93 protein-coding genes, 1 other RNA gene and 5 pseudogenes (1 of these 99 running past the window's edge) are annotated in these 115,343 nt (G+C 71.1%); 50 read left to right on the top strand and 49 right to left on the bottom strand.

What is annotated here, in order from left to right; all coding sequences use genetic code 11:
- Positions 1 to 40, top strand: the 3' end of a protein-coding gene (locus tag MKW14_RS31235) for a prenyltransferase/squalene oxidase repeat-containing protein (RefSeq protein WP_240868265.1). It extends 1,031 nt beyond the left edge of the window; the window shows 40 of its 1,071 coding nt (coding positions 1,032-1,071); its start codon lies beyond the left edge, outside the window; it ends in the stop codon at positions 38 to 40.
- A 69-nt stretch (positions 41 to 109) separates the two neighbouring features.
- Here MKW14_RS31235 and MKW14_RS31230 read toward each other — a convergent pair whose 3' ends face one another.
- The 8 genes from MKW14_RS31230 to MKW14_RS31195 form a co-directional block, all read right to left on the bottom strand.
- Positions 110 to 397: a hypothetical protein gene (locus MKW14_RS31230; RefSeq protein ID WP_240868263.1), complete on the bottom strand. Its 288-nt coding sequence runs from the start codon at positions 395 to 397 to the stop codon at positions 110 to 112.
- 60 nt (positions 398 to 457) lie between these two features.
- Positions 458 to 1,468: an LLM class F420-dependent oxidoreductase gene (locus MKW14_RS31225; protein ID WP_240868261.1), complete on the bottom strand. Its 1,011-nt coding sequence runs from the start codon at positions 1,466 to 1,468 to the stop codon at positions 458 to 460.
- 110 nt (positions 1,469 to 1,578) lie between these two features.
- A complete protein-coding gene (locus MKW14_RS31220) occupies positions 1,579 to 2,361 on the bottom strand; it encodes a DUF5336 domain-containing protein (RefSeq protein WP_240868259.1) in 783 nt (260 codons plus the stop codon).
- An 88-nt stretch (positions 2,362 to 2,449) separates the two neighbouring features.
- Complete coding sequence (locus tag MKW14_RS31215) at positions 2,450 to 3,421, bottom strand: N-acetylmuramoyl-L-alanine amidase (RefSeq protein WP_240868257.1); 972 nt, start codon at positions 3,419 to 3,421, stop codon at positions 2,450 to 2,452.
- 36 nt (positions 3,422 to 3,457) lie between these two features.
- Entirely contained in the window at positions 3,458 to 3,877 is a 420-nt protein-coding gene (locus tag MKW14_RS31210; RefSeq protein ID WP_240868255.1) for a type II toxin-antitoxin system VapC family toxin, read from the bottom strand.
- A complete protein-coding gene (locus MKW14_RS31205; protein ID WP_240868253.1) occupies positions 3,874 to 4,107 on the bottom strand; it encodes a FitA-like ribbon-helix-helix domain-containing protein in 234 nt (77 codons plus the stop codon). The genes MKW14_RS31210 and MKW14_RS31205 overlap by 4 nt, the downstream gene beginning before the upstream one ends.
- A 55-nt stretch (positions 4,108 to 4,162) precedes the next feature.
- Positions 4,163 to 4,822, bottom strand: a complete 660-nt coding sequence (locus MKW14_RS31200) for a class I SAM-dependent methyltransferase (RefSeq protein WP_240868250.1) — start codon at positions 4,820 to 4,822, stop codon at positions 4,163 to 4,165.
- Between the two features lie 193 nt (positions 4,823 to 5,015).
- Positions 5,016 to 6,749, bottom strand: a complete 1,734-nt coding sequence (locus MKW14_RS31195) for an MFS transporter (RefSeq protein WP_240868247.1) — start codon at positions 6,747 to 6,749, stop codon at positions 5,016 to 5,018.
- Between the two features lie 161 nt (positions 6,750 to 6,910).
- Between MKW14_RS31195 and MKW14_RS31190 the strand changes: the two genes are divergently transcribed.
- On the top strand, positions 6,911 to 8,116 hold the full coding sequence (locus MKW14_RS31190) for a lipid-transfer protein (protein WP_240868245.1): 1,206 nt from the start codon (positions 6,911 to 6,913) through the stop codon (positions 8,114 to 8,116).
- 72 nt (positions 8,117 to 8,188) lie between these two features.
- On the opposite strand, the gene MKW14_RS31185 is transcribed toward MKW14_RS31190, so the two are convergent.
- From MKW14_RS31185 to MKW14_RS31170, 4 genes are all read right to left on the bottom strand, one after another.
- On the bottom strand, positions 8,189 to 8,821 hold the full coding sequence (locus tag MKW14_RS31185) for a response regulator (RefSeq protein ID WP_240868321.1): 633 nt from the start codon (positions 8,819 to 8,821) through the stop codon (positions 8,189 to 8,191).
- 152 nt (positions 8,822 to 8,973) lie between these two features.
- Entirely contained in the window at positions 8,974 to 10,254 is a 1,281-nt protein-coding gene (locus MKW14_RS31180; RefSeq protein ID WP_374116617.1) for a sensor histidine kinase, read from the bottom strand.
- A 15-nt stretch (positions 10,255 to 10,269) separates the two neighbouring features.
- Positions 10,270 to 10,986: an ABC transporter permease gene (locus MKW14_RS31175; protein WP_240868244.1), complete on the bottom strand. Its 717-nt coding sequence runs from the start codon at positions 10,984 to 10,986 to the stop codon at positions 10,270 to 10,272.
- 65 nt (positions 10,987 to 11,051) lie between these two features.
- Positions 11,052 to 11,972, bottom strand: coding sequence for an ABC transporter ATP-binding protein (locus MKW14_RS31170; protein WP_240868242.1), 921 nt, complete (start codon positions 11,970 to 11,972; stop codon positions 11,052 to 11,054).
- A 242-nt stretch (positions 11,973 to 12,214) separates the two neighbouring features.
- On the opposite strand from MKW14_RS31170, the gene chsH3 reads away from it, so the two are divergent.
- The 3 genes from chsH3 (at position 12,215) to MKW14_RS31155 (ending at position 15,177) form a co-directional block, all read left to right on the top strand.
- On the top strand, positions 12,215 to 13,072 hold the full coding sequence (gene chsH3 / locus MKW14_RS31165; RefSeq protein ID WP_240868240.1) for an enoyl-CoA hydratase ChsH3: 858 nt from the start codon (positions 12,215 to 12,217) through the stop codon (positions 13,070 to 13,072).
- 29 nt (positions 13,073 to 13,101) lie between these two features.
- Positions 13,102 to 14,178 (top strand): Zn-dependent alcohol dehydrogenase, encoded by a 1,077-nt coding sequence (locus tag MKW14_RS31160; RefSeq protein ID WP_240868238.1) that lies wholly within the window; start codon positions 13,102 to 13,104, stop codon positions 14,176 to 14,178.
- Between the two features lie 66 nt (positions 14,179 to 14,244).
- On the top strand, positions 14,245 to 15,177 hold the full coding sequence (locus tag MKW14_RS31155; protein ID WP_240868234.1) for a 3-oxoacyl-ACP reductase: 933 nt from the start codon (positions 14,245 to 14,247) through the stop codon (positions 15,175 to 15,177).
- Positions 15,178 to 15,279: 102 nt separating this feature from the next.
- Here the strand turns inward: MKW14_RS31155 and MKW14_RS31150 are convergent, their stop codons facing one another.
- Entirely contained in the window at positions 15,280 to 15,435 is a 156-nt protein-coding gene (locus MKW14_RS31150) for a hypothetical protein (RefSeq protein ID WP_208783310.1), read from the bottom strand.
- 98 nt (positions 15,436 to 15,533) lie between these two features.
- Entirely contained in the window at positions 15,534 to 16,742 is a 1,209-nt protein-coding gene (locus tag MKW14_RS31145) for a hypothetical protein (protein ID WP_240868232.1), read from the bottom strand.
- 311 nt (positions 16,743 to 17,053) lie between these two features.
- Here MKW14_RS31145 and MKW14_RS31140 point away from each other — a divergent pair, with 311 nt between their 5' ends.
- The 3 genes from MKW14_RS31140 to MKW14_RS31130 are packed head-to-tail and all read left to right on the top strand — an operon-like array spanning position 17,054 to position 19,911.
- Entirely contained in the window at positions 17,054 to 17,893 is an 840-nt protein-coding gene (locus tag MKW14_RS31140) for a Nif3-like dinuclear metal center hexameric protein (protein ID WP_240868229.1), read from the top strand.
- Positions 17,890 to 18,633: a zinc ribbon domain-containing protein gene (locus MKW14_RS31135; protein WP_240868316.1), complete on the top strand. Its 744-nt coding sequence runs from the start codon at positions 17,890 to 17,892 to the stop codon at positions 18,631 to 18,633. The genes MKW14_RS31140 and MKW14_RS31135 overlap by 4 nt, the downstream gene beginning before the upstream one ends.
- Positions 18,634 to 18,660: 27 nt before the next feature.
- Positions 18,661 to 19,911, top strand: a complete 1,251-nt coding sequence (locus MKW14_RS31130) for a bifunctional RNase H/acid phosphatase (protein ID WP_240868228.1) — start codon at positions 18,661 to 18,663, stop codon at positions 19,909 to 19,911.
- Here the strand turns inward: MKW14_RS31130 and MKW14_RS31125 are convergent.
- On the bottom strand, positions 19,899 to 20,549 hold the full coding sequence (locus MKW14_RS31125) for a bifunctional 4-hydroxy-2-oxoglutarate aldolase/2-dehydro-3-deoxy-phosphogluconate aldolase (protein ID WP_240868226.1): 651 nt from the start codon (positions 20,547 to 20,549) through the stop codon (positions 19,899 to 19,901). The genes MKW14_RS31130 and MKW14_RS31125 overlap by 13 nt on opposite strands.
- A gap of 75 nt (positions 20,550 to 20,624) precedes the next feature.
- Positions 20,625 to 21,407 carry a peroxide stress protein YaaA gene (gene yaaA, locus MKW14_RS31120; protein WP_240868222.1) on the bottom strand — a complete coding sequence of 261 codons (783 nt, stop codon included), beginning with the start codon at positions 21,405 to 21,407 and terminating at the stop codon, positions 20,625 to 20,627.
- Between the two features lie 64 nt (positions 21,408 to 21,471).
- On the opposite strand from yaaA, the pseudogene MKW14_RS31115 reads away from it, so the two are divergent.
- The 6 genes and pseudogenes from MKW14_RS31115 to MKW14_RS31095 all read left to right on the top strand — a co-directional run.
- Positions 21,472 to 21,672 (top strand): annotated as a pseudogene (locus MKW14_RS31115) (RNB domain-containing ribonuclease); the annotation flags it as partial.
- Positions 21,673 to 21,828: 156 nt separating this feature from the next.
- Positions 21,829 to 22,407, top strand: coding sequence for a Uma2 family endonuclease (locus MKW14_RS31110; protein WP_240868220.1), 579 nt, complete (start codon positions 21,829 to 21,831; stop codon positions 22,405 to 22,407).
- A gap of 46 nt (positions 22,408 to 22,453) precedes the next feature.
- Entirely contained in the window at positions 22,454 to 23,272 is an 819-nt protein-coding gene (locus MKW14_RS31105; protein WP_240868217.1) for an AraC family transcriptional regulator, read from the top strand.
- Positions 23,273 to 23,294: 22 nt separating this feature from the next.
- A pseudogene (locus MKW14_RS41650) lies at positions 23,295 to 24,080 on the top strand (DMT family transporter); the annotation flags it as partial.
- A 151-nt stretch (positions 24,081 to 24,231) separates the two neighbouring features.
- An RNA gene (gene rnpB / locus MKW14_RS31100) (RNase P RNA component class A) lies at positions 24,232 to 24,635 on the top strand.
- Positions 24,636 to 24,981: 346 nt separating this feature from the next.
- Entirely contained in the window at positions 24,982 to 26,868 is a 1,887-nt protein-coding gene (locus MKW14_RS31095; RefSeq protein WP_240868215.1) for a DNA/RNA helicase domain-containing protein, read from the top strand.
- An 18-nt stretch (positions 26,869 to 26,886) separates the two neighbouring features.
- Here the strand turns inward: MKW14_RS31095 and MKW14_RS31090 are convergent, their stop codons facing one another.
- Positions 26,887 to 27,252 carry a hypothetical protein gene (locus MKW14_RS31090; protein WP_240868213.1) on the bottom strand — a complete coding sequence of 122 codons (366 nt, stop codon included), beginning with the start codon at positions 27,250 to 27,252 and terminating at the stop codon, positions 26,887 to 26,889.
- 304 nt (positions 27,253 to 27,556) lie between these two features.
- Between MKW14_RS31090 and pglW the strand changes: the two genes are divergently transcribed.
- Complete coding sequence (gene pglW, locus MKW14_RS31085) at positions 27,557 to 32,251, top strand: BREX system serine/threonine kinase PglW (protein ID WP_240868211.1); 4,695 nt, start codon at positions 27,557 to 27,559, stop codon at positions 32,249 to 32,251.
- Positions 32,248 to 35,859: a BREX-2 system adenine-specific DNA-methyltransferase PglX gene (gene pglX, locus MKW14_RS31080; RefSeq protein WP_240868209.1), complete on the top strand. Its 3,612-nt coding sequence runs from the start codon at positions 32,248 to 32,250 to the stop codon at positions 35,857 to 35,859. The genes pglW and pglX overlap by 4 nt, the downstream gene beginning before the upstream one ends.
- Here pglX and MKW14_RS31075 read toward each other — a convergent pair.
- Complete coding sequence (locus MKW14_RS31075) at positions 35,786 to 36,370, bottom strand: ATP-binding protein (RefSeq protein ID WP_374116619.1); 585 nt, start codon at positions 36,368 to 36,370, stop codon at positions 35,786 to 35,788. The genes pglX and MKW14_RS31075 overlap by 74 nt on opposite strands.
- 202 nt (positions 36,371 to 36,572) lie before the next feature.
- Between MKW14_RS31075 and MKW14_RS31070 the strand changes: the two genes are divergently transcribed.
- Together MKW14_RS31070 and MKW14_RS31065 are read left to right on the top strand one after the other, a co-directional pair.
- Positions 36,573 to 37,403 carry a helix-turn-helix domain-containing protein gene (locus MKW14_RS31070; RefSeq protein WP_240868203.1) on the top strand — a complete coding sequence of 277 codons (831 nt, stop codon included), beginning with the start codon at positions 36,573 to 36,575 and terminating at the stop codon, positions 37,401 to 37,403.
- Positions 37,400 to 37,603, top strand: a complete 204-nt coding sequence (locus tag MKW14_RS31065) for a DUF397 domain-containing protein (RefSeq protein WP_240868201.1) — start codon at positions 37,400 to 37,402, stop codon at positions 37,601 to 37,603. Before MKW14_RS31070 ends, MKW14_RS31065 begins: the two co-directional genes overlap by 4 nt.
- A gap of 323 nt (positions 37,604 to 37,926) precedes the next feature.
- Here MKW14_RS31065 and MKW14_RS31060 read toward each other — a convergent pair whose 3' ends face one another.
- Positions 37,927 to 38,631 carry a response regulator gene (locus tag MKW14_RS31060; RefSeq protein ID WP_240868199.1) on the bottom strand — a complete coding sequence of 235 codons (705 nt, stop codon included), beginning with the start codon at positions 38,629 to 38,631 and terminating at the stop codon, positions 37,927 to 37,929.
- Positions 38,628 to 39,896 (bottom strand): sensor histidine kinase, encoded by a 1,269-nt coding sequence (locus tag MKW14_RS31055; protein ID WP_240868197.1) that lies wholly within the window; start codon positions 39,894 to 39,896, stop codon positions 38,628 to 38,630. The genes MKW14_RS31060 and MKW14_RS31055 overlap by 4 nt, the downstream gene beginning before the upstream one ends.
- Before the next feature lie 131 nt (positions 39,897 to 40,027).
- Here MKW14_RS31055 and MKW14_RS31050 point away from each other — a divergent pair, with 131 nt between their 5' ends.
- From MKW14_RS31050 to pglZ, 6 genes are all read left to right on the top strand, one after another.
- Complete coding sequence (locus MKW14_RS31050) at positions 40,028 to 40,594, top strand: class I SAM-dependent methyltransferase (RefSeq protein ID WP_240868195.1); 567 nt, start codon at positions 40,028 to 40,030, stop codon at positions 40,592 to 40,594.
- 265 nt (positions 40,595 to 40,859) lie between these two features.
- Complete coding sequence (locus MKW14_RS31045) at positions 40,860 to 41,399, top strand: AMIN-like domain-containing (lipo)protein (RefSeq protein ID WP_240868192.1); 540 nt, start codon at positions 40,860 to 40,862, stop codon at positions 41,397 to 41,399.
- A gap of 281 nt (positions 41,400 to 41,680) precedes the next feature.
- Entirely contained in the window at positions 41,681 to 42,352 is a 672-nt protein-coding gene (locus MKW14_RS31040; RefSeq protein WP_240868190.1) for a hypothetical protein, read from the top strand.
- A gap of 146 nt (positions 42,353 to 42,498) precedes the next feature.
- Positions 42,499 to 42,675, top strand: coding sequence for a hypothetical protein (locus MKW14_RS31035; RefSeq protein WP_240868187.1), 177 nt, complete (start codon positions 42,499 to 42,501; stop codon positions 42,673 to 42,675).
- A gap of 87 nt (positions 42,676 to 42,762) precedes the next feature.
- Positions 42,763 to 46,647, top strand: a complete 3,885-nt coding sequence (pglY, locus tag MKW14_RS31030) for a BREX-2 system ATPase PglY (protein WP_240868184.1) — start codon at positions 42,763 to 42,765, stop codon at positions 46,645 to 46,647.
- Entirely contained in the window at positions 46,644 to 49,574 is a 2,931-nt protein-coding gene (pglZ, locus tag MKW14_RS31025; protein ID WP_240868181.1) for a BREX-2 system phosphatase PglZ, read from the top strand. Before pglY ends, pglZ begins: the two co-directional genes overlap by 4 nt.
- A gap of 73 nt (positions 49,575 to 49,647) precedes the next feature.
- On the opposite strand, the gene MKW14_RS31020 is transcribed toward pglZ, so the two are convergent.
- Positions 49,648 to 50,163 carry a hypothetical protein gene (locus MKW14_RS31020; RefSeq protein WP_240868177.1) on the bottom strand — a complete coding sequence of 172 codons (516 nt, stop codon included), beginning with the start codon at positions 50,161 to 50,163 and terminating at the stop codon, positions 49,648 to 49,650.
- Between the two features lie 167 nt (positions 50,164 to 50,330).
- Here MKW14_RS31020 and brxD point away from each other — a divergent pair, with 167 nt between their 5' ends.
- Together brxD and MKW14_RS31010 are read left to right on the top strand one after the other, a co-directional pair.
- Positions 50,331 to 51,680 (top strand): BREX system ATP-binding protein BrxD, encoded by a 1,350-nt coding sequence (gene brxD, locus MKW14_RS31015; RefSeq protein WP_240868174.1) that lies wholly within the window; start codon positions 50,331 to 50,333, stop codon positions 51,678 to 51,680.
- On the top strand, positions 51,680 to 53,881 hold the full coding sequence (locus tag MKW14_RS31010; RefSeq protein WP_240868171.1) for a DEAD/DEAH box helicase: 2,202 nt from the start codon (positions 51,680 to 51,682) through the stop codon (positions 53,879 to 53,881). The genes brxD and MKW14_RS31010 overlap by 1 nt, the downstream gene beginning before the upstream one ends.
- A 99-nt stretch (positions 53,882 to 53,980) precedes the next feature.
- Here the strand turns inward: MKW14_RS31010 and MKW14_RS31005 are convergent, their stop codons facing one another.
- A complete protein-coding gene (locus MKW14_RS31005) occupies positions 53,981 to 54,853 on the bottom strand; it encodes a hypothetical protein (protein WP_240868168.1) in 873 nt (290 codons plus the stop codon).
- A 59-nt stretch (positions 54,854 to 54,912) separates the two neighbouring features.
- On the opposite strand from MKW14_RS31005, the gene MKW14_RS31000 reads away from it, so the two are divergent.
- From MKW14_RS31000 to MKW14_RS30990, 3 genes are all read left to right on the top strand, one after another.
- Entirely contained in the window at positions 54,913 to 55,263 is a 351-nt protein-coding gene (locus tag MKW14_RS31000) for a YwqJ-related putative deaminase (RefSeq protein ID WP_308314655.1), read from the top strand.
- Positions 55,256 to 55,654, top strand: a complete 399-nt coding sequence (locus MKW14_RS30995; protein WP_240868163.1) for a toxin-antitoxin system YwqK family antitoxin — start codon at positions 55,256 to 55,258, stop codon at positions 55,652 to 55,654. The genes MKW14_RS31000 and MKW14_RS30995 overlap by 8 nt, the downstream gene beginning before the upstream one ends.
- Positions 55,655 to 56,305: 651 nt before the next feature.
- Positions 56,306 to 57,046, top strand: coding sequence for a hypothetical protein (locus MKW14_RS30990; protein WP_240868162.1), 741 nt, complete (start codon positions 56,306 to 56,308; stop codon positions 57,044 to 57,046).
- Positions 57,047 to 57,264: 218 nt separating this feature from the next.
- On the opposite strand, the gene MKW14_RS30985 is transcribed toward MKW14_RS30990, so the two are convergent.
- From MKW14_RS30985 to MKW14_RS30960, 6 genes are all read right to left on the bottom strand, one after another.
- Positions 57,265 to 57,954, bottom strand: a complete 690-nt coding sequence (locus MKW14_RS30985) for a DUF4142 domain-containing protein (RefSeq protein WP_240868313.1) — start codon at positions 57,952 to 57,954, stop codon at positions 57,265 to 57,267.
- A 458-nt stretch (positions 57,955 to 58,412) separates the two neighbouring features.
- A complete protein-coding gene (locus MKW14_RS30980; protein WP_308314654.1) occupies positions 58,413 to 59,708 on the bottom strand; it encodes a TIGR02679 family protein in 1,296 nt (431 codons plus the stop codon).
- Positions 59,705 to 63,913, bottom strand: coding sequence for a TIGR02680 family protein (locus MKW14_RS30975; RefSeq protein ID WP_240868160.1), 4,209 nt, complete (start codon positions 63,911 to 63,913; stop codon positions 59,705 to 59,707). Before MKW14_RS30975 ends, MKW14_RS30980 begins: the two co-directional genes overlap by 4 nt.
- Before the next feature lie 5 nt (positions 63,914 to 63,918).
- Positions 63,919 to 65,148 (bottom strand): TIGR02678 family protein, encoded by a 1,230-nt coding sequence (locus tag MKW14_RS30970; RefSeq protein ID WP_240868157.1) that lies wholly within the window; start codon positions 65,146 to 65,148, stop codon positions 63,919 to 63,921.
- Entirely contained in the window at positions 65,145 to 66,740 is a 1,596-nt protein-coding gene (locus MKW14_RS30965) for a TIGR02677 family protein (RefSeq protein WP_240868154.1), read from the bottom strand. The genes MKW14_RS30970 and MKW14_RS30965 overlap by 4 nt, the downstream gene beginning before the upstream one ends.
- A gap of 289 nt (positions 66,741 to 67,029) precedes the next feature.
- A complete protein-coding gene (locus MKW14_RS30960; RefSeq protein WP_240868152.1) occupies positions 67,030 to 67,743 on the bottom strand; it encodes an aggregation-promoting factor C-terminal-like domain-containing protein in 714 nt (237 codons plus the stop codon).
- Positions 67,744 to 68,079: 336 nt separating this feature from the next.
- On the opposite strand from MKW14_RS30960, the gene MKW14_RS30955 reads away from it, so the two are divergent.
- Positions 68,080 to 68,916, top strand: coding sequence for a prephenate dehydratase (locus tag MKW14_RS30955; protein WP_240868149.1), 837 nt, complete (start codon positions 68,080 to 68,082; stop codon positions 68,914 to 68,916).
- A 34-nt stretch (positions 68,917 to 68,950) separates the two neighbouring features.
- Positions 68,951 to 69,061 (top strand): annotated as a pseudogene (locus MKW14_RS30950) (VOC family protein); the annotation flags it as partial.
- Between the two features lie 52 nt (positions 69,062 to 69,113).
- Here the strand turns inward: MKW14_RS30950 and MKW14_RS30945 are convergent.
- Positions 69,114 to 69,677 carry a CGNR zinc finger domain-containing protein gene (locus MKW14_RS30945; RefSeq protein ID WP_240868147.1) on the bottom strand — a complete coding sequence of 188 codons (564 nt, stop codon included), beginning with the start codon at positions 69,675 to 69,677 and terminating at the stop codon, positions 69,114 to 69,116.
- A 262-nt stretch (positions 69,678 to 69,939) separates the two neighbouring features.
- On the opposite strand from MKW14_RS30945, the gene MKW14_RS30940 reads away from it, so the two are divergent.
- Positions 69,940 to 70,863 (top strand): hypothetical protein, encoded by a 924-nt coding sequence (locus MKW14_RS30940; RefSeq protein WP_240868145.1) that lies wholly within the window; start codon positions 69,940 to 69,942, stop codon positions 70,861 to 70,863.
- A 153-nt stretch (positions 70,864 to 71,016) separates the two neighbouring features.
- Here MKW14_RS30940 and MKW14_RS30935 read toward each other — a convergent pair whose 3' ends face one another.
- Together MKW14_RS30935 and MKW14_RS30930 are read right to left on the bottom strand one after the other, a co-directional pair.
- On the bottom strand, positions 71,017 to 71,715 hold the full coding sequence (locus MKW14_RS30935; protein ID WP_240868144.1) for a DUF4232 domain-containing protein: 699 nt from the start codon (positions 71,713 to 71,715) through the stop codon (positions 71,017 to 71,019).
- Between the two features lie 139 nt (positions 71,716 to 71,854).
- The gene (locus MKW14_RS30930) at positions 71,855 to 73,471 is read right to left on the bottom strand and encodes an MFS transporter (RefSeq protein ID WP_240868142.1); all 1,617 of its coding nucleotides are present in this window, start codon (positions 73,469 to 73,471) and stop codon (positions 71,855 to 71,857) included.
- Between the two features lie 296 nt (positions 73,472 to 73,767).
- Here MKW14_RS30930 and MKW14_RS30925 point away from each other — a divergent pair, with 296 nt between their 5' ends.
- Positions 73,768 to 74,094, top strand: coding sequence for a nuclear transport factor 2-like protein (locus tag MKW14_RS30925; protein ID WP_240868140.1), 327 nt, complete (start codon positions 73,768 to 73,770; stop codon positions 74,092 to 74,094).
- Between the two features lie 57 nt (positions 74,095 to 74,151).
- Positions 74,152 to 75,138, top strand: a complete 987-nt coding sequence (locus MKW14_RS30920; protein WP_240868138.1) for an aldo/keto reductase — start codon at positions 74,152 to 74,154, stop codon at positions 75,136 to 75,138.
- Between the two features lie 410 nt (positions 75,139 to 75,548).
- Here the strand turns inward: MKW14_RS30920 and MKW14_RS30915 are convergent, their stop codons facing one another.
- Positions 75,549 to 76,259: an ABC transporter ATP-binding protein gene (locus MKW14_RS30915; protein ID WP_240868136.1), complete on the bottom strand. Its 711-nt coding sequence runs from the start codon at positions 76,257 to 76,259 to the stop codon at positions 75,549 to 75,551.
- Between the two features lie 78 nt (positions 76,260 to 76,337).
- Positions 76,338 to 77,813, bottom strand: a complete 1,476-nt coding sequence (locus MKW14_RS30910) for an ABC transporter permease (protein ID WP_240868135.1) — start codon at positions 77,811 to 77,813, stop codon at positions 76,338 to 76,340.
- A 200-nt stretch (positions 77,814 to 78,013) separates the two neighbouring features.
- Here MKW14_RS30910 and MKW14_RS30905 point away from each other — a divergent pair, with 200 nt between their 5' ends.
- Entirely contained in the window at positions 78,014 to 79,150 is a 1,137-nt protein-coding gene (locus MKW14_RS30905) for a D-alanyl-D-alanine carboxypeptidase family protein (protein ID WP_240868132.1), read from the top strand.
- Positions 79,151 to 79,393: 243 nt separating this feature from the next.
- Here MKW14_RS30905 and MKW14_RS30900 read toward each other — a convergent pair whose 3' ends face one another.
- Positions 79,394 to 80,152 carry an SDR family oxidoreductase gene (locus tag MKW14_RS30900; protein ID WP_240868130.1) on the bottom strand — a complete coding sequence of 253 codons (759 nt, stop codon included), beginning with the start codon at positions 80,150 to 80,152 and terminating at the stop codon, positions 79,394 to 79,396.
- Positions 80,153 to 80,247: 95 nt separating this feature from the next.
- Entirely contained in the window at positions 80,248 to 81,303 is a 1,056-nt protein-coding gene (locus MKW14_RS30895) for a Gfo/Idh/MocA family protein (RefSeq protein WP_240868310.1), read from the bottom strand.
- A gap of 87 nt (positions 81,304 to 81,390) precedes the next feature.
- Here MKW14_RS30895 and MKW14_RS30890 point away from each other — a divergent pair, with 87 nt between their 5' ends.
- The 5 genes from MKW14_RS30890 to MKW14_RS30870 are packed head-to-tail and all read left to right on the top strand — an operon-like array spanning position 81,391 to position 86,298.
- On the top strand, positions 81,391 to 82,689 hold the full coding sequence (locus MKW14_RS30890) for a multidrug effflux MFS transporter (RefSeq protein ID WP_240868129.1): 1,299 nt from the start codon (positions 81,391 to 81,393) through the stop codon (positions 82,687 to 82,689).
- On the top strand, positions 82,641 to 83,834 hold the full coding sequence (locus MKW14_RS30885) for a serine hydrolase domain-containing protein (RefSeq protein WP_240868127.1): 1,194 nt from the start codon (positions 82,641 to 82,643) through the stop codon (positions 83,832 to 83,834). Before MKW14_RS30890 ends, MKW14_RS30885 begins: the two co-directional genes overlap by 49 nt.
- A 12-nt stretch (positions 83,835 to 83,846) precedes the next feature.
- Entirely contained in the window at positions 83,847 to 84,842 is a 996-nt protein-coding gene (locus MKW14_RS30880) for a small ribosomal subunit Rsm22 family protein (RefSeq protein WP_240868125.1), read from the top strand.
- A 25-nt stretch (positions 84,843 to 84,867) separates the two neighbouring features.
- Entirely contained in the window at positions 84,868 to 85,563 is a 696-nt protein-coding gene (locus MKW14_RS30875; RefSeq protein WP_240868123.1) for a TetR/AcrR family transcriptional regulator, read from the top strand.
- Positions 85,564 to 86,298 (top strand): bifunctional DNA primase/polymerase, encoded by a 735-nt coding sequence (locus MKW14_RS30870; protein WP_240868120.1) that lies wholly within the window; start codon positions 85,564 to 85,566, stop codon positions 86,296 to 86,298. It begins immediately after the preceding gene.
- 8 nt (positions 86,299 to 86,306) lie between these two features.
- On the opposite strand, the gene MKW14_RS30865 is transcribed toward MKW14_RS30870, so the two are convergent.
- Genes MKW14_RS30865 through efeO form a run of 4 tightly spaced genes read right to left on the bottom strand, consistent with a single transcriptional unit; the run spans position 86,307 to position 90,592 of the window.
- Positions 86,307 to 87,299, bottom strand: a complete 993-nt coding sequence (locus tag MKW14_RS30865) for an SCO2278 family lipoprotein (RefSeq protein ID WP_240868118.1) — start codon at positions 87,297 to 87,299, stop codon at positions 86,307 to 86,309.
- Positions 87,259 to 88,131: an iron uptake transporter permease EfeU gene (gene efeU, locus MKW14_RS30860; protein ID WP_240868116.1), complete on the bottom strand. Its 873-nt coding sequence runs from the start codon at positions 88,129 to 88,131 to the stop codon at positions 87,259 to 87,261. The genes MKW14_RS30865 and efeU overlap by 41 nt, the downstream gene beginning before the upstream one ends.
- A 3-nt stretch (positions 88,132 to 88,134) precedes the next feature.
- Positions 88,135 to 89,424 (bottom strand): iron uptake transporter deferrochelatase/peroxidase subunit, encoded by a 1,290-nt coding sequence (gene efeB / locus MKW14_RS30855; protein ID WP_240868114.1) that lies wholly within the window; start codon positions 89,422 to 89,424, stop codon positions 88,135 to 88,137.
- A gap of 13 nt (positions 89,425 to 89,437) precedes the next feature.
- The gene (gene efeO / locus MKW14_RS30850; RefSeq protein ID WP_240868112.1) at positions 89,438 to 90,592 is read right to left on the bottom strand and encodes an iron uptake system protein EfeO; all 1,155 of its coding nucleotides are present in this window, start codon (positions 90,590 to 90,592) and stop codon (positions 89,438 to 89,440) included.
- Positions 90,593 to 90,812: 220 nt separating this feature from the next.
- Here efeO and MKW14_RS30845 point away from each other — a divergent pair, with 220 nt between their 5' ends.
- Positions 90,813 to 91,469: a PhzF family phenazine biosynthesis protein gene (locus tag MKW14_RS30845; RefSeq protein WP_240868109.1), complete on the top strand. Its 657-nt coding sequence runs from the start codon at positions 90,813 to 90,815 to the stop codon at positions 91,467 to 91,469.
- 19 nt (positions 91,470 to 91,488) lie between these two features.
- Here MKW14_RS30845 and map read toward each other — a convergent pair whose 3' ends face one another.
- A complete protein-coding gene (map, locus tag MKW14_RS30840; RefSeq protein ID WP_240868106.1) occupies positions 91,489 to 92,346 on the bottom strand; it encodes a type I methionyl aminopeptidase in 858 nt (285 codons plus the stop codon).
- Between the two features lie 58 nt (positions 92,347 to 92,404).
- On the opposite strand from map, the gene MKW14_RS30835 reads away from it, so the two are divergent.
- Positions 92,405 to 92,635 carry a hypothetical protein gene (locus tag MKW14_RS30835; protein WP_133043019.1) on the top strand — a complete coding sequence of 77 codons (231 nt, stop codon included), beginning with the start codon at positions 92,405 to 92,407 and terminating at the stop codon, positions 92,633 to 92,635.
- Here MKW14_RS30835 and MKW14_RS30830 read toward each other — a convergent pair.
- Positions 92,636 to 93,233, bottom strand: a pseudogene (locus MKW14_RS30830) (MFS transporter).
- 61 nt (positions 93,234 to 93,294) lie between these two features.
- Positions 93,295 to 93,912: a hypothetical protein gene (locus MKW14_RS30825; RefSeq protein ID WP_240868103.1), complete on the bottom strand. Its 618-nt coding sequence runs from the start codon at positions 93,910 to 93,912 to the stop codon at positions 93,295 to 93,297.
- Positions 93,913 to 94,064: 152 nt separating this feature from the next.
- Here MKW14_RS30825 and npdG point away from each other — a divergent pair, with 152 nt between their 5' ends.
- Both npdG and MKW14_RS30815 read left to right on the top strand, forming a co-directional pair.
- Positions 94,065 to 94,775: an NADPH-dependent F420 reductase gene (gene npdG, locus MKW14_RS30820; RefSeq protein WP_240868101.1), complete on the top strand. Its 711-nt coding sequence runs from the start codon at positions 94,065 to 94,067 to the stop codon at positions 94,773 to 94,775.
- 74 nt (positions 94,776 to 94,849) lie between these two features.
- A complete protein-coding gene (locus MKW14_RS30815; protein WP_240868099.1) occupies positions 94,850 to 95,029 on the top strand; it encodes a hypothetical protein in 180 nt (59 codons plus the stop codon).
- On the opposite strand, the gene MKW14_RS30810 is transcribed toward MKW14_RS30815, so the two are convergent.
- Positions 95,019 to 95,819 (bottom strand): site-2 protease family protein, encoded by an 801-nt coding sequence (locus MKW14_RS30810; protein WP_240868097.1) that lies wholly within the window; start codon positions 95,817 to 95,819, stop codon positions 95,019 to 95,021. The two genes, MKW14_RS30815 and MKW14_RS30810, sit on opposite strands and share 11 nt — an antisense overlap.
- A 232-nt stretch (positions 95,820 to 96,051) precedes the next feature.
- Here MKW14_RS30810 and MKW14_RS30805 point away from each other — a divergent pair, with 232 nt between their 5' ends.
- Positions 96,052 to 99,960: an AfsR/SARP family transcriptional regulator gene (locus MKW14_RS30805; protein WP_240868095.1), complete on the top strand. Its 3,909-nt coding sequence runs from the start codon at positions 96,052 to 96,054 to the stop codon at positions 99,958 to 99,960.
- A gap of 19 nt (positions 99,961 to 99,979) precedes the next feature.
- On the opposite strand, the gene MKW14_RS30800 is transcribed toward MKW14_RS30805, so the two are convergent.
- The 3 genes from MKW14_RS30800 to panB form a co-directional block, all read right to left on the bottom strand.
- Positions 99,980 to 100,801, bottom strand: a complete 822-nt coding sequence (locus tag MKW14_RS30800) for an ABC transporter permease (RefSeq protein ID WP_240868093.1) — start codon at positions 100,799 to 100,801, stop codon at positions 99,980 to 99,982.
- Complete coding sequence (locus tag MKW14_RS30795) at positions 100,798 to 101,823, bottom strand: ATP-binding cassette domain-containing protein (protein WP_240868091.1); 1,026 nt, start codon at positions 101,821 to 101,823, stop codon at positions 100,798 to 100,800. Before MKW14_RS30795 ends, MKW14_RS30800 begins: the two co-directional genes overlap by 4 nt.
- A 163-nt stretch (positions 101,824 to 101,986) precedes the next feature.
- Positions 101,987 to 102,853 carry a 3-methyl-2-oxobutanoate hydroxymethyltransferase gene (gene panB / locus MKW14_RS30790; RefSeq protein WP_240868090.1) on the bottom strand — a complete coding sequence of 289 codons (867 nt, stop codon included), beginning with the start codon at positions 102,851 to 102,853 and terminating at the stop codon, positions 101,987 to 101,989.
- 255 nt (positions 102,854 to 103,108) lie between these two features.
- On the opposite strand from panB, the gene MKW14_RS30785 reads away from it, so the two are divergent.
- The 4 genes and pseudogenes from MKW14_RS30785 (at position 103,109) to MKW14_RS30770 (ending at position 107,956) form a co-directional block, all read left to right on the top strand.
- Positions 103,109 to 104,698, top strand: coding sequence for an MFS transporter (locus tag MKW14_RS30785; protein ID WP_240868087.1), 1,590 nt, complete (start codon positions 103,109 to 103,111; stop codon positions 104,696 to 104,698).
- A 64-nt stretch (positions 104,699 to 104,762) separates the two neighbouring features.
- Positions 104,763 to 105,395, top strand: coding sequence for a TetR/AcrR family transcriptional regulator (locus MKW14_RS30780; RefSeq protein WP_240868085.1), 633 nt, complete (start codon positions 104,763 to 104,765; stop codon positions 105,393 to 105,395).
- 296 nt (positions 105,396 to 105,691) lie between these two features.
- Positions 105,692 to 106,640 (top strand): annotated as a pseudogene (locus MKW14_RS30775) (endonuclease/exonuclease/phosphatase family protein).
- A gap of 98 nt (positions 106,641 to 106,738) precedes the next feature.
- Positions 106,739 to 107,956 carry an MFS transporter gene (locus MKW14_RS30770; protein ID WP_240868080.1) on the top strand — a complete coding sequence of 406 codons (1,218 nt, stop codon included), beginning with the start codon at positions 106,739 to 106,741 and terminating at the stop codon, positions 107,954 to 107,956.
- 1,337 nt (positions 107,957 to 109,293) lie between these two features.
- Here MKW14_RS30770 and MKW14_RS30765 read toward each other — a convergent pair.
- From MKW14_RS30765 to MKW14_RS30755, 3 genes are all read right to left on the bottom strand, one after another.
- Positions 109,294 to 113,751 (bottom strand): RICIN domain-containing protein, encoded by a 4,458-nt coding sequence (locus MKW14_RS30765; protein ID WP_276622310.1) that lies wholly within the window; start codon positions 113,749 to 113,751, stop codon positions 109,294 to 109,296.
- A gap of 389 nt (positions 113,752 to 114,140) precedes the next feature.
- Entirely contained in the window at positions 114,141 to 114,500 is a 360-nt protein-coding gene (locus MKW14_RS30760) for an ATP-binding protein (protein ID WP_240868074.1), read from the bottom strand.
- A complete protein-coding gene (locus MKW14_RS30755) occupies positions 114,497 to 114,721 on the bottom strand; it encodes a hypothetical protein (RefSeq protein WP_240868072.1) in 225 nt (74 codons plus the stop codon). The genes MKW14_RS30760 and MKW14_RS30755 overlap by 4 nt, the downstream gene beginning before the upstream one ends.
- Positions 114,722 to 114,883: 162 nt before the next feature.
- Between MKW14_RS30755 and MKW14_RS30750 the strand changes: the two genes are divergently transcribed.
- Positions 114,884 to 115,343 (top strand): Scr1 family TA system antitoxin-like transcriptional regulator (locus MKW14_RS30750; RefSeq protein WP_240868070.1); only part of this gene is annotated, 460 nt, incomplete at its 3' end.

Genomic DNA, 115,343 nt, shown 5'->3' with positions numbered 1-115,343 from the left:
CCACCTACCGAGGGGCCTGGAGACGGACTGCTGCGAATGAGGGCGTGACGGGGGCTCTCAGCGCCGCTGCATCCGGCGATCCTCAGCAGCGCTGCCCTCCGCCGAGCCGTCAGTGGCGCTGCATGCGGCCGGCGATGGCGTGGCCGATGAAGAGGTAGACGACTGCGGCGAGGCCGTAGCCTGCGATGACGCGGGCCCAGGCCTTGTCGAAGGTGAAGAGGTCACGGGACCAGCCGGCCAACCAGTTGGCCGCGTTGTGGACGAACTGCACCAGGTCGTTGGCGCGGTTGGCGTCCAGCAGGTACATCAGAATCCACAGGCCCAGGATGAGGGCCATGATGTCGGCGACGATCGCTATGACCGCCCCGGCTCGATTGCCGCTGCTGTATCGAGACATACCTTGCGGATTGCCGCCGGTTTCTGAATGAAACCCGGCTGATTTTCGTACGCGGCGACCTCAGGAGTTCAGCTCCGCCAGCACGCGCAGGGTGTGCGGGTCGGGGGCCAGGGCGAGCAGGTCCGTCACCGGGCCCTTGCGCCACAACTCCAGCCGCTCGGCGATGCGTTCCCGCGGACCGACGAGCGAGATCTCGTCGGCGAAGGCGTCCGGCACCGCGAGCACCGCCTCCTCGCGCCGCCCGGTCAGGAACAGCTCCTGAATCCTGCGCGCCTCCTCCTCGTACCCCATCCGCGCCATCAGATCGGCGTGGAAGTTCCGGGCCGCGTGCCCCATCCCGCCGATGTAGAAGCCGAGCATCGTCTTCACCGGCAGCAGCCCTTCGCGCACGTCGTCACAGACCCGTACCTGAGCCATCGGGGCGATGAGGAACCCTTCCGGAGCGTCCGCGAGCGAGGCCTCGTACACCTCGGGACGGGTCGGCGACCAGTACAGCGGCAGCCAGCCGTCGGCGATCCGCGTCGTCTGCGCGACGTTCTTCGGCCCCTCCGCCCCGAGCAGAACCGGCAGATCGGCCCGCAGCGGATGCGTGATCGGCTTCAGCGCCTTGCCCAGCCCGGTCCCGTCCTCCCCCCGGTACGGATGCGAGTGGAACCGCCCCTCCAGCGCCACCGGCCCCTCCCGCCGCAGCACCTGCCGTACGACGTCCACGTACTCCCGGGTCGCGGTCAGCGGCGACTTCGGGAACGGACGCCCGTACCACCCCTCCACCACCTGCGGCCCCGACAGCCCGAGCCCCAGCATGACCCGGCCCCCGGAGAGATGGTCGAGGGTGAGGGCGTGCATGGCCGTGGTGGTCGGCGAGCGGGCCGCCATCTGCGCAACGGCCGTCCCCAGTCTGATCCTCGACGTCTGGGCGGCGATCCAGGTCAGCGGCGTGAAGACGTCCGACCCCCAGGATTCGGCGGTCCACACCGAGTCGTACCCGAGCCGCTCGGCCTCCTGGGCCAGCGGCACATGACCGGCGGAGGGGCCACGGCCCCAGTAACCGAGAGCGAGCCCGAGTCGCATGACGCCTCCCATCTGACGGCCCGTCAGCTTCCGGACCGGGGGCTGCGACTGTACGACAACGGCCCCCCGCCCGGAAGGGCGAGAGGCCGTGAACGACGTCGGGGACGGACTCAGCCGCGCTGGATCCCGGAGGTGTCCTGCAGCACGCCCCGCCGCCCGTCCTGCGTCTGCGCGACCAGGCCCGGACCGCGCTGCTCGACCGCCAGGTACCAGGTACCCGGGGCGAGTTCGGCGATCGGCGTGGGCGAACCGTCCTCCGCGAACAGCGGCCGGGGCACCGGAACAGCGAACCAGAACGGTGAGAACTCCCCGGCCGGCGGCTGCGCCTGCGCCGGCTGCGGCTGAGCGGCGGCCCCGTACGGCTGCCCCGCCTGCGGCTGTCCCCCGTACTGCGCCTGCTGACCCCCCGGGTATCCGTAACCCCCGGGCGGCTGGGCCCCGTACGGCTGCTGCGTCACCTGCGGCTTGGGCGCGGGGACGAGAGCGGCCTGCAGGGCGGGGACGAGGGGGGTGGCGATGGCGGCGCCGGCGAGGACGAGGGCGGCGATGAAGCCGAGGATGAGGCCGGCGGCGGCGCTGCCCCCGGTGGGGACGTCCACCAGCGTCCAGAACAGGGCCCATGCGACGAGGACCGTGAACGCCGTGCCCACCGTGCCGAGGTCCAGACCGACGACCTTGCGCGGCTGCGGCAGCGCGCGGTTGACGACGATCAGAGCGGCACCGATCACTCCGCCCATGTAGAGGCCGAGGCCAGTACCGAGGTCGTCCCACGCGTTCGCGTCGTAGCTGCTGATGGCGTCGACGGAGTAGAACTTGAGGAACGACGCGATGAACAGCAACACCGCTGCCCCGATCACCACGCCGTCGCCTCGAGTGAGGGAGCGGATATTCACTTCAGGTCCTTCGGATCAGTCGTCTCGTCGTCGGTAGACACTATCGTCCCCCCGACCAGGGTGTCTGCCGGGACCAGGCCGCCCGCCGCTAACCGCGCAGGAAACTCACGATTCCCTCAGAGATTCCCTGTGCGGCCTTCTGCCGCCAGGCGGCGCTGGTGAGGAGTGCCGCGTCCTTGCTATCGCGCATGTTGCCGCACTCGATGAACACCTTGGGAACCGTTGACAGATTGAGACCGCCGAGGTCCTTCCGTGTGACGAGACCGGTGCCGTCGCCGATGTAGTTGGACGGCGGTTCGCCCGTGACGCGCACGAAGTTGCCCGCGATGCGCTCGCCGAGGTCGGCGGAGGGGGCGACGATGGAGCGGGTGTCGGCGGCGCCCGCGTGCACGATGCCCGGCAGGATGACGTGGAAGCCGCGGTCACCGGCCGCCGCGCCGTCCGCGTGGATGGAGATCGCCGCGTCGGCGTGGGCGTCGTTGCCGATACGGGCACGCTGGTCGACGCAAGGGCCCCAGGACGGGGAGCCGTTGTCGTGGGTCAGCTTCACGGTCGCGCCCTGCTTCTCCAGCAGCGCCTTCAGCCGGTGCGAGACGTCCAGCGTGAACTGGGCCTCCGTGTAACCCGCGTTGGTGGAGGTGCCCGTGGTGTCGCATTCCTTGTAGTTCGTCCCGATGTTCACCTTGCGGTTGATCTCGGCCGTGTGTTGGAAGTTGCCGGGGTTGTGGCCCGGGTCGATCACGATGACCTTGCCCTTGAGGGAACCGGAGGCGGCGGGCGCGGAGGCGGTGGGGGAGGCCAGGGTCGGCGTGGGACTGTCCGGCTGCTTGGCGTCGTCGCTGGGTGAGGAGGCGGCGGCACTGGGGGACGTACTCGCCGTGGACGACCGTACCGTCGCCTGGTCCGAACCCTTGCCGTCGTCGCCCGACCCGCCCACGGCCTCGTACACCAGCCACCCGAGCAACGCGCCCGGCACCAGCGCGGCGAGCGCGACGGTGAGGGGGCCGCGGCGGGGACGGCGGGGCTGGGGTGGATCGAAGTCCGGTCCTACGTACGACACGCCTGCCACCCTAGCGGGCGGCCAGGGCCTTGCCCCTCAGTCGCCGAAGTCGACGATGTCGCATTTGGCGATCCGTCCGACACCTCGCCTGATGCGGGAGTCGGTGGTCACCAGCGTGAGACCGAGAACCTCGGCCAGGGCGACGTATGTCGCGTCATACACCGACAGGTTGGCTGCCAGCACACGCACACGTGCCGTGAGGGGAAGCGCTGGATGGCGAGTCAGGGGCAGGTCGGCGAACTCCTTCAAGTAGCGGTCCACGTCGGGTTTGCCGAGCTTCGGCTTGCCCCCTCTGGTGCCTTTGCCCATGCCGATCACCGACGAGGCCACCTGCGTGTCGATCACATACGGAGCGTGGATCTCGTCCTCGCTCGCGATCCGCTCGCGCACGCGCCGGCCGAGTGTGCCGTTGGAGGTGAGGAACTCTGTGATCGCGGAGGTATCGACGACGATCAACGGCCCCGCCGTCCCTCGTCCAGAGCGGCAATGACGTCCGCGTGGTCGACCTGGTCACTCGCGTAGCGCTCGGCGCGTGCGGCCATCTCGGCCAGGCTGGGTTTCGACGCCTCACGGAGTATGAGGCCGAGAAGGTATCCCTGAAGTGATTGGCCGGCTTCAGCCGCGCGGATCTTGATGGCGCGGGCGATGTCGTCGGGGACGTCCCGTACGGTGAACGCAGTCGACATGACTGCATTTTATCGTCAACGCTATCATTTTGCAGTCATGCGGCTGGCGTACGCGTCACCGCACGTCAGACCCCCGCCCCGTCCGCCGAAGAACACGCAACGAGTCCGTCGCCGAGACCTCGGTGAAGGCGCCGGACTCCAGGGCCCGGAGGTAGACGCGGTACGGCGCCTGGCCGGTGAACTCGTCCTCGGGGTTCGGGAAGACGTCGTGGATGAGGAGCAGCCCGCCCTCGGCGACATGCGGGGCCCAGCCCTCGTAGTCGGCGGTGGCGTGCTCGTCGGTGTGGCCGCCGTCGATGAAGACGAGCCCCAGGGGAGTGCCCCAGAACTTCGCGATCTGCGGAGACCGCCCCACCAGCGCCACGACGTGCTCTTCCAGCCCGGCCCGGTACAGCGTCCGCCGGAACGTCGGCAGCGTGTCCATCAGCCCGATCTCCGGGTCGACGGTCTCCGGGTCGTGGTACTCCCACCCGGGCTGCTGCTCCTCGCTCCCCCGGTGATGGTCCACGGTGAGCGCCGTCACCCCGGCCTGCCGAGCCGCATCCGCGAGCAGAACGGCCGAACGCCCGCAGTACGTCCCCACCTCCAACAGGGGAAGCCCCAGAGAGCCCGCCTCGACGGCAGCCGCGTACAACGCCAGCCCCTCATCCACGGGCATGAACCCCTTGGCCCCCTCAAAGGCGGCAAGAATCTCCGGCTTGGGTGCCGTGGTCATGGGGTTCCCTCCAGTCGGACGAGCTTGCGGGGCCTCATGCTGCCGCACCCCCGGCCGACATTTCGACAGGGGTGCCGGCAACACGGTTCAGGGGCGCGGGGCTGTATCGATATGCGGCTCCGCCGCGTGGGCGCGACCGGCCACAGCGGCGCAGCAGCCGCCATCCAGCCTTTCCTGGCACCCCCGCGGAGCGCTACGCGCTGACAGACTCCCCAGGCAGCGACAGATCCAGATCCACCGCCCGCTCCTCCCCCGAATGCGACGCGGCAGACGCGAGCGGACCGTGCCCAAAGGCCCGCGCGGCCAGCACATACGTACCCTCAGCCGGCACCGCGAGCTCGTAACTCCCGTCCTCGTCGGAGACCGCGGCCCCCGCCTGCCGCCCCCGTCGGTCGATCAACGTCACCTTGGCCCGCGCCACCGGCGCCCCCTCGGCGTCCAGGACGCGTCCGCGGAACCCCCGCAGCGCCTCCTCGGCCCGCTCCAGAGAAGCCTCTTCCTCGCTGGAGGCCCGCAGCTGCGTCGCCCGGTTCGGCTTCGGCAGGAACAGGGCCAACAGCAGGCCGATCGCCACCGCGCCCGTCGCGATCAGGAAGGACACCCGGAAGCCGTGCATGGTGGGTATCTCGACCCCGCCGACGTTCTTCGCGGTGTTGGCCAGCACCATCCCGATGACGGCGCTCGACACGGACGTACCGATGGAGCGCATCAGGGTGTTGAGGCCGTTCGCCGCCCCCGTCTCGGAGGCCGGGACCGCGCCCACGATCAGCGCGGGGAGCGAGGAGTACGCGAGGCCGATGCCCGCGCCGAGGACGACGGAGATGACCAGGCTCTGCCAGGCCGCGCTCATCAGGCCCAGTCCCGCTCCGTAGCCGATGGCGATGATCAGCATGCCGAGGATCAGGGTGACCTTGGGGCCGTACTTGGCCGAGAGGCGGGCGTACACCGGTGCCGTGAACATCATCGTCAGGCCGAGCGGGGCGACCAGCAGACCCGCGACGACCATCGACTGGCCGAGGCCGTAGCCCGTCGCCTTCGGGAGCTGGAGCAGCTGGGGAAGGACGAGCGAGACGACGTAGAAGGAGACACCGACCATGATCGAGGCCAGGTTGGTGAAGAGGACCGCGGGGCGGGCGGTGGTGCGCAGGTCGACGAGGGGCGCGGCGGAGCGCAGCTCGAACAGGCCCCAGAGGACGAGGACGGCCGCGGACGCGGCGAACAGGCCGAGCGTGGTGCCGGAGGTCCAGCCCCAGTCGCTGCCCTTGGTGATCGGCAGCAGGAAGAGGACCAGGCCCACCGAGAGGCCGATCGCGCCCAGGACGTCGAAGGTGCCCTCGGCGCGCATCGGGGACTCCGGTACGACGAGGACGGTGAGGACGATCGAGAGGACGCCGAGGCCGGCGGCGCCGTAGAAGAGGGCGTGCCAGTCGGTGTGCTGGGCGACGAGGGCGGCGAGCGGCAGGGCGAGTCCGCCGCCGACGCCGATCGAGGAGCTCATCAGCGCCATCGCGGAGCCGAGCTTCTCGCGGGGCAGCATGTCGCGCATCAGGCCGATGCCGAGCGGGATGGCGCCCATCGCGAAGCCCTGGAGCGTACGGCCGACGATCATCGGCAGCAGGGAGCTGGTGAAGGCGCTGACCAGGGCGCCGACCACCATCAGGGCGATGCTGAGGATCAGCATGCGCCGCTTGCCGTACAGGTCGCCGAGGCGGCCCGTGATCGGGGTGGCCACGGCGCCGGAGAGCAGCGTCGAGGTCAGGACCCAGGTGGCGTTGCTCGGTGCGGTGTCCAGCAGCTGCGGCAGGTCCTTGATCACCGGGACGAGCAGGGTCTGCATCACCGCGACAACGATCCCCGCGATGGCGAGCACGGGGACCACGGCCCCGCTCGCTCTCCGGGCGGGCTGGTCGTTCGTCGTGTGGGTCATGGGGTGAGGCCTCCAGGGAAGATAAGTGCTGGGTAAACCTCGTATGCACGGGCAACTATTCCGTTGCTTCGAGCCTCTAATCAAACCTTGACCGGGCCATGGGAATCTGATCGGCCGTCAGCTCTGGTCATGGAGTGGAACGTGTTCTAGTCTCGCGCGCCATGAGGGCATATGTGGCCGGGGTCGGGATGACCAAGTTCGAGAAGCCCGAGACCCGTGACTGGCAGTACTGGGACATGGTGCGGGAGGCGGGCGGGGCCGCGCTCGCGGACGCGGGGATCTCGTACGAGGAGGTGGAACAGGTTCCCGTCGGCTACTGCTTCCAGCCCTCGACGGCCGGCCAGCGCGCCGCGTATGAGCTGGGTCTCACGGGCGTCCCGGTCTACAACGTCAACAACAACTGCGCGACCGGCTCCACCGCCCTGATGCTCGCCCGGCAACTGGTCGAGGGCGGGTCGGCCGACTGCGTACTGGCGCTGGGCTTCGAGAAGATGAAGAGGGGCGCGCTCGGGGGAGGGGCCGAGGGCGGGGACTTCTCCACCTCTCCCGTCGCCCGGCACTACGGGATCATGGCCGACCGGCACGGCTTCGAGATGACCCCGCCCACCGCCCAGATCTTCGGCGACGCGGCCCGCGAGCACATGGAGAAGTACGGCACGACGGAGGCGCAGCTCGCCGCCGTCGCCGCCAAGAACCACCGGCACTCGGCGCACAACCCCAACGCGCAGTTCCAGGACGTGTACGAGGTGGCCGACATCCTCGCCGCCCGGACCGTGCACCGTCCGCTCACCAAGCTGCAGTGCTCGCCGACGTCCGACGGGGCCGCCGCGGCCGTGGTGGTGTCGGAGCGGTTCGCGGACAGGCGGGGACTCACCGGCCTCGTCGAGATCGTCGCGCAGGCCATGACCACCGACACCGAGGAGTCCTTCGCCTCCGGCTCCTGCGTCGACGTCGTCGGGCAGCCCATGTCCCGGGAGGCGGCCCGGCAGGTGTACGAGCGGTCCGGGCTCGGCATCGAGGACGTGGACGTCGTCGAGCTGCACGACTGCTTCTCCGTCAACGAACTGCTGACGTACGAGGCGCTCGGGATGTGCGGGGAGGGGGAGTCCGGCAAGCTCGTCGAGTCCGGGGCGACCACGTACGGCGGTCGGTGGGTGGTGAACCCGTCCGGCGGCCTGATCTCCAAGGGACATCCCCTGGGCGCGACCGGCATCGCCCAAGTGGCCGAGCTGGTCTGGCAGTTGAGGGGAGAGGCGGGGGATCGGCAGGTTCCGGGGGCGAGGATCGGGCTCGCGCACAACATCGGGCTGGGCGGGGCGGCGGTGGTGACACTGGTGCGGGCGGTCGAGCCTGCGGCGGGGGCCTAGGTCCGGCGGCCGCGGCTGCTGCGGACGGCTCTTCTCCTCACGGGGCTGTCGGCACCGGGCGGCGGTGAAGGCTCACAGCCAGCCCTGCTGACGGGCCTCCCGCATCGCCTCCATCCGGTTGCGGGTGCCCGTCTTGCCGATCGCCGAGGACAGGTAGTTGCGGACCGTGGACTCGGACAGATGCAGCTTGGCGGCGATGTCGGCGACCGTCGCGCCGTCCACGGACGCCTTCAGTACGTCGCACTCGCGGGCGGTCAGCGGATTCGGCCCGGCGCTGAGCGCGGCCGCGGCGAGCGCGGGGTCGATCACGGTCTCGCCGGTCAGCACCCGGCGGATCGCGGCCGCCAGCTCCTCGACGGGACCGTCCTTGACGAGGAAGCCGGCGGCTCCGGCCTCCATGGCGCGGCGCAGATAGCCGGGGCGTCCGAAGGTGGTGAGTATCAGCACCCGGCAGTCCGGTACCTGCTCGCGCAGCTCGGCCGCCGCGTCCAGGCCGCTGCGGACGGGCAGTTCGATGTCCAGCAGGGCCACGTCCGGACGGTGGGTCAGGGCGGCGTCCACGATCGCGTCGCCGGAGGCCACCTGGGCGACGACGGTCATGTCCGGCTCCATGCCGAGCAGTAAGGCGAGCGCGCCCCGCATCATCCCCTGGTCCTCGGCGAGCAGGACCCGCACGTTCTTCGCCGGGCGACGGTCCCGGGGCATCTCGTCCACGGGGCAAGGGTAGGGCGCGCGCGGGCCGGGGGCGGGTCAAAGTACCGACGACCACAACGTCCACTTGGCGGGCGACAGAGGCTCCAACACCTGGGACAACCTCCCGCCTTGGACGGACGAGGTGAGTCGAGGGGACAGCGTGCTCACCGTGCCCTGGGTGCCGTGGCCGGCTCGGGGTCCAGCAAGCCGTCGGTCTCCACCGGGAGTTCCGCGGTGACCGTGAAGCCGCCTCGCGGTCCCGGAGAGGCGGTCAGTGAGCCGCCGGCCGCCGCCAGGCGTTCGGTCAGCCCCTTCAGACCGGTGCCGCCGACGCCGGTGGCGGGCGGCACGGGCGGTTCGCCGTCGCCGTTGTCGGAGACGGTGAGCCGGACGTGCTCGGCCGAGGCGGCCACGCCGATCTCGCAGCGCGTCGCACCGGAGTGCCGTACGACATTGGTGACCGCCTCGCGCACCACCCAGCCCAGCAGGGCCTCGCTCTGCGGGGCCAGGGGAGCGCCGGAACGGGTGACCACCGGCTCGACACCGGCCGCGGTCAGCACCGAGCGGGCCCGGTCCAGTTCGGTGCCGAGACTGCCCTCGCGGTAACCGGTCACGGCCTCGCGGATCTCGGTGAGCGCCTGCCGGCCCACGGCCTCGATGTCGGTGATCTGCCCGAGCGCCGCGTCCAGGTCGCGCGGGGCCAGCCGGCGGGCGGCCTCCGACTTCACCACGATCACGGACATGGTGTGGCCGAGCAGGTCGTGCAGGTCCCGGGAGAAGCGCAGACGTTCCTTCTCGACGGCCTGATGGGCCAGCTCCTCGCGGGCGGCGCGCAGTTCGCGCACCGCTTCGGAGAGGGAGAGGATCGCGGCCGTCACCATCGTGGACAGGAAGGTGCCGTAGGCGATGGTCACCCCGTCCGACCCCTCCCGCAGGGCGGAGACGACACCGGCGAAGACGGCCAGCGACAGTCCCGCCCGGCCCAGCCACTGCCCGCGCACGGTCGCCCCTGTGGCGAGCCCCAGCAGCGGGAAGAACATCAGCCAGTTGCCGCCGTAGCCGACGGCCAGTGCCGTGGTCAGCAGGAACATCAGCAGCAGGGCGACCCGGGTGGAGGTCTCACGGCGCTTGACCTTGTCGAAGGAGCGGAAGGCCACATAGATGTAGAGGGAGTTGAACGTGAACAGGCCCAGGCCGCCGATCCACGGGTTGGGGGTCTTGCCCTGGAAGAGGTTGGACAGGGCGCCCAGGCCCATCAGCAGCCACGGTATGAGGGCGAAGCCGTTGGCCGGCGGGCCGGGGTTCTCCGGCTCGCGGCCCTCCTTGCGCGCGGTCTTCAGCTCCTTCCTGAACTCCCGCTGGTCGGCCCGCCACTGTGCCCGCAGCGACCGCCAGGCCGCCATCTGACAGCGCACCCCGTGCCACCACGTCATGCCACCGCTCATGTCCCGTTCCCCCGGTCAGCTGGTGCCCGCACCGCGTCGGTACGACAGCACAGCGTATGAACCGAACGCCAGCAACCAGGCGGACAGCACCGCGACCGCGCCGAGCGTCGGCGCGTGGCCGGACGCGACGGAGGTGCCGAGTTCGGCGAAGCGGTAGGTGGGGGTGCAGGCCGACACGGTGCGCAGCCAGTTTGGGAAGAGGGCGACCGGGAACCACAGGCCGCCGAGGACGGCGAGGCCCAGGTTGCAGGCCATGTTGGTGACGCCGGTGGTCTGGCCGGTCAGCCGGTAGCCGTTGCCCAGGCCCAGCAGGGTGAAGGGCACCGAGCCCAGCCACAGCAGCACCGCGATCGCCGCCCACTGCCACACGGCCAGCCGTACGCCGTTGAGCAGCCCGCCCGCCGCGAGCACCGCCACGATCGCCGGTACGACGGTCACCGAGCCGGTCAGGGTCCTGCCGACGACGACCTGGCGCGGTGTCATCGGGGTCACCCTGAGCTGCCGCAGCCATCCGATCGCCCGGTCCTCGGCGACCCCGCCGCCGGTGTTGAGCGCACAGCCGACGGCCCCGTACCCGGCCATCCCGACCATCGCCCCGGTCTTCCACGTGCCGTCGTCCGCACCGAGGTTGGTGAACAGCAGGTACATCAGCACCGGCATCGCGATCCCGCCCACGACGAAACCGACGTCCCGCAGGGTGCGGCGCACTTCGAGCTTCAGGTAGTCGAACATCGCGGAGCCTCCGTGACGGGTGACCGAGGGGACGTGGTGCGGTCGTCGTGCGGACGGTCGGGCGTTCACGCCGCCTCCGTGACCGATGAGGTCAGGGCCAGGAACGCCTCGTCCAGGGAGGCGGGGGCGACCTCCAGGCCGCGTATCGCGCCCACCGCCGCGAGGGCGAGGACCGTCGCGTCCGGGTCGTCGGTGCGCAGCCGGGCCCGGTCCCCGCGGATCTCCAGGGACCGCACGCCCGGCAGCCGCTCCAGGCCGTCCGAGGGCCGGCCGGCGAGGTCGAAGGCGACCAGGCCGCCGCCGACCGAGCGTTTGAGCTGCTCGCCGGTGCCGTCGGCGACGATCCGCCCGCGGTCGACGACGAGGATGCGGTCCGCGTAGGCGTCGGCCTCCTGGAGGTGGTGCGTGGAGAACAGGACGGTGTGGCCGCGGCGAGCGTAGCCCCGCATCGACGTCCAGAACGCCTGCCGCGCCTCGACGTCCAGCGCGGACGTCGGCTCGTCCAGCACGAGCAGTGCCGGGCTCCCGGCGAGGGCGAGCGCGAACCGCACCCGCTGGACCTGCCCGCCGGACAGCCGGTCCAGCCGGCGGCCCGCCAGTTCCGCGATCCCGGCCAGCTCCAGGGCCCGCGCGACCGGCATCGGCGTCGGATAGCGCCCGGCGACGAAGGTGACCAGCTCCCGCACGGTGACCCGGGGCACCGCCCGCGCCTCCTGCAGCATCGCGCCCACCCGTCCGTCCCGCACCGCACGCTCCGGGTGCGCGCCGAACAGCCGCACGCTCCCCTCGTCCGGCTCGATCAGCCCGAGCAGCAGCGAGATCGCCGTCGACTTCCCGGCCCCGTTGCGGCCGAGCAGCGCGACTGTCTCACCGGGCGCGACGGCGAGGTCGACGCCGTCGACGGCCCGTACCGTGCCGTAGTTCTTGACCGCCCCCGTGAAGGACACGGCCGGTTCGGTGTCCGATGTCATCCCTACGACTGTCATGCCTGCGACGCTACGGACCCCGGCGCGCGCCCGGCAGATGCGCTTGTACGGACCCGGGCAGTACAAATGTCCCGGCCCCCGTCACCTGACACGGCGTCAGGAGCCTTCACAATGGCGGTGCGCTGGGCTATACAAGGGGCGCCGGACTGGAACGCGTTCTAGATCGGCCCGCAGCGACCTCGGTGCGGCCGACGGTGCGGACGGCCGCACCGGGGTCTTCAGTCGCCACCTTCAGGAGCCCCATGCCCATCGACGCAGCCAAGGCCCTCGCCGCCGAACCCCGGACCGGCGAGCTGACCTGGACCACCAAGGACGTCCAGCTCTACCACCTCGGCATCGGCGCCGGCGTCCCCGCCACCGACCCCGACGAGCTGCGCTACACCCTGGAGTCCCGGCTGCACGTGCTGCCCAGTTTCGCCACCGTCGCCGGCTCCGGCTCACCGGGCGTGATCAGCGGACTGTCGATGCCGGGCATCGACGTCGACCTCGCCAAGGTCCTGCACGGCGGCCAGTCGCTCACCCTGCACCGCCCCATCCCGGCCCGAGGCATCGCCACCGCCACGGGCCGTATCGCCGCCGTCTACGACAAGGGCAAGGCGGCCGTCCTGGTCATGCGCACCGAAGTCGCCGACGCCGACGGCCCGTTGTGGACCAACGACGCCCAGATCTTCGTACGGGGCGAGGGCGGCTGGGGCGGCGACCGCGGCCCCTCCACCCGCCTCGACGACCCCACCGGCGAACCCGACCGGACCGTCGAACGCACCGTCCGCGAGGACCAGGCCCTGCTCTACCGCCTCTCCGGGGACTTCAACTCACTGCACGCCGACCCCGAGTTCGCCAAGCTCGCCGGGTTCGAGAAGCCCATCCTGCACGGCCTGTGCACCTACGGCATGACGCTGAAGGCGGTCGTCGACACGCTGCTGGGCGGCGACGTCGGCCGGGTGCGCTCGTACACGACCCGCTTCGCCGGCGTCGTCTACCCCGGCGAGACCCTGCGCGTGCGCATGTGGCACACCGCGGAGTCCACCAGGGTCGCCGTCAGCGCCGTCGAGCGGGACGACGCGCCCGTCCTCGCCGACACCGTCGTCGAACACTCCTGAATCCCAGCTGACTTGAGGGGAGCCGCACCATGCGAGCAGCCGTACTGAACGAGATCGGCCAGGACAAGCTGGAGGTCCTCGACGACGTCGAACCGACGGGCTTCGGACCCGGCAGGGTGCGGATCCGGATACGGGCCACGGGGCTGTGCCACTCGGACCTGTCCGCGATGAACGGGGTGCTGCCGCAGCCGGCGCCGTTCGTGCCCGGGCACGAGGGCGCGGGCGAGGTCCTGGAGGTCGGGGAGGGCGTCACCCGCGTCAAGCCCGGCGACCGGGTCGTCGTCTGCTGGCTGCCGGCCTGCGGCGCCTGTCCGGCCTGCAAACGCGGCCAGACCGAACTGTGCCTGGCCGGGTTCATGAACGCCGGCACCCCCAACTTCAAGCGCCCCGGCGGTGACGTCTTCGGCTTCGCGGGCACTGGCACCTTCGCCGAGGAGGTCGTCGTCGACGCCGGCTGCGCGGTGCCGATCCCCGACGACGTGCCCTTCGACATCGCCGCGCTGATCGGCTGCGGGGTCACCACGGGCCTCGGGGCCGCCCTCAACACCGCCGACGTGGAGGCCGGTTCGTCGGTCGCCGTCATCGGCTGCGGAGGCGTCGGCATCTCCGCGATCCAGGGGGCGCGGCTGAAGGGCGCCGCCGAGATCGTCGCCGTCGACCCGGTCGCCGCGCGCCGTGAGTCAGCGCTCAAGTTCGGTGCCACCAAGGCTGTTTCGCCCGACGAGCTGGCCACCGCCAAGCAGGACGTCACCGGCGGCGAGGGCTTCGACTACGTCTTCGAGGTCGTCGGCAAGTCGGCCACCGCCCGCACGGCGTACGAGAACACCCGGCGCGGCGGCACCCTCGTGGTCGTCGGCGCGGGCGCCATGGACGACTTCCTGCAGCTCAACATGTTCGAGCTGTTCTTCGACGAGAAGCGCATCCTGCCGTCCATGTACGGCGGCGGCGACGTCCTGCGCTCCTACGAACGCACCATCGCCCTGTGGCGGGCCGGCCGCGTCGACCTGGAGGGCCTGATCACCCACCGGGTGCCGCTGAGCGAGATCAACGAGGCGCTGGACCAGATGCGTTCGGGGACCGCGCTCCGTACGTGCATCGAGATCTGAGGGCCGGGGGTGTCCGTGTCGCTGCCACACGAGTCGTTGCCGGGTGAGCCGCTACCACGTGAGTCGTTGCCTCTTGCGGGACTGGCTGCCGTCGTCACGGGCGCCGGTCGAGGCCTGGGCCGGGCCGAGGCGCTGGAGCTCGCCCGGCTCGGCGCGGCCGTCGTCGTCAACGACTTCGGCCAGCCGGGCCGGGACGGCACGGGGGAGGCCTCCACGGGCCCCGCCGAGGAGGTCGCCGCCGAGATCCGTGCGACGGGCGGGCGGGCCCTGGCGCACACCGGCGACGTGGCCGACTTCCAACAGGCCCGCGAACTGGTCGAGTTGGCGGTCGGGGAGTTCGGGAAGCTGGACGTCCTGGTCAACAACGCGGGCATCCTGCGCGACCGGATGGTGTTCTCCATGACCGAGGGGGAGTGGGACTCGGTGATCCGGGTCCACCTCAAGGGCCACTTCAACACGACCCACTTCGCCGCCGCCCACTGGCGCGAACGCTCCAAGGCGACGGGCGCCCCGGTCTACGGCCGTATCGTCAACACGTCCTCGGAGGCCTTCCTCGCGGGCTCCGCGGGCCAGCCCAACTACGCGGCGGCCAAGGGCGGAATCGTCGGCCTGACCACCTCGACGGCCCTCGCGCTCGCCAAGTACGGGGTCACCGCCAACGCCATCTGCCCCCGCGCCCGTACCCGGATGACCGAGGACGTCTTCGCCGGCTTCCAGGAACCCGACGACGGCATCGACCCGCTCTCGCCCGAGCATGTCGCCCCGCTGGTCGGCTACTTGGCCTCGCCCGCCGCGTCCCGCGTCAACGGACAGCTCCTCGTCGTGCACGGCGGCATGGTGGCGATCGTCGACCGGCCGCGGGTGCGGGCCAAGTTCGACAGCAAGCAGGACACGTTCACGTACGACGAGCTGGACGCCGTCCTCACCCCGCACTACGCGGAACGCCCGGAGGGGGAGACGTTCGGGGCGGTGGAGGTGCTGGGCCTGAAACGCACGTAGGACATGGCGTTCAGGACATGGCGTTCAGGACATGGCCTTCAGCAGACGGAAGGGCCCGCACATCGGCAGTGACGTGCGGGCCCTTCCGTCTGCTCTCTGCTCTCAGGCAGCCGTCCCCGTGTCCTCGGACTGCTTGCGGTGACGGCCCTGAGGGGCCGTGTCACCGTCCTGGACCGAGACCGGACCCCGGTGACGACCGTGACCGGCGTCCTCCTGGGCCTCGGCGGACAACGGCTGCATCGTGCTGGTGTCGCTCATCGGAAGGATTCACCCCGTAACAACATGATCTTTCTAACAGCCCGGCGAGTTTAACCAGCACACCTCGGGCCGAATCCAGGCGCCACGGCCCATCGGCACTACTTCGTTACAAGACGTCCCAGCGGAGCCTCCCGCAACGGCACCGGACGCGTCACGACGGGCTCCGGAGGCTCCGCGTCCACCGGCCGTTCCTCCGATGCCGTTGCGGAACTCCCGTCCTCCGGCGGGCCGTCCGGCCTCCCGGCGACCGGCTCCCGCGCGGCCGCCGCACTCGGCACCGGGTCGTCCGCCGGCATGGTCGCCCCCGCCACCCCGCACGGCACCTCGGCCGTGGCGTACGGCAGGTGCAGCACCCCGTCCGGCGTCCACAGCCCCGTCCCCGTCAACCACCCCTCGGGCGCCGGGAGATGGTGCACCTGCCGCCGGTCCGGCCGCCACAGCGCCACCCAGCTGCCCATCGGCCCGTCGACCCGGAGCGCCACCGCACAGCTCTCCGGGACCAGCATCCGCCCCGGCTGGATCGCGAACGGCGTCACCGCGCAGTCCGGCACCCGCAGACACTCGGGGAACCGCACCGGCAGCGTGCTGCCCAACACCCCCCACCCCAGCCGGTCCTCGCCGGGCGACGGCGCGTCCGAGCGGATCAGCAGCAGTCCGCTGTCCGGGTCGGCCAGCAGCAGCCGGTCGTCGCTGCCGTCGGCGATCTGCAGGAACGGGGACACCTCGCCGCCCCGCTCCAGGTCCACCACGACCGCTTTCGTCCGCCCCCCGGCCTCCCGGTCCAGGGCCAGCATCCGCCCGGCGTGGTCCAGCCACGCCCCGCCCGAGCAACGCCCCGGGACCTCCGTCACCCGCTCGGGACCGAACACCCCGCCCGCCACCAGCCACAGCGTGCTGGAACGCCGGCCCACCGCGAGGGCGTACGCCTTCTCGCCCCCGGGTGCCGGCGGCAGCAACCCCAGCCGGGTGTCCTCGTCCGGGCACTCGACCGCGCCGATCAGCACCTCGCCGGTGCCGGGGCCGGTCGGATACAGCAGCGAGAAGACGTGCCGCCCCTCCGTCACCCGCCGGATGAGCACCCGCCCGTCGCCCATCGGCTGCACCTCGGTGCCGGGCTCCTCGGGCTGGTTGCCGGGCAACGGCACGGCGTACGGCTCCGGGCCGTCCAGCGTCCAGCGCTCCGGGAACCAGCAGCCGCCGTCCAGCGCGAGGCGGGCGGCGTAGGCGCCGTCAGCGGTGATGGCGCAGGCCGCCCGGGGGGCCTCGTCCCCGGGGGCGGCCTCGGGCTCGATCGCACAGACCGTCATCGTCTGGTCACCTCCGGCCACGAAGCTAGTTTTCGTACGCACGGACGTGGGACCACCAGGCTCACGCTTCACACATAAGGATGGCAGCGGAACGATTCGCCTGAGGGGGAGGGGGCGATTGTGCTGAAGGGGACCATTGACCGGCGCACGGCGGTCTCGGTTCAGCTGCTCCCCGGGCTTCAGTTCAGCTGCTCCCCGACTTTCGGTTCATCTGCATCCCGGCCTTAGGTTCAGCTGCACCCCGGCTTTCGGTTCATCTGCACCCCGGCCTTCGGTTCAACGGCACAGATCAGGCAGGTAGCCTTTTGTCCGTGCCCCGTCTGTCTGAAGTCATCGCCGCGCTGGACAACCTGTGGCCCGCCGATCGGGCCGAGTCCTGGGACGCGGTCGGCACGGTCGTGGGCGACCCCGACCAGGAGGTCACCCGGGTCCTGTTCGCCGTGGACCCCGTCCAGGAGATCGTCGACGAGGCGGTCAAGCTCGACGCCGACCTGCTGGTCACCCACCACCCGCTCTACCTGCGCGGTACGACGACGGTGGCGGCCACGCACTTCAAGGGCCGGGTCGTGCACACCCTCATCAAGAACGACATCGCGCTGCACGTGGCCCACACCAACGCGGACACGGCCGACCCCGGTGTGAGCGACGCCCTCGCCGGCGCCCTGGACCTGCGGGTCGTACGTCCCCTCGTACCGGACCCGACCGACCCCGAGGGCCGCCGCGGCCTGGGCCGCATCTGCGAACTGGACCACCCGCTCACCCTGGCCGACTTCGCCGCACGGGCCGCCGAACGCCTGCCCGCCACCGCGCAGGGCATCCGCGTAGCCGGCGACACCGAGGCCACCATCCGCACGGTCGCCGTCAGCGGCGGCTCCGGCGACAGCCTCTTCGACCAGGTCCGCGCGGCGGGCGTCGACGCCTTCCTCACCGCCGACCTGCGCCACCACCCGGCCTCCGAGGCCGTCCTCCACAGCCCCCTCGCGCTGCTCGACGCGGCGCACTGGGCCACCGAGTGGCCCTGGTGCGAGCTGGCCGCAGCCCAGCTCGACGAGATCTCCGACCGCCACGGCTGGGACCTGCGCGTCCACGTCTCGAAGACGGTCACCGACCCCTGGACCAGCCACTCCCCTTCACCTGGAGCCCCCAACTGAACGCCGCGCCCGCCGACCAGATCCGACTCCTCGACGTCCAGGCACTCGACGTCCGCCTGCAGCAGCTCGCGCACCGGCGCAGGTCCCTGCCCGAGCACGCCGAGATCGAGTCGCTCACCAAGGACCACACCCAGCTGCGCGACCTGCTCGTCGCCGCGCAGACCGAGGAGAGCGACACCGCCCGCGAGCAGACCAAGGCCGAGCAGGACGTGGACCAGGTGCGCCAGCGCGCCGCCCGCGACCAGCAGCGCCTGGACTCCGGAGCGGTGACCTCCCCGAAGGACCTGGAGAACCTCCAGCGTGAGATCGCCTCCCTCGCCAAGCGGCAGGGCGACCTCGAGGACGTCGTCCTGGAGGTCATGGAGCGCATCGAGTCCGTGCAGGAGCGCGTGCGCGAGCTGACCGAGCGGGTCTTTTCCGTCCAGTCGAAGATCGACGACGCGACCGCGCGCCGGGACGCGGCCTTCGAGGAGATCGACGGCGAGGTGGCCACGGTGACCAAGGAGCGCGAGGTCATCGCCGCCACCATCCCCGCCGACCTGCTCAAGCTCTACGACAAGCTGCGCGAGCAGCAGGGCGGCATCGGCGCGGCCAAGCTCTACCAGCGCACCTGCCAGGGCTGCCGCCAGGAGCTCGCCATCACCGACATCAACGAGATCCGCGCGGCCGCCCCCGACACGGTGGTGCGCTGCGAGAACTGCCGCCGCATCCTGGTGCGCACGGCCGAGTCCGGTCTGTAAGGCCGACAAGGGTAAGGGGCGGGAACCGTGCGGGAGTTCATCGTCGAGGCCGACGGCGGGTCCAGGGGCAACCCCGGACCCGCGGGCTACGGCTCGGTCGTCCTCGACGCGGCGACGGGGGAGCCCCTGGTCGAGGCGGCCGAGTACATCGGCATCGCCACGAACAACGTCGCCGAGTACCGGGGACTGGTGGCGGGCCTGCGGGCGGCGGCTCAGCTGGACCCCTCGGCGACCGTCCACGTCCGCATGGACTCCAAGCTGGTCATCGAGCAGATGTCGGGCCGCTGGAAGATCAAACACCCCGACATGAAGCCGCTGGCGATGGAGGCGTCCGGGATCTTCCCGCCGGACCGGGTGACGTACGAGTGGATCCCGCGCGAGCAGAACAAGCACGCGGACCGCTTGGCGAACGAGGCGATGGATGCGGGGAAGCGGGGGGAGCAGTGGTCGGCGGGGACGTCGACGGCGGAGCTGGACACCGCGGCGTCCCGGTCGTCCGCCGCTGCTCCTTCCTCTCCCCGTTCTCCTTCTCCCGCCGCTCCTTCTTCCCACCGCGGAGCGGCGGAGTCCTCGGGCGGCGGAGCCGCGAAGGCCGGCGCTGATGTGCGGGCCGCTACGGCTGTCGCGAGCCCCGGCTGGGCCCCCGCCGACATGGGGGCGCCGGCGACCTTCGTGCTGCTGCGGCACGGGGAGACGCCGCTGACCCCGCAGAAGCGGTTCTCGGGCTCCGGCGGCACCAACCCCTCCCTCTCCGACGTCGGCCGGGAGCAGGCCGAGCGGGCGGGTGCAGCGCTGGCCCGCCGGGGCACCATCGAGGCGATCGTCGCGTCCCCCCTCGCCCGTACCCGCGAAACCGCCGGCATCGTCGCCCGCCACCTCGGCCTGGAGGTGAGCGTCGAGGACGAGATCAGGGAGACGGACTTCGGCGCCTGGGAGGGCCTGACCTTCGCCGAGGTCCGCGAACGCTACCCCGACGACCTGACCCGCTGGCTGTCCGACCCCACGGTGGAACCCCCCGGCGGCGGCGAGAGCTTCGCGGCGACGGCGACCCGTGTCGCGGCGGCGAGGGACAAGCTCGTCGCGGCCTACGCGGGCCGCACGGTCCTGCTCGTCTCCCACGTCACGCCGATCAAGACCTTCATCCAACTCGCCCTGGGCGCCCCACCGGAGGCCCTGTTCCGCATGGAACTGTCGGCGGCCGCACTGTCAGCGGTCGCCTACTACGCCGACGGCAACGCGAGCGTACGACTGTTCAACGACACGTCTCACCTGCGCTGACGAAGCTCGGCGGCTTCCCGGGTGAGGGCCTCGATCCGCCCCCAGTCCCGGGCGGCCACGGCGTCCGCCGGGAGCATCCAAGTCCCGCCCACACAACCGACGTTGGGCAGCGCCAGGTACTCCACCGCGTTCCCGGCCCCGATCCCACCCGTCGGACAGAACCGCGCCTGAGGCAACGGCCCGGCCAGCGACTTCAGATACGCCGTACCCCCCGCCGCCTCGGCCGGGAAGAACTTCATCTCCCGCACCCCGCGCTCCAGCAGCGCCACCACCTCCGACGTGGTCGACACCCCCGGCAGGAACGGCACCCCCGACCCCCGCATCGCCTCCAGCAGGACGTCCGTCCACCCCGGGCTGACCAGGAAACGAGCCCCGGCGGCCACCGACTCCTTCACCTGCTCCGGCGTGATCACGGTCCCGGCCCCGACGACCGCGTCCGGCACCTCGGCGGCGACGGCCCGAATGGCATCGAGCGCGACCGGGGTCCGCAAGGTCACCTCGATCGCGGGGAGCCCCCCGGCGACCAGGGCCCGGGCGAGCGGTACGGCGTCGGCGGCGTCCTCGATGACGACGACCGGGACGACGGGGGCGAGGTCCAGCACGGAGCCGGACAGCGGAGCGGACAGCGGCGAGGTCATGCCCTCATCGTGCCGCCGTAAACCAGCATGCGCAAAGCCCATTGCGCATGCTGCAACGACCGCTACTGGCTCGCCTCAATGCACCTCATCGACGAGCACATCCAGCGTCCAAGCCTTCCCGCCCCCCTTGGGCGCCTCCACCTCCACCACGTACCCCAGGTCCCGCAACGCCTCCACCAGCTCCGCCGGCCCCTTCGGAGTGACCCCGGACGCCAGCAGACTCCGTACGATCCGCCCCTTGGTCGCCTTGTTGAAGTGGCTGACCACCTTCCGCGTGGGCGCGTGCAGCACCCGCACGCTGGCCGTCCGCCCGGCCACGTCCCCCTTCGGCTTCCAGGCGGCGGCATAAGCGGAGGACCGCAGATCAAGCACGAGCCCACCCCCCGCGACCTCGGGCAGCACGTCCGCCATGGGCGCCCGCCAGTGCGCCCCCAGCGCCCCGAGCCCCGGCAGCTTGACGCCCATCGAGCAACGGTAGGAAGGAATACGGTCGTTGACCCGCACCGCACCCCACAGCCCCGAGAAGACGAGCAACGACCGGTTCGCCCGCTTCTTCGCGGCGGCGTCGAGCGACCCCAGCTCCAGGGCGTCGTACAGCACCCCCGTGTAGATCTCCCCGGCGGGCCGCGCCCCGGCCGCCATCAGCCCAGCGTTCTTGGCGACCTCCCCCCGCAACCCCTCACTCAGCCCCAGCACCTCACGTGCCTTGTCCTCGTCCCCGGCACACAGCTCCACCAGCTCACCGAGTACGGCCTCGCGGGCGGCGGTCAGCCCGGGCAGCGACAGCGACTCCAGCTTGAGCGGGGCACCACGGCCGGAGGAGGCCTTGCCTTCGGACGGCGGCAGCAGGACGAGCACGGAACGATCTCCTTCTCTTGAACTCCGGACAGCGTACGACCCCCGCCGTGCCTACCCTCCGTGTATGCCCCGCCGCCACATCCGCGTGACCGGCGCCCCCGAAGCCCCCCTCCGGGCCGCCCTCACCGCCCTGCGCACCGAACTGGCCGTAGCCGACGGCTCCCCACCCGAGGCCCTGACCGAGGCCGAGCAGGCCGCGAAGGCCCCCACCCTCCCGCCGTACGACGCCACGGCCATCCCCCTCTTCACGATCGACCCGTCCACCTGAGGAGGTTGACGTCGCGGCAGGGGCAAGGGAGCGGCTCCGCCGCCTGACGACGTCGATGATCGTGTGCCACGATCGAGGGAACGGGTCCCGATCTCATGGACAGGTGATCTTTCTATGTCCCAGTCTGGCGAGCGACCGAAGGAGGGGCGTGACATGACCGCTGTGGCGCACGAGCCCACCACGCCGGCCGAGGGGCTGCTGGCCATCTTCCTGTCCCTCGACACCCCGGAAGGGTTCCGGGCCGAACTGATCGAGGGGGAGATCGTCGTGACGCCGCCGCGGGACGGGGACCACGAGGACTACATCGGGCTGATCGTGAACCAGGTGATCAGACGGTCCAGGACCGACATGCAGTTCTCGGGGAACAAGGGCCTGAAGCTGCGGAGCGGTGGCGGCTGCCCGAAGGACCACGTGATCCCCGACGGCACTTTCGCCCCCACGCAGCTGCGGCTCTTTCGCGGTGCCGACTCCTGGATGCCCTGCGAGGGCGTTTCCATGGTGCTGGAGGTGACCTCCACCAAGCCGAGGGCCGACCGAGAGGCGAAGCGCCGCTGCTACGCCCGCGCAGCCCTCCCCCTCTACCTCCTCATCGACCGCGAGGCCTCATCCGTCACGCTGTTCAGCGACCCGGAGAAGGACGACTACCGGGAGCAGTGCACCCGCCCCCTCGGCAAGCCCCTCACCCTCCCCGAACCGTTCGCCTTCGACCTGGAGACAGCGGACTTTCTCTGACGCTCCCGGCGTTGCACCCTGAGCACGACGCGAAAGGGGGCGACGCATGGAACAGGCGCTGTGGACGAGGACACGGCTGGGCCGCTGCGGCCCCTCCCTCGACCTCCTGACCGCCCGCTTCGACAAGCACGTCTACTCGCCGCACGCCCACGACGAGTTCACGGTCGGCGTCTGCGTCGGCGGCTCGGAGGTCATCGACTACCGAGGCGGCCACATCCGCACGGGCCCGGGCTCGATCGTCGTCCTCGCCCCCGACGAGGTCCACACCGGCGGCCCGGGCAACGCGACCGACGGCTACGCCTACCGCGCCCTCTACGCCGACACCACCCTCCTCACGGACGGCACCCTCGGCGGCCTCCCCCACTTCCGCGACCCCCTGATAAACGACCCGGAACTGGCCGCAGCCATCCTCGCCACCCACACCGAACTGAGCGCCTGCCCCGACCCCCTGGAGACGGAGTCCCGCCTCCCCTGGCTCCTCACGGCCCTGGCCCGCCGTCACTCGACGGCCCGCCCCACCTGCGACCAGGTACCGGGCGCCGAGCGGATAGCACGGGTCGTACGAGACCGCCTGGCGGACGAACTCCTGGATCCCCCCTCCCTGGCAGCCCTCGCCACAGAGCTGGACCTCTCCCGCTACCAACTCCTTCGCGCCTTCCGTACGACGATGGGGATACCCCCGTACGCCTGGCTGGCCCAGCACCGCGTGACCCGAGCCCGCCGCCTCCTGGACGCGGGCCTGCGCCCGGCGGAGGTCGCGCCCCTGGTCGGCTTCGCGGACCAGGCACACCTGACGCGCTGGTTCCGGAGGGTGCTGGGGGTGACGCCGGCGGCGTACCGCAACAGCGTTCAAGACGGCCGGTAGCGCGCCGGCCGATTCTGTCCGCATGACTGCACGCGGCTGGTTCCTGTTCTCCCTGATGGGAGTGGTCTGGGGCATCCCGTACCTGATGATCAAGATAGCGGTGGACGCTCCGCTCTCCCCGTCCATGGTGGTCTTCACGCGATGCGCGCTGGGAGCGCTCCTGTTGCTCCCGTTCGCGCTGCGCGGCGGCGGCCTGCTCCGAGTCCTCCGCTCCCACTGGCTACCGATGCTGGCGTTCGCGTGCATAGAGATCATCGGCCCGTGGTTCACCCTCACGGACGCCGAACGCCACCTGTCCAGCTCGACGGCGGGCCTGCTGATAGCGGGCGTGCCAATAGTGGGCGTGATCCTGGCCCGCTTCTTCGGCAGCGCGGAGCGCCTGGGCGTACGCCGAATGGTGGGCCTGGGTCTGGGCCTGGCGGGCGTGGCCGTCCTCACCATCCCCCACCTCACAGGCGGAGACGCCCGCTCCCTGGGCGAGGTGTTCCTGACGGTCCTCGGCTACGCAACGGCCCCCCTGATCGCATCCCGCTGGCTGAAGGACGTCCCCACCCTGCAGCTAACAGCCCCGTGCCTGGCCCTCGCAGCCCTGGTGTACGCCCCGTCGGCGGCCCTCTCCTGGCCGTCCTCCGTCCCCTCCGCCTCGGTCCTGTCGGCCCTGCTGGGCCTGGGCGTGATCTGCACGGCCCTGGCCTTCGTCGCCTTCCTGGAACTGATCAAGGAGGTCGGCCCGACCCGGGCGACGGTCTTCACGTACGTCAACCCGGCGGTGGCGGTCGCGGCCGGGGCGCTGTTCCTGGGCGAGGACCTGACGTGGGGCATCGGAGCGGCGTTCACGCTCATCCTGGCGGGCTCGGTACTGGCGACGACGGCGGGTCCCCTGGCTGATGACCCCGTCGATCCGGACGATCCGTCCCGAGGCACCCGCACCCGCCGGGTAGCATGGTCATCACGGCAGACGAGCCGGGCGGACGGCCGCGTGGAGTCCCCTTGAGGGGTTTCCCGAGGAACGTCCGGGCTCCACAGGGCAGGGTGGTGGCTAACGGCCACCTGGGGCGACCCACGGGACAGTGCCACAGAAAACAAACCGCCCAGCACTTCGGTGCCGGGTAAGGGTGAAACGGCGGTGTAAGAGACCACCAGTGCCCAGGGTGACCTGGGCAGCTAGGTAAACCCCACCCGGAGCAAGGTCAAAAGGAGCGCCGTGAAAAGCGCTCTGCGGGGACGTTCGAGGGCTGCCCGCCCGAGCCCCCGGGTAGACCGCACGAGGCCGACGGCAACGCCGGCCCTAGATGGATGGCCGTCACCCCGGCACCCGCGAGGGACCGGGGAACAGAACCCGGCGTACAGCCCGACTCGTCTGCCCCCCTCTGGTGCTGACCGGCACGCCGGGCCGTGGGCACGGCTCGGGGGCGATATCCGGGACGTGCTGGCGAGCGACATCGACGCCTTGGTCGCCGTCGGCGATGTGGCCGAGTCGGAGGGCGGGTTGATGGCCACGAAGCCGGGACTCACCGCGGACGGTTGAATGTCGGCGGAGCAGGCACGGCAAGGCGTCAACAGCGGCCACCGGTACGAGTGTCAGTACCGCCAGGTACCCTCGAACACATCGTCAACGCGGCCCGACGGGCTTCCGCTCCACCTCGGTGGAGTTTCGAAGGACATGCCCCCACCCGCACGAGTCTTTTCGTGCTGCCTGGGGGAAGTCCTTGCTGTTCCGCGCGTCCGCGAAAACGGTCGCCGTCATGGCACTCGACGGTTCACTGTTCCTGCGCCTGACCGACAAGTTCGTCCACATGCACGGCTACCGGCCCGGTTCCTCGGAGGCGCGGTCCTGGGAACGCAGTATCCCGGTCCTGGCCGCCGCACTCAACGACGCCGGCCTGGGCGACGTTGAGGTCATGCTGGAGTACGCGCTCCCGCTGAACAGCAAGCGCGCCGACGTCGTTCTCGCGGGAGTCCATCCGGTCACGGGCGAACCGTCGTATGTAGTGGTGGAGTTGAAGCAGTGGAGCCAGGCACTGCCTCATGAGGACGACCCCACCCTGTGTCATGTCGACGCCTACGCACATCCGGTCCTCAACCCCATCGAGCAGGTACGCCGCTACTGCGAATACCTGGTCAATTTCAACGGGGCGGTGGCCGAACACAGGCACCGGGTCTCCGGAGTGGCGTACCTGCACAACGCCACCGAATTCGGCGTGACCGGTCTCCGCGAGATCGAGCGTGGTGGTCACGGACTCCTCTTCACCGAGGAGCGTCGGGGTGCCTTCCTCGACCACCTTCGTACGAGGCTGAGCGACAAGCACCCAGGGGCCCGGGCAGCGGACGAACTCCGCGCCGGCGCCACGGTGCCCTCGAAGCAGCTCATGTCAGTGGCGGCTGAGGAGGTGCGCGAGCGCACCCAGTTCGTCCTCCTCGACGAGCAGCAGGTCGCGTACCGCATGGTGCTCAACGCGGTGGAGAAGGCGAAGCACGCCGACCGCAAGGAGGTCGTCATCGTCACGGGCGGCCCCGGCACCGGCAAGAGCGTGATCGCTCTTCAACTGCTCGGTGAGCTCTACCGGCGCGGGGTCCCGGCACTGCACGCCACCGGCTCGCAGTCGTTCACGAAGACGATGAGGAAGATCGCCGGAGCGCGCAGGCGCGAGGTCCAGGACCTCTTCAAGTACTTCAACAGCTTCATGACGGCCGAGAAGAACAGCCTGGGTGCCCTGATCTGCGACGAGGCACACCGTATCCGGGAGACCTCGGCCAACCGCTTCACGCGCGCCGCGCACCGTAACGGCAGGGCGCAGATCGACGAACTCATCGACGTCGCCTACGTGCCCGTCTTCTTCCTCGACGAGCACCAGGTCGTCCGCCCCGGCGAGATGGGCACCGTGGCGGACATCAAGGCGGCGGCGGCGAAGCGGGGCATCCCCTGCAACGTCGTCCCACTGGACAGCCAGTTCCGCTGCGGTGGCAGCGACGCCTACCTGCGCTGGGTGGTCCGTCTCCTCGGCCTGGAGTCGGGCGGGCCGGTCGTATGGGAGCCCGACGGTCGTATGCAGTTGCTGGTCGCCGACAGCCCGCAGGAGATGGAAGCCTTCTTGGAGGCTCGTCGTACCCAGGGCTACGGGGCCCGCATGTCCGCGGGCTACTGCTGGCGCTGGTCCCCGGAACCCAAGCCCGGCGATCCGCTCCCGCCCGACGTCGTCATCGGCGACTGGGCCCGTCCTTGGAACCTGCGCGGGGACCGAGCCGTTTCCGGCGCGCCCCCGGCCGCCCTGTGGGCCACCGACCCGGCCGGCTTCGGGCAGGTCGGTTGCGTTTACACAGCCCAGGGCTTCGAGTACGACTGGTCCGGCGTCATCATCGGCCCCGATCTCGTCTGGCGCGGCGACCGCTGGATGACGGACCGTACGGCGTCGAAGGACCCGGTGTTCAAGAAGTCCACTGCCGACACCGACGTGGACCGCCTGATCCGAAACACGTACAAGGTGCTGCTGACCCGGGGGATGGTGGGCACGATCGTGTACTCGACAGACCCGGAGACACGAGACAAGCTGCGGGAGCTTACGGGTGGACCGGCACGGGAAGCCGCGCCGGTCTGACCGGACGGTCGCGTGCGTTCAGATGTCGTGTGAAGCCCAGACAGGGGAATTCCGCTGGGCTTCGCGCAGAAAGCGGTCGACGTCGAATTCATGCTTGCTCAGCCGGTACCGAGCGGTGTCCAAGTGGTGTTCTTCGAAGAGATGCCGATACCAGGGCAGGAGAACGAACGCCTCGACGCTCAGCTCGAGGCGGCAGGCCTCCCACAGTGTGGTGAAACCGTCCGAGGCGTTGCCACCGCGCAGGAGCTGCTTGGCGGCGCCCACGCCGCCCAGCTCACCCAGCATCTGGACGAACCGCGTGGGGTTGTAGCCAATTTCACGCTTGAGGCGTTCGGCGCCCCTGCGCATGTCGCCGTGGAACCTTTTCTCTGCTTCGCTCGGCATCCGTCTGCCCCCCCTGACCTGGTACCCGTGTCGAGACGAAGGATCTCACCACTGCCCCCCTTCGTGCGGCGAGGAACAGAACGTCGGACCCTGGCGACAGGTGCCCTCGGATGTGGTTGGCACGTTCCGTGCGTCCGGCGCAAGTGAGGTAGAGCTCCCAATTCCGGCCGTTCGGGCCCTATGTCCCATAGGCCCGTCCTTCATCACCCCTTCTCATGTCGCAGGCAGGGACTAGGATCTGCATCCTGGGTCTGACCATGGGGAACGGGTGACCCTCGCAGGACTCAGGGAGTGGGGAACAGGCATGCGGGAAGGCCGGTGGGTCACGGTCACCGATTCCGAGTTCGATCACGAACGCCGCGGCCTGGAGGCGATCCGGGAGAAGCTGCCGGACTCCGACCCGTGGCGGGCCTGGTCGAACTTCACGTTCACCGCGAACACCGGCCACGTCCGCGAGGTCGACCTGTTGGTCGTCGCCCCCGGTGGCGTCTGCATGATCGAGCTGAAGGACTGGCACGGCTCGGTCACCTCCGAGAACGGCACCTGGGTGCAGACGACGCCGGGAGGCCGGCGTCGTACCCACGGCAACCCCCTGCACCTGGTCAACAAGAAGGCCAAGGAACTGGCCGGTCTGCTCGCTCAGAACAGCAAGCGGGTGTGGGTCGGCGAGGCCGTCTGCTTCACCGACAACAGCCTCCGCGTGCGGCTGCCCGCCCACGACCAGAACGGCGTGTACACCGTCCACCAGCTGGTCGAGATGCTGGGGCAGCCCCCGCGTGACGAGCGGCGCCGCATCACCGCGATCGGCTCGCGTGAGATCGCGGCGGCCCTGAAGAACATCGGCATCCGCAAGAGCGACGCGCAGTACAAGGTCGGCCCGTACGAGCTGGACCAGAAGTCCTTCGACTCCGGACGCACCTGGGCGGACTACCTCGCCCGCCACAGCGACCTCCCCGAGGCCGCCCGCGTCCGCATCTACCTCAGCGAGCGCGGCTCGGACGCCTCCCTGCGCCAGTCCGTGGAGAACGCCGCCCGGCGCGAGGCCGCGGTGCTGGGACGCTTCAGGCATCCGGGCGTCGTCCAGCTCAAGCAGTACTTCCCCTCTGGCCACGCGGCCGGCCCCGCGCTGATCTTCGACTACCACCCGGACACGCTGAAGCTGGACGAGTACCTGGTCCAGTACGGCGAGAAGCTGGACATCCTCGGCAGGATGGCGCTGGTCCGCCAGCTCGCCGAGACCATGCGTTCCGCGCACGCCAGCCGCATCCACCACCGGGCGCTCGCCGCCCGCTCCGTCCACGTCGTCCCCCGCCCGCGCGGCCGGAAGGGGCAGGCCGTGGGGGAGGAGTCCGCCTGGCTCACCCCGCAGCTGCAGATCTCCGACTGGCAGATCGCCACCCAGCGCACCGGCGACTCCTCCCAGGGCCAGGGCATGACCCGCTTCGCGCCGACCGCCCTGTCCGCCATGCACCTGGCCGACGACGCCGACGCCTACCTCGCCCCCGAGCTCACCGCCCTCAACCCCGACCCGGTCCACCTCGACGTGTACGGGCTCGGCGTCCTCACCTACCTGCTCGTCACCGGCAAGGCCCCGGCCGCCAGCCAGGCCGAGCTGCTGGCCCGCCTGGAGGCGGGGGAGGGCCTGCGCCCCAGTTCCCTGGTGGACGGGCTGTCGGAGGACGTGGACGAGCTGGTGCAGGCCGCCACCGCCTACCGGCCGGGCCAGCGCCTGTCCAGCGTGGACGAGTTCCTGGACATGTTGGAGTACGTCGAGGACTCCCTGACCGCCCCGGCCCAGGCGGCCACCGGGACGGAGGGCCCGGGCGAGGAGGACGGGACCGCCGCCGACAAGGACCCGCTGGAGGCCGTCGCCGGTGACGTGCTGGCCGGCCGGTGGGAGGTCCGCCGCCGCCTCGGCACCGGTTCCACCAGCCGCGCCTTCCTCGTCCGCGACCTCGAGGCCGAGGCCCGCAGGACCCGCCCGCTGGCCGTGCTCAAGGTCGCCCTCTCCGACAGCCGCGGCGAGATCCTGGCCCGCGAGGCCGAGGCCATGGGCCGCTTGCGCCCCCACTCCGGCATCATCCGCCTCGTCGAACCCGAGCCGCTGCACATCGGCGGCCGTACGGTCCTGGCGCTGGAGTACGTCGGCGACGAACGCGACGACAACGGGCAGGCCGCCGAGGGCGGGGCCCGCCGGCGCCCCCGCGAGGAGACCGTCGCCCGCCAGCTCCGTGAGAACGGCCGCCTCCAGGTCGACCAGCTGGAGGCGTACGGCGACTACCTCTTCGGCGCCGTCGACTTCCTGGAGGGCGAGGGCGTCTGGCACCGCGACATCAAGCCGGACAACATCGCCGTCCGCATCCGCCCCAACCGCACCCGCGAACTCGTCCTCATCGACTTCTCCCTCGCCGGCTACCCCGCGAAGAACACCGACGCGGGCACCGAGGGCTACCTCGACCCCTTCGTCGACGTCATCACCCGCGGCTCGTACGACTCGCACGCCGAGCGGTACGCCGTCGCCGTCACCCTGCACCAGATGGCCTCCGGCGAACTGCCCAAGTGGGGCGACGGCAGCGTCCTGCCCCGCATGACCGACGCGAAGGAGTGGCCGCACCCGACCATCGCGGCCGAGGCCTTCGACCCGGCCGTACGGGACGGTCTCGTCGCCTTCTTCCAGAAGGCCCTGCACCGCGACGCGAGCAAGCGGTTCCCCGAGCTGAAGCCGATGCGGGACGCCTGGCGCAAGGTCTTCCTCGACGCCTCCCAGACCGTCCCCTCCAGCCACCGCACCCGCTCCCCGGCCCCGGCCGCCACGACCACCGGGGAGGGGACGCCCGCCGAGGGCACCGCCGCGGCGATCGCGGACGCCGAGCCGGAGACCGCCGAGCAGCAGCGCGACCGGCTCGCCGCCGAGGTCTCCCGGGACACCCCGCTGACCGTCTCCGGCCTCACCCCCGCCGCCCAGTCCTTCCTGTACGGCCTGGGCATCACGACGGTCGGTGAACTCCTCGACTACAGCCGCCGCAAGCTCGTCAACGCCCCCGGCCTGGGCGCCAAGACCCGCAACGAGGTCCAGCAGCGCCAGCGCGAGTGGGGCGAGCGGCTGCGCGAGATCCCCGTCTCCCCGCTCACCCCGAAGGGGCGTGCGGAGGCGAAGGAGGAGCTGGAGCAGCTCACCGCCGCCGAGTCGGCCGTCGCCGGACAACTCGCCACGGGACCGGCGGCGGGCGCACTGTCCCCCCGCACGCTGCGCTCGGTCAGCCTCGACACCCTCGCCACCGTCTTCGTGCCCGCCGTCAACAACAACGGCTCCAACCGCAACAAGGCCGAGATGGTGCGGCTGCTGCTGCGCCTGCCCGACGAGCACGGCGTCCTGCCCGACATCGGCGTCTGGCCGAAGCAGAAGGACGTCGCGGAGGCCCTTGGCCTGAGCCAGGGCCGTATCCCGCAGATGCTCAAGGAGGAGCGCAAGCGCTGGAAGGCCGAGCCCGCCGTCCAGGCACTGCGCGAGGAGATCATCGACCTGCTCGTCAGCATGGGCCGCGTCGCCTCGGCGGTCGAGATCGCCGACGCGCTCGCCGTCCGGCGCGGCACGCACCTCGCCGGGCGTGAGCAGCGGCGCGCGATGGCCCTGGCGGCCGTACGGGCCGTGGTGGAGATAGAACAACTCCTGCCCCAGGAAGCCGAGTTCCAGCACCAGCCGAACCGCAAGGCGACGGACGAGTCCCTCGGCGCCGGCCTGCTTGCCCTCGACGTACGCGACAACGACGGCCCGGACACCCCGACCGCGCCCGGCCTGCTGGAGTACGCGACCCGGCTGGGCAAGACGGCGGACCGGCAGGCGAGGCTGGACACCCTGCCGACGGCGGCCACCGTCCTGGCCGAGCTGGGCGCGCTGACGGTCCCGCCGGGCGCGGTGGACTGGGACGAGCGGCGCATGGTGGAGCTGGCGGCCGCGGCATCGGTGAACGCGGCTGCCACTCCCCGCCTGGAGATCTATCCGCGTGACCTGCCGCTGGTCCGGGCGCTGCGCCTCACGCAGGCGGGGCTCGTCCGCTGGATTCCGGGCGTACCGGAGGGCCGGCAGCCCGGCCTGACCGGCGAGGACGTGCACGAGCGGGTGCGCGCCCGCTTCCCCGAACTGGTCGTCCCGGACGGGCGGGGCGGCGCCACCCACGAACTGCCGACCGGCGGCCCCCTCACCAAGGCCCTGCGCGACGCGGGCTTCGAACTGTCGCTCAGCATGCGCGAGGACACGGGCACGCTGCGGTACCTGCCGACGCGGGTCGACGACGCGTCCAGCTATCTCACGACGGGTGCGTGGCGGCAGTCGACGCGTCCGGGGGCGGTGACGCGGTACGCGGACGACCCGCAGCTCGCGGATGCGGTGCGCGCGGAGGAACGGCTGCTGGCGTCGGCCCGCCGGGACGGGTACCGGGTGCTGACGGTGGGGCAGCGGTCGGTGCGGCAGGCCGTGGCCGGGCTGGGCAGCGAACGGCTGGGGGCCGAGGCGGTCTCGGTGACCGAGCTGTTCCTTCAGGCCCTGCACGCGCAGGTCACGCCGGGCACCAAGCCCACGTGGGAGACCCTGCTCAAGGCGGACGCCGCCGAGGCGGGCTCGAAGGGTGCGGTGCGGTTCGCCGAGTACGCGCGGACGGCGTGGGGCTCGGTGGAGCCCCGGATCGTGGAGCTGCTGCGCAACGGTGGCGGTGTTTCGGCTCCTGGTCCTGTGCTGCTGACCGAGGCCGGGGTGTTCGCGCGGTACGACGCGATGGGCGTCCTGGACCGGCTCGCGTCGGCGGCCCGGCGGGGCGGGCGGGGGCTGTGGCTCCTGGTCCCGCAGGCCGACCCGACGCGTGAGCCCCGGCTCGGGCAGGTCGCCGTGCCGTACCAGGCCGGCCTGGGGGAGTGGATCCAGCTTCCGGACACGTGGGTGGGCAACGCCCATCGTGGATCCGGCGAGGTTGTGGCAAGCGGTGTCGAGGGAGACGTCAAGTGATCGACCGCAAGGCTCTGTTGGACGACCTGAAGCAGCAGGTCAAGGCGGTCGAGACCGACCTCGGGCGACAGGTGAAGGCGCTGGGCGATGTCAATGCGCGGCTGAGGGCCGAGTACGACCAGGCGCGCAAGCTCGGGCGTACGGCGGCGACGTGGACCTCGTGGCTCGACGAGCGGGTCACGCAGGTCGCGGTGGCGTGGGTGCTGGGCACTGTGTTCGTGCGGTTCTGCGAGGACAACCGGCTGATCCCGGAGCCGTACCTGACGGGGCCGGACGGCGACCGGCGGGAGCTGGCGGAGTCGCGGTACGACGCGTACGTGGAGACGGACGACAACCCGACGTACCGGGGGTGGCTGGAGAAGGCGTTCGAGGAACTGGGGCAGGGCCAGGCAGGCCGGCTTCTCTTCGACAAGCGGCACAACCCGCTGTACCAGATCCCGCTCTCGCATGACGGGGCGCGGGAGTTGGTCGAGTTCTGGCGGGGGAGGGATGAGGCGGGTGTCCTCGTCCATGACTTCACCGACCCGCTGAACGAGGACGGCACGGAGGGGTGGGACACGCGGTTCCTGGGGGACCTGTACCAGGACCTGAGTGAGGCTGCGCGGAAGACGTACGCGCTGCTCCAGACGCCGGAGTTCGTGGAGGAGTTCATCCTCGACCGGACTATGACCCCGGCGGTGCGGGAGTTCGGGTACGAGGGCCTGAAGATGATCGACCCTACGTGTGGGTCGGGGCACTTTGTGTTGGGGGCGTTTCGGCGGCTCGTGCGGCTGTGGGCTGAGGGGCAGCCTGTGCGGGATGTGCATGAGCGGGTGCGGGCTGCGCTGGACTCGGTGCACGGGGTGGACATCAACCCGTTCGCGGTGGCCATTGCGCGGTTCCGGTTGTTGGTTGCAGCCATGGCCACGAGCGGTGTGCGGACACTGGCGGAGGCAGCGAAGTACGAGTGGCCGATTCATCTGGCGGTGGGGGACTCGCTCATCAAGGCGCGGCAGTTGGAGCTGACGCTGGGCGGGGATGAGGACGGGGTGGACGATCCGCTGGCCTCGTTTGCTTACGAGACGGAGGATGTACACGAGCACCCGGGGATTTTGCAGCAAGGGCGCTACCATGTGGTTGTAGGAAACCCTCCGTACATTACGGTCAAGGATAAGCAGCTAAACCAACTGTACCGTGATCTGTACAAGAGCTGCGCCATGGAGTTTGCGCTGTCAGTTCCTTTTGTCGAGCGTTTTTTTGAGCTGGCGAAGCGTGGGGGCGGCGACGGCAGCGGATACGGGATGGTCGGCCAAATTACCGCAAATTCCTTCATGAAGCGAGAGTTTGGCGTCAAGTTGGTGCAGAATTACTTCGCCCACGACGTTGAGTTGACGGAGGTGATCGATACTTCTGGTGCCTACATTCCGGGGCACGGTACGCCTACTGTTATTCTGGTCGGTCGGCGCCGTGGTGGAACTCAAAGATCACCTATGGTTCGAGCTGTCCGAGGTGTGCAGGGAGAGCCATCTGCCCCTCAAAACGCCGAGGAGGGATATGTTTGGCGCTCCATTATTGAGCACGTGGATATTTCTCCGTCGCGAAGTCAGTGGGTCTCAGTGGATGACCTGCCTCGTTCGGAGTTTTTTAACAAGCACCCTTGGATCTTGGGGGACGGTGGGCGTGAGCTGATTTCGCAGATGGAGGGTGCGATGGCCGGTCGACTCCGGTCGGAGCTTGCATGCGGAGTTGGGTTCGGCGCGATCTCTGGGGAAGATGGGGCATTCTTCTTGCCCGGTGCATCTGTCGCGCGTCGTCGCAGTTTGGAAAGTGCCGTGCCGATGATTACCGGTGAAGCGGTGCGGGATTACTGTATTTCGCCGGGGATCTATACGGCTTGGCCGTATGGCAGGGGCGGCAACCTCCTTTCTTCGAGCCAAGCGTCCAACGTCGTGCGATTCCTGTGGCCTAACCGGCAGGCTCTTTGGAATCGTAAGCGGTTTGGTAAGATTGTCTCCTCCATTCCCGGGTTTTCCTGGTATGAGTATAGGGAGTTTTATCGCGACAAATTTAAGACGCCTTTGTCAATCGTCTTTCCCTTTGTTGCCACTCATAATCACTTTGTTCTGGCGCGGGAAGGCGTGGTTTTCAATCGTCATGCCCCCATGGTGAAGTTGAAAGAGGAGGCTGCTGAGGAGGACTACTTGAGCCTGCTTGGGCTGTTGAACAGCTCGATTGCAGGGTATTGGCTACGGCAGGTTAGTCATGACAAAGGGCGGCCTGGTGCTGATGTTGCCGGTGCTGATGAACCGTGGGAGCATCGGTTCGAGTTCACTGGTACCAAGCTGGAAGAATTCCCGCTACCTTCTGCACTGCCGGTGACGCTTGGCGCTACCCTTCATGGCCTTGCCGAGCAGTTGGCTTCCACTAGCCCCTCAGTCATTGCATCCAGCACCGTGCCAACGACGGCTGCGCTGCGTGAAGGTCGAAATAATTGGGAGTCAATTCGTGGCCGAATGATTGCCGTTCAGGAGGAGCTGGACTGGCAGGTCTATGCCCTCTATGGGCTTCTCGACCAGGAGATCATTGCTTCTGTCGATACCCCCGAGATCACGCCCGCCCAACGCGCCTTCGCTATCGTTCTGGCCCGCAAGTTGGAAAGTGGTGAGGTCAACACTTCTTGGTTCAAGCACCACAACCACAAGTTCGCCCCCATCACGGAAATCCCAGAACACTGGCCCGCTGCCTACCGAGAAGTTGTCCAGAAGCGGATCGACGCCATTGAGTCGAACCGCGCCATCGGCATGGTCGAGCGCCCCGAGTACAAGCGCCGCTGGGCCACCGAGGGCTGGGACGCGCTCCAGGAGAAGGCCCTCCGTTCCTGGCTGCTCGACCGGATGGAGAACCGCGACCACTGGTCCGACGAGAACGGTCAGCCCACCATCCTGACGCTGGCCCGCCTCACCGACGCCCTCTCCCGCGACGAGGACTTCGTCTCCGTCGCCAAGCTCTACGCGCCCCGCAAGGAACTCGCCAAGGTCGTCGCCGAACTGATCACCGACGAGCATGTGCCGTTCCTCTCCGCCCTGCGCTACAAGCCCTCGGGCATGAAGAAGCGCGCCGACTGGGAAGAGGTGTGGGACCTCCAGCGCAAGGAGGACGCCGCGCCCGACGAGCCTGCCAAGCGGAAGATCCGGGACTCCATCCCCGTACCGCCGAAGTACACCTCGGCCGACTTCCTCCGCCCCTCCTACTGGAGGGCGCGCGGCAAGCTCGACGTGCCCAAGGAGCGGTTCATCTCCTACGGGCAGACCAACGCCGCGACCCCCGAGCTGTACGGATGGGCCGGCTGGGACCACCGGGAGCAGGCGCAGGCCCTCGCCACGTACTTCACCAACACCGCGCTGTCTACCGAGGAGATCACGCCGTTCCTCGCTGGCCTGCTGGAGCTCCAGCCGTGGTTGTACCAGTGGCACAACGAGTTCGACATGCTCTACAGCGGCTCCCCGGCGGACTTCTTCGCCGGGTATCGCCAGCAGAAGCAGGGCGAGCACGGACTCACCGACGACGACCTCCGTAACTGGCGTCCCCAGGCCGCAACCCGAGGCCGTCGCGCTGCCGTGAAGAAGTAGCCGGAAATGACTCGGTGTTGTGCCTGTACGCCGATGCCGAGTCTGTCGGAGCAGGGGCCGCCGGGGGCGTGTGCGGGTGGCCTCCGGTTCGTACGCGCAGCTCGGCCCACACGGTCTTGCCGGGGGCGGCCGGGCGAGGGGTGACGCCCCAGTCGTCCGCGAGGGCGGCGACGAGGTGGAGGCCGCGGCCGGACTCGGACAGGGCGTCGGGGGCCGGGTGAGTGGACGAGGGCTGTTTCTCGGCGCGGGTGTCGGAGACCTCGATTCGGAACATGCCCTCGGCCAGGGTGAGTTGGAGGTGGAAGTCCCGGCCGGCTACGTGGCCGTGGCGTACGGCGTTGGCGCTGAGTTCGGCCGTGATGAGGGTGAGGGTCTCGTTGACCGGGGTCGTGTAGGGGTGGCCCCAGTCGTTCAGGCGGTGCGAGACCAGTCGGCGGGCGAGGCGCGCACCGCGTGGGGTCGATGTGAAGCGCATGGTGAACTCGCGTTCGAGTGCGGGGTGCTGTGGCATATGCCCGTTCGGGGGAGTTGCTGACTTCATGCAGTCAACGGTCCCGGACTGTGCGTAGCGTTGAACAGGAGCGACGCCCTGACGGGTGCGGGTTGTATGCGTGGGCGGTGCGCTTGTCTGCGGTGCGCGGCGTGACAGGTTCCTGGGGCCGCGCGTTGGGTGAAGTCCGTGACTTTGACGGGCGTACGGGAGGAGCTGCGGCGTGGACGACGAGGTTCAGCAGCCGGAGTATGAGTTCGGGGCGGGAATTCTGGCCGTGTTCGGGCGGCAGTTGAAGCTGTTCCGCGAGCGGGCTGGGATGGACCGCGCGAAGCTCGGGTCGCTGACTGGTTACTCGGCCTCGACCATCGCGTCGTTCGAGCAGGGAAGACGTATTCCGCCGCCGAAGTTCATCGACCGGGCGGATGAAGTGCTCGGGGCGGGCGGGGTGTTGAGCGCGAGCAAGCAGGAGGTGGCTCGGGCTCAGTATCCGGCGTTCCTTCGGGATGCGGCCAAGTTGGAGGCCGAGGCGGTCGAGCTTTACGTGTACGACACCCACGTGGTCAACGGCCTGTTGCAGACAGAGGAGTACACGCGGGCTTTGCTGGGGATGCGGCGCCCGCTGCTGGACGAGGCGACCATCGAGCAGCGCGTTGCAGCGCGGCTCGCACGACAGGAGATCTTCGATAGGTGGCCCGCCCCGTTGCTGAGCTTCGTCATGGAGGAGCCGGTTGTACGGCGGCCGCTCGGCGGTGAGCACGTATGGCGCGGACAGCTTGAGCAGTTGCTTTTGCTCGGTCAAAAGCGAAACGTCGAGCTTCAGGTGATGCCGCTCGACCGCGAGGACAATGCTGGTGTCGATGGCGCGTTCACCTTGCTGACGCCAAGGCAGGGGCAGCAGGTCGGCTACATAGAGGCTCAAGGCCGGAGCACACTGGTCACAGAGCGGGACGCGGTCCATGCGCTGTCCGCGCGCTATGGGATCATCCGAGCGCAGGCTCTCACCCCGAGTGAGTCCCTGGCCTTCATCGAGAAGCTGTTGGGAGAGAGATGAACGCTGAAGCAAGGCGCGGTCCCGTGCCTGCACTTGTCTGGGTCAAGAGCAGCTACAGCGGCGCTGAGGGTGGTCAGTGTGTTGAGGTCGCCGCCCGCCCCGGCAGGGTCCACGTCCGCGACTCAAAGGACACAACCCGTACCGCACTGGGCGTACAACCCACGGCCTGGACCGCGTTCGTCCAGTTCGCGGCACTCTGACAGGAGCAGGGCCCTCGGCAGGCGCGCGCTTGCCAAGGGCCCTGTGTGTCTCCCCGAGCCGGGCCCGAACTGGGCCCATCCAGGGCGCACGCCCACGCTGTCATCAGCGCGGGTTCAGTGCTCGGCGGGCCGAGTTGATGACTGCTGCCGGCCCGTTCTCGCCACGCCTCCGTCCGCTCGCTGGAACGCTACGCCCGCCCCGGCGTCGACGCCGTCGCCCGTCATGTCGCCGAGCGCGATCCCGCCGCACGTCCCCGGACGTGACGCCCTTCGTTCGCGGCTGGTGACGCCTTCTCACCGGCACCCTTGGACCCCGGCGCTGTTCAGTCGCCGGCCCGGATCAGCCCGCTCTCGTAGGCGAAGATGACGGCGTGGACACGGTCGCGGAGGCCGAGTTTGGTCAGGATGCGGCCGAGGTGGGTCTTGACGGTCGTCTCCCCGACGAAGAGGCGGTCGGCGATCTCGCGGTTGGCCAGTCCCCGGGCGACCAGGGCGAGGACTTCCCGTTCCCGGTCGGTGAGCGCGGCCAGACGGCCGCGCTGGGCGGGCACGGTCGCGGGGGCCTGCAGGACGAAGCGTTCGACCAGGCGCCGGGTGAGCGAGGGCGCCACCATGAGCTCGCCCCGCAGCACCGCGCGGACGGTGACCAGGATCTCCTCGGCGGGGGCGTCCTTGACGAGGAAGCCGTTCGCTCCGGCCCGCAGGGCCGCGTAGGCGTACTCGTCGAGGTCGAAGGTGGTGACGACGAGGATCTTCGGCGCGTGGGGCTGGGCGCAGAGGCGTTCGGTGGCGGCGAGCCCGTCCAGGCCGGGCATGCGTACGTCCATCAGGACGAGGTCCGGCTCCAGGGCGGCCACGCCCGTGATCGCCGCGTCGCCGTCGGCGGCCTCGCCCACCACGGTGAGGTCGGGCTGGCTGTCGACGACCATGCGCAGGCCCATCCGGATGAGCTCCTGGTCGTCGCAGATCAGCACCCGCGACGACGACGGAGCGGGAGCCGGGGTCGGGGGCGGGGTCGGGCCGGTCATGGGGTCGCCGTGGTGGGCTCGGGCCCGGCGGGGCGCAGGGTGGCGGTGACCCGGTAGCCGCCGCCGGGTGCGGGCCCGGCGTCGACGCTCCCGCCGTACAGGGCGGCGCGTTCGCGCATGCCGGTGAGTCCGCGGCCGGAGGAGAGCAGCGGGGCGGGGTGCTCGGCCGCCGCTCCGGCTCCGGCCGAGTTCTCCACCCGGACACGGACCAGCCGCCCGGGCCCCTCGCAACCGGTGTCGACCCGTACGTGGATCGTGGCGTCCGGCGGCGCGTGCTTGACGACGTTGGTGAGCGCCTCCTGCACGATGCGGTACGTCTGCGCGGTGAGATCCGCGGGAAGACCGCCCCGCTCTCCGCGAAGGTCCAGCCGGGCGCGCGTGCCGCCCGTGTTGAGGCGCCCGACCAGCCGCCGCAGATCGGCCGACAGGAACTCGGCTGCCCCACCGTCACCGGGTCCGGGTCCGGGGCCGCCGGCTGAGGCGTCCGTGTCGGGAGTGCGCAGCACGTCCAGCAGCCGGCGCAGTTCGTCCAGGGCCTCGCGGCCGGTCGCGCTGATGACGCCGAGGGTGCGGTCGACGACCGTGGGGTCGGTGTGCCGCATCAGCCTGCCGCCCTCGGCGTTCAGCACCATCACGCTCACACTGTGCGCGAGGACGTCGTGGATCTCGCGGGCGATGCGCGCCCGCTCCTCGGCGACGGCGACCCGGGCCAGGGCCAGGCGCTCCGACTCGGCGAGCACGGCCCGCCGCTCGAACTCGGCGACATAGGCGCGCCGGGCACGGACGTACTCGCCGAACACCCAGGCCCCGGCCAGCAGCAGCCCCACCGCGAGCGGGGTGAGCCAGGCCCCCCGGGCGCCCTGGCCTCCGTAGTCCCGCTGCCACGAGGGAATCCACAGCAGCACGCAGCAAGCCGCACAGAGCACCGTCGCCGCGGCGGCCCGGCGCAGGCCGCGTACGGTGAGGGTGGCCAGGACCGCGGCCAGGGCGACGGCGCCGCGTCCCGGTTCCTGTCCCCACACCTGGCCGAGGTACTGCGCCCAGAACGCGGCCGTCACCAGGGCCGCGACGAGCACCGGCCGGCGGCGGCGCCACAGCAGGGGCAGCACCAGGGCCGCGTACACGGCCGTCTGTACCCAGACGGGCCGCCAGCCGGGCTGCGGGCGGATCACCGGGGGCACGGCCACCAGCACGACCAGCAGCAGGTCCGTCAGCCACGAATGTCCGCGCCGCAGACGGGACAGTGTCTCGATCAGCCGTTGCACCGCCTCACGCTACGGCCGGGGCCCGCTCCCGGCATCGTCCTGACGGGCGTCACCGGGTCCTCCCGCAGTCGTACGGGCACCGGCCGGGGATACGACGTGCGGCCACCCGGGGTGCTTCCAGCATGGCCGCCATGTCGATCACCACCGAGTTCCTCAGACGGCCTCTCATGACCGGTGCCGTGGCGGCCAGTTCACGGCGACTGGCGTACGCGATGACCGAGGGCATCGGACTGAAGCGCGCCCGGCTCGTCGTCGAACTCGGCCCGGGGACAGGGGTGTTCACCGACGCGGTGCTCGCCCGGCTCGCACCCGACGCACGGCTCGTCGCCATCGAGCTCAACCCGGTGCTCGCCGCCCGGCTGTCGGCCACCCGGCGCGACAGCCGGCTGACCGTGGTCCAGGGCTCGGCCGCCGAGCTGGCCGCCGCGGTGGGCGAACCGGTCGACGCGGTGGTCTCCGGGCTGCCGTGGACGGTCATGCCGCGGGAGAGGCGCGGGCACATCCTGGACGCCGTGACCGAAGTCCTCGCGCCCGGGGGCCGGTTCACCACCTTCGCCTACCTGCACGCGGCCCGGACTCCGCCTGCCCGCCACTTCACCGCCGAACTGGCCCGCCGCTTCCACCGGTTGGAACGCTCGAAGGCGGTGTGGGCGAACCTCCCACCCGCTTTCGTGCACCGGGCCACCCAGCGGCCGTGACCGCGCCGCCGGATGCCCCGGCCGAAGCGCGGGTCCTCGACGCGCCTCACCCTGGGCACATCGGGACCCTCCTCGTCCGTGCGGTCGCTCCGTGAACGGACCTCGGCACCAGGCCGCGCACGGAGGGGTCGTCTCAAGGGGCAACAGGTTCGGAAGGTCCGGAAGGGGCCCCTGCGCCGCAATGGACTGCTCCACTCCACACAACCTTCCGGAAGCCCGCCGGTCTGAACAGACACACACCTACGCGAACCACTGGGGGGCAGTCATGCGACGGTTCGGTACTGCACTGGCCACGATGATTCTGGCGGGCGGCGGCCTGTTGGCCGGCACGGCTCCGGCGGTGGCCGCGCCGACGGCAGCGGACTGTGCCGTGACGTGGGGAAGCCTGGACAAGACCGGTGACTCCGTCACCTCCAGGCGACTGACCGACGTGAGGACGGGACAGCACGAGTGCTTCGACCGCCTGGTCTTCGACGCCGAGGGTACGGCGGCCGACCCGATCCGTTACACCGTCCGGTACGTCGACGTACTGCACCAGGACCCGAGCGACGCCGTGGTTCCGATCAAGGGCGGAGCCATTCTGGAGATCTCGCTGTTCTCCCCGCGCTACGACGGGGAGACCGGAGAGCCCTACCCGCCGCTTCCGCTCGTCGACGTCGCCGGATACCGGACCTTCCGGGAGTTCAAGTTCACAGGCGGCTCCGAGGGCTACACCCAGGCCGGACTGGGTGTCCGCGCCCGGCTGCCGTTCCGGGTCTTCCAGACAGCCAACCATCTCGTGGTGGACGTGGCTCACACCTGGTGACCGCATACGGGCGGGGGCGGGGGTGCTTCCCGGGCCCACGAAGTCAGTGGTGGCCGCCGTCGACGTCCGAGTGGCGGCCACCTCGCCGAAGGCCGCTCGACCAGGGCGTTCGGCCGGCCGGCGACGCCCACCGCGGCCTCTGCACTGACAGAGAGGGGAGGCCCGGTCACCCTGCCGGTCATGGACCACCCCGAAGCAGTGCTGCTTTCATCGGCACATAAGCTTCACGCAGCATCCGTGCTCTCCACTGCTTCTTCGCATCTCTCGGGGGAACGATCTCCGTGCTTCAACGGAAGTACTTCGGCGCGCTTGGCGTGGCTGCCCTGTCCGTGGCGCTCGCTGCCTGCAGCAACACCGCCACGCCCACGGCTGCAAAGCCTGTCGCGTCGAACAGCTCCACCGCGTCCAGCCCGGCATCCCCCTCCCCGACTCCACAGGCAGCGCTCCTCACCAAGACCCAGCTCACGTCCGCTCTGCTGTCGCTGTCGCAGATGCCTGCCGGCTGGTCGACCGACAGTGACACCAGTTCGGGCAACAAGACGTTCTGCGACTACCACCAGCCGCACAAGGCGCGGATCCAGGTCTCCCGCACCTTCCAGAAGGGTGGAGGGCTGACCGCCACGTTTGCGACTGTGGGCATTCGGCAGTACGCGAGCGCGAGCGATGCCGCCGAGTCGTTCACCGCGATGGAGAAGGCGCTCGAGACCTGTCACCAGGAGACCTATCAGGGGTCAGTGCTGAAGTACTCGCCGATGAGCGTGGACAAGCTCGGCGACCGGTCCCTGGGCGTACGCATCGACAACGACGGCACCACGGTGCTCCAGCAGTTCACCCTCGACGGGCCCACCCTGATCAACGCCGGCACCGGCGGCCTCACCAACGCGGAAGCCGACACGGCCACCAAGCTTCTGCGCGACCAGGTCGACCGGTACGAGGCCGCAGCCCGCAAGTAGGGAAGGCCGACGGATCCACCTGCGGTGTTCCGGCCGTCGCGGCGCCCCGGCAGCGGACGGAGGGTATTCCTTGCGAGGGCGGTGGGTGTACCGATGTAGGGTGCTATGCGCAGGCCGTGCGAGTGGTCGTTCAGTGCGAGGGGGGCATGAAGCGCATGCGACACCAGCCCGCCTCCCTCGGCCTGGCCGATGCCGTGCACGTCGTTCCCGCACAGCGGCACGCGACCGATCTCCTCCTCGCCACCGGCCAGGACCATCGGCACGCCGCACCGCCCGTCGGCAGCCCGTACTTCCGAGCCATGCCCTACGGGCTGGACGGGTGACGGGCAGCGGCCCCGGGCAGCAGACCCGCACCACATCGAGTACGAGCAGCAGCACCCGAAACACTGTCAGGGAGAGCGAGACCCGCAATGGCCCAGCAGCCGCTCCTCCGCGATGTCATCGACATCAAGGAGTCCATTTCCACGTCGGACTTCGTGCTGTCCCTCGCCGAGGCGACGACACCCGAGGGCGCCGGGCACGCGCTCGAGGACTACGTCGTCACCGAGCGGCTGCTGGAGAACTTCGACGAGGCGCTGAAGCTCATCAAGTCCTCGCTCGACGGGCACCGTTCCAAGGCCGCGTACCTGCACGGCTCGTTCGGTTCCGGTAAGTCGCACTTCATGGCCGTCCTGTACGCGCTCCTCAGCGGCAACCCGGCCGCCCGCGCCCGTACCGAGTTCGACCCGGTGCTGACCAAGCACGAGTGGCTGACCACGGACGGCAAGAAGTTCCTGCTCGTGCCGTACCACATGCTCGGCGCGAAGGCCCTGGAACAGCGGGTGCTCGGCGGGTACGTGCACCATGTCAAGAAGCTGCACCCGGAGGCCCCGACCCCGCAGGTCTACCGGACCGACTCCCTCTTCGCCGACATCCGCGCCATGCGTGCCAACATGGGCGATGAGGCCGTCATCCGGGGCCTCGGCACCGGTGTGGACGACGATGACGAGGACGAGTGGGGCGAGGGCTTCGCCTGGACCCCGCAGCTCCTGGACACCGCGCTCGCCGCCGAGGAGAACCACGAGGCGGGCGTATCGCTCAATCTCCTGAACCCCTCCGCCCCCGCCGAACTGCGCGCCAAGCTCGTCAACGACGCCAGCACCAATCTCCTCCCCGGCTTCGCCAAGAACGCCGCCGAGGACGAGCACGGCTTCATCTCTCTCGACGCCGGTCTGTCCGTCATCGCCGAGCACGCCAAGTCGCTCGGCTACGACGGCCTGATCCTCTTCATGGACGAGCTGATCCTCTGGCTCGCCACCCTCATCCACGACCAGAAGTTCGTCGCGCGCGAAGCCAGCAAGATCACGAACTTCGTGGAGGGCGGTGACGCGCGCCGTGCCATCCCCGTCGTGTCGTTCATCGCCCGCCAGCGCGACCTGCGTGAACTGGTCGGCGAGGAAGTCTCCGGTGCCGCCGAGTCATCCATCCAGGACACCCTGAACCTGGCCTCCGGCCGGTTCGACAAGATCACCCTGGAGGACCGCAACCTCCCGCAGATCGCCCACGCCCGCCTTCTCAAGGCGAAGGACCCCGAGGCGGAACGCCTCGTCGACGCGGCCTTCGAGCAGACCAAGCGCGTGGGTCCCCAGGTCTGGGACACCCTCCTCGGCTCCGAGAAGGGGACGACCGGCGCCGACGCGGAGTCGTTCCGGCTGACGTACCCCTTCTCGCCGGCGTTCATGGACACCCTCGTCCACATCTCGTCCGCGCTGCAGCGCTCCCGTACCGGTCTGAAGCTGATGGGCCAGCTCCTCGCCGACCACCGCAACGAGATCCGCCTCGGGCAGCTCATCCCCGTCGGCGACCTCTACCCGGTGATCGCGGCGGGCGGCGACAAGCCGTTCACCGACAGCCTGAAGGTCGTCTTCGAGGCCGCCGACAAGCTCTACAAGACCAAGCTGCGGCCCTACCTCCTCACCTCGTACGACATCACCGAGGACGACGTCGAGCAGTACGTCAACCGTCCCGAGGCCATCACCGACCCCCAGCGCGCCAACCGCTGCCGCATGTTCGTCGGCGACAACCGGCTCGTCTGCACGCTCCTGCTGTCCGCGCTCGCGCCCAGCGTGCCCGCGCTGTCCGAGCTGACCATCCGGCGGCTCGGTGCGCTCAACCACGGGTCGGTGCTCGCACCCATCCCGGGCGCCGAGGTCGGCATCATCAAGAACAAGGTCGCCGAGTGGGCGGCCAGGTTCCCGGAGATCAAGGAGACCGGCACCGACGCCAACCCGGGCGTACGCCTGGAGCTGTCCGGCGTCGACGTGGACTCGGTCATCGCCAACGCCCAGGTCAACGACAACCCGGGCAACCGTGCGGCGCTCGCCCGCCGCCTGCTGTCCGAGGAACTGGGCGTCGAGCACGGCCAGTTGAGCGACCAGCTCACCTTCACCTGGCGCGGCACCGCCCGCACCTCCGAGATCCTGTTCGGCAACGTCGCCGACGAGGACGAGCTGCCGGACCACGACCTGATGCCACAGGAGGAGGGCCGCTGGCGCATCGCCATAGACCTCCCCTTCGACGAGGGTGAGTACGGGCCCCGCGAGGACGCCAACCGGATGCAGCGGCTGCGTGAGCGCCAGCAGGGCGAGCGGTCCCGTACCGTCGCCTGGCTGCCCGCGCACCTGTCGGCGCAGCGCTTCGCCGACTTCCGCCGCCTCGTCGTCATCGACAAGGCCCTCGCCGACGAGCACCGCTTCGACACCCAGTACGCCGGCCACCTCAACGCCGACAACCGCAGCCGCGCCAAGGGCCTCCTCGAAACCCAGCGCGAGGCCCTGCTCAAGCAGGTCAAGGGCGCCTTCAAGCAGGCGTACGGGCTCGCCCAGAAGCAGCCGGCCGACGTCGTACCCGACTTCGACGACCACCTCGTCGCGCTGCCCGACGTGGACGGACTCACCCTGTCCTTCGGGCAGAGCCTGCACGACGGCATCCGGCATGTCGCGGGCAAGCTGCTCGCCCACCAGTACCCGGCGCACCCGGACCTCGACCCCGACGCCACCGGCATGGCCGTCAAGCCCGCCGACACGAAGAAGGTCTTCGCTCACGTCCGGGCCGCCGCCGAGGCACGCGACGGGCGGGTGGAGGTCCCCGCCGCCGACCGCAAGCTCATGCAGCGGATCGCCGGGCCCCTCCGCCTCGGACAGCAGAAGGAGGCGTACTTCGAGCTGTCCCGCTACTGGGCCGACCACTTCCGCCAGCTCGCCAGCGCCCAGGGCGTCACCGGGGACCTGTCCCTGATCACCCTCACCGACTGGATGGACAAGCCGGACCCGCGCGGCCTGCCCGACTTCCTCGCCCGGCTCGTCGTCGCCGCCTTCGCCGAGATGGACGACCGGGTGTGGGTGCGCGTCGGCACCGTACTGGACCCCGCGCCCGAACTGGCCGGGATCAAGGACCATGACGCGCTGCGCAGCCAGCCGCTGCCCGCCGAGTCCGACTGGGACACGGCACGGCAGCGCTTCGAGACGGTCTTCGGGCAGAAGGCGCCCGCGCTGCGGCGCGGCCGGATGGTCAACCAGTTCGCCCGCCAGATCATCGAGTCCGCCCGCACCCACCGGGACCACGCGGCCGACCTGGTGCACCAGTTGGAGGCCCACGCCACCTTCCTCGGCCTCGACCAGACCGCCGACGCCGGACGGCTCGCCCTCGCCCGCCGCTCCCTGCAACTGCTGGACGCGCTCACGGCGGAAGCCGGCAAGGGCGCGGCCGGGGCGAAGAAGACCGTGGAGGCCCTGGCTTCGTTCGACCTGGGCGAGACCAGCGCCGACCGGTACGGCACCTCCATCAAGCAGGCCCGTAGCGTCGCCGAGGCCGTCGCCTCCGCGCCCTGGAGCACTCTCGAACTCGCCGCCGGGCTCGGCCCCGAGGGGGCGGCGCTGCTCGACTCGCTGCGCAACGTGGCCCGCGACGACCAGCGCACCGCGGACCTGCGCGACGCCCTGACCCGCACCCAGCGCGAGGTCGTCGCCCTGGTGAAGCGCACCCAGGCCGCCGCCCAGCCGTCCGCGCCTCCCGTCGCACCCCAGCCGACGGCCGACGACCTGTCCCTGAACACGCCGACCAGCGACCCGCGCATCCCCTACACCCCGCAGCAGACACCCACTCCGGGCTCCTCGGGGAGCGGCGCCGCGCGGACGTCCGGTGGCCGCCGTACGACCGCCGCGCGGGCCGCCGCCGACCTCCAGGCGGAGCTGTCCGAACTGGCCGCCCGCCACCCGGACGCGACCATCGAGATCACCTGGAAGGTCGTCGAATGACGGACACCGTCGCTGTCGTCCCGGGCGCCGTCCGGCTGAACACCGCGACCGTCACCCAGTACCTGTCCTCGCAGTCCTCCCTCGCCGACTCCCTGACCGGGGGCGGCGGGGGCAGGCGCCGGGTCGTGCTGCTGCGGTCCGCGCCCCAGTGGGACGGCCCCGCGGAACCCGTCTGGGGCGAGGGCCGGACGGCCGGTGTGGCGGTGGCGCCCTCGCCGCTCGCCGTCCACGAACTCGTCCTCGACCACCTCGCGGGCCGGCGCCCCGGCCCGGCCGTCCTGGTCGTCCTCACCGACCGCGAGCAGAACGAACTCGACCCGGCGATCCTCGCCCGCGTCCACAAACTGCGCATCGACACGGTCGACAGCTGGGACGTCGTACGGGAGGCGTTCGGCGCCCGGCAGATCGACCCGCGCCTGCGGGACGTCAACTGGGCCGCCGAAGCCCTGCTCGACGCCACCCCACCCGGCGGCTGGCCGGCCGTGCCCGGCGGCTGGCTGTCCCGGCAGTACGCCCTCACCGCACTCGCCCAGCGCCGCCTGCGCCTGGGCCGCTACGACACCGAGGGCGGCACGCGACGCCCCGGCCCCGGCGACGACCGGCTCGACGCGCAGACCCTGCTGCACTGGTCGACCCGGCCCGGCGCCCCCGAACGGCTGCTGGGCCTGCGCGGCCCCGAACGCGCCGGACTGACCGCCTTCCTCGGCGAGGAGGACCAGGCCGGCCTGGCCGGACGCGCCCTGCTCGCCCTCGTCGACGCCGAACGCGGCGCGGACGCCGCCGCCTTCGGCCTGGTCTGCGCGGCCCTGTGGCTGCACGCGGAGCCCGCCCCCGAGACGTACCAGGCCCGTGGCCGTGCCGAACGCTACTTCGGCGACCAGCCCCCGGCGGCCGACGACCAACTCGACGCCCTGGTGACCGTCTTCGGCCGGTCCGCCGAGGAGTACGCGACCGCGCTGCTCTCAGCCGGCCGCCGCAACGGCGGCGCCGACGCCGACCAGGCCCGTGAGGCACGCCGTACCACCGGCACCGTGCTGGACCGGGCGGCCGTGCTGGCCCGCCAGTTCGGCGCGGAGGCGGCCGTCGGAGCGAGCCCCGTCCTGCGCGGCGGGCTCGACGCCCGGTTCACCGCCGTCGGACGGGCCCTGGCCGAGGGCGACAGAGGCACGGTGGCGGCCGCCGTCCGGCGCCTGGAGGACCACCGGCTCGCCGCCGAACCGGAGGAGTCCGCCCGCATCGCACGCGCCCGCATGGGACAGCGCCTCGCCCGCTGGCTGGCCACCGACTCGCCCGCCGAAGTCCCGACGGTGGCCGACGCCGTACAGCGGCACGTCGCCGAGACCGGCTGGGTCGACCTCGCCCTGGAGCACATCGAGGCCGGCGGCGATCCCGACCCCGTCCTCAAGGCCGCCTACGACACCCTCGGCACACGCGTACGGGACCGGCGGCGGCAGATCGACGCGTTCTTCGCGCGCACCCTGGCCGCCTGGACCGAGGCCGGCACCCAGCCCGGCTCCATGCTCACCGTCGAGACCTTCCTCGACCGCGTGGTCGGACCGGTCGTCCGGCGCGGGGAGGAGCGGCGGGTGCTGCTGCTCCTGCTCGACGGCATGAGCGCCGCCATAGCGAACGAACTCGGCGAAGAACTGCGCGCCTCCTGGGCGGAGTTCGACCCGCTGCCCGAAGGCGCCCCGCTCCGGCGCGCGATGGCCGCCGCCCTGCCCACCCTCACGGCCGTCTCCCGCACCTCGCTCTTCGCAGGCACCCTGATGAAGGGCACCCAGGCGGATGAGAAGCGGCTCTTTCCCGCGCTGAGACTGTGGGGCGGGGCCCCGGCCGCCGTGTTCCACAAGGACGACCTGCGCACCGACACCGCGGGCGAAGCCTTCGGACCTGCCCTCACGGAAGCGCTCAGCGACGGCAGGACTCACGTCGCCGTCGTCCTCAACGCCATCGACGACCGCCTCGCCAAGGAACAGAAGCTCGGCGACGGCGCCTGGCACGTCGACGATGTACCCGGCCTGCGCGATCTGCTGCGGGTGGCGGCGGCCCAGGGCATGGCCGTCATCGTCACCAGCGACCACGGCCACGTCGTCGACCGGCACGGTACGAAGGCCGACGCCGCCACGGAACCCGCGTCGGCCCGGCACCGCCCGTCCGGCGGGGGGCCACTGGCCGACCGGGAGATCGTCCTCTCCGGACCGCGCGTGGTCTGGCCCGAGTCCGGAGCGTCCATCGTCGCGCTCTGGGACGCCGACTCCCGCTACACCGCCCTCAAGGCCGGCTACCACGGCGGGGCCTCCCTCGCCGAGTTCACCATCCCCGTGCTCGCCTTCCTGCCGTTCGGAGCGGAACCGCCTCCCGGCTGGCGGGAGTTGGGCGACCAGCGGCCGGTCTGGTGGGCGCCGGAGGAGGTCGGGGGGACGCCGCTGCCGAGTGAGCGGACCACTGAGCTCGCGGTGGGCGCGACTCCCGCAGCACCGAAGAAGCCGACGGGGAAGGCCCAGAAGCAGCAGGCGGAACTCGCCCGGACGCACGAGGCGCTCTTCGACGTGGGGCTGACCACCGGGGGAGACGACGCCCTCCTCACCCCGACCGTCGTCTCGCCGGCCGAGGCGCTCGTGACGGCCCTGCTCGACTCGGAGACGTACCAGGGGCAGCTCGGCGGTCTCGCCCGCAAGCCGCAGCAGGAACAGGTCCACAAGGCCCTCACCGCCCTGCTCGACGCGGGCGGCACCCTGCCGGTCACCGCTCTCGCTCAGCGTGCAGGCATGCCGACCACCCGGGGTGACGGCTTCGCCGCCGTCCTGCGGCAGCTCCTCAACTACGACGGCGTACAGGTACTGGAGACCCTGCCGGACGGGCGCACCGTACGGCTCCACGAGGCGCTGCTGCGCGAGCAGTTCGCCCTCGGGGCGGGCAGATAACCGCTCGGCTGACTACGGGGCGAGCGCCGGAGGCACCTGCGCACTGTATCCGTTGCTTACGGCCCTCCTGAAGCTATTCGATGCGGCGGCCCCGGTTTCGGTTCGCGAAGGGACGCTTCCCGTGGATGTCGATGAACTCGGTGATCAGCTGGGTCTCGGCTTCGCCCGGATCTCGATCCGGCGTCGGCCGCCATCCGACCAGCAACGAGTCCGAGTCGGCCAACTGCCAGATGTAGCGCCCACCCCAGTGGCCAACCGCTTCGCCGGCGCCGTGGCGCCGGTACTCGTCGAGCCGCTTCCGGATTCCGCGCCGACTGCTCTTGCCCATGGTCGCCTTGCCGACGTACAGCAGCGTGGCTTCGTCGACCCAGGCATCAGCCAGCGCCTCGCGGGACACGGAGGGGTCGCGACCCTGGAAGTGCCCAGCCGGACTCCGCTCCAGAAACTCCGGGGCGGACAGACAGGGGCGCATGACGACGTAGGTGCCGGCCTCCTGCGGCACGCCGTGCTCCGTCAGCTTCGCGAAGGGGACGAATCCGGAGAAACCGCGCTCCTTGAGGAACTCCCGCGTCAGCGCTTGGTCGGTCATGCACGGCATGCTCTCACGCGGATGCGACAGGCCGGATGGGGCTACGGGCTGCTCAGTGACGGTCGGTGTGCCGAATCTTCGTAGGGCGGACGATGCCCCGCGTCACCGACTGCACCTCCCTGTCCGGCCCCGTACGACAGCGCTCCAGGGAATGGAACACTGTAGCCGTGAGCACCACCGGTTCCCAGCGCCCCGCCCAGGTCAGCGCCGCCCGCCGCCGTACCGTCATCGACGCGCTGCGGCGCGGCGCCGTGCCCGAGAGCGGACTCGATCTGCTGGCCACCGGACTCGGCCGGTTCGAAGGGGCCCTGGACGCGGAACTGGACGCGGTGGCGTCCGGCGGTTCCGTGTTCAAGGCGGTGCGGGGTGAGTACGGGTCCGGCAAGACGTTCTTCACCCGCTGGCTGGGGGAGCGGGCCAAGCGCCGCAACTTCGCCGTGGCCGAGATCCAGGTCTCGGAGAACGAGACGCCGCTGCACCGGCTGGAGACGGTCTACCGGCGGCTCACCGAGCGTCTGACCACCTCCAGCTTCCCGCCCAGTGCCCTGCGGCCGGTCGTGGACGCCTGGTTCTACGCCCTGGAGGAGGACGCCCTCGCTGCCGGGGCGAGTGAGGACGAGCTGCCGGGCGAGGTGGAGAAGCTGCTCGTCGCGCGGCTCGCCGAGGTGTCCCGGCACGCCCCGTCCTTCGCCACCGCCCTGCGCGGCTACCGGGCCGCGCTGGCGGACGGCGACGAGGCGACCGCCGCGGCAGTCCTGGCGTGGCTCGGCGGCCAGCCACACGTCGCGGCCTCCGCCCGCAGGTCCGCCGGGGTGCGCGGCGACCTCGACCACTTCGGTGCCCTGGGCTTCCTGCAGGGGCTCCTCACCGTGCTGCGGGACTCCGGGCACACCGGGCTGTTCGTCGTCCTCGACGAGGTGGAGACGCTCCAGCGGGTCCGGTCGGACGCCCGGGACAAGGCGCTCAACGCGCTGCGGCAGCTCATCGACGAGGTGCACTCCGGTCGCTTCCCGGGCCTGTACCTCGTCATCACCGGCACGCCCGCCTTCTACGACGGTCAGCAGGGCGTGCAGCGCCTCGCCCCGCTCGCCCAGAGGCTCGCCACCGACTTCACCACCGACCCGCGCTTCGACAACCCCCGCGCCGTGCAGATCAGGCTGCCCGGCTTCAACCAGGAGTCACTGGTCGGCCTCGGCGCCACCATCCGCGACCTGTACGCGGAGGCCGCGGTGTCGCCCGAGCGCGTGCGGACGGTCGTCGACGACGCCTACGTCGCGGACCTCGCGCGGGCCGTCGGCGGGGCGCTGGGCGGCAAGGTCGGGGTGGCTCCCCGCCTGTTCCTGAAGAAACTCGTCGGGGACGTGCTCGACCGCGTGGACCAGTTCGACGACTTCGACCCCCGGCAGCACTACCGGCTGACGGTCGCGAGCAGCGAACTCACCGACGTGGAGCGCAACCTCGCCGCCACGGTCTCCGGCGGCTCCGCGTCGGCCGACGACATCGACCTGGAGCTGTGATGGCGGACGCCGACAGTCCTGCCGGGACGGGCACGGGCGGGGGCGGGGGCGACGTACTCGACCGGCTCGACCCCGTCGTCCTGCACCACATCGTCAACACCCTCGGCTGGCCCGACCTGCGGCCACTCCAGCGGGCGGCGATCCCGCCCCTCATGGACGGGCAGGACGCCGTACTGCTGGCCCCGACGGCGGGCGGCAAGACCGAGGCGGCCTGCTTCCCGCTGCTGTCGGCCATGGCCGGACAGAGGTGGACCGGCACGTCCGTGCTGTACCTGTGCCCGCTCAAGGCGCTCCTCAACAACCTCGTCAGCCGCGTCGACACCTACGCCCAGTGGCTCGGGCGGCGCGCGGCACTCTGGCACGGCGACACCAAGGAGTCGCAGAGGCAGCGCATCCGCGCCGAGGCGCCGGACGTCCTGCTGACCACGCCCGAGTCGCTCGAGGCGATGCTGATCGGCGTCAAGACCGACCACGCGCGCCTGCTGGGCAGCGTACGGGCCGTCGTCGTCGACGAGGTGCACGCCTTCGCGGGCGACGACCGGGGCTGGCACCTGCTCGCCGTGCTCGAACGTCTGGAACGGGTCACCGGACGGCCCATCCAGCGCATCGGGCTCTCGGCGACCGTCGGGAACCCCGCCCAGCTGCTGCACTGGCTCCAGGGCGCGGGCGCCGACAGCCGTGCCGGACAGGTCGTCGCCCCGGGAGTGCAGCTGCCGCCCGCTTCAGACGGAGCCGGCCATCCTGACAAGGCCGCAACCGCCCGACTTCCCAGACCCGCGGGTGAGGTGGAACTCGACTACGTCGGTTCCCTCGACAACGCGGCCAAACTCATCGCCGCACTGCACCGGGGAGAGAAACGGCTCGTCTTCTGCGACTCCCGCCGCCAGGTCGAGGAGCTGGGCGCCGCGCTCCGGGCCCGCGAGGTGACCGTCTTCCTGTCCCACGCCTCCCTCTCCGTCGACGAACGCACCCGCTCCGAGCAGGCCTTCGCCGAGGCACGCGACTGCGTCATCGTCTCCACCTCCACCCTCGAACTCGGTATCGACGTCGGCGACCTGGACCGCGTCATCCAGATCGACTCACCGGCCTCCGTCGCCTCGTTCCTGCAACGCATCGGCCGCACCGGCCGCCGCCCCGGCACCGTACGCAACTGCCTGTTCCTCACCACCCGCAAGGACACGCTGCTGCAGGCGGCGGGCCTGCTGCTGCTGTGGTCCCGCGGCTGGGTCGAACCGGTCGTCCCCCCGCCCGAACCGCGCCACCTGGTGGCCCAGCAACTGCTCGCCGCCACCCTGCAACAGCACAAACTCGGCGACCAGTTGTGGGACCGGCAGTGGAACGGCCTCGCCCCCTTCGACAGATCCGCCGCCCCCATCCTGCGCCACCTCACCGAGGAGGGCTTCCTCGACAGCGACGGCGGCATGCTCTTCGTCGGCCCGGAGGCAGAACGCCGTTTCGGCAAGCGGCACTTCATCGAACTCACCGCCTCCTTCACCGCGCCGCCCCAGTTCACCGTCCTGTCCGGGCGCACGGAGATCGGCCGCACCGACCCCAGCGTGCTCACCGAGGAACGGCCCGGGCCACGGCGGTTGCTGCTCGGCGGACGCAGCTGGCAGGTCACGTACATCGACTGGCTGCGCAAACGCGTCTTCGTCGAGCCCGCCGACGGCGGCGGCGTCGCCAAGTGGATGAACGGCGGTGTCGCCGGACTGTCGTACGCCCTGACGCGCGCCATGCGCGAGGTGCTGCTGGGCACGGATCCGCCGGTCTCCCTCACCCGGCGCGCGCAGGCGTGCCTGGCCGAACAGCGCGAGATGGACGCACCTGACACCGTGCACCCGGGCGGCACCCTCGTGACCCGTGTCGGCAAGGACGTGCGCTGGTGGACCTGGGCCGGCTACCGCGCCAACGCGACCCTGGCCGCCACCCTCCGCTCGGCCACCGACCCCCTGCAACGACCCACCGACGCCTGGCTGCGCCTGCGCGAGGACCTCACCCCGGCCGGCTGGCGCGCGGCCCGCGAGGACGTCGGCGACAACCTCGTCCTGCCCGACGTGGACCACCGCGCCGTACGCGGCCTGAAGTTCTCCACCGCCCTCCCGGAACGCCTCGCCGTGGCTACGGTGGCGGCCCGCTTGGCCGACTTCGAGAGCGCTCGCGCGGTGCTTGGCGAACCTGTGCGCTTTCAGTCCACCGGCTGAATCGGGAAGCGAAGAAGATGCCCTGGCAGCGCGAGAGAACTCGTGCGGCGGGTGCATGACTTGTGACGTTCCGCCGGGAGGCGGATCCGGATGTCTCCTTTACCGCCCGGGTATCCGCAGATTGATCGGCGTCCGGTCGCGCAAACCGTCCAGGACCGTATGGTCGACGGCGGGCCGGGGTCTGGGCGCAGCCGCGGTGAGAGCGATGGTGCCACGGTCGCTCAGCGCGGTCTGCCACTCGCTCGGCCGGGGACGGGTTCCGCGCTCGCCCGCGGCCTGTGAGAAGAGCCTGCGTACGGCGGCGTCCTGGCGGTCGTTCAGGCAACCGGCGACGAGCGTCAGATCCTTCCCCGGCATGACATACGGGTCCCGGGTGAGGATCCGCGCCGCCACGAGGGCCGTCTTGTACGCGTCCGTGTCCACCGTCGCCTCCGTGGAAGGCACCAGCGGATCGTTCCAGTCGGGAGTGGCGGCCTGGGCCTGTACGGCTGCGCGCCCCACACGGCGGAAGCCGTCGCAGTCCAGGAAATGGACGGCGGTATCCGGAGTGAGAGACCACAGGACGTTCGCCTGCGATATGTCCCCGATGACGAGCCCGGCGCTGTGGAACCAGCCGATGGCCTCCACGCAGGCCAGAGTAAGAGCCCTGCGCTTCTCCGGAGTCGGCTGCGACACCTCCTGCCAGGCCACCTTGGGCGGCCTGATCAGGTACTGGAGCTCGAGGAGCTTTGTCGACCCGGCGGCGGTGCGCCACGTCATCTCCGACGGGGCACGCCGCATGAGAAAGCCCAGCGTCCGGCCGCCCTCCATGACCCGGCACAGCGGCCAGGCGGCAAGCGAATCGAGGCGGCTGAGGTCGGACGCGCCGAGGCTCTGCCGAAAGGCCACCAGGTCGGCGAGGGCCCCGCTGTTGACCTTGGACGGATCCTTGTACTCCTTGAAGAGCAGCGAACCGTCGGCAAGAGCATGCACCTCGCCCTGGCCGCCACTGCCCACCCGGTCCCGTAGCGCGAGCGACGAGCGGGTGACGGGTGCTGCCCCCGAGGCGATCGACGAAGCGGCCGACCGTGCTCACCGGCGCCATGGACAACGTGACGGGTGAGATCACCTATGGTCAGAACACGGGAATTCCCAGCCCGCTGCACCCCGTCCTCCAGGACCGCATTGACAACTTCCAGGGCGAGGGCGCGGACTTCAAGGGAGTGCCCGGGAGCCACTCCGAGATCAATGCCCTGAACCAGGGGATGCTGGCTCGTCCCGGCTCCACCCTCGAAGAGTTCACTGTCTACAATGTCCGGCTCAAGGGCACGCTGAAGGGGCAACGCATCATCCGGTGCGAGAACTGCCAGCAGATAACGAACGGGGTACGGGAAATTGAATGAGGTTCCCGACGACGACCTCGATTTCGACGAGGATCTGATCTACACGTACCGGGGCAAGCTGTTCACGGGGATCGGATACGAGGAGTCGGACGGCCGGCGGATCTCCGAGATCCGCTACGTGAACGGCAGGCAGGAGGGCGTCTCACGCGATTGGCATGCGGAAGGGAGCCTGTCCGAAGAGGCCACGTACCGTCAGAACGTCCTGCACGGCAGGCGCGTTTGCTACGACACCGAGGGGCATGTGCTGCTCGAGGAGGAGTACGAGTACGGAATCCTGCTGTCCAAGGTCGAGCGCGACTCCGACGGGGAGGTGACGGACTCCTTCGAGCTGAAACCCACGGATCCGCTGTGGAACACCTTGGCCGACTTCAGGGAACGTTTCAAATGGTGAAACCACGGAAGGAAATCTGTTCTCTTTTCGGCGTGAAAAGTGATGCGAACCGCCGGCGAAATCAGTCAGGGTTCGGGATGGCTCGGGTGATTCTCGATGGCCGGGACTTCCTTGAGGAGCCGCCAGGTGCCGAGGCATCGATGAGGTTCCGGGGAGCCTCAGCCGGCCGGCGGGCGTGGACGGTGAGCGCGACCTGGTCCCGGGCGGGACGGAGCGGCACGGGGTTTTTCCCCTGTACACAGTACGAGTGAATCAGCCGTTCTTTCCTGTCGGTGCTGGTGGTGGGCCCTTTACGGTCTTCGAAGGGATACGGCGGCTGCAGGGGAGGTCCTGCGGGCGGGTGCCGGTTGAAAGGCGCACCTGATGTTGGGCTTGGGGAACTCGCCGGACGTGCCCGGATCCCGGCCGGGCCGCTGCCGTTGGACCAGGGCGGCGGTGTGGGTCGCGGTCGGTGTGGCATGCCTCGTGGGAACGGCGCTGACTGCCGCCGGGTGGTGGGCGGTTGGAAGTATGTCCGCGTGGATGGCGGGCTTCGGTCCGTCCGTTGGCTGCTGGGTGTTGACGGTGTCTTTGGTGCTCCGCGCGTGCGGGGTGAGCGGCCGGGTACGGACGCGTCTGCTGCTGTTGGCAGCCTCTGCCGGGACCGGGTGCGTGTACCGGGTCGCGGTCAACGTGTTGTCGATCCACCCCCTGGCGTGGGGGCTGGGCGCGCGAACCTCGCGCGGTTGGCTGGTGGTCACCGGAGTGACCATGGCGGTCGGCCTGGGGATGGCCGGACTGGTGGTCGCGGCCGACGCCGGGACGGGGCGGCAGATATGGCTGCTGCGCGTGCTGGACGGGATCGTCGCAGCCGGGTCCGTGTTCATGACGGGATGGCTGCTGCTGCGAAGAGCCGGCGAAGGCTGGCATCTGGAGACGGGAGTGGTTGGCGTCCTCTGGGCGGCGGAAGTCGCCTTCCTGGGGTTCTTGGTTGCTCTGCGCCGTCTCGTCCGGAGCGATCAGCAGGCCACGGTGTGGGTGGCGGTCGTCGGACTGTCTCTCACGTTGATCGGCGACACCCTGCGGCTGTGGCGGGCCGGCCAGCATGTCCCCGAGGTGATGTCTTCCCGACTGGCCGACGCCTGCGTCACCGCGGGGCTGCTGGTGGTGGCGTTCGGCCCTTGGGTACCCGGTGGCGCGACCATCCTGGGTACCGGTCGGCCGACGCTGCGGTTGGGCGTGGAGGGCGCCGCCGCATTCATTGTCCTCACCGTCTGTACCGTCACGGTGCTCGGATTCGTGTTGGACCCCCTTGCCGACCCGGTACCGCTTCTGGTCGGCGGCACGGTACTGCTGGGCCTTTGGGCACGCCGGACGCTCCTGCCGAGCCCGAACACCGGAAGGGATGGCTGACTTCTCGGATGGCGTGATCAGGGTGGAGGCCGGGAGCACTTCGGGGATCCCGGGTGCGGGGGAGGGATGGAGGGTGGGTGGGCTCCGGCGCCCGTCGCGCAGCGCGGCCTTCTGGCGCAGCGCGGCCTCCTGGCGTAGCGCCGTTCGGGATGGTGGGGGGCCGGGCCGAACCCAACGGCCGCCAGGCCGGCGGAGGTGGCTCGCCCCGGTGCCTCACCTCATCCCACCGTCGGGCTCGGTGACACCGTGCTGTTCGCCGGTGGAGTGAGGACGACCTGCGGCTGGCCTGCGGCCGGGGGCGGTGGAGTCAGGTCCTGGGCCGGGAGGTCGGGGGCGGTGGTCTCCTGGGTGAGGACCTGGGTGAAGTCGACCAGGCCGGTTTTCTCCACGGCGGAGATGTGGTCCAGGACGGTGTTGTTGACCTGGTTGGCCAGGGCGCGGATCAGTGTGTTCCTCGTGGTGGTGCGGACGGCTGCGACCGTGGTGAGGAACTGGCCGTTCGTCGTGCGGACGGTGGTGGCCAGGTCCGTGTCGAACTGCTTGCCGCTCTCGGCGTTCAGGCGGGACTCGAAGCCCTGCTGTTGGGGTGACGGCTGGTCGGGCAGCGTGATGCCCAATTGGCCGGCGGCATTGCGGCAGGCGGCGTCCAACGCGGCGTCCCCGGCGACCAACTGCTCTCCAGCGCTTCTGACTGCCTTGGTGGTCCCCTTCTTCAACGCCTTTTCGCCGACGGGGTACTCCCACAGGCCGGCCGCGCGCACCTTGACCACGAAGTCCCGGTCGGCTGCCGTCAGGGGGCCGGTCGCCGGGTGGGCGAGGACCCGCGAGGGTGCGCTGCTGACCTTCTGGACTCCGAGCATGGCGGGGTAGAGGAGGGAACCAAGGGTGAAGCTGATCGCGCCACCTATGAAGAGAGTTCCCGCCGCCTTCCGTGAAACGAGCACCGTGTCTCCTGATCCGGTTCATCGGATCCCGCACACACCGCACATACGGATGTGGGCGCCTGAAGAACCTCTTGGGCTCGTCATGGGTTGGCAAAGAGATCGAGTGGTCGGCGAGGGGCCGGCGGGCCGCGGGGCCGTTCGGCCCCAACTGCCGCCGGAGAAGGGGCCGTTAGGCCCTGGGGGTCGGTTGCCTCGCCGTCGATCATGTAGCGGCGGCCGGGAAGGGCCAGGTCCATTCCCGCACCTTCTGGTTCTTCCCGGCTCGTCGACGACACCAACTGATGAGGAGGCCGTCCGCCGTTCCATCGACGAGATACCGCAGTCGGCGACCGCACGGGCGCGCCCCAACTCGTGGGCGGTGGGGGCCCGACGGTCGGGACCGGCGGCGAATTCGTCCACCTCAGGCGTGGGCCACTCCCGGCTCAGCGCATGAGGTCCGACAGGAGGATGTCCAGAACCGTCTCCTCCTCGATCCGCACCCCGAGTTCGGCCAGGGCCATGGACAGCCCGGGATCCCACGCCGCGTCGGCCGGTGTGCCGGTCAGTGGCGGCGCGAGCGGCGTCGCGGCGACCGCCGTACGGTAGTCGGTCGCCGTGTAGCGCCAGGGGTGCCACGGCACCCGTCGCAGCAAGGCGTCGGCGATGCGCAGACCGCCCCAGTCGAAGTCGCCGTGGTAGCGGAGTGCGGAGCCGTGGGTGTGCAGGTGGCGGAGCAGGGTGAGGGCGGCGGCCGAGGGCTGGCCCTGGAGGCAGACCAAAGGCGGGCAGGTCGGCCCGTGGGTGTCGGCCGCGGTGGCGAGGACGGTCGGGTTCTCGCACACGTACACCACCGCAGGTGCTGTCCGCGGTGGTGTGTGCGTGAGCTGGCGCAGGGTCAGGACGGCCGGTTCTCCGGCGTCCGTCATCCAGTCCAGTGCCGGGGTGCCGCGCAGGCCCAGGGTGAGGACCGTGGAGGAGAGGGCGTCTCGGAGGAGGCCGGCCGAGGCCCAGGCCTCGCGGCGCCACTCGGCTCCGCTGCCGTCCGGGAAGCCCGTCAACACCCGCACCGCGGACAGGACGACGGTGGCGAGCGGGGTTCCGTCGTCGAGGGCGTGGGCGTCGCCGAGCACCCTGGCCGCGAAGGCGGGCAAGGAGATCGCCGGGGCAGCGGGTAGCTCCCGCAGGACCGCGGTCGTGCTGGTGAGCAACGTCTTCGCTGCTTGTGGGGTGCGGGCGAGACGGCGTACGAGGCCGTCGTGACGCAACCGGTCGGCCCAGGCGGTCAGTTCGTGCCTTACGTCGGAGAGTGGGGTGTAGGCGGCCTGCCAGGCTTCCGCTTCTCGTCGGCGTGCGTCGGCGATTGAAGTGACCGGGCCCGTGAGCGCGGTGATCGCCGGGGCGAGGCCCCCGGGGCTGATGGCGGAGCGGCGCAGTACGGCGTCCACCGCCTCCAGGCGCACCGTCAGGGAGCGTCCGGCGCCCGGGCCGCGGCCCAACAGGCGTTCGGCGGCTGCGCGTTCGGCGGTGGTGGGAGCGGTCAGCGAGACCGGGCCGGTGAGGGGTTCGTCGCGTTCCATCCGGCGGCGTACGCGCTCGACCAGCCAGGTCAGGTCGGGGTCACCGAGCAGGCGGGCGAGGCGATCGACGTCGACATGGCTGGGCTGTTCGGGATCCCTATTGACCTGACTGGGCTCTTCGGGATCCCTGTCCACCTGAGTGGGCTCTTCGGGACCGTTCACGGCCACAGGGCATCCTGGCCGGAGTCCGTGTCCTCCGCGGGCGCGGCGGGCGTCGAGCCGAGGGGAGTCGGTACCGGGCCGGAGTCCGTGTCCTCCGCGGGCGCGGCCGGCGTCGAGCCGAGGGGCGGCGGCGCCTGGGCGGCGGGGACGGTGGCCAGGTGGTGGTCGGGTTCGGTGCCGCGTACGCGCTCACCCCCGTCCCACTCCCACCGCGTCACCAACACCGCCGCGATCTCGTCGACACGCGAGAGCTGGGCGATGGCGATGCCCGGGACCTGCGGATAGCAGGCCCATTCGCGTTCGCTGGTCATCACCACGTCCAGGTCGAAGGCGTGCAGCAGGCCCAGGCACTTGGCGCGCGAGTCGTCGTCGACGCCCGCGAAGGCCTCGTCCAGGGTGACCAGGCGCGGGGCGTCGGGGGCGGCCGTGGCGTAGTGCGAGGAGGCGGCGGCGAACAGGGGGACGGAGACGGCCAGGACGCGTTCGCCGCCGGATGCGGGGCCGGTGGCCGGCACCCAGGTGCCGTGCTGGTGGCGTTCGATGCCGAACTCGTGCCAGGCGCGGTAGTCGAGGGCCGCGGTGAGGACCTCCAGCCAGCTGCCCGCCGTGTCGTCGGACTGCCGACGGGCGATCTCGGTCTGCAGGAACTCGCCGACCGCCGCCCGGTCCTCGGGCGCCCAGGCGTCCGCGGACTGGCGCAGGCGTTCGCGCGCCTGGGCCAGGCCCGTGGGCGCCTTGCGCGAGGGGCGCCACACCAGGCGCAGGCGCATGCCGGTGGAGGTGGGCCGCTCCTGCAGTTCGGCGTTCATGGCCCGTACTTGGCGTTCGGCGGCGGCGATCAGTTCCTGCAGGGTGCCGGCGACCTCGGTGAGCAGGTGGGTTTCGAGGATCTCGCGTTCGTGCGCGGACAGGATGCGCGCGAGTTCGGTGACCTCCGTGGTGAGGGCCGCGGACAGTTCGGGCACGGACCGTCGGTGGCCCTGGTAGACGATGTCGACGACCATGCCGTCCTCGACCATGCGGGCGGTGGCGCTGTGACCGCCGCGGGAGAGGGCGTCCTGGAGCTTCTTGTACTCCTCGCTGAGCCGTTTCTGGACCCGTTCCCAGGCGCCGTCGGAGTCGTCGGTGCCGGACGGGCCCGACAGCTGCGCCTCGACGGCGCGGGCGAGCGCGATGGAGGGGGTGGCCGCCCACGGTCCGTCGTCCAGTGGGGGTACGGCCACCTCGGGCAGGGCGACCGTGAGCAGGCCGGTGGCTGCGAACCGCTGCAGGGCGGCGATCGCCTCGGCGCGGGAGGCGGCGGCCTCGGTCACGTCCTTCTCCAGCTGTTCGATACGGCCCTCCGCCCGGCCGACGCGCCGGCCGGCATCGGCGTGCTCCTCCCGGGAGCGGCGCTGGTCGAGCTCGCAGGCGGCCAGGGCCGTGGCAGTGGCGGCCAGGCGCTGCTCCAGCTCCGCGACGGCGGCGCCGACGGTGGAGCGCAGGGTGGTGTGGCGTTCGTCGGCGGCGGCCGCCAGGCGTGCCGACTCCTCGGCGCGCAGGGCCAGTTCGGCCACCCGGGTGCCGGCCTGCTCGGCTTCCGCGCGTTCGTCGGCCACCGCTCGCCCGGCATCGGCGTGCTCGCGCAGGGCCGGCCACAGGGCGGCCAGGACGGCGGTGTAGTCGGCCAGCGCCTGGCGGACGGCGGCCAGCGCGGGCCGGTCGGCGGGCAGGTTCACGGCGGTCGCCGTGTCGGTGAGGTCGGTGGCGGCCTCGGCTTCCTGCCCGGCTGCCGCGGCCAGCTCCGCGGAGCGTTCCTCCTGGCGGGCGCGGGCCCGGTGGGCGGCGTCCGCGGCGGCCGCGGCCAGTGCGTGCGCGTGGCGCAGGTCGGCGTCGTCGGGAACGGCGGCCAGTTCGGCGTCCAGGGTACGGCGGCGGCGGGCGACCTCGGTCCGTTCGGCCTCCCGTCGCTCCACCTGCCCTGCCAGGGTGTCGAGTTCCTCGCGCAGGGCGGCGATCCGGGCCCGGCGTGCCTCCTCGCGGGCGCCTTCGCCCACGTACACGGCGGCCTGCTTCGACCAGCTGCCGGTCAGGGCGCCGACGCGGAAGTGGCCGTCCACCGAGACCCAGGTGTCTCCGGGGCCGCCAACGCCCAGGCCCACGGCGGCCAGCAGGCCGGCCACCGTCTGCTCACCCACTGCCGTGGCGCGGGCGTCCCCGTGGTCCACGGCCGGTCGCAGCACCGCCTCCAGCGTGCTCCCGGTCAGCGGGGCACCCGGCGACAGCAGGACGTCGTGGCCGTCGGCCTGCAGCACGGTGCCGTCCGGGCGCACCCAGGCGTCCAGCAAACCGGAGGACTCCAACGCCGCCTCCAGGCCCGCCCGTTCGGCGGCGGTGACGTGGTCGTGGAAGTCGACCAGACGCCACAGCGGCGCCCCGGGGGTCTGCTCGCGCAGGCCGGGGGTGCGGGTGTGGGGTGGCGTGGGGCCGCGCTGACCGCCCGCCTCCAGGCCGGCCAGCTCCTGTTCGGTCTCGGTGCGGCGCATGGTCAGTTCGGTCAGCCGCTGGCCGAGGGCGGCCGCCCGGTCGGCCAGGTCCGCGGCCCGGGCGCGATGGGCGTCGGCCGTGTGCACGCGCGCGGGCGAAGGACCCCGCAGGTGCGTGACCCAGTCCTGCAGGCCGTCCAGGAGGCCCACCGGATCCTGGGGTGTCAACTCCTCGCAGGCTGCGAGGTGTTCGCGTACGGCGGCGACCAGCGCCCGGCCCGCCTCCTCCGCCGTCGCCTCCGCCCCCGCCTGTCGTTCGGCGGTGTGTCCGGCCTCGGTCTGCGCCTCGTCCAGGCGGCGTGCGGCGGCGCGCCGCTCGGCGGCGGCCTGCTCGGCGCGGGCGACCAGCTCCTCGACGTGGTCGAGGGTGCGCCGCCTGCGCGCCACCGACTCCTCGGCCGCGCGGCGCAGTTCGGGCTCCGGTGCGCCCTCGCTGCGCAGCTCACCGTCGAGGCGGGCGGCCGAAGCCGCCTCCCGCTCGCGGGCGAGGGTGTCGGCCACCTGCTGTTCGGCCGTCGCGAGCCGGCGGCCGGCGCTCTCCAGACGGTCCAGGGCACGGGTGTGGGCCTGAGCGGCCTGCCCCCGGTCCGCCTCGGCACGGGCCACCTCCGAAGCGGTGCGGCGGGCGTCGGCCGCCGCCTGCTCCAGCTCCCGGGCGCTGCGCATCTCCGGGCCCTCGCGCAGCGCGGCCTCCTGCGCCTTCAGCCGCGCGGCGGACTCCTCCAGCTCCCCGAGCCGCTTCGTGATCTCCGCGCGGTCCTCCTCGGCCTGCGACCGCTCGCCCTGGGCCTGCGCGAGGTCGCGGCCCAGCTGCTCGTACCGCGCGTGCTCGTGCCGGGGCAGCCGGGCGCGGCGGCGGGTGGCGACGCGGGCGTAGCGACGGTAGTGGTCCAGGAAGGCGGAGGCAGCGCGCTCTGCCTCGGTGGCCGCCCGCAGTTCCTCCTTCTCCTCGTCCAGGGACCGGAAGGCCTCGGCCACGTCGGCGATCACCGCCTGGTCCATGGGCGGCAGCGCCTCGGTCAGCGCGCGGGAGAGGGCCGCCTCGTTGGGCCGCTTCGACAGCTGCGGCTGGCGCAGCTGGATGAGCAGGTCCACCAGGGCGGCGTAGCGCTGCTCGCCGAGCCCGAACAACGCCTCGTCGACCGCCCTGCGGTAGGCGGTGGCCGTGTCGTAGACCATGCCGCGCCCGGTGACCGCGTCCGCGAGCCGGTCGCGGGACAGCGCGGTGCCGGTGGCGTCCAGCAGGTTCAGTTCCGCTCCGACGCGCTGGTCGGTGACGGCGTACCAGTGCCGGGCGATGCCCCGCCCGGCGACCGCCTTCAGCCCGCAGGCCAGGGTGAGGAAGCGGTCCTGTCCGGTGGCCTCGTCATGGCGGCCGAACTCGATCCAGGTGTAGCCCAGCCGCTCGGGGTGCGGGTGCTGCCCGCCCAGCAGCAGGTTCCACTCCATGCGTTTGCCCGGGTCGGCGTCGGGCTCGACCCGGCGTGCCGACAGGTCGCCGTCGAGGAGGAAGGGCAGGGTCAGGGCGAGGACCTTGGACTTGCCGGTGCCGTTGTTGCCGCGCAGCAACAGCCGCCCGTCGCGGAACCAGAACTCCTCGGTGTCGTAGTAGAAGAGGTCGACCAGGCCGATGCGCAACGGCCGCCACCGGCCGGGCGGGGGAGTGGGCAGGGCGGTCACGTCTCTCACGCCTTTCGCTGCGTGGTGCGGGGACCGGGAATCCCCGGCTCTCGTACGACGGTGTCGCCGACCGCGTAGCGGGCCAGCGCCGGCAGCGGCACGACGCCACCGGGTGCGGTGGTGACCAGGCCCAGTGCGGTCAACTTGGCCAGGGCCTGGTCGACCAACTCCCCTTCGGCACCGGGCTGCCGGGCGCTCTTGGACCAGAACCCGCCGTGTTCTTCGGCCAGTCCCCGCACTCTGCGTTCCAGCTCGCCGCGGCCGACCGCGTCGGGCGCGGCCGCCAGGTGCTCGGCGAGCAGCAGGGTGACGTGTCCGTGGGTGCCCTGCTCGGGCATCCGCACGTCGGTCAGGTCGTCCAGCGGGTCGACCATGGCGATGCCCTCGGCCCGGACCTCCGCCACCAGGCCCGTCAGTTCGGTGATGCGGGCGGTGATGAAGGCGCGCTGCCGGGTGAGGTAGACGAGTTCCTCGTCGCTCAACTCGGCGTAGTACAGCACCGGATCGTCCAGCAGGCGCCGCGTCAGCCGCTGACGGACGGCGCGGAAGCGCAGTTCGTCGCTGTCCAGGGCGCTCTCGGCGGTCAGCTCGGTCAGCCGCTCCTCGAAACCCTCGGCAGCGATCATCGACGGGCCGCGGCGAGCGGCCAGCAACCCGGCCAGAACGCGGCGCTGGACGTCGTAGAGCACATCGCCCGCCCCGCTGACATAGGCGTCCTCGTCCCCGGCGACCCGCCGCAGCACGCCGTGGCGGATGAGCAGCCGTACCACCGCCGCCAGATCCAGCCGCTCGTCACGCCGCTCCAACGTGAACTCGATGCCGGCGGCGATCAGATGGGGATCGGCGGCATCGAGCACCACCTGCTCGGCGAGGCGGCCGAGTGCGATCTGCGCCTCGCCCCGCTCCAGTGCGGCCAGCGCCAGGCACAGCAGTACATAGCGGCGGCGGGTGAAGGGCGCGCGGGTGCGGGTGGCCTCGCGCGCCGGATGCGTCGGGTCGGCCAGGGTGCCGGGGGTCCGGCCCAGGCGCGCCGCCTCCGCGTCCACCCTCAGCGGCCAGCCGGTGTTGCGGTCGAACCAGTCGCGCAGGTCGCCGGCGTGTCGGCGCACCAGCCGGAAATCGTCCGCGTAGGGGCCGTGCGCGAGCAGCAGCGGCTCCTTGAGCAGGGCGCGGGCGGCCTTGTGGAACTCGGCGGTGCGCCGGCCGTCCAGTACCTCGCCCAGGGGCGTGGTCATCGCTCCCCTCCCGTGTACGTGTCGTCGGCGCGCACCTGACCGCTTCGGGTGAGATCGGTGATCTCGACCAGGTGGTCGGGGCCGCGGAAGGTGCCGCCGGGGGTGCGGATCTCGGCCGTGGTTCCGTCCGCCAGGGCGGAGAGCCGGATCTCCATCGTGCCGTCGTTGCTGGTCGCCACGGTGGCCGTCATGCCGGGCCGCCAGGTGGCCAGGGCGTCGCCGAGCAGTTGCAGGAACAGGCCGAAGGTGAGCGGGTCGAGCTCGCCGAGGGCGGACAGCCTCGTCGTGCCGTCCGTGGCGAGGCGGGCGCGGGCGGCGGTGATCTCCTGCGTCTGCCGGGCGGCGATCTCCGCCAGACGCCGCCGGTCCTGCGACCGGTCCTGCACCCGGCGGGTCCTGCCCCGCCGCTCGTAGCTGCCGGTGCGGCGCAACTGCGGGCTGATCCGCAGCGGTTCCGCCTCGGCCCACGGTGTGGCGGCGGGCACGGGGCGGGCGGCACGCCGCTCGATGGTGTCGGCGTCGACGGTGAGGTGGCGTGCGGGATACAGGCCGAACGCCGCCCGCCACAGCCGGTGGCGTGCCGCGTCGTCAGGAGCCTCGGCGAACCAGCGGGCCAGCGTGCGAAAGTCCGCCGAACGGTCCGAGCGGCCCGCCCGCCGCTCGTTCAACTGCCGTACGACCGCGAGGAGCTGTGGAACCGCGCCGAGAGCGCGTCCGCGCAGCAGACGGGCCTGCGACTCGCGCCCGTCCGCCGAGACGAACCAGGCCGCGAGCCCCGACCACTTCGCCACCCACCGCGCGTACGCCTGCGCCTCGGCGCTCTCGGCCTCGTCCGGGGCGGCATCGGCGGCCTCCCGTGCCGCGGCCAGCCGCAGCAGCGCCCCGACCCGGCCCCGTTCCTCCAGCTCACCGATGATCAGGGCGATCCGCCCGCCCAGGGTGATCAGATCCTGGATGAACCGCTCCAGGTACTGGATCAGCCGGTCCTTGTAGGCGAGGAACACCTCGACCTCGACGTCATGCAGATCGATGGTGCGCTGCAGGGAGCCCATGAACGCCCGCGCGTTCTCCGCGAGCGCCTCGAAGCGGCCGGTCAGGGCGGACAGTGCCAGATGTGCCTTGGCCGCGTCCGGCTCGCCGTCCTCCTGCTCGGCGGCTATGACCAGCAGCGCCCGCAACTGGGTGACGATGTCCTGAAGCGCCACCGCCTGCAGCGCGCCGCGCCGCCCCAGCGCCTCGTCGTAGGCGGACAGCGCGAGCTCGGCGGCCTCGCCGGCCTGGGTGAGCTGGTAGATGAAGCGTTTGCGGTAGAAGTCCTCGACGGCGGTGACCCGGGAGGTGTCCGGATCCGCCCGCAGATTGCCCCACTCCACGAGGCTGTCCAGCGCCTTGACCACCGTGTCCAGCTCGGCGGGCCGGTGTACCGGCGCGAGCGCGGCGTGCACGTCCTCGGGCCGCAGGTGCACCGCGAAGCGCTCCTTCGCGGACAGGAACGCGCCCATCACTCGGCGGTAGAGGGCGGCATTGGGGACGGTGAGGTGAGCGAAGGGCGCATACCCGGCCTGCGCCGGTCCGGAAGGGGTCGAGGTCATCGTTCGACATTGTCCCTGACGGGCCGGCTCCCGGGGAACCGTGGCCTGGTTGTCACGCAGGGTTATTGGCGGAGGGCGCCGTGCCTCGCTGTTCGTTGCGGGTCGGTCTCTACCAGGCTGCCACCACCCGCGAGTTCCCGGTGATCACCCTCGTACCCGTGCCGGACCGGGCAGGCTGACCCCCGCACGCCCGGCCGCGAGTCGGTCCCGAGCCCGCCTCGACCGCAGCCGTGCACCGGGCCGGAGGGCTCTTCCCCACCTCGGCGTCTGAAGGCCGCCGCAGGACCACTCAGTAGGCGTGATTCGCCTGCCAGTACGTCCACGCGTCGCAGGGGCTCCCGTAGACGCTGTTCATGTAGTTGAGGCCCCACTTGATCTGGGTGGCCGGGTTGGTCCGCCAGTCGGCGCCGACCGACGACATCTTGGAGCCCGGCAGGGCCTGCATCAGGCCGTAGGCGCCGGAACTCGGGTTGACGGCCTGGTAGTTCCAGCCGGACTCCCGCTCCACGATGTTGCTGAAGCACTGGAGCTGCCCGCCCGGCACGATCTGCGCGGCGATCGCCTTGATCTGCGCGGTGGTGTAGGAGCTCTGGACGGGGATGCTGGAGGAGCCGCCCTGGGAGGAGCCGGAGGAACTGGAGGAGGACGCGGAGGTGGTCTTCGCCTCGGCGCGCTCCTTGGCCTCCTTCGCGGCCTTCTCGGCGTCCGCCTTCTTGGCCACGGCGGTCTGGGCGGCGGCCTTGCGGGCGGCCTCCTCGGCCGCCTTCTTGGCGCTCGCGTCCGCCTGGACCGCCTGTGCGTCGGCCTGCTGCGTCAGGGACTCCGTCTGCACCTGGGCCTGCTGACCCGCGGGGATGTCCGCGAGGAGCGTTGCGCCGACCGCCGTCGCCTCCGCGCCGCCCGGCTGGGCGCTGCTGCCCGAGGCTATGCCGACCACGCTTCCGACGGCGGTGACCGCGGTGGCGGAGGCCGCCGCAAATCCCCGTACCGATATCGGGCTCACGCGTCTTCCTTCCGGTTCGTCCGTAGGGTCGTGCCGCGACGGCCGCAGGTAATTCGCCTGCCGGGCCCGGCAGTTGGAACACTCTGCCGTGCCCGGGAGGATGACGCAATCATGGAGCGGGTGTGCATGCTCACACACGGAAGCTTCCGCATCTCAGGAACCGCGCACGGATTTTTCACATCGACCGGCGCCCGAGCGGGCCCCTTCCCGTCTCACGCTCCGAGCAGCTTCCTGCCCCCGTCGCCCGTTCCCCGATACTTCACGGGTGCGGTTCGCGGCGATGTGTGTGCGGCCCCACGACAGGACCTCCTCCCGGAAGCAGGAAGGCTGACCACGGTGACGACCGCCGCATACCAGGGTGAACCCGGATCCAACTCGGCGACCGCCGCCGCGGCCCTCTACCCCGGCGCGGAGGGGATGCCCTGCACGAGCTTCGAGCAGGCGCTGGACGCCGTGACGCTGGGCACCGCCGACATCGCCGTGATCCCGGTGGACAACTCCGCGGCCGGCCGCGTCGCGGACGTGCACCATCTGCTGCCGGAGTCCGGGCTGTTCATCGTCGCCGAGTACTTCCTCGCCATCCGCTTCGACCTGATGGGCGTGCCCGGCGCGACCCTGGAGGAGGTCGAGTGCGTACGCAGCCATGTGCACGCGCTCGGGCAGTGCCGCAAGGTGGTGCGGGAGGGCGGCTGGCGCACCCTGGTCAGCGACGACACCGCCGGAGCGGCACGCGAGGTGGCCGAGCTGGGCGACCCGCGGCACGCGGCCCTCGCCCCGCCCGCCGCGGCCCGGCTCTACGGCCTGGACGTGCTGCGCTCCGAGGTCGAGGACGACCCCGACAACACCACCCGCTTCGTCGTCCTGTCCCGTGAGGCCGCGCTTCCCCCGTACACCGGGGAGCCGACGATGACGAGCCTGTTCTTCTGCGTGCGCAACATCCCGAGCGCGCTCTACAAGGCGCTCGGCGGGTTCGCCAGCAGCGGCGTCAACCTCACCAAGATCGAGAGCTACCAGTTGGGCGCGGGCCTCAACCCCAGCCGCTTCTACGTCGAGATCGAGGGCCACCCCGACGAGGAGCGGGTCGCCCTCGCCCTGCACGAACTGCGCTTCTTCTCCTCCGAGGTGCGCATCCTCGGCGTCTACCCCGCGCACCCGCACCGCCTGGCCCACTGACGGTCCGCTGCCGCCGTCAGAACGCCCCGAGTCTCCCGGACTCCACCCCGAGCGGGCCGGCTACGGCACCTTCGCCGCCTTCGAGGACGCCGACGGCAACGCGTGGTTCCTCCAGGAGATCACCGAACGCGCCCCTGGCCGCTGACCGGGGCGGAGGCACGGGGACCGGCGGTCGCGCCCCAGCGCGCGTTCGCGTCTCAGTGCTCGGACGCCGCCGGTGCCGTCTTCTTGCGGGCCCGGTACGCAGCCGCCTTGATCTTGTTGCCGCAGGACTCCATGCCGCACCACTGGCGCCGCATGCCCCGGGAGCGGTCGATGTAGACGCGCGTGCACTCGGGGTTGCCGCACTCCTTCAGCAGGGGGACGTCCGGGCCGCTGAGCAGCTCGACGGCCTGCCGGGCGACGGTGGCCAGGGCCTGCCCGGGGGTCGCCTCGGTGTGCCGGCCCGCCACGGTGAGCTGCGGGGTCGCGGGCGTCCCGCGCGCGGCGCCGTTGAGCACGGCGAGGGCCTCCCGGTCCAACTCCTCGCCCAGGCGCCGGTTGGTCACGAGCCGGTAGAGGGCCTCGCGCACCGTCGTCGCCGCCCGGACGTCCTCTTCCTCGCCGGGTGTGATCGTGTCCACGAGTCCGGACTCCAGGTACCAGGCGTTGAGCCGCTCCGGCGTCACGAACATCTCGAACCGGGCCGAGCGCCGGGCCCGCAGGCTGGCCGCGAAGTCGAGGGCCGGGTGCCCGCAGACGAAGACATGATCAAGATTCACGTCACCATTCTGACAGGTGACTTTGCGGCGGGGCAAGGATCGTCACGCTTCTGGCGGTGTCGGCACCGCTGACCCTTGAGAAGTGTTGAACTCATGGAGGATTGACGGCAGTTGTGAAGGGTGGCAAGAATGCAGCTCACTCGCTGTGTTCAGAGCGAGTGAAGTGACGTGAGTGGCCCCCCGCGCCTTCTTTCCGCCCGTGGACGTGGGCTGCTCGCGCCCAGCCACCTCCCACGCCTCGATGCCACAGGATCAGACCTTGATGCGCTCGTCACGCTCCAGAACGGCGGCCGCCGTCGCCGCAACCGCTCTCTTCGGCGCCGCCGCACCCCTCCTCGGTGCCACCACCGCAAGCGCCACCACCGGGGGCGACTGCCAGTCCGCCACCGTGCAGTACCGCATCGTCGACAGCAGCGGTAACCCGGTCGGGTCCGACTGGACCTCCCAGGGCGGCTTCCACCAGTGGAACGCCGTGCCCGGCACCGTCGAAGTGCGCCTGGCCCCCGGCCAGAACGTCGGCGAGAGCTGCAAGTACCCCGTCTCGCTCGCCGAGTACACCACCGAAGGCCCCAACTGGCCGACCTCCGGCCACCAGACCCTCGTCGACCACGCCACGGTCTACCTCACCTCGAAGGACGTCGCGGGATCCGACGACGCCCAGCGCGACTGGCAGAGGCTGGCCGTGAAGTCCCCCGACTGCTACGGGCAGATCGACCTGTACGGCGACGACGTCATCTACGACGGCCAGTCGGGAGAGGGACACGGCCCCGCCCCGTACCAGCCCGGCAACGTCGTCACCCCGTACCACCTCATCGCCGCGTGGAACGGCGGCGACAAGGCCTGCACCCCCGACAAGCCGAACTCCCCGACGCCGACGCCGACGCCCACCCCGTCGACGCCGACGCCGACCAGCCCCGCCACCAGCCAGCCGCCGGCCCAGCAGACCACTCCGCCGGCCACCCCCACGAAGCCCTCCACCTCCACCACCCCGCCCACCACGCCGCGCGTCCCCCCGATGACGACCCCGCCCAGGACCCCGTCGCCCTCGCCCAGCGAGAGCACGCCGCCCCTGGCCGAGACGGGTTCCAGCGCGCCGGTTGGTCTGATAGCCGGCAGCGGCGCCCTGGTGATCGCCCTCGGGGCCGGCGCGGTCTACACGACGCGCCGCCGGGCACGTCGTTCGTGACGAGCAGCTGACAGAGACGGGGCCCTGCCCCCCCCGGTCGTCCGACCGGGGGGCAGGGCCCCGTCCGTGGATCCCGTGCCCCACCTCCGCCGTACCGGAGAGATGGAAGGAGTGCGGCGCGCTCGCGCGATCCGTCGACCCGGCAGGGCGGGCCTACGACAGTGCCGCCGCCGACACCGCCGTGGCCGTCACCGTGTTGTCGCACTCGGCGAACACCCCGTCGTCCAGGGCGACTTGGTGCGCCCCGGCGCCGGGCAGACCCACCACGAGCGTCGGGTACGTCACCGGCTGCGCGCCCGACTTGCAGTAGCCGTCGCCCTCGCCCTGCACCTGCACGAACGTCAGCTTCACCCGGGCCGTGCCGCCCGGGGCGAGGCGGATCACGGGGGCGGGGCCGACGGGGGTCACCTTGAGCGGGGCGTTGTGCTCGGGGGAGCCGTTGGCCGCTCCGGCCACCGTGGGGTGGCCCTGGAGCAGGCAGGGGCGGGCGGAGGTGTTGGTGAACTCGACGATCGCCGCGCCCGTCCCGGTGCCGGCCGGACGGTCGGCTGCCTGGTGCGCGGTGGCCTTCAGCGCGGAGGCGGTGCAGGTCCTGACCTTCGTACCCGTGGTGCCGGAGACCGGGGAGGCGGTCGCGGTCGGCTTGGAGGCCCCGGATGACGGGGCCGCGGACGGCGAGGAAGCCGAGGACGGTGCCGAAGCCGGGGCCGAGGACGGTGCTTTGCCGGCCGGGGCCGTCGACGGGGACGAGGTGCCGGAGGCGGTGTCGCTGCCCTGGCAGGCCGCGAGCGACAGGGCGGCCGAGAGCGTGGCGACGGCCAGTGCGGTCTTGCGGATGCTGACGTACGGCATGAGGTCCCCCGAGGTCGGATACGCGGCGCCGGTCTCCGCCGGCGCTCGCCGATGGAGACCGGACGGCCTCACGTGGGGTTCCCCTGTGCGTCAGCTGTGACGCCGCGGTGACCGGATCACCGTCGCTCCAAGACCTTGGTCATCGGATCGCCGTGGCCGACGCCGCTTCCTCCTCCTTCTCGATGCCCACCGTCGCGTCCTGGTCGCCCTTGCCGCGCAGGGCGACCACGCTGAGCAGGCAGCACGCGAGGGCGGCGATGCCGCAGACGACGTAACCGACGGTGTAGCCGTTGCCGAGGGCCTCCAGGGCGATGGGGACGGCGCCGCCAGGGGGTGAGGCCGGCGGGACCGAGTTGGAGGCGAGCGGGCCGCCCTCGGCGGCGACCTGTCCGGCGGCCGCCTTGACCTGGGCGGAGAGGCCGGAGGAGGCGAGGTTCCGGGTGAACTCGTCGGCCGCGCGGCTCAGCGCGATCGCGCCGATGACGGCCGGGCCGAGCGTGAAGCCGAAGTCGCGCAGCAGGCTCGTCGAGGCGCTGGCCATGCCCGCGTAGTGGACCTCCACGGTGTTCACGGCGGTCGCGGTGATGGAGGAGACGGTGAGCGCGAAGCCGATGCCGACCAGACCGATGGGGAGGATGAGGGAGGTCAGCGCGCGGTCGTGGACCGAGAGCGTCGCGGCGATGAAGTCACCGGTCGCCATCAGTGCGAGTCCCGCGCCGAGCACCCAGCGCGGGCTGACCCGCTCCAGCAGCCGGGAGATCAGCGGCATCAACAGCAGCGTCCAGGCGTTGAGGAGGATGAACGCGAACGAGCCGCGCAGGGGGCTCTGGTGCTGGATCGGGCCGAGCCGGATGCTGGTGGCGTAGGCGGTGCCGAGGTAGCTGAACATGCCGACCACCGCGACGAACGACGCCACCGCGAACGCCCGGTTCTTGAACAGGTCGAGCCGCAGCAGCGGGGAGGCGGCCCGGTGTTCGGCCAGCAGGAACAGCCCGATGAACAGGGCCGCGACCACGTACGCGATCACCACGGGGGTCGCCGTCCAGCCGTCCGCCGGGCCCTGGATGACCGCGTACAGCAGGGCGAACATGCCGACGCCGATGGTGATCTGGCCGGCGAGGTCGAGCGAACGGCCTTCCGGGGCACTGGAGTTCTGCGCGAAGAGCTGGCTGAGCAGCGTGCTGATCACGGCGAGGCCGGTCACCACGATGAACGCCCAGCGCCAGGAGCCGTAGTTGCCGGTGATGCCGCCGAGGACCGGGGCGACGAAACCGCCGCTGGACAGGGCGGCCGCCCAGATCGTGATCGTACGGGCGCGGTCGCGCGCGGAGTGGGTGCCCGCGGCGATCATCGCGAGCGAGGTCGGGAAGAGCGCCGCCGCGCCCAGGCCGGCGATGGCCTGGCCCACCCAGAGCATGTGGATGCCGGTGCTGGCGGCGGCCAGGGCCTCGCCGGCCACCAGCAGACCGCCGCCGCCGACCAGCAGCCGCTTGCGGCCGAAGAGGTCGCCGAGGACGCCGAAGGTCAGCTCCAGGACGGACACGGGCAGCAGGAAGGCGTCCGAGATCCAGGTCAGCTGGGAGCCGACCGGATGCAGGTCCTCCTGGAACAGGCCGTTGAGCGTGGCGGGCATGGCGAGGGCGATCTGGGCCAGGCAGACCGCGAAGCAGCCGGCGACCAGGGTGCCGACGGGCAGGCCGCCGGACGCGGGTCCGGCGGCGGTGGACCCGGGTTGGGTGTGCGTTTCGGTGGACACGAGGGGCTCCCCTTTGAGCGGGTGTACGGGGGATGACGGCGCCGTGAAACGCTGCGAATGTAGGGCGTTTTTTCAACGGCGGTCAATAGAGTGCCCAATATTGAGGGAGAAGGGTGCCCGACATTGAGCGAGAAGGGTGCCCGACACGAGGGAGCGAGGGAGCCCGGTGCGCCGGAAGGGGTCCGGCGCCGGGGAGTCTCAGGAGCGGGAGCCGAGGGAGCGCTCGGTCACCCGGGCCAGATGCCGGGTGAACGTTCGGGTGGCGGCGCCGGGGGAGCGGTGTGAGTCTGGCTGGCATGACGATTCAGCCCGCCAGACTCAGCGACCCGGTGGTCCGCGCGTTCGTCGCCGCCGTCAACGCCCATGACCGCGAGGCGTTCCTGTCGCTGCTCACCGACGACGCGACGATGTCGGACGACGGCTCCGACCGCGACCTCGGCGAGTGGATCGACCGCGAGATCTTCTCCTCCAACGGCCATCTGGACGTCGACAACGAGTCCCAGGGCGGCCGCGCGCTGATCGCGAACTACCGCAACGACACCTGGGGCGAGATGCGCACCCGGTGGAGCTTCGACGTCACCGAGGACGGCCGCATCGCCCGCTTCGAGACCGGGCAGGCGTAACAGACCTCTGCGCTCCTCTTGTGCTGAAGTGCGCTCCAACTCCTAGGGTCCGTGGGCATGGAGACGAACAGGACACTGGGCCGCAGCGGTATCGAGGTGAGCGCTCTCGGCTTCGGCTGCTGGGCCATTGGAGGCGAGTGGCAGGACGCCGACGGGCAGCCGCTGGGCTGGGGCAGGGTCGACGACGAGGAGTCCGTACGGGCGATCCGGCGCGCCCTCGACCTCGGCGTGACCTTCTTCGACACCGCCGACACCTACGGCGCCGGGCACAGCGAACGCGTCCTCGGCCGTGCCCTCGGCAAGCGCCGGGACGAGGTGGTGATCGCCACCAAGTGGGGCAACCTCTTCGACGAGGACACCCGCACCCGCACCGGCAGCGACGACTCCCCGCAGTACGTCCGCCGCGCCCTGACCGCGTCGCTCCGGCGCCTGGACACCGACCACGTCGACCTCTACCAGCTGCACCTCTCCGACACCGGTCACGAGCGGGCCGCCGAACTCCGCGACGCCTGCGAGGAGTTGGTGGCCGAGGGGCTGATCCGCGCCTACGCCTGGAGCACCGACGACCCAGCCCGCGCCGCCGTGTTCGCCGAGGGGGAGCACTGCACGGCCGTGCAGCACGCGCTCAACGTCTTCCAGCCGGCTCCCGAGATGCTCGCCCTGTGCGACGAGCTGGATCTCGCCAGTGTCAACCGCAGCCCGCTCGCGATGGGGCTGCTGTCCGGCAGGCACCGCAGCGGGCAGGCCCTGGAGGCCGGGGACATCCGCAGCCGGCCGCCCGCCTGGCTGCCCGGCTTCACCGAGAACGGCGGCGCCGACGCGGACTGGGTCGCCCGCGTGGACGCGCTGCGGTCCGTGCTGACCAGCGACGGCCGTACGCCCGCGCAGGGCGCCCTCGCCTGGATCTGGGCCTGCGGCCCGCGCACGGTGCCCATCCCGGGCTTCCGCTCGGTCCCCCAGGCCGAGCAGAACGCCGCCGCCCTCACAAAGGGCCCACTCACCCCCGCCCAACTGGCCGAGGTCGACCAGATCCTCGGGAGGTGAGAAGCCGGGGCCGCCGGGACGCCGAGCGGGCTGCGCCGCAGGATGCCGCCGGGTGCGCCAGTGCGCGGCAGCCCGCCTTCGTGTTCCGCGGAGTGAGCGGCCCTCGCCGCGCAGGCGCCGGGCCGATCGCGGTCTTGCGGCGACCGGCCCCGGTGGCGGGCCGTGGGGTGCCGCCGGGTGCGCCAGTGCGCGGCAGCCCGCGTTAGTGTTCCGCGGAGTGAGCGGCCCTCGCCGCGCGGGCGCCGCGCCGATCGCGGTCTTGCGGCGACCGGCCCCGGTGGCGGGCCGTGGGGTGCCGCCGGATGTCGGCGGGGCGCGGCAGTCCCTGCTCTCGGCCGGCCGTGTTCCCCGCCGCATCGGCGGTCGTCCCGCACCCGTCCTCAGGGTCGGGGCAACCCGCTAGGACACCGCTAGGACACGGACGACTGCTGTGCGTACCGTCCGTCGCCCTGCTCCGTCAGGGTCAGTTGCCCGGCCTTGATGGTGGCCAGGCGGGGGGCGCGGCGGGCGATGGATGAGTCGTGGGTGACCATGACGAAGGTCAGCCCGTGCTCGCGCCACAGCCCCTCCAGCAGGGCCATGATGTCGTCGCGGGTGCCCTCGTCGAGGTTGCCGGTGGGCTCGTCGGCGAGGAGCACCTTGGGCCGCTTGACCAGCGCGCGGGCGATCGCGACGCGCTGCTGCTGGCCGCCGGAGAGCTCGGCGGGCGCGTGACCGAGGCGTTCGCCGAGGCCCACCGAGCGCAGGGCCTCCGCCGCCCGCTCGCGGCGCTCGGCGGGCTTCACGCCGAGGGGTACGAGGGCCGTCTCGACGTTCTCCTGGGCGGTGAGGGTCGGGATGAGGTTGAACGACTGGAAGATGATGCCGATGTTCTCGGCCCGCACCCGGGTCAGCCTCGTCTCGCCGATACGGGCCAGGTCGACGCCGTCGAACTCGACGCTGCCCTCGGTCGGGCGGTCCAGCCCGCCGATCATCTGCAGCAGCGTCGACTTGCCGCCGCCCGTCGGGCCCTGGATGACCAGTTGGTCGCCGTCCTCGATGGTGAGGTCGATGCCGCGCAGCGCCTCCACCGTCTCCTTGCCCCGCGAGTAGCGCTTGGTGACGCCGGTGAGTCTGTACATGGGGTTCTCCACAGGAACGTAGGGGTGGGGCGCCGCGTCCGGGGGGAGAGGGAGGCGGCGCCCCGGCTTGGGGGTGCGTTACGAGACGCTGCGCAGGGCGTCCGCGGGGCGCATACGGGAGGCGCGCCAGCCGCCCATCGCGCCGGCGATCAGACCGCCGGTGACCGCCAGGGCCACCGCGAGGGCGATGGTGGTCAGGGAGACCGGGGCGGACAGGGCGATCTCCATGGTGGTGGAGGCCGACTGCCGGCCGGGTCCGCCCCCGCCCGGACCGCCGCCGGGTCCGCCCGTGCCGCCGCCCGTGCTGCCGAGCTGCGCGGTCAGCTTCGGGCTGACCGCGGTGACCGCGTAGGCGGCCGCGAGGCCGAGCGCGATGCCGAGGGCGCCGCCGATCAGGCCGTTGACCATGGACTCGCCGACGACCTGCCGGGTCACCTTGCGGCTCGGCCAGCCGAGCGCCTTCAGCGTGCCGAACTCACGCACCCGGCGGGAGACGGCCGAGGAGGTCAGCAGCGCCGCCACCAGGAACGCGGCCGCGAGCACCGCGATCGACAGCCACTTGCCGACGCTGGTGGCCAGGTTCGACGCGGTGGACAGCGAACCGGAGACGGTGGAGGCCAGGTCGGCGGAGGTGGTGACCGTCGTACCGGAGATGTTGGACTGGATCTCCTTCTTCACGGTGGAGATCTGCTTGGAGTCGGTGGCCTTGACGTAGATCGTGGTGACCTTGTTCTTGGCGTCGCCCAGCGCCTGCGCCTGCTTCAGCGGCAGGAAGACGTCGACGGTGGAATCCCCGCTGTCGGGCGTCGCGATGCCGATGACCGTGTACGTGGTGCCGGAGATCTTGAAGGTCGAGCCGACCTTGTACTTCTTGGACTTGGCGTACGAGGCGCTGACCACGGCGACCTTGGCGGTGGTCTGCGACGAGGTGAACGTCTTCCCTGAGGTGATCTTCGAGGTGGCCAGCGGGCCGAGCTCCTGGTCGGTGACGTCGACGCCGGCCGCCGAGTAGGAGTTGACGTCGAAGGAGGCGCCGCCGCCCTGGACCTGCGGCTGGCCGCCGCCACTGCTGTTGCCGCCACCGCCGGGGCCGCCCTGCTGCTGGCTGCCGCTGCTGCTGCTCGTGGAGCTCTTCGCCTTGCCCTGGGTGAAGGAGCCGTCGACCTTGGTCACGTTCAGGGTGATCGCGCCGACCGCGGCGGACACGCCCTTCTGCGCGGCGACCTTGGTGACCAGGGAGGACGCCAGAGCCTGACCGCCCTGGGTCATCACCCGGTCCGAGCTCTGCTTGGTGCTGCTGCTCGACTTGGCGTCGAACTGGAAGTTCGGGCCCTGGGAGCTGCCCGCCTTGGGCGCCGACTGCGACTTGGTCACGGTCATGTCGGTCCCGAGGCCGTACAGCGACTTGAGGACCTTGCCCTGAGCCTGAGTCATGCCGGCCGACACCGAGTTGACGGTGATCACCAGCGCGATACCGAGCGCCAGACCCATGGCGATGACCAGAGCCGCTTTCTTTCTGCGGCTCAGTTCGCGCTTGAGATAGATGCCAAACATCCCGTTCCTCGCAGGTTCTTGGCGCCCGCTGTGGGCGCTGCCACAAGTTATGGAGGAACCTTTGCGTCGCACTGAGTAAAAGATGTGTCCGAGCTGAGAAACCGGGGTTTGCCTTCAAAGTTTCGTAAGACAGGTAATTCCTGAGAAGTGGAGGGGTTACTGCCAGGAAGCCCCTGTTCAGTGGGTGTTACGGTCCGGGGATGCACGGTTCCTCCCCGCTCTCCCGGCGTGCCGCGCTGGGTCTTGCCGCCGCCGCGATTCCGCTCGCCTCGGCGACCCCCGCGCACGCCACGACCGTCGTCGGCGGCGCCCGTCTCGCCCGCGCCGGAATTCAGGGCACCGCACTGCCCCGGAAACTCACCGCCGCCGCGTGGCTGGTCGCCGACTGCGACAGCGGAGAGGTGCTCGCCTCCTTCAACGCGCACCGGCGTCTCGCGCCCGCGTCGACGCTGAAGATGCTCTTCGCCGACACCGTGCTGAAGAAGTTCGCCCCCACCGAGCGGCACACCGTCACCGACGCCGAGCTCGCCGACGTCCCCTCCGGCTCCAGCCTGGTCGGCGTCAAACCCGGGATCACCTACACCGTCGAGCAGTTGTGGCAGGGCGTCTTCCTCCGCTCCGGCAACGACGCCGTGCACGTCCTGGCCCATATGAACGGCGGTGTCGCGAGGACGGTCGAGGAGATGCAGGCCAAGGCGGAGGACCTGCAGGCCCTGGACACCCATGTGGTCAGCCCCGACGGCTTCGACCACAAGGGACAGCTCTCCTCCGCCTACGACCTCACCCTCTTCGCCCGGCACGGCCTGAAGGACCCCGACTTCCGCGCGTACTGCCACACCCGGACCGCGGACTTCCCGGCCGGCGGCAGGAAGACCTTCCAGATCCAGAACACCGACCGCCTGCTCACGGGCGCGTGGGGCGTGAAGACGTACGACGGGCTGATCGGCGTCAAGAACGGCTACACCAGCAACGCCGGCAACACCTTCACCGGCGCGGCGACCCGCGGCGGGCGGACCCTGCTGGTGACCGTGATGCATCCGAAGAGCGGGTACAACGCCGTCTACGAGGAGACGGCCGCGCTGCTCGACTGGGGCTTCACGAAGGGCGGTTCGGCGCCGGCGGTCGGCACGCTGGTCGAACCGCTGAGCGAGGGCGGGACGAAGGCGGCACCGGGCGGGAAGAGCGCCCACGCGGCCGCCGGGGCGCCGGGCGCGGTGGCGGGCGGGTCCTCGTCCTGGAAGCTGCTGGAGGGCGCGGGCGGCACGGTCGCCCTGCTGGCGGGCGGGGCGTGGGCGCTGCGCAGACGGCGCAAGGGCGGGGCGGGGCAGACCGGTTGACGTTCGCGGCAGCCGTTCCGACGCACCGGTGCGTACCCCGCGGTCCCACGCGGGATCCACCCCCACCCGGTGCGGTGGAACGGCTGCCGCCTTCCCCCCTCGGTGTGGCCTGCGGAACTTCATCCACCCAAGTGTGAAGCTCCTGTGTAGGCGATTTGAGCATAGGCCCGCGACCGGCCGCAATGGTCCGGATCCTGAAATTCCATTTGTAAGAGTTGACGAGTTGACGGTCGGTCGGCCCCGTCAGCCCCGCCCCACGTAGGGCATCGCGGTGGCCAGCACCGTCGCGAACTGCACGTTCGCCTCCAGCGGCAGCTCCGCCATGTGCCGCACGGTGCGCGCCACATCGGCGACGTCCATCACCGGCTCCGGCACCACCGAACCGTCCGCCTGCAACGCCCCCGTCTCCATCCGCCGCGTCATGTCGGTCGCCGCGTTGCCGATGTCGATCTGCCCCACCGCGATCCGGTACGGCCGCCCGTCCAGGGACAGCGACTTGGTCAGACCGGTCAGCGCGTGCTTGGTCGCCGTGTAGGCGACGGACAGCGGCCGGGGCGTATGCGCCGAGATCGAGCCGTTGTTGATGATCCGTCCGCCCTGCGGGTCCTGCTCCTTCATCTGCCGGAAGGCCGCCTGCGCGCACAGGAACGCCCCGTTGAGGTTGGTGTCCACCACATGCCGCCACGCGTCGTACGGCAGCTCCTCCACCGGCACCCCGCCCGGCCCGAACGTCCCCGCGTTGTTGAACAGCAGGTCCACCCGCCCGAACCGCTCCACGGCGGCCGCGAACAGCGCGGCGACGTCCTCCGGTTGCGACACGTCGGTGCGTACGGCCACCGAGGCCCCCTCGGGCACCAGTGCCGCCGTCTCCGCCAGCGTCCCGGGCCGCCGCCCCGCCAGCGCCACCGACCAGCCCGCCCGCAACAGTTCCACGGCGACCGCCCGTCCGATCCCGGACCCCGCGCCGGTCACCACCGCGGTCTTCGATTCCCTCTCCGTCATGCCCGGCAGCGTAGGCGAGCGTCCGGCACGCGGAACCGGTCCGTCCGTCAGCCGGGAGTCGTCGCGCGGCGCCCGCAGCGGCCCCGCGCGCAGGCTCAAGCCGGCGTGAGGGCCGGGTCCGGCGCGCTGTCCTCCCCCGGGTAGCGGACGCCGACGCGGTTGCGGATCGCGTCGAGCGTCCGCATCACGGCGAGGGTGCCGTCCAGCGGTACGAGCGGGGACTCGGTCTCGCCGGCCCGCAGCGCGCGCATGACCTCGCGGGCCTCGTGCTTGAGACTGTTGCGCGGTCCGTCCGCCGGGTCGGCGGCGAACTCCTCCGGGTCGCGGCCGTCCCGGTGCAGCACGAACCGGTCCGGGAAGAAGAAGCCGTGCGGGATGTCGATGCGGCCGTGCGAGCCGGTGACGGAGGCCGAGGTCGCCGTACCGCCGACGATGGAGCAGTGCACCGAGGCGAGAGCGCCGCTCTCGTAGGAGAGCAGTGCACCCGTCTGGAGATCGACGCCCTCGTCGGAGAGCACCGCTCTCGCCGTCACGTCCGACGGCTCCCCGAGCAGCAGCTGCGCGAACGACACCGGGTACACCCCGAGATCCAGCAGCGAGCCCCCGCCCTGCGCGGGGTCACGCAGCCGGTGCGAGGGCGGCAGTGTCCCATTCCTCGCCTCCGGCAGGAGGTGCCCCGCCAGCCCGAAGTCGGCCTGCACATGGCGCACCTCACCGATCGCGCCGTCCTCCACCATCCGCTTCAGCCGCCGCACCAGCGGATTGCAGTACATCCACATCGCCTCCATCAGGAAGCTCCCCCGCCCCCGCGCGAGCGCGACCAGCTCCTCGGCCTCGCGCGCGTTCAGCGTGAACGCCTTCTCGCACAGCACGTTCCGCCCGGCCTGAAGGCACAGACCGGCGGCCGCCCGGTGCGCCGAGTGCGGGGTGGCGACGTACACGACATCGATGTCCGCGTCCTCGGCGAGGGCGGCCCAGTCGCCGTAGGCCCGCTCGATCCCGAACCGCTCCGCGAACGCCTTCGCCGACGCCTCGGTCCGCGAGGCCACCGCCACCACCTCGGCGTCCGGCAGATCGACCAGATCCGCCGTGAACGCGGCCGCGATCCCGCCGGTCGCCAGGACGCCCCACCGCACGCTCTCCGCCGTCATGCCCGCCCCACCCTCGCTCATGCGATCCTCGCCACTGTGTACGAGCTGAGAGCATAGGTGGCGTATCGAACGGAAAGGGAGGGGCACATGGCCGAGCAGGGGGCCTCGACACCACAGATGACACAGGCGGCCGGAGCGGAAGCGGAACCGGCCGCCGTCCGTGCGGTGCGCCGGACCGGTCTGCTCGTCACCTTCATCCTGGGCGGCCTCACCGCCACACCCCCGCTGGCGATGGACATGTACCTGCCCTCGCTGCCCGAGGTCACCCAGGCCCTGCACGCCCCCGCCGCCACCGTCCAGCTCACCCTGACCGCCTGTCTGCTCGGCATGGCGCTCGGACAGCTCGTGGTCGGCCCGATGAGCGACAAGTGGGGCCGCCGCCGCCCGCTGCTCACCGGCCTCGCGGTGTACGTCCTCGCCACCGCCCTGTGCGCGTTCGCCCCGAACGTCGAGGTCCTGGTCGCCTTCCGGCTGGTGCAGGGCCTCGCGGGCGCGGCGGGCATAGTGATCGCCCGGGCGGTCGTGCGCGACCTGTACGACGGCACGGCGATGGCCCGCTTCTTCTCCACCCTGATGCTGATCTCCGGGGTCGCCCCGATCGTCGCGCCGCTGATCGGCGGACAGATCCTGCGGGTGACGGACTGGCGCGGGGTGTTCGTGGTCCTCACCGTCGTGGGCCTGCTGCTGGGCGGGCTGGTGTGGGCGCGGCTGCCCGAGACCCTGCCGTGCGCCGAGCGGCAGGCGGGCGGTGTCGGCGAGGCCCTGCACTCGATGCGCCGGCTCCTGGCCGACCTGCCCTTCACCGGCTTCATGCTGGCGGGCGGCTTCACGTTCGCGGCGCTGTTCGCGTACATCTCGGCCTCCCCGTTCGTCATCCAGGACATCTACGGCGCCTCCCCGCAGACCTTCAGCCTGCTGTTCGGCCTGAACTCCGTCGGGCTCGTGATCGTCGGCCAGATCAACGGGAAGGTGCTGGTCGGGCGGGTCAGTCTGGAGAAGGTCATGGGCGTGGGCCTGGCGGTCGTGATCGCCGCCGCGACCGCCCTGCTGCTGATGTCGACCGGCGCCCTCGGCGCGGCGGGCCTCGCCCCCGTCGCCGCCGCGCTCTTCGTGCTGATGTCGGCGATGGGCGTGACCCTGCCCAACGCCCAGGCGCTCGCCCTGATGCGCACCCGGCACTCCGCCGGCTCCGCCTCCGCGCTGCTCGGCAGCTCCTCCTTCCTCATCGGCGCCGTCGCCTCCCCGCTGGTCGGGATCGCCGGCGAGCACACGGCCGTACCGATGGCCGTGGTCCAGCTGGCGGCCGCACTGGTGGCCCTGGCCTGTTTCATGGGAATGTGCCGTCCCTGGAACACACGTGCGGATACGGAGGGAGCAGGGAGCTGAGCGCGCCGAGACTGCGCGGCGACACCGCGGAACGGGCCGGACTCGATCCCGTGGAGCTGCGTCACCTCGTCCAGGAGGTCACCGACCTCACCGTCGGGCCACGCCCCTGGGCCGCGGGCACCGTCGTGGTCGCCGGACGCGGGCCGGTGATCGCCGTCGAGGAGGCGGCGGGGTGGGCCGTACGGTACTCCGGCTACGACGAGGAGACCGACGCGGGCATCGAGCTGCCGGCCGCGGCTCGCGTCCCGATGGCCGTCGGCACGCCCTTCGACCTGGCCTCCCTCACCAAGCTGTTCACCTCCGTCGCCGCGGTCCAGCAGATCGAGCGGGGCACCCTCGGCATCGACGCCCGGGTGGGCGCCTATCTGCCGGAGTTCCGGGCGGCGGTCAGGCACGGGATCACCGTGCGGGAACTGCTCACCCACACCTCGGGACTGCGGCCCGAACTGCCGCTGTACGACTGCGCTGACGACACCGAGCGCATGGCGACGCTGCGGGCCGAGGCGCCGATCGGCGTGCCCGGCACGTACACGTACTCCGACCTCAACATGCTGCTCCTGCAGTACGTCCTCGAACGCGTCACCGGCCGCACGCTGGACGTCCTGGTCCACGAGGGCATCACCAGGCCGCTGGGCATGACCTCCACCGACTTCGGGCCCTGCCCCGGCGCGGCGGCGACCGAGGACCAGCGGCGGCCCTGGGGCAAGGCGGACCGGGGGATGCTGCGGGGCGTCGTCCACGACGAGAACGCCTGGGCGCTCGGGGGAGTGGCCGGGCACGCCGGGCTCTTCTCCACCGCCCGCGACCTCGCGGTGTTCTGCCGCACCCTGCTGGCCGGCGGCTCCTACGGCCCCGCCCGCATCCTCGGCCCGGACTTCGTGGAGCTGCTGCTGACACCCCCCGGCCTGGGCTTCGCGGTGGACCAGCCCTGGTTCATGGGCGAGCTGGCGGGACGCGGAGCGGCGGGCCACACCGGCTTCACGGGCACGTCGCTGGTCCTGGACCCGGCGACGGACACCTTCCTGGTGCTGCTGGCCAACACCGTCCACCCGCGCAGACGGCCGCCGGACAGCGGACCGCGGGCGGCCGCGGCCACCCGACTGGCACGGGCCGTACGCGAGATCGGACCGATGGCCAGAACCTGAGAGAATCCCCCGGTGAACGCCCCCGTATCCCCGGCCGAGACCCTGCGCTCCGCCCTCTCCGCGCTCCTCGACGGACTGCCGCCCAGGCAGGCCGCGCACGCCGTCGACCGGCTGATCGCGAACTACCGGGGCGCCACCCCCACCGACGCGCCCATCCTGCGCGACCGCGCCGACGTGGCCGCCTACGCCGCGTACCGGATGCCGGCGACGTTCGAGGCGGTGCGGGCGGCCCTGGACGCCTTCGCGGCGGCCGTGCCCGGGTTCGTGCCCGCCACCCACACCGACGTCGGCGGGGGCACCGGGGCCGCCACCTGGGCCGTCAGCGCCACCTGGACCGGCGAGCGCGAGGTCACCGTGCTGGACTGGTCCGAGCCCGCCCTCGCCCTCGGCGAGGACATCGCCGCCGCCAACCCGGCGCTGCGGGGCGCCCGCTGGCAGCGCTCTCGGATCGGAGCGGCGCTCACCCTCGAGAGCACCGATCTCGTCACCGTCTCCTACGTCCTCAACGAACTCACCGAACCCGACCGCGCCGCCCTCGTCGACGCCGCCGCTGCCGCCGCCCGGGCCGTCGTGATCGTCGAGGCCGGCACCCCCGCCGGATACGCCCGCGTCATCGACGCCCGGCGACGGCTGACCGACGCCGGCTTCCAGGTCGCCGCGCCCTGCCCGCACAGCGCCGCCTGCCCCATCGCCCCCGGCGCCGACTGGTGCCACTTCTCCGCCCGGGTCAGCCGCTCCTCCCTGCACCGCCAGGTCAAGGGCGGCTCACTGGCGTACGAGGACGAGAAGTTCAGCTACGTCGCCGCCACCCGCCTGCCCGCCGCCCCCGCCCCCTCGCGCGTCATCAGGCGCCCGCAGATCAGGAAGGGCCAGGTCCTCCTCGACCTGTGCGAGCCCGACGAACAACTGCGCCGCACCACCGTCACCAAACGCCACGGCGACCTCTACAAGGCGGCCCGTGACGCCGACTGGGGCGACTCCTGGCCTCCCGACACCGCACGGCCGTAGCACCGCGACCCGATACCGTCGCACCATGGTCAAGAAGTCCGCGCCCGACGCCGCCCGGCGCAGTGAGAGGTCCCGTCGCGCGATCTACGACGCCGCGCTCGCCCTCGTCGCGGAGGCCGGGTACCCGAGGACGACCGTCGAGGGGATCGCCGCACGGGCCGGCGTGGGCAAGCAGACCATCTACCGGTGGTGGTCCTCCAAGGCGGAGGTCCTGCTGGAGGCGTTCCTGGACCTGGGCGAGCGGACCGCGCGGGAGGCCGGACAGGAGCCCTACACGATCCCGGACACCGGCGACCTCGCCGCCGACCTCAGGGCCGTGCTGCGGGCGACCGTGGACGAACTGCTCGACCCCCGCTTCGACGTCCCCGCCCGCGCGCTCGCCGCCGAGGGCCTCGTCAACGAACGGCTGGGCCGTGAATTCGTCGCCAAACTGCTCGAACCCCAGCTCCAGTTGTACGTCGAGCGGCTGCGCGCGGCCCAGGACGCCGGGCAGGTCCGCGCCGACGTCGACCCGCGCATCGCCCTCGAACTCTTCGTCTCCCCCCTCGCCCAGCGCTGGCTGCAGCACACCGGCCCGATCTCCCACGCGTACACCGACACCCTCGTCGACTACGCCCTGTACGGTCTCGCCCCCCGCAGGCAGGGGCCCCGCCCCCCCGAAGCGGAGGAAGATGGGACCATAGGGCATGCTGTTCCGCACGACAGCGAGGCGAGGGGATAGATGAGCGCGGAGTTCGGCGGCCGAACCGGCCGGCAGGGCAAACTCTCCCAGTGGCTGCGCGGACGCCGCCCCAAGGAGGACGGCGCCGACGACGGCGGCCGTGAGGCCCTGCTGCTGGCCGCCGCCGGGGCGGGCCTGCCGCTCGCGCCCGCCGCCCACCCCGCCCCCGGCTACCGCTGCTCCTGCGACCGCGTGGGCTGTCCCACGCCCGCCCGCCATCCGGTGTCCTTCGCCTGGCAGACGCAGTCCACCACCGACCGCGCCCAGATCGAGCGCTGGGCCCGCCACCAGCCGCAGGCCAACTTCATCACCGCGACCGGCATGGTTCACGACGTCCTGGACGTGCCGCTGGAGGCCGGCCGGGAGGCGCTGGCGCGGCTGCTGGGCGCCGACGTCGAGGTCGGCCCGGTCGCCGAGAGCGACGACGGCCGACTGCTGTTCTTCACCCTCACCCGGGGCACCCCCCAGGACGAGGACGAGTGGTGGCCCTGCGAGCTGGACTGCCACCCCGAGACCATGGACGAGCACCCCGGCCTGCGCTGGCACTGCCGCGGCTCCTACGTCCTCGTACCGCCCGCCCGCCTCCCCGGCGACCAGGGCGTGCACTGGGTACGCGGCCCCGAACACCCCCTGCCCGACCCCCTGACCCTCCTGGAAACCCTCACCGACGCCTGCGCCCGCCACGCCGGCGAGGGAGCCGACCACGCGGGCACGGCCTGGCCCCTGCGCCACTGAGCGCGTCCCTAGGACCCCTGGGCCGAGGTCAGGCCCTCCAGGCGGGAGAGCATCGTCACCGGGCCGCTGCCCCTGGGGTCCACGGCGACGCCGTTCGAGACGAACTCCATCGTCAGCGACTGCTTGATCTCGCCGCTCGTCAGCGCCTGCACGCTCGCGTTCGGCGTGGGGATCGAGGCGCCCGCGGCAGCGGTCTCCTTCTCGAAGCGGCGGGTGGTGAAGAACACCAGCGCGCCGCCGTCCGCCGTGCGCAGCGCCAGCGGGGCGTAGTCGCCGCTGGCGAGCGGTTCGTCGATGAACTGCGTGACCAGGCCGGGCTTCTTCGCGTCCTTCGCCCGGTCGGCCCGCCAGCCACTGGTGTGCGGACCGTCGGCGAAGGTCTTCCCGCCGTTCTTCAGGTACGCCGTGTAGGTGCGGCTCATGTCCTGGGGCGCGACGGCCAGTTGGGCGGAGTCCGCGGGAACGGCCTGCGCCCACCCGGCCTTGTCCGTCCTGATCCGCGGCAGCGAGCCCGGGGTGATCAGCGTCAGGTACGCCACCTGGAAGGGCTCGGCCAGGCTGCTGCGGGTGAACACCAGCAGCCAGTGCAGGTTGCCGCCCTTGTTGCCCTTGGCCTCCGCGACGAACCAGCGGGGCCAGCCGGCCTTCTTGGGGATGATGAACGTGGCGTTGGTCAGCTCCAGCGGCGTGTGCGCCGGATTGCCGCCCGGACTCGTCTTGTGACCGGCCTTCAGGCGGGCCGCGTCGATGTCCCCGAGGGCGCCGGTGACATGGCCGGCGTCCAGTGAACTGTCGTACGCCTTGTCCGCCTTGTTGTACGCGGCCGTGAACTGCGTCAGCGCCTTGGCGGCCTCCGCACGGGTGGAGGCGGGGAGCACCTCGCGCTCCCCGTGGACCACCACACAACCGCTCGCCGTGAGCGACAAAGCGGTCACCGTGGCCGCTATCAGTACCCTCCGGTCAAGCCTGCGGAGCCTTCGAGGGCCGCGATCCCTGCTCATCAGGTGCCTTCACCTTCCCCTTCCCGGAGGCGAACCCTACCGGGGCGAAGAACACCGCGAGCGTCGGGACCAGGTACAGCAGCCACACCGTGACCTGGAGGACGGTCGGGTCGGGCTGGAAGTTGAACACGCCCTTCAGCAGGGTCCCGTACCAGCTGTCCGGCGGGACGGTGCCGGAGATGTCGAAGGCGAGGCTGGTCAGGCCGGGCAGGATGTCGGCCTCCTGCAGATCGTGGAAGCCGTACGCCAGCACGCCCGCCGCGACCACGACCAGCATGCCCCCGGTCCAGGTGAAGAACCTGGCCAGGTTGATCTTCAGGGCGCCCCGGTAGAACAGCCAGCCCAGGAAGACCGCCGTGGCCAGACCGAGCGCCACGCCGATCAGCGGGCGCGGGGTGCCGTCGCTGGCCGCGTGCACCGACGCCCACACGAACAGCGCGGTCTCCAGGCCCTCCCGGCCGACGGCGAGGAAGGCGGTGGCGACCAGCGCGCCCGTGCCCATCGCGAGGGCCGCGTCCAGCCTGCCGTGCAGTTCGGACCTCAGATGCCGGGCCGTGCGCCGCATCCAGAAGACCATCCACGTCACCAGGCCGACCGCGATGATCGACAGGGAGCCGCCGAGGGCCTCCTGCGCCTGGAACGTCAGTTCCTGCGAGCCGAATTCGAGGACGCAGCCGAAGCCCATGGCGATCAGGACGGCGATGGAGATGCCGATCCAGATGGGCCGGACGGCGTCCCGGCGCCCGGTCTTGACGAGGTAGGCGATCAGGATGCAGACGACGAGGCTGGCTTCCAGACCCTCGCGCAGGCCGATCAGATAGTTGGAGAACACGGGCTACGCCTCCTTGGAGAACAGCGTGCCGCCCCACCAGTCGTCCTTGTCGCGGACGCCCGGCGGGACGGCGAAGACCGCCGAACCCACGTGCTGGATGTACTCGTTGAGCGCGTCCTGCGCCGACAGCCTGCGCTGCAGCGGGATGAACCCCTTGCGCACGTCACGCTGGTAGGCCAGGAAGAACAGGCCCGCGTCGAGCCGGCCGAGGCCGTCGGTGCCGTCGGTGAAGGAGTAGCCCCGGCGCAGGATGGTGATCCCGCCGTTGGAGTCGGGGTGCGCGAGGCGCACGTGCGCGGTGGGCTTCATCGCCTTCAGGAACGGCTCGTCGTGCTCCTTGGCCTTGCCGACCGGGGCGCCCTCGCCCTTGTCCCGGCCGAAGACGTCCTCCTGCTCCTGCAGCGAGGTGCGGTCCCAGGTCTCGATGTGCATCCGGATGCGGCGGGCGACCAGGTAGGAGCCCCCGGCCATCCACTCCGGTCCGTCCTTCTCGCCGACCCACACGAACTTCTTCAGCCGGTCGGTCTCGGTTCCCGCGATGTTGCGGGTGCCGTCCTTGAAGCCCATCAGGTTGCGCGGGGTCTGCGCGTCCGGGGTCGTGGACGACGTCTTGCCGAAGCCGAGCTGCGACCAGCGGATGTTGACCGTGCCCATGCCGATGCGGGCCAGGTTGCGGATCGCGTGCACCGCCACCTGCGGGTCGTCCGCGCAGGCCTGGACGCACAGGTCGCCGCCGGTGCGGGACCTGTCGAGGTTGTCGCCGGCGAACTGCGGCAGGTCCACCAGGGCCTCGGGCCGCCGGTCCGCGATCCCGAACTTCTCGCCGTACTTCTCGAACAGGGACGGACCGAAGCCGATGGTGAGGGTCAGCCGGGAGGGCTTCAGGCCCAGGGCCTCGCCCGTGTCGTCCGGCGGGGCCTCGGCCAGACCGCCGTACGCGCCCTCGCCGACCGCCTTCCCGGCCGTCATCAAGCGCGCGGCCCGCGTCCAGTCCTTCAGCATCCGCACGAACGCGGCGCGGTCCTCGGTCTGCACGTCGAACGCGGCGAAGTGCAGCCTGTCCTGCACCGGTGTGGCGATGCCCGCCTGGTTGGCGCCGTGGAAGGCGACCGCGGCGCCCGTCTCGGCGGCGGCCGGGTCCACGTCGTCGCCGGCGCGGCTCACCGCGACCGCGCCGCCGGCCGCGGCGGCACCGAGCGCGAGGCCGGCGCCGCCCCAGCCGATCAGGGAACGCCGGGAGGGCCGTTTCTGCGCGGAGGCGTCCGCGGTGGTGGCTTCCTGAGTGTCCGTCATGGTCGTCTCGTCCCTACTTCACGACGGCGGCGGCGAGCTTCGACAGGGGCTCGGCGAGCGCGTTCACCGCGTCCGAGAGCTCCTTGCGCTGCTCCTTGGTGACGGTGTCGTACGACACGAAGCCGTTCTGCGCCTTGTCCCGCGCCTTGGTGGAGCGGTACTTGTCGAGCGTGCTGTTCAGCGCGGCGAACTGCGTGTCCAGCTCGGTGGTCAGCGCCTTGTCGTTCTTCTGCGCGACCGGCTTGAGCAGCTCGTACGCCTTCTGGGCGCCCTCGACGTTGGCCTTGAAGTCGCTCAGGTCGGTGTGCGCGTAGCGGTCCTCCTCGCCGGTGACCTTGCCGGTGGCGACCTCGTCGAGCAGTTCCTTGGCGCCGTTGGCCATGGAGGTCGGGGTGATCTCCGCCTTGCCGACCCGCTGCTGCCAGTCCTTCAGATCGGTGACCAGCTGGTCGGCGAGGGTCTTCTGCTCGGCGCCGATCTTCTTGTCCTGCCACAGCGCCTTCTCCAGCGCGTGCCAGCCGGTCCACTTCTGTCCGGCCTCCAGGCCGTCGGCGCGGGTGTCGGTCTTGGGGTCGATGTCGCCGAAGGACTCGGCGATCGGCTCGGTGCGCTCCCAGCCGACGCGGGAGGGGGCGTAGGCGTTCTGGGCGGCCTTGAGGTCGCCGGCCTTGATCGCCTTGGCGAGCGTCTCCACCTTCGGGATCGTCGCGTCGGCCTGCTCCTGCGCGTACTCGCGGTAGGCGGCGACGGCCTTGTCGAGCTGCGGGTTCCGTTTGGCGGCCGAGCCCGAGCCGGTGACCGTGAGTGTCTGCCGGATGCCCTTGCCCTTCATGCCGGGCTTGCAGGCGATCTGGTAGGCGCCGGCCTTCACCTCGGCGGTGACCTTCTGCTTGGTGCCGGGGCCGATGTTCTCGCGCTCGGTGACGACCCGGTCGTCCGGGAAGAGGACGTAGACCTCGGTGATCTTGGAGCCCTTGTTCTCGATGGCCAGCTCGACATGGCCGGCGGATATCTCCTTCTTGGAGGTCTCGCACTTGGAGTCCGTCGCGCTCACGCTGATGACGCGGTCACCGCTCGCGGCCTCGCTTTTCTCGGTGCATCCCGTGACGGCGGTCAGGGCCGCCGCACTGGCGACGGCGGTGACGACGGAGAGTCTGGCGGCTCGCATGCAGGCTCCAAGAGGTGGCGAGAAAACGCGTGTCGGACGGACCAAAAGATTGGTGAGGCTCGCCTAACTTACCTAAGGCTTACCTGAGTGATACCCAGCCACGCGGTGATTCAGCTCTCATGGACGCCGTACGGGCACGGAACGATCACGCTGACCTAAAACGCACCCCAAGTAATGGTCAAGGGAAATTCAAAGCCGCGCTGGATGTTTCAATGCCCCCGTGACCGACTACGACGTGCTCCGCGTCTTCTGCGCGCCCAACGGCGGATACGGCAACGAACTCGGCGTCGTCCGCGAGGGATCCGTCCTGCCCGACCCCGCGGAGCGACAGGCGTTCGCCGCGAAACTCGGGTTCAGCGAGACCGTGTTCGTCGACGACCCCGAGCGCGGCGTCATCGACATCTACACGCCCTCCGTACGGCTGCCCTTCGCGGGCTACCCCTGCGTCGGCGCGGCCTGGCTGCTCGACGTGGAGGAACTGGTCACCCCGGCCGGTCTCGTCGGCGCGCGCCAGGACGGCGAGTTCTGCTGGATCGAGGCCCGGGCCGAGTGGGTCCCGCCGCGCACCCTGCGCCAGTACGCCTCAGCCGCCGAGGTCGACGACCTGCAGGTGCCGCCCAAGGGCGAGTGGATCTACGCCTGGGCCTGGGAGGACGAGGCGGCCGGCCGGATCCGCGCCCGCGGCTTCCCCGGCCGCGACGACGGCATCGACGAGGACGAGGCGACCGGCGCCGCGGCCCTGCTGCTCACCGACCGCCTGGGCCGCGCCCTCAACATCACCCAGGGCGCCGGCTCCCAGATCCTCACCGCCCCGCAGCCCTACGGCTGGGTGGAGATCGGCGGCCGCGTCTACCTGGAACGCCAGCCGGAGCGCTGACACACCGGCGGCGACCGGGCTACGGCAGCGTCAGGATGTCCGCGCCGGTCTCCGTCACCACCAGCGTGTGCTCGAACTGGGCCGTGCGCCTGCGGTCCTTGGTGACGACCGTCCAGCCGTCGTCCCACATGTCGTACTCGTGCGTCCCCAGCGTCAGCATCGGCTCGATCGTGAACGTCATGCCGGGCTGCATCACGGTCGTCGCGTGCGGGCTGTCGTAGTGCGGGATGATCAGGCCGGAGTGGAACGAGGAGTTGATCCCGTGCCCGGTGAAGTCCCGCACCACCCCGTACCCGAACCGCTTGGCGTACGACTCGATGACCCGCCCGATGACGTTGATCTGCCGGCCCGGCTTGACCGCCTTGATCGCGCGGGTCAGCGACTCCCGGGTGCGCTCCACCAGCAGCCGGCTCTCCTCGTCGACGTCCCCGACCAGATACGTGGCGTTGTTGTCGCCGTGCACCCCGCCGATGTACGCCGTCACGTCCAGGTTGACGATGTCGCCGTCCCGCAGCAGCGTCGAGTCCGGAATGCCGTGGCAGATCACCTCGTTGACGCTGGTGCACAGGGACTTGGGAAAGCCGCGGTAGCCGAGCGTCGAGGGGTAGGCCCCGTGGTCGCACATGTACTCGTGCGCCACCCTGTCCAGCTCGTCCGTGGTCACCCCGGGCGAGATGAGCTTCGCGGCCTCCTCCATCGCCCGGGCGGCGATCCGCCCGGCGACCCGCATCGCCTCGACCGTCTCGGGCGTCTGCACCTCCGGCCCGGTGTACGGCGCCGGCGCGGGCTTGCCGACGTACTCGGGCCGGCGGATGTTACCGGGAACGGAACGGGTGGGAGAGAGCTCCCCTGGTACGAGCAGCGACTGGCCAGACATGCCAGCGAGTCTAACGAGCCGGGGTGGGGGAACATGTCGGTGGCGAGAGGAGCTGGTCATGGCCTTGTTCAAGAAGCGGACGGTCGGGAAGCCGGGGGAGTGGTTCTACTGCCTCGAGCACAAGAAGGTGGAGGAGGGGCCGGAGTGTCCCGCCAAGGACCGGTTCGGGCCGTACGCCTCCCGGCAGGAGGCCGAGCACGCGATGCAGACCGCGCGGGAGCGCAACCTCGAGTGGGAGAACGACCCCAAGTGGCATGACGCCCCCGCGGGGAGCGCGGACGAGGACTGATCAGGCCCCGGCCTCGGCCGGTGCGGCCGCCGTCCGCCGGTCGCGCAGCCGCAGCGCGTGCTCGTTCGTGCGGACGTCGTAGGCCATCAGCCCCGGCAGGCACAGGGCGAGCAGGCCCACCGCGCCCGCGCACAGCAGGCCGCCGGACCACACGGACGTCCGTACGCCCCACCAGGCGGCGAATCCGCCGGAGCGGACCTGGCCCACGGTGGGGCCGATGGAGTACGACAGCAGTTCGATCCCGGCGAGCCGCCCGCGCAGCTCGTCCGGGATCGTCTGGTTCCACATGGCGCCCCTGCCCGGCCTCCGTCCAGATGATCAGCCGGCGCTTGTCCAGCGCGTCGGCGAGCGCGCCGCCGTACAGCCCGAACAGCACCAGCGGCAGCAGCTCCACCGCTCCGATCGCGCCGACCGCGGCCGTCGAGTCCGTCAGCTCCTTCAACTGCACCGGCAGCGCGACGAACGTCAGGAAGCTCCCGAACGTCGAGATCGCCCCCGACACCCACAGCCGCCGGAAGTCGGCGGAGGCCCGCCAGGGTGTGAGGTCGGGCAGGATTGCGCGGAGCCGGGAGGCGGGTGCGGGGGAGTCGTCGGTCACGACCGGTCATGGTCGGCCGGTGCGCGGACCGGGAGCAACCGCTTTTCCCGCGCTACGGCCCCTACCAGCCGCTCGGCGGCGGTGCCGTCAGCTGGTCCGCCAGCCGGGAGAGACGGTCGCGCAGCCGCCGGTGCACGCGCGGAGCCGGCAGGGAGTTCTCGCCGGCCGCCGCGCTGACCAGATGCTGCACCGTGTCCAGGTCCAGCTCGGAACCGTCCGGGACGGCGAGCGACTCATGGGCCATCGACTCCAACTCGCCCTCGCCGCCGCCCAGCGCCAGCACCGTCGCCCCGGCCCGCCGCGCGTCGTGCACCCGCTCCAGCAGCGGCACGTCCGGCGCCTCGCCCGGCACCCCCGAGGGCGACACCACCAGCAGCGTCTCACCCCGCCGGGCCGCCGCCAGCCGCCCGAGCCCGACCGACAGATGGGCCGGATCCGACGCGCGCGCCCCGTGCCGTACCAGAGTCGGCGCCAGCTCCGGCGTGCCCGACCACGCGGCCTCGTCCACCAGATGCGCGGCCAGATGCCAGGGCTCGTACTCCGGCGTCCCCACCAGCAGCAGCCCGCCCCCGTGCGAGACCACCGACCCGCGCAGTGCCCCCGCGAACCGCCGGGTGGCCCCCAACCACTCGGTCCCGGCGAGGACTTCACGCAGCAACGCGACCCGTACGGCGTCCATGGGCCCGCATCCTGCACCAAACCGGCACGCGTGGCCCGCGGTTCCCCCCGAATTCGCCCGACCGGGGGAGCGGAGCGGCCCACCTCTTCCGGCGGCTGTCCGTGACGCGGCTCACCTGATCGCCGGGGGCGGGGCGGACGTAAAGTCGGCCCATGACCTCTACCGACAGTGCCGCACAGACTCCCGCCCCCGCCAAGGACCCTTGGGACCTCCCCGATGTCTCCGGGCTCGTCGTCGGGGTGCTCGGCGGGACCGGGCCGCAGGGCAAGGGGCTGGCCTACCGGCTCGCCAAGGCCGGCCAGAAGGTGATCATCGGCTCGCGGGCCGCCGACCGGGCGCAGACCGCCGCCGGGGAACTCGGGCACGGCGTCGAGGGCGCCGACAACGCCGAGTGCGCGCGCCGCAGTGACGTCGTGATCGTCGCCGTACCGTGGGACGGGCACGGCAAGACCCTGGAGTCGCTCCGCGAGGAGCTGGCCGGGAAGCTGGTCGTCGACTGCGTGAACCCGCTCGGCTTCGACAAGAAGGGCGCCTACGCGATCAAGCCGGAGGAGGGCAGCGCGGCGGAGCAGGCCGCGGCCCTGCTGCCGGACTCGCGGGTGACCGCCGCCTTCCACCATCTGTCGGCCGTGCTGCTCCAGGACCCGGAGATCGCCGAGATCGACACCGATGTGATGGTGCTGGGCGAGGTGCGGGCCGACGTCGAGATCGTTCAGGCGCTCGCGGGCCGCATCCCCGGCATGCGCGGCATCTTCGCGGGCCGGCTGCGCAACGCCCACCAGGTCGAGTCCCTGGTCGCCAACCTGATCTCCGTCAACCGGCGCTACAAGGCCCACGCCGGGCTCCGTGTCACGGACGTGTGAGCGGGTGGGGGACACTGGAGCCGTAGCAGTGTCCCCCGAGCCCTTCCCCGAGCCGCTGACAGGAGCCGACCGAAATGCCCCGCCTCGCCCTCTACGCCCTGATCGTCTGCGTGCTCTCCGTGGCCGCGGCCGTGGTCTCCTTCGTCCAGGGCAGCTGGCTGGGCGTCGTGTGGGTGCTGCTGGCGAGCCTGTCGTCGAACATGTGCTGGTACTACCTCAAGCGCGCCCGGGACGCCCGGCGGGTCACGAGCTGATCGAGCAGACCTCGTTCGTGCTCTGCCAGAAGCGGTAGAGATTCTGACCGCAGTACGAGTCGAACTCGTTGATTCCCAGGCTGCGCAGGATCGAGTCGATCACGTCGAAGAAGGCGCTGTTGACCGACGGCACCCACAGCAGCGCGAACACGAACAGCAGGCCGAACGGCGCGAACGGCTCCACCTGACGCTTGACCTTGTACGACAGCCAGGGCTCGATGACGCCGTAGCCGTCGAGGCCGGGCACGGGCAGGAAGTTCAGGAGCGCGGCCGTGACCTGGAGCAGCGCGAGGAAGGCGAGCGCGAAGCGGAAGTCGCGGGGGACGCCGTCCAGGGCGTGCAGCCAGAACGGGGCCGTGCAGACGACGGCGAACAGGACGTTCGTCAGCGGGCCGGCGGCGGAGATGAGACTGTGCCGCCAGCGGCCCCGGATCCGGTTCCGCTCGATGAAGACGGCACCGCCCGGCAGACCGATCCCGCCCATGATCACGAACAGCACCGGCAGTACGATGCTGAGCAGGGCATGCGTATAGGCGAGAGGATTGAGGCTCAGGTAGCCCTTGCTGCCGACGGTGATGTCGCCGCTGTGCAGGGCGGTGCGGGCGTGCGCGTACTCGTGCAGGCACAGGGACACCACCCAGGCCGCGGTCACGAACAGGAACACGGCCACGCCCGGCTGCTCGGCGAAACCGGACCAGGTGGCCCAGCCGGTGACCGCCGTGACGGCGAGAATGCCGACGAAGACGGGGCTCATCCGCCGGTCACTGTGGCGGCTGGTCGCGGTGGTCACTGGTGGCTCCCTGGACTGAACGTGCACGCGATGGGACGCCCGACGGTACCGGGCACAGGTGAAAACGTCTCGCGGTGGGCCCGAGGTTCCGGGGAAGGTGGGGCATGGCTCGGACGGGCCATGTGCTCCGGCTTCGCCCCCGCCACCCCGCCACCCCGCCACCCCGCCACTCCGCCACTCCGCCACCCCGCCCGACCGAATCCCGTGACCGGCCCCCGAGCCACCGGAGACAATGGACCCCGTGCGCTATCGCATCCTCGGTACAGCCCAGGCGTTCCGGCCGGACGGCAGCCCCGTCGCCGTCGGCGGGGCGCGGCTGCGTGCCCTGCTCACCGTGCTCGCCCTGCGGGCCGGCCGCACCGTGCCCGTCCGCACGCTCGTCGACGAGGTCTGGGACGGCGACCCGCCCGCCGACGCGTCGGGCGCGCTGCAGGCGCTCGTCGGACGGCTGCGGCGGGCGCTCGGCGCGGACGCGATCGCCTCGGTGGAGGGCGGCTACCGCCTCACCGCCCCGCCCGACGACGTCGACCTGCACCGTTTCGAACGGCTCACCGGCGAGGGCACCCGTGCCCTGGCCGACGGCGACCCCGCCAAGGCGGCCGGTGCCCTCGACGACGCCCTCGCCCTGTGGCACGGCCCCGTCCTCGCCGACCTCCCCGACGGCACCGCGCAGACGGCCCGTCTGGAGAACCGCCGCCTCGACGCCCTGCGCGCCCGCCACACCGCCGCGCTCGCCCTGGGCCAGGCCGAACAGTCGCTGCCCGAACTGACCGCCCTGTGCGACGCCCACCCCCTCGACGAACCCCTCCAGTCCCTGCGCCTGCGCGCCCTGCGCGACGCCGGCCGCACGGCGGAGGCCCTGGCCGCCTTCGAGGACGTACGACAACTGCTCGCGGACCGGCTGGGAGCCGACCCCGGCCCCGAACTGAGGTCCCTGTACGGGGAGTTGCTCCACCCGGAAGGCCCGGAGGAGTGGTACGCGCCGGGTGGCGGGGGAGCGCCCGGGACGTCATCCCGGCCGGGGATGCCATCCCGGCCGGGCGCGGCAGCAGGGCCGGGCGTGGCATCCCGGCCGGGTGCGGCATCAGGGCCGGGCGTGCCATCCAGGCCGGGTGCGGCATCCAGGCCGGGTGCGGCATCCAGGCCAGGCGAATTCCTCGCCCCCGGCATGACACCCGCCCCGAGCGCGCACGCCGGTCCGGGCGCAGACGGCGCAGCCTCCGGCACGCCCGCCCCCGCCACGCCTGCTTCGGGCGCGACCGCTTCTGGCGCGACGGCTTCAGCCGCGACCGCCCCCGCCACGCCTGCTTCGGGTGTAACCGCTTCCGGCATGCCTGCTTCGGGTGTAACCGCTTCCGGAATGCCCGCCCCTGGCACGCCCGCTTCGGGTGTAACCGCTTCCGGCATGCCTGCTTCGGGCGCAACCGCTTCCGGAATGCCCGCCCCCGGCACGCCTGCTCCGGGCACGCCCGCTTCGAGCACGCCCGGCTTCACCACGGGCGCTCACCCGACGGCCGCCCACACCCCGCCCGCCCCCGATGACGGCGCCCCCAACCCCACCAGCCCCTCCGCCCCCGCCCCCGCCTCCGCCACGGCCGCCACCCCCGCCCCCACCCCCCAGCCCCCCGGCAACCTCCGCGCCCGGCTCACCTCCTTCGTCGGGCGGGAAGCCGACATCGAGGCCATCCGGGGGGACCTCGGTGCGGCTCGGCTGGTCACGTTGCTCGGGCCCGGTGGGGCCGGGAAGACGCGGTTGTCGCAGGAGGCCGCCGAGGCCGTGCGGGACGGTGCGCGGGACGGGGTGTGGCTGGCCGAACTCGCTCCCGTCGACCACCCGGACGCCGTACCGGAGGCCGTGCTGACCGCTGTGGGCGCCCGGGAGACCGTGCTCCACGGCGCCGGCGCCGAGGCCATGCGGGCGGCCGGGAACGACCGGCACGACGACCCGGTGGAGCGGCTGGCGGAGCACTGCGGCCGGCGGCGCATGCTGATCGTCCTCGACAACTGCGAGCACGTCGTCGAGGCCGCCGCGCGGCTCGTGGAGGAGTTGCTGGAGCGCTGCCCCGAGCTGACGGTACTGGCCACCAGCCGCGAACCCCTCGGCGTACCGGGGGAGTTGCTGCGGCCGGTGGAGCCGCTGCCCGAACCGGTCGCGCTGCGGCTGTTCGCCGACCGGGGAGCGGCCGCACGGCCGGGGTTCCGGGTCGAGGACGATCCCGCGGCGTGCGCCGAGATCTGCCGCCGCCTCGACGGCCTGCCCCTCGGCATCGAGCTCGCCGCCGCCCGGCTACGGATGCTGACACCACGTCAGATCGCTGACCGGCTCGACGACCGCTTCCGGCTGCTCACCTCCGGCAGCCGTACCGTCCTGCCCCGCCAGCAGACCCTGCGGGCCGTCGTCGACTGGTCGTGGGACCTGCTCGACGAGGAGGAACGCGACGTCCTGCGGCGGTTGTCGGTGTTCGCCGGCGGGTGTGATCTCGCCGCCGCCGAGGCGGTCTGCGGCCCCGCCGCGCTGGAGGCGCTCGGCTCCCTCGTCGACAAGTCCCTTGTCGTGGCGGCGCCTTCACGCGACGAGGCCGACGGCGAGATGCGCTACCGGCTCCTGGAGACCGTCGCCGAGTACGCCGGCGAACGCCTCGACGAGACGGCCGGCGCCCGCTCCGCCGCCGAGCGCGCGCATCTGACGTACTACCGCGAACTCGCCCGCACCACCGACCCGTTGCTGCGCGGCCCCGGCCAACTCGCCGCCGTCCGGCGCCTGGAGCGCGAGTACGAGAACCTCCGCACCGCCCTGCGCCGGGCCGTCGCCGACCGGGACGAGCAGGAAGGGCTCTGCCTGGTCCTGTCGCTCTCCTGGTACTGGCAGATGCGCGACCTGCGCATCGAGGCCCGCAACTGGGCGAGTGAGGTCCAGGAGCTGGGCCCCGACCCCTTCACCGAGCCGGTCCGCCCCGCGGCACCGGTCTGGGAGCGCTGCACGGACACCCCGCCGCCGTGGAGCGGCGAGGTCCTGGAGGAGGCCCGGCGCGGTATCCATCTCGTCCATCTCGCCTGCATGGACTCCGAGTTGGACGCCTGGGAGAACCAGCACGCGCAGACGAAGCTGCGCTCCATCGCCGCCACCTACGAGCCCGGAATGCCGCAGACCTGCCGGCTGCCGGGCTCCTTCTGGTTCTTCGCCATCTTGCTCACCGGGGACATGGAACGGTTGCAGGACGTCGTCCTGGCCACCGTCGAGACCTGCCGGACCACCCCGGGCTACGAGTGGGAGCTCGCCGCGGCCCTCCAGATGCGGGCCAACCTCCTCGCCAACCGCTCCGACTGGGCGGGCGACGCCATCCGCGACGCCGAGGAGGCGCTGGCCATCTACGAGCGGCTCGGCGACCTGTGGGGCACCGCCGAGGCGCTCTCCGCACGCGCCGAGTCCCATGAGCGCAAGGGGAAGTGGCACGCGGCCGCCGCCGACTACGAACGGGCCATCGAGCGGGCCGACCGGCTCGGCGCCCGCGCCCAGAAGACCGTGCTCAACGCCCGGCTGGGCAGCGCACTGCTGGAGACAGGGCAGGCCGAGCGCGGCGAGCGCCTGCTGCGCGATGTGATCGCGGACCGGGACGGCGCCCGCAACGAGGCGATGCCCGCCTCCCGGATGTTCCTCGCCGGCTGGCTCGGCCTGACCGGGCGCATCCCCGAGGCGCGCGAGCAACTCCGGCTGCTGCGCGAGCAGTTCGGCATCGCGCACTTCGTCATCTTCGACGCCTTCATCCTCGGCTCCGAGGCCTGGCTGGAGGCCATGGACGGCTGTTACGAGGAGTGCCTGGGCCTGGTCCGCCGGGCGCTGGAGAAGTCCGGGGACCCGCTGGCCCTGACCATCGCCCCCCAGATGCGCACCATGTACCTGCACACCGCCGCGCTCGCCCTCGCCGGGGCCGACGGCGGTGCCCGCGCCCGCGACGGCGCCCGCTGTCTGCGGGCCGGGGACAGCATGCTGCCGCCCACCCATGTCCCGACGACCATCGAGCGCACCATGCGGTCCGGGGCCGAGCGGGAGCTGCGCGCGGTGCTCGGCGACGCGGCCTACGAGTCGGCGTACGCGGAGGGCGGCGACCTCTCCGTGGAGGAGGCCGCCGCCCTCGTGTGACGCGCACCGGAGCCCGACGTCAGCTCTTGGTGCGGAACTTGTGGATCGCGTACGGCGCGGCGACCGCCGTGATCGCCACCGACCAGCCCAGCGTCACCCACAGGTCGTGCGCGACCGGGCCGCCCACCATCAGTCCGCGCGCCGCGTCGGCGAGCGTGGAGAGCGGGTTGTAGTCGGTGAAGGCCTGCAGCCAGCCCGGCATGGACTTCGTCGGCGCGAAGATCGACGAGCCGAACTGCAGCGGGAACAGCACCAGGAAGCCCATCGCCTGCACGGACTGGGCGTTCTTCAGGACCACACCGAGGGTGAGGAACACCCACATGATCGACGAGGCGAACACCGCGGACAGGCCCACGGCCGCCAGCAGACCGCCCCAGTGATGGATGTGGAAGCCGACGAGCACGGCGACGACCATCAGCACGGTCGTCGCGAACAGCATCCGCAGCAGCTCCACCGTGATCTTGGCGAACAGCACCGAGCCGCGTCCGATCGGCAGGGACCGGAAGCGGTCCATGACACCGGAGTTGAAGTCCTGGCTGAAGCCGGTGCCGACGCCCTGGGAGAGCGTCATGCTCATCATCGCGATCATGCCCGGGATGACGTACTGGACGTACCCGTCCTGACCGCCGCCCAGCGCCTGTCCGATCGAGCCGCCGAAGACGTACACGAACAGCAGGGTGAAGACGACCGGCATCAGCAGGGCGTCGAACATCGACTCGGGGTCCTGCCGGATCCACAGCAGGTTGCGGCGGATCAGGGCGCCGGTGTGGCGCAGGTGTCCGCGCAGCGGGATGCGGGCGTCGGACGCGGTGGCGGTTACGGTGACGGTGGCGGCGCTCATACGGCGACCTCCTCGCGGGTGTCGGCGGGCACGGTGTCCTGCGGGGCACTGGCGCGGTGGCCGGTGAGGGAGAGGAACACCTCGTCCAGGCTGGGCAGTTCGGTGGTGATGGAGGAGAGCGTGATGCCGCGGGCGGTCACGGCCGAGACCACGGCGGTCAGCTGCTCGTCGCTGAGGATCGGGACCAGGACGGCCCCGCTGTCGGTGTCGACGGTCGTGGTCGCGAGGCCGGTGATGCCGAGCTCGTCGAGAGCGGCGGCGAGCGGCCGCAGCTGCGCCGGATCGGCGGGCCGCACCCGCAGCGTCCGGCCGCCGACCTTCGCCTTCAGCTCCTCGATACCGCCTCCGGCGATGACCTTGCCCCGGTCGACCACGGTCAGCTCGGAGGCGAGCTGCTCGGCCTCCTCCATGTACTGGGTGGTCAGCAGCACGGTCACGCCCTCGCCCACCATGGCCTTGACCTCGTCCCACACCTCGTTGCGGGTACGGGGGTCGAGTCCGGTCGTCGGCTCGTCCAGGAACAGCACCTGGGGCCGGCCGATCATGGAGGCGGCGAGGTCGAGCCGGCGCCGCATACCGCCGGAGTAGGTGCTCGCGGGCCGCTTGGCGGCGTCCGTCAGCGAGAACCGCTCCAGCAGCTCGTCGGCGCGGGCCCGGGCGTCCTTGCGCGGCAGGTCGAGCAGGCGCCCGATCATGTAGAGGTTCTCCCAGCCGGGGAGCTTCTCGTCGACGGAGGCGTACTGCCCGGTCAGTCCTATGACCCGGCGCAGCTGGCGGGGTTGGCGCAGTACGTCGTACCCGGCGACGGTCGCCTGACCGGCGTCCGGGCTCAGCAGAGTGGACAGAATCCGTACGAGGGTGGTCTTTCCGGCGCCGTTCGGCCCGAGGACACCCATCACGGTGCCCTCGCGCACGTCCAGGTCGACCCCGTCCAGCGCCTTGGTCTCGCCGTAGTGCTTGACCATCCCCCGCACGGTGACGGCGTTGTCGCCGCCGCTGGAGTTCTTGTCGATTCGTGTCATGCCGAGAACGGTGCCAGGCGCCACCGACAAACGACCGACAGACGACCGACAGCGATATGTCGGCGCCGACAGGCCGCCGACAAAGCAGCAGCCCGCCGACGGGGGAAGATCGGCGGGCTGCCTCTGTGCCGCTGTGGCTCTAGGGGACGGAGTCAGTGGGGAGTCAGTGGACGGAGTGCTCCTCGAGCGGGAAGGTGCCGCCGACGACGTCCTCCGCGAACTCCTTGACCGCGTTGCCCATGACCTCGCGCAGGTTCGCGTACTGCTTGACGAACTTCGGGACCCGGCCGGACGTCAGCCCCAGCATGTCGGTCCACACTAGTACCTGCGCGTCCGTCTCCGGACCCGCGCCGATGCCGACCGTCGGGATGTGCAGCACCCGCGTCACCTCGGCCGCGAGCTCCGCCGGAACCAGCTCCAGGACCACCGCGAAGGCGCCCGCGTCCTGCACGGCCTTGGCGTCGCGCAGCAGCTGCTGCGCCGCCTCCTCGCCGCGGCCCTGCACCCGGTAGCCCATCGCGTTCACGGACTGCGGGGTGAGCCCGATGTGGGCCATGACCGGGATCCCGGCCTCCACCAGCAGCCGGATCTGCTCGTGCGAGCGCTCGCCGCCCTCCAGCTTGACCGCCCCGACCCCGGCGTCCTTGACCAGCCGGGTCGCCGAGCGCAGCGCCTGCACCGGCCCCTCCTGGTAGGAGCCGAAGGGGAGGTCGCCGACGATCAGCGCGCGCTGTGTGCCGCGGACGACGGCCGCCGACAGCATGGTCATCTCGTCCAGCGTGACGGGCACGGTCGTCTCGTACCCGAGGTGGCAGTTGCCCGCCGAGTCGCCGACGAGGATCACCGGGATCCCGGCCTCGTCGAAGACGGACGCGGTCATCGCGTCGTAGGCGGTGAGCATGGGCCACTTCTCGCCGCGTTCCTTGGCGAGGGCGATGTCGCGAACGGTGATACGGCGGGTGCCCTTGCCCCCGTACAGCGTCTTGCTGCCGTCGGAGGGCTTCGCGTGGGCAGCCGAAAGCTGCGTCATTGCAACGGCTCCTTCAGTCATCTCGAGGCGCCCTGCCGGCGTCCCCGGATCACCCCCATGGTGGCACTTCGTGCCGGTGAGGGCCAGAGGCTCCCCGAAGGACCCCGGTCACGTGACACGAGGGCCGCTCGCCCCACGCTCGAGGACCGGTCGCCCCACGCTCGAGGGACGCTCGCGTAAGGATGGAGTAAAAACAATTCCGATACGAGACGGTCCCGTATCGGAATGGCGCCGGACGTGCCTAGGCTGGACCACATGACCTCTGCACCCGCCCCTGCCACCCGGATACCCGAAGCCGTGCACCGGCGGCGCTGGGCGATCCTCGGCGTTCTGATGCTGAGCCTGCTGATAGTGGTGCTCGACAACTCCATCCTGAACGTCGCCATCAAGACGATCTCCACCCCGGCCCCCACGGGCCTCGGCGCCACGCAGAGCGAGCTGGAGTGGGCGATCAACGCCTACACGCTCGTCTTCGCCGGCCTGCTGTTCACCTCCGGCCTCATCGGCGACCGGGTGGGCCGCAAGAAGGTGCTGCTCGGCGGTCTCGTCGTGTTCGGCACCGGCTCCGCGCTCGCCGCCGAGTCCGGCTCACCGGCCCAGCTGATCGCCTTCCGCGCGCTGATGGCGCTCGGCGCGGCCTTCGTGATGCCGGCCACCCTCGCCGTCCTGATGAACGTCTTCGAGCGCGAGGAGCAGCCCAAGGCCATCGGCATCTGGGCCGGCGGCGTCGGCCTCGCCATCGCCATCGGCCCGATCACCGGCGGTCTGCTCCTGGACCACTTCTGGTGGGGCTCGGTCTTCCTCATCAACGTCCCGATCGTGATCCTCGCGCTCGTGCTGATGGTCTGGCTGGTGCCCGACTCCCGCGACCCGAGGCCCGGCCGCATCGACCCGATCGGCGTCGTGCTGTCCGTCGTCGGCCTGGTCCTGCTGGTGTACGGCATCATCAAGGGCGGCCAGCTCGCCGACTTCACCGACCCCCAGGTGCTGTCCACCATCGCCGCCGGTCTGCTCGTGCTCGCCGGATTCGTGGTCTTCGAGAAGCGCAGCGACCACCCCTCGCTCGACGTCACCTACTTCAAGAACAAGGTGTTCTCGGCCGCCATGGCCGCCATCGCGCTGGTCTTCTTCGCGCTGATGGGCGTGACGTTCTTCGCCGTCTTCTACACCCAGAGCGTGCGCGGCTACTCGCCGCTGCAGTCCGGTGTGCTGATGCTGCCGCTGGCCGCCGCGCAACTGATCTTCGCGCCGCGCGCCCGGCTGCTCGTCGACCGGTTCGGCAACAAGGTCACCACCGGCGGCGGTCTGCTGCTGCTCGCGGGCATGCTCGCCGCGTTCGCGGGCTTCGAGGCGGACACCCCCATCTGGGTGCTGGAGGTCGTCTTCTTCCTCATGGGCACCGGCATGGCGCATGTGATGACCCCGACCAGCGTGGTCATCATGCAGGCCCTGCCGCGCGAGAAGGCAGGCTCCGCCTCCGCGCTGAGCAACACCTTCCGCCAGGTCGGCGGCGCGCTCGGCATCGCCGTCCTCGGCTCGGTGCTGTCCACCGCCTACCGCAACGGCATCGAGGGCAAGCTCGGCCTCCTGCCGCCCGGTCTGCGGGACACCGCCGCCGAGTCCATCGAGGCCACCCTCGGCGTCGCCACGAAGCTCGGTCCCCGCGGCAAGGCGCTGGTCACCCCGGCCAACGACGCCTTCCTGCACGCCATGCACGTCACCGCCCTGTGCGGCACCGTCGTCGCGCTGCTCGGCGCGGTGGTGGCGTTCTGGTTCCTGCCGGGCAAGCCCCCGGCGCGTCAGAAGGGCGAGGAGCACCAGGAGTTGGTGACCGCGACGGAATAGCGTCTTCCGTCGCACTGGGGGGCAGCAGGGAGAATCGCTCCAGCACGACGAAGGGACGACACACGTGAGCCTCGCCGACAGCCCAGCCGCCCCCGGGGCGGTCCCCGTCCGGGGACGCCCCCGCAGCGAGGCGGTCGAACGCGCCGTCATCGAAGGGGTCATGAAGCTCCTGGAGGACGGCGTCCCGCTCGCCGAGCTCTCCATCGAGCGCATCGCGCGGACCGCCGGGGTCGGCAAGGCCACCATCTACCGCCGCTGGAGCGGCAAGGAGGAGCTGTTCGTCGACGTCGTCCGCAGCGCCGAGCCCCCCGGCCCCGAGCTGCCGGGCACCTCCATGCGCGACGACCTGGTGGCCCTGCTGGAGCAGTTGCGCCAGCGCGGTCTGATGACCCGGGCGTCGGTCCTCCTGCACAACGTGTACGCCCAGATGAAGAGCAGCCCGAAGATATGGGCCGCGTACGACGCGACGGTCGTCGCGCCGCGGCGCGAGCTGCAGATCTCGATCCTGCGCCGCGGCCAGGCGGAGGGCGAGCTGCGCACCGACCTGGACGTCGAGCTGCTGAACGACATGTTCGTCGGCCCGATGCTCTTCCGGACCCTGATGCGCCCCGACGCCGAGCTCCCTGACGGCCTGTCGGAGGAGATCGTCGACACCCTGCTCGAAGGGCTACGGCCCGTCAGTTCACCGGCCGCGTAGCCCGAATGTGCGCGTTCCGTCACAGAACACGCTTACCGCCCGCCGATGCGGAACCCCTCGGACCGGCTTCCACGTCCCACTGCCCGTACGGCCGTCCTGGGGCGGCGGAACGGAGCCGATCATCCCCTAGGGTCTTAGGGACCCCCCTTCGCGGGTGACGGATGGTGTGCACGGCAGGCAGTGAGGCGACACGGTATGGCGCAGCAGGCGTACATGACGGAGACGGACAACGGAGGCTCGGGACCCGAGCGCCGTAGAGACCGGGTCCGGCGCCTGATGGCACGTCTGTTCTCCGGCTGGCGCGGCGACCCCAGAATCTGGCGGCGCGGCATCGTGATCGCCGCGCTCGCGGTGACCCTCGCCCTCGTCATGCTGCTGCACGCCCGGATCCCCAACCGGGTGGGCAACCTGGGCAGTCTCACCGAGACCTTCCTGCCCTGGCTGGGCCTGCTGATCCCGGTGCTGCTCCTGCTGGCCCTGGTACGCAAGTCGGCCACCGCGCTGATCGCGCTGCTGGTGCCGGTGGCCGTCTGGCTGAACCTCTTCGGCGGACTGCTCAGCGACAAGACCGGCAGCGGCGGCGACCTCACCGTCGCCACGCACAACGTCAACGCCGACAACGCCGACCCGTCCGGCACCGCCCGTGACGTGGCCGCCTCCGGCGCGGACGTGGTGGCCCTGGAGGAGCTGACCGCGACGGCCGTCCCGGTCTACGAGCGGGCGCTGGAGGCGACGTACAAGTACCACTCGGTCCAGGGCACCGTCGGGCTGTGGAGCAAGTACCCGATGAGCGACGTGCGGGCCGTCGACATCAAGCTCGGCTGGACCCGCGCCATGCGCGCCACGGTGACCACGCCCGAGGGCCCGGTCGCCTTCTACGTCGCCCATCTGCCCTCGGTCCGGGTCAAACTGGAGGCCGGGTTCACCGCCCGTCAGCGGGACAAGAGCGCCGACGCGCTGGGCGAGGCCATCGCCGACGAGAAGCTGCCGCGCAAGATCCTGCTCGGTGACCTCAACGGCACCATGAACGACCGCTCCCTCAACGGCGTCACCTCCCAGATGCGCTCCACACAGGGCGCGGCGGGCAACGGCTTCGGGTTCAGCTGGCCGGCCTCGTTCCCGATGGCGCGGATCGACCAGATCATGGTCCAGGGCATCGAACCGGTCAGCTCCTGGACGCTGCCCGCGACCGGCAGCGACCACCTTCCGGTGGCCGCCCGTGTGAACCTCGACACCAGCTCGTAACCCGCTGGAATACCGGGCCTGAGAGGCTTTGTTCCGCGAGTGAACATACACTTGCGGAACACGTCCCCCTGCACAATCCGAAAGGAACAGGCCCCTTCATGCCCCTGGCCCTGCTCGCACTGGCCGTCGGCGCTTTCGGCATAGGCACCACCGAGTTCGTGATGATGGGCCTGCTGCCCGACGTCGCGGACGACCTGCACATCTCGATCCCCACCGCCGGGCACCTCGTCTCGGCGTACGCGCTGGGCGTCGTGATCGGCGCCCCGCTCCTCGCCGCGCTCACCGCCCGGATGTCGCGCCGCACGGTCCTGATCGGCCTGATGGCGCTGTTCGTCGCGGGCAACGCGCTGTCCGCGTTCGCCCCCGGCTACGACTCCCTGCTGGCCGCCCGCTTCCTCAGCGGCCTGCCGCACGGCGCCTTCTTCGGCGTCGGCGCCGTCGTCGCGACGACCATGGTCGCGCCGGAGCGCAAGGCCCGCTCGGTCTCGCTGATGTTCCTCGGCCTGACGGTCGCCAACATCGCGGGCGTGCCCGTCGCCACGCTCATGGGCCAGCACCTGGGCTGGCGGGCCACCTTCCTCGGCGTCAGCGCGATCGGGCTGGCCGCGATCGCCTCGCTGGCCGCCCTGATCCCGCACGACCACACCCACGCACCGGCCGCCGGGCTGCGCCGCGAACTGTCGGCCCTGCGCTCGCTCCCCGTCTGGCTCGCCCTCGGCACCACCGTCGCCGGCTTCGGCGCGCTGTTCGCCGCCTACAGCTACATCACCCCGATGCTCACCGGCGCCGCCGGATACGCCGAGTCCAGCGTCACGCTGCTGCTGGCCCTGTTCGGCGTCGGTGCGACGGCCGGCAACCTGCTGGGCGGCCGCCTCGCGGACCACTCCCTGCGCGGCACCCTCTTCGGCGGCCTGGTCTCCCTGGCGAGCGTCCTCGCCCTCTTCCCGCTCCTGATGAACGCCCGCTGGACCGCCGCACTCGCGGTCGTCCTCCTCGGCGCGGCGGCCTTCATCACGGGCTCCCCGCTCCAACTGATGGTCATGGAGAAGGCGTCGGCGGCCCCGTCGCTGGCGTCCTCGGCCAACCAGGCGGCCTTCAACCTGGCGAACGCCGGCGGAGCCTGGATCGGTGGCGTCGCCCTGGCCGCGGGCTTCGGAGCGACGTCCCCGGCCCTGGCGGGCGCGGCGCTGGCGGTGCTGGGGCTGGGCGTCGCGGGGGTCGCGTACGCGGTGGACCGGCGCCGCGTTCCGCCCACCCGGACGGGACGACTGGTCGCCGTACGTCTGCCGGAGGCTTCGGAGGTATTGCACCGGTGAGGGCGGCGGAGGGCCGTGGCGCGTCGCCGCTGGTCTCCTGCCGGTCTTTGTCGGGTGCTTGCCCGTCCACGCCAATAGGTTGCTCGGCGGGTGGCTCATGCGAGAGGAAGCTCCGCCGCGCTGTCCCGGCGAGGCTCGACCTAAGGATTGACGGCGGGGCGCGCTGCGGGCTGAACAGTCCCCTCGTGTCGCGTGGAGCGTGCCTCTACACCGTATCCACGGTCTCTGCCCGGACCAGCGTCGCCGTAGATCGAGTTGAGAGGCTCTCGGGCGGCTACTACGTCTACCCCGGTGCCGGTGACCGCGCTCTGCGACGGTATCGAGCGTTTCTGCAAACACCGGGACGGCGGCCGCTCTATCCGCAGGAGTCGGAGTGTTCGTGCCGAGGTTGTTCCTTCGATGACGTGCGGCACGCCCGCGACATGCCTGATGAGGTCATGCGGCAGTTGCCTTCCCGGGCCCGCGCTGAGTTGGAACAGCGAGTCCGCGTGCTGGACGCCAGGTACCTGGCGCGCACGCTGCCGGATCCGTTCGTGGCTCATCGGCAGTGGCGTTGTGACCTCTGGTGGCGTCGCCGCCTGGTCGGCGGCCGGGAAGGTGGGTGATCAGCCCAGCCCGGCATCGATGTGGTGGTCAGTGATCAACGCGCAGCTGGTGTGAACGCGGCGTCGCAGCCGTCCTGGACAGGCCCGTTCACTGTGCTGAGCCCGCCCTGCTCCGCTGTTCGGCATCTCGAAGTCCGTGGCCGACCGCGACGAGCGGCGTCGATCAGACCCCGGTCTGGCCTCATCAGATGCGAGACCAGACCTGTCGGACCGTTTGGCCCAAGACGTCACCGATCCTGTCCAGCTCATCGCCGCTCAGCATGCCCCTGTTGGGACTCCACACCGTGATCCCGAATCGTGAGAAACCAGAAGGAACGTCATATACAAGGTCATTCAGTGTGGTGTCGGTATCGCAACAGGGAGTCGTCACGGAAAGGCTTGAGACGCTGTTGCCCTGGTATGCCTCTTCCATCCTGGCCATCCACCACCCCTGGAAGTCCAGCTGAGTTCCACATCGAGGACACGACAGGGACTCCAGGCCGGCACCATTGATGAACTGCGGAAGGTCGCTCTGTTCCACTTCGATGGGTCCCAGCGGATCAGGACACAGCTTCTCCACAAGCGTGACTGCACGGCTGATTGCCGCTTGATCGGGCTGCCAGCACGGGTCTGACGGAATGATGTGGAGGACGGCTTCGCTCAACGGGAATCTCGCTTCGCTCAGAGGTTCTGGAAGACACTACCGGCATGCGGGGGAGCCCCCTCCCCTTGGGGGCTCCCCGGCTCACGCTGCTACGGCGTGTACACGAGAGTGATCCCAGTTATTCCATTTTCCGCGAAGAGGTCCTTCATCGCGGTATATGCCTCAGGCTCTGCTATCTCCCACCGGATGGGTGTGTTTGTTCCCGCAGCCTTCACGGCGTTGAGCTGGCGGTTGGCCTGTTCCACAAGCGTGCGCCTACCGTTGAACCAGGGAACGAACTTTCCGTCCTTGACGAACTTCGCGTACTCGTAGCCCTTGGCATCCAGAAGCACGCCGTCCTTGTATCCGTCGAACTTGACGACTCCCTTGGCGTTCGGGGTGTCGTGGATGACGTAGCCGAACCCTTGAGGGACGCCCGTGATCCGCTCCTCGTACAGTACTGAGGCATTTGTTGGATCCTTCACCTCGTCCTTGACCCACGTCCAGATTCCTGGTCCGCCCTTCACCACCCAGCAGCGCTCGGGAGCGCTGGAGCGTATGGCGTGAGGCGCCCTGACGGCCTCGCATGCCTTGCTGAGGGTCTTGAGCGCCTTGTTGGCGATGCCAGCGATGGCGTCGTCGGAGAGGCTGAGGGCGCGTAGCTTCTTCCAGGCGTCTTCGAATCCTTCGCCGCTCTTGGTCGCGAGGGTGAATTCTTTGACTGCTTTGGCCATGTCGCTGAGTGCGTTTTCCACTGGGACGTAGGTCGCGTACGCCCAGGCGCAGCCGCTGGCGCTGCCGTGGAGGCAGTCCATCATGTCTTCGGCGAAGAAGGAGAACAGGATCGCTCCGGGCACATCGCCGAACAGGCTCTGCCATCCGGCGCGGACGATGTCCTTGCCGGAGAAGTGGTGTTGCCAGTTGTCGATCTTGACGTTCTTCAGCGTTGACCGCTGAAGGAACTGCCAAGCCGACTTCGGGCATCCGTCGGCCGTGGCCTGGGCCTGGTCGTCGGTGCACAGGTAGAAGTCGGCCTCGTAGGTGACGACTAGGTCGTACGTTGCGTTGCAGCCCAGGAAGGCCGCATCCGGCATGCCCGGGCAGGTGCCGATCTGCTTGGAGCTGACGATCTGGACGGTCGACTCGTCCGGGACGGCGAACACACCGGGAATGCCCGTACCGGACCCTTGGGATGCCGCCTTGTTGGCCTCCTCCCGTTCCGTTCGGTCGGCCGCGTCCTGGGCCTCCTTCGCGTACTTGTCGGCGTCCTTGGCGGCCTGTTCGGCCTCGGTGGCGGCCGCGTCGGCGCGGTCGGCGGCGGAGCGGGCGTCCTTGGCGTCCTGTTCGGCCTGGGTGGCGGCGGAGCGGGCGGCTGCGGCGTCGAGTTCGGCGGTGTCGGCCGAGTCGCGGGCGTCCTTCGCGTAGCCCTCGGCGTTGCCGGCGGCCTTGTCGGCGGCTGCTGCGTCGGCGGCAGCCTGGTTGTCGTAGTCGACGGTGCGCGCCAGGGACGCGGCCGCTGCTGAGGCGGCCTTCGCGGCGTCGGCCGCGTAGCCTAGGGCCTCCTTGGAGTAGGTGCGGGCGTTGGCCGCGTACTGGGCGGCGTTGGCTGCGTGCTGGTAGGCCTCCTTGGCGTCGCCCTTGGCCTGGTCGGCGAGATTCTTGGCTGCCTGGGCTTCGGCTGCGGCGTTCTTGGCGTGCGCGTCGGCGACGGCCTGCTGCTGGTCGGCGATCGCCTTCGACGCCTGGCCGGTCAACACCACCAGGCCGGCCACCGAATCGGTGTCGACATACGGCGAGCCGAGCTGGACGGCGTCATTGGCCGGTGCGGCGACCTGCTCCGCCGCCTGGCCGGCGTCCACGGCCGCCTGCGCGGTGACGTGGGCGTAGCCCGCCGCCTTCGCCGAGGCGGCGAGGGCCTTGCCGGCTTCTGTGTTGGCCGCGTCCGCCTGGGTTCTGGCGTCCTTGGCGTGCTGTTCGGCCTCGTTGGCGAGTTGGACCGCGGTCTTCGCCTCGGCGGCCGCGTCCTGGGAGGCCTTGATGGCGTCGGCGGCCGCGCTGGTCGCGGTCTTCACCGCCGCGTCGGCCTTCAGCTTGTCCGCCTGTGCGGCGTCGGCGTCGGAGCGGGAGCGTTTGGCGGCTGCCTCGGCGCGGGTGGCCGCTGCGTCGGCGTCGGCGGCAGCCTGGGTGGCGGCGTCGGCCTCGGAGCGGGCCTTCGTCGCGGCGGCTTCGGCGTCGTCGGCGTGTTTGTCCGCCTCGTTGGCGGCGGTGCGGGCGGCGTCGGCCGCGTCACCGGCGTCGAGGGAGTCGGCGTAGGCGTCCTTGGCGTCGGCCTTGGCTCGGGCGGCGGCGGCCTTCTGCTCGGCGTCCCAGGCGTCGTCGCGTTTGGCCTTGGCGTTGTCCCGGGCCGTGACCGCGTCGTCCCGCTTGCCCTCGGCGGTCTTCTCGGCGGCCTCGGCCTTGTCCTTGGCGTCGTGGGCCGCTGTTGCCTGGGTCTGGGCGTTCTTCTTGTGTTCTGCTGCCTCGGCCTGTTTGGCCGCGGCGGTTTCCTTCTCCGCCTTGGCTGTCTTCTCCTCGGCCTCGGCGGCGAGCCGCTTGGCGTGGGCGTCGGCTGCGGCAGCCTTGGCGTCGCCCTCGGCTGACAGGGCGGCGGTGAGCTTGGCCTCCGCGGTCTCCTTGTCCTGCTTGGCGTTGTCCCGGTGGATCTTCGCGGCGTCGGCGGCTGCCTTGGCCTGCGACTCGGCCGTCTCGGCGGCCTTCTTCCGGAACTCCGCCTGCACCTGCGCCGCCTGCGCCAGCGCGCGCTGCGTGATTGTCGCGCTGTCCCCAGCGGAGGCACGGGTGGCGGCCTCAGCCGTCTCGGCGGCCTTCGCCATAGCCGTCAGCGCGGCGACCGACCCCTTGGTCACCTGGTCCTTCTGCAGGCCGACCAACAGACCACGGCCGCGGGGTGCGCCATTGGTGTCGGCGATGCCGTAGGCGGTCTGCATGGCTGTGTCGGAGGTGTTGGCGGCCGTCTGCGCGGCGGCGAGCTGCGCCTTGACGGCGGCGAGTTGCTTCTTCGCCTCCGTCTGCGCGTTCGTCACGTTCGCCTTGGCCCTGTCCACGTCGGCCTTCGCCGGCGCGGCGCCGGTGTGGCCCTTGGGGACGATGCGGAGCTGCTGTGCTTTGGTGCCGTTGCACGCGTTGAGCAGGGCGTCCTTGCCGTTGTCGAACGTGGCCAGGTCCAGGCACTTGTCCGTGGCGATGTTGCGCAGCTCGCCCGCGGCACGGACGCTGAACGCCCACTGCTGCGCCTTGCCGCTGCCGCAGTCCCGGATCTGGATCTTCGTGCCGTTGGCGTTGGCGCCGTTCAGCACCTCCAGGCATTTCTGCGCGTTGACGTTGAGAAGGGTGTAGTGGCCGTCGTAGACGCCCCAGAGCTGCCACTTCTGGGCTGCGCTGCTGCTGTTGCAGGCATTGATCTGGACCGGGCTGCCGTTGGTCTTGGCGGCCCCCTGGACCTCCAGGCACTTCCCGGCGGCGCCCGGCACCTGGATCTCCAGAGGGGCGTTACCTATCCAGTTGAGGCCGCCCTCGGTGTAGTGGTCCAGCCAACGGGTGGAGTAGTCCGCGATCCACGACTGGCCCAGGACCTTGCCCAGGGCGAAGGTGCCGTCCTGCAACGCCTTCGTGGCGGTGACGTTGGCGGCGAGGATCTGCCGGCGCTGCGTGGCCTGGGAAGCGATCTCCTGCTGCCACTCGGCGGACGCCTGCGCGACCTCCTTGCCGAGAACCCGGTCCGGGTCGATCGGGTCGTGCCAGGCGCAGGTGGCGAAGCGGGACTTCAGGTCCTCGACCGCGATACGGAACTCCGGGCTGTCCGGAGCAGGCGCCGTGCGCGGGAAACCACCGGAGGACAGGAAGATACGGGCGTCATCGGCGAAGACCCGGGGAACGAACAGCTGATTGGGGTCGATCTTGCCGGAGTTCTTCTTCCACAACGCCCACGCCTGCTGCTCCTCCGGAGTCCCCCCGGTGGTGTACAGCGAGTCGCCGATCGTGACGGCGGCAGCCTTCGTGCTGTCGTCAGCGGTAGGCGATGTCTCGTAAAACGGGGAGAACAGGTCGACCGACCTGAAGTACGACTGGTACAGCCACGGAAGCAGCCCGACCTGGTCGAAGATCTTGTTCGCTCCCTGCGGCGCGCCGGGGTAGGAGTCCAAACCGCTGACCGTGCTGGCCCAGGCCTGCCCCTGGTCTCCGACCTTCTTGACCCACTGGTCGCTGCTGGTGTCGTCCGCGGAGAAGGCCTGGTGCAGGGGGGTGTTGGTGTTGTAGAGGTCCCGGTCGAGCTTCTGGTGGAGCTGATCGGGCGGCAGCCCGATCGCACCCTGTGCGAGGGCGAACAGATTCGGTCCGCCCTTGCGGAGGACGTCAGCGGCAAGACACTGGTCCCCACGCAGTTGTTCAGCCGCCTTGGTGTCGTAACCGTCGTAGGAATCACCCACGAGGCTTGCGCGGTCCAGGTCCTTGTGACCTGTTAGGCCGGGCCGGACAGCAAGGCCCACGACGACCGCCACTGCGGTCAGTAGAACGACTAATCGGGCAACGAGCCCTGTCTTTCCACCGGTCGGTGTGAATGATCTTCGGGATCGAGAAGGCAACGGGGCATCACTTTCTTCTTCAGAAGGCGTATGCGCCGGATGGTCGGCCGATGCTCCGCAGAGCAGTGGATTTCAGGGGCTCACGGGATGTCAGAGGCGCAGGTCCCTGGATGGGCTTACGCGCATGCTTGGCCACGGTGACAGCATGGCGATGGCACCTTCCCCCATGAGCGACGGCGTCCCCCCGGTCGCTGACTGATGTGCGCCCACGGAGTGGTCAGGCTCCGCAGATGCGCGGCATCACCATAGGCACACACGGAAGTGTTCGTACAGGTGTTCCTGTGAGTTTTCTGTATGCCGGGACGGTTGACCGGTTACGGTCCCAGCGTGGCCAGTTCGCACCAGAGTGTCTTGTGGTCCGCTCCCTGGTCGACGCCCCAACGCCGGGCGAGTACGTCGACCAGCGCCAGGCCGCGGCCGGACTCGGCTGTTTCGGAGGCGGACAGGAGGGTGGGCAGTGCGCGTGGGTCCGGATCGGTGACCTCGATACGGGTGTGACCGAAGCTCGTGCCGGTCACGCGGATGGTTACGGGTGTGCCCTCGCCGACGTGGTCGATCACGTTCGTCAGCAACTCCGTGACGCACAGGCGGACTTCGAAGTCGAGTGCGCGCAGGTGGTGGCGCACTTCGGGTACGGCCTTCGGGGTCGCGAGCAGCCTGAGTTCGAACGTCATCCTTCGGTCGCCGTTTTCTGGAGGGCGGCGGCGAGTGCCTGGGCCGTGGCCGTGTTGCAGTTCCCCAGCGTGACGAGGCCGGCGGGCGGTGTCTGTGCGCTCGCGAAGCTCGGCACGTCCACGCGCAGGGAGGGCAGCGTGATGCCGTGCAGGGCAAGGGCGGTGCGGAGGTTCTCGACGCAGAGGGTGACGTCGTAGGCCGTGGGGGAGTGGTCGGGCATGGGAGGGGCAACCTTCTGTGCGGTGTGTGACGAATGCCTCACAGACTGTCGCCAAGCTCGCTACCGTGGAAGACGTTTCGCGTCCGCGACGCGAACAGCGAAAACGGCCCGGTGAGTTACGGCGGTGAGCGCGTGGTCCGACGCAAGGACATTGACGGCTCGATGAGCGTCCCGACCTTCTACGGCAAGGAGTTGAGGTGGAAGAGGGAAGCCGCGGGGATGTCGTTGGAGACGTTCCTCGAAGGCAGCTTCTATGGCAAGACGTACCTCAGCGACATCGAGCACGGGGAACGGCGGATGCCGCTCGACCTGGCTCGGCACGCGGACCGGGTGCTGCGGACCGACGGGTTCTTCGAGCGGCATTGCGAGGATGTGCGGAAGGCGCGGAGGGGACCGCATGCCGCGTACTTCGAGAAGGCCTTGGAGGCGGAGAAGTACGCGGAATCCATTGAGCTGTGGTCCCCCATCATCTTCCCCGGACTGCTCCAGACCGCTCCATACGCACGGACGCTGGTCCGGGCGGCCCACCCGGCGGCCACCGACGAGTGGGTCGAAGAGAAGGTGACCGCAAGGCTCGCCCGCGCCCGCCTCTTCGAGGAGGACCACTCCACCCCGGAGTACC

The organism is Streptomyces gilvus (genome assembly GCF_022513565.1).
Classification (GTDB): Bacteria; Actinomycetota; Actinomycetes; order Streptomycetales; family Streptomycetaceae; genus Streptomyces; species Streptomyces gilvus.
The sequence above is the reverse complement of the archived record's forward strand: the minus strand, read 5'-3'. Positions and strand labels throughout refer to the sequence as shown.

Bases quoted from the DNA above. Each gene is read 5' to 3' on its own strand.
- efeB (WP_240868114.1), bottom strand. From the start codon at position 89,424: ATGACGGACACTCAGGAAGCCACCACCGCGGACGCCTCCGCGCAGAAA.
- MKW14_RS30940 (WP_240868145.1), top strand. From the start codon at position 69,940: ATGCGCTCGTCACGCTCCAGAACGGCGGCCGCCGTCGCCGCAACCGCT.
- MKW14_RS30770 (WP_240868080.1), top strand. From the start codon at position 106,739: ATGCCCCTGGCCCTGCTCGCACTGGCCGTCGGCGCTTTCGGCATAGGC.
- MKW14_RS31205 (WP_240868253.1), bottom strand. From the start codon at position 4,107: ATGTCGACTGCGTTCACCGTACGGGACGTCCCCGACGACATCGCCCGC.
- MKW14_RS31195 (WP_240868247.1), bottom strand. From the start codon at position 6,749: ATGACCCACACGACGAACGACCAGCCCGCCCGGAGAGCGAGCGGGGCC.
- MKW14_RS31045 (WP_240868192.1), top strand. From the start codon at position 40,860: ATGCGACGGTTCGGTACTGCACTGGCCACGATGATTCTGGCGGGCGGC.
- MKW14_RS31090 (WP_240868213.1), bottom strand. From the start codon at position 27,252: ATGCCGAGCGAAGCAGAGAAAAGGTTCCACGGCGACATGCGCAGGGGC.
- MKW14_RS30795 (WP_240868091.1), bottom strand. From the start codon at position 101,823: ATGACACGAATCGACAAGAACTCCAGCGGCGGCGACAACGCCGTCACC.
- MKW14_RS31225 (WP_240868261.1), bottom strand. From the start codon at position 1,468: ATGCGACTCGGGCTCGCTCTCGGTTACTGGGGCCGTGGCCCCTCCGCC.
- MKW14_RS30925 (WP_240868140.1), top strand. From the start codon at position 73,768: ATGACGATTCAGCCCGCCAGACTCAGCGACCCGGTGGTCCGCGCGTTC.
- map (WP_240868106.1), bottom strand. From the start codon at position 92,346: ATGTCTGGCCAGTCGCTGCTCGTACCAGGGGAGCTCTCTCCCACCCGT.
- pglW (WP_240868211.1), top strand. From the start codon at position 27,557: ATGCGGGAAGGCCGGTGGGTCACGGTCACCGATTCCGAGTTCGATCAC.
- MKW14_RS31170 (WP_240868242.1), bottom strand. From the start codon at position 11,972: ATGACAGTCGTAGGGATGACATCGGACACCGAACCGGCCGTGTCCTTC.
- MKW14_RS31105 (WP_240868217.1), top strand. From the start codon at position 22,454: ATGGAACAGGCGCTGTGGACGAGGACACGGCTGGGCCGCTGCGGCCCC.
- chsH3 (WP_240868240.1), top strand. From the start codon at position 12,215: ATGCCCATCGACGCAGCCAAGGCCCTCGCCGCCGAACCCCGGACCGGC.
- MKW14_RS31125 (WP_240868226.1), bottom strand. From the start codon at position 20,549: ATGACCTCGCCGCTGTCCGCTCCGCTGTCCGGCTCCGTGCTGGACCTC.
- MKW14_RS31180 (WP_374116617.1), bottom strand. From the start codon at position 10,254: ATGAGCGGTGGCATGACGTGGTGGCACGGGGTGCGCTGTCAGATGGCG.
- MKW14_RS31160 (WP_240868238.1), top strand. From the start codon at position 13,102: ATGCGAGCAGCCGTACTGAACGAGATCGGCCAGGACAAGCTGGAGGTC.
- MKW14_RS30825 (WP_240868103.1), bottom strand. From the start codon at position 93,912: ATGGACGCCGTACGGGTCGCGTTGCTGCGTGAAGTCCTCGCCGGGACC.
- MKW14_RS31060 (WP_240868199.1), bottom strand. From the start codon at position 38,631: ATGACCGGCCCGACCCCGCCCCCGACCCCGGCTCCCGCTCCGTCGTCG.
- MKW14_RS31010 (WP_240868171.1), top strand. From the start codon at position 51,680: ATGGCGGACGCCGACAGTCCTGCCGGGACGGGCACGGGCGGGGGCGGG.
- MKW14_RS31175 (WP_240868244.1), bottom strand. From the start codon at position 10,986: ATGTTCGACTACCTGAAGCTCGAAGTGCGCCGCACCCTGCGGGACGTC.
- MKW14_RS31190 (WP_240868245.1), top strand. From the start codon at position 6,911: ATGAGGGCATATGTGGCCGGGGTCGGGATGACCAAGTTCGAGAAGCCC.
- MKW14_RS30910 (WP_240868135.1), bottom strand. From the start codon at position 77,813: ATGTTTGGCATCTATCTCAAGCGCGAACTGAGCCGCAGAAAGAAAGCG.
- pglZ (WP_240868181.1), top strand. From the start codon at position 46,644: ATGACGGACACCGTCGCTGTCGTCCCGGGCGCCGTCCGGCTGAACACC.
- MKW14_RS30875 (WP_240868123.1), top strand. From the start codon at position 84,868: ATGGTCAAGAAGTCCGCGCCCGACGCCGCCCGGCGCAGTGAGAGGTCC.
- MKW14_RS31020 (WP_240868177.1), bottom strand. From the start codon at position 50,163: ATGACCGACCAAGCGCTGACGCGGGAGTTCCTCAAGGAGCGCGGTTTC.
- MKW14_RS31185 (WP_240868321.1), bottom strand. From the start codon at position 8,821: ATGCCCCGGGACCGTCGCCCGGCGAAGAACGTGCGGGTCCTGCTCGCC.
- MKW14_RS31035 (WP_240868187.1), top strand. From the start codon at position 42,499: ATGAAGCGCATGCGACACCAGCCCGCCTCCCTCGGCCTGGCCGATGCC.
- MKW14_RS30800 (WP_240868093.1), bottom strand. From the start codon at position 100,801: ATGAGCGCCGCCACCGTCACCGTAACCGCCACCGCGTCCGACGCCCGC.
- MKW14_RS30785 (WP_240868087.1), top strand. From the start codon at position 103,109: ATGACCTCTGCACCCGCCCCTGCCACCCGGATACCCGAAGCCGTGCAC.
- npdG (WP_240868101.1), top strand. From the start codon at position 94,065: ATGACCTCTACCGACAGTGCCGCACAGACTCCCGCCCCCGCCAAGGAC.
- MKW14_RS30895 (WP_240868310.1), bottom strand. From the start codon at position 81,303: ATGACGGCGGAGAGCGTGCGGTGGGGCGTCCTGGCGACCGGCGGGATC.
- MKW14_RS31145 (WP_240868232.1), bottom strand. From the start codon at position 16,742: ATGACGGTCTGTGCGATCGAGCCCGAGGCCGCCCCCGGGGACGAGGCC.
- MKW14_RS30870 (WP_240868120.1), top strand. From the start codon at position 85,564: ATGAGCGCGGAGTTCGGCGGCCGAACCGGCCGGCAGGGCAAACTCTCC.
- pglY (WP_240868184.1), top strand. From the start codon at position 42,763: ATGGCCCAGCAGCCGCTCCTCCGCGATGTCATCGACATCAAGGAGTCC.
- MKW14_RS30890 (WP_240868129.1), top strand. From the start codon at position 81,391: ATGGCCGAGCAGGGGGCCTCGACACCACAGATGACACAGGCGGCCGGA.
- MKW14_RS30965 (WP_240868154.1), bottom strand. From the start codon at position 66,740: ATGACCTCGACCCCTTCCGGACCGGCGCAGGCCGGGTATGCGCCCTTC.
- MKW14_RS30755 (WP_240868072.1), bottom strand. From the start codon at position 114,721: ATGCCCGACCACTCCCCCACGGCCTACGACGTCACCCTCTGCGTCGAG.
- MKW14_RS31065 (WP_240868201.1), top strand. From the start codon at position 37,400: ATGAACGCTGAAGCAAGGCGCGGTCCCGTGCCTGCACTTGTCTGGGTC.
- MKW14_RS30915 (WP_240868136.1), bottom strand. From the start codon at position 76,259: ATGTACAGACTCACCGGCGTCACCAAGCGCTACTCGCGGGGCAAGGAG.
- MKW14_RS30865 (WP_240868118.1), bottom strand. From the start codon at position 87,299: ATGAGCAGGGATCGCGGCCCTCGAAGGCTCCGCAGGCTTGACCGGAGG.
- MKW14_RS31110 (WP_240868220.1), top strand. From the start codon at position 21,829: ATGACCGCTGTGGCGCACGAGCCCACCACGCCGGCCGAGGGGCTGCTG.
- MKW14_RS30935 (WP_240868144.1), bottom strand. From the start codon at position 71,715: ATGCCGTACGTCAGCATCCGCAAGACCGCACTGGCCGTCGCCACGCTC.
- MKW14_RS30760 (WP_240868074.1), bottom strand. From the start codon at position 114,500: ATGACGTTCGAACTCAGGCTGCTCGCGACCCCGAAGGCCGTACCCGAA.
- MKW14_RS30805 (WP_240868095.1), top strand. From the start codon at position 96,052: ATGGACCCCGTGCGCTATCGCATCCTCGGTACAGCCCAGGCGTTCCGG.
- MKW14_RS31230 (WP_240868263.1), bottom strand. From the start codon at position 397: ATGTCTCGATACAGCAGCGGCAATCGAGCCGGGGCGGTCATAGCGATC.
- efeO (WP_240868112.1), bottom strand. From the start codon at position 90,592: ATGCGAGCCGCCAGACTCTCCGTCGTCACCGCCGTCGCCAGTGCGGCG.
- MKW14_RS30920 (WP_240868138.1), top strand. From the start codon at position 74,152: ATGGAGACGAACAGGACACTGGGCCGCAGCGGTATCGAGGTGAGCGCT.
- MKW14_RS30835 (WP_133043019.1), top strand. From the start codon at position 92,405: ATGGCCTTGTTCAAGAAGCGGACGGTCGGGAAGCCGGGGGAGTGGTTC.
- MKW14_RS31150 (WP_208783310.1), bottom strand. From the start codon at position 15,435: ATGAGCGACACCAGCACGATGCAGCCGTTGTCCGCCGAGGCCCAGGAG.
- MKW14_RS30905 (WP_240868132.1), top strand. From the start codon at position 78,014: ATGCACGGTTCCTCCCCGCTCTCCCGGCGTGCCGCGCTGGGTCTTGCC.
- MKW14_RS31050 (WP_240868195.1), top strand. From the start codon at position 40,028: ATGTCGATCACCACCGAGTTCCTCAGACGGCCTCTCATGACCGGTGCC.
- panB (WP_240868090.1), bottom strand. From the start codon at position 102,853: ATGACGCAGCTTTCGGCTGCCCACGCGAAGCCCTCCGACGGCAGCAAG.
- MKW14_RS30900 (WP_240868130.1), bottom strand. From the start codon at position 80,152: ATGACGGAGAGGGAATCGAAGACCGCGGTGGTGACCGGCGCGGGGTCC.
- MKW14_RS30815 (WP_240868099.1), top strand. From the start codon at position 94,850: ATGCCCCGCCTCGCCCTCTACGCCCTGATCGTCTGCGTGCTCTCCGTG.
- MKW14_RS31075 (WP_374116619.1), bottom strand. From the start codon at position 36,370: ATGCCACAGCACCCCGCACTCGAACGCGAGTTCACCATGCGCTTCACA.
- MKW14_RS30970 (WP_240868157.1), bottom strand. From the start codon at position 65,148: ATGACCACGCCCCTGGGCGAGGTACTGGACGGCCGGCGCACCGCCGAG.
- MKW14_RS31200 (WP_240868250.1), bottom strand. From the start codon at position 4,822: ATGACCACGGCACCCAAGCCGGAGATTCTTGCCGCCTTTGAGGGGGCC.